The organism is Hyphomicrobiales bacterium (assembly GCA_017642935.1).
Classification (GTDB): domain Bacteria; phylum Pseudomonadota; class Alphaproteobacteria; order Rhizobiales; family MH13; genus MH13.
Genome location: JAEPOK010000001.1, coordinates 1 through 115,343, shown reverse-complemented (window position 1 = coordinate 115,343; position 115,343 = coordinate 1). Strand labels below are relative to the sequence as shown.

The following is a 115,343-nucleotide window of genomic DNA, read 5'->3' as shown; positions in this document are numbered from 1 at the left end:
CGCAGAATGCTGTCGAGCGGCGTGTCCCAAAACCCAGACATGCGGTACTTGTCGACGAAGATATCGCTCGGCTCGGGTTCCAGCGGATCAACGATCGCCGCGCCCCAGCTATCCTTTTCAAGCACCAGCGCCTTGCGCGGTCCGACGGCATCGCCAAGACCGCCGCCACTGCCCGCGCCATCGTAAACATGCCGCAGGGCTGGCGAGATGTTGGCCAAGTCCTGCCGGTTGCCCCAGTTCACCCAGATGACGGGCATGGCCACCAATCGTGCGGCTGAAAGCACCTGCTGCAAGGGCGCAATGGCAGAGCCCGCGCCGGTTACATCGACACCAATACCGGCAAGCCAGCCATCGGCATGGCAAAAGTCGTTCTGCATGTCGACAATGATCAGCGCGCTGCGCGCCAAATCGATCCGGACCGGTTTGGGATTGGCTTCGATCTCAACTGGACGTGGCGGCGTAAGGTCTCGCACCAGATCGGCTGCATCCTCGCCCACCTTCCAACGGTTGCGCGGGTTGGGTCCCAGCGGTGTCAGGCCCTCAAAACGGCTCATAGACCCTCCAGATCAAGGCCAACGCCGAGCAGCACTTCGTCAGCTCCCGACCAGCCAACCAACCCCAAGCCAAGGGGACCATCGGCGGTGGTCAGCGCAGGGATCGCCAATTGCGGCAGGCGCCCAAGGCCGGCTGGCGAAAGAATGTCCAGCGCGCGGTTGCGGACGGCATCAAGCGCTGGGCCTTGCAGCCCCTTCAGCGGCGCGACGCCCGCAGCGCCCGGCACCACAAGCAAGGTTCCTGGCAACAGCGTTCCGGCGAGATAGGCCGCGATATCCTCGCGTCTGGCCTGGGCTTGCGCGACTTCGTCCGCATCCAACCCACGAGCGTAAGCGAAACGATCCTTGATCCCTGGCCCAAGATCGGGCTGCTCGGCGATCACCCAGGGCCCGTGCACCTGCCAGGCTTCCGCCGATTGGCACACCCGGAACACGCCGCGCCACGCCTCCAGATCACCCAGATCGCCGTCGTGCGGCGCCAGAACGGTTGTCTCCAGATGCAATCCGAGCCGCTCGGCCAAAAGCACGGCTTTGGCGAGCAAAGCATCGCGGACAGTCCCGTCCACCCGCGCAAACATGTCTTCGGCCAGCAGCAGCCTTTCCGGTGCGGCGCCAACGCCACCATCTGTCATCAAAACCGCGCCGATCTTGGCCATCAATTCTGGAGACTTGGCAAACCAACCAACCGTGTCAAAGCTCGGTGCCAATTGCACCGCCCCACCGAGATCGATCCGTCCATGGGTTGGGCGCAGACCCCAGATGCCGCAATAACTTGCCGGAAGCCGCACCGATCCGCCGGTATCTGAACCCAGACCGATCTCCGCCAAACCACCAGCAACCGCCGCCGCCGACCCGGCCGATGACCCTCCAGGAATGCGCCCGGGTGCTGCCGGATTGACCGGCGTGCCGTAATGCGCGTTCTCGCCGTTCAGACTCCATGCCAACTCGTCGGTCAGCGTTTTGCCCACAAAGCGGGCACCAGCCTCCAGCAACGCGTCAACAGCAGGCGCGTGCCTTTCGGTATCCGGAGTACTTTTCAACCAAACCGGCGATCCTGCGCCGGTCTTCAATCCCGCCACATCGAACAGGTCTTTGACCGCCAGCGAGTGCCCGCTCAGCGGGCCATTCTGTGGTTCGACGGCGTAACCCTCAAGCGCATAGGGGGCGTGCGCCATGAAGGCGCCAAGCGGATCGGGTGATATGGACGTGGGTTGGGAAAAACGGATCATGAGAACTCTCTAAAAAGACATCCGAGCAAGAGGGATGCCAAGTGGTGCGGGCACACGGTCAATGAACGTCAGCAGATCGAAATCATAGGGCGGGGCCTCGTCGGATGAGCCGGCGTGGCATAGGTAATGACCAACGATCCCTCTTAACACATGGACAATCATGGCTGACGCAGCACACTCCACCCATTCCGGCTACACCGCCCCTGCAATGCTGATCGACGGTCAATGGACCCAAGGCAGCTCAGGCAAAACCCAGGCCGTGATCAATCCGGCCACCGGCGAAACCCTCGCCGACCTACCCCATGCCAGTGCCGCCGATCTCGATCGCGCGCTGGCGGCAACCGACAAAGGCTTCAAGGCCTGGTCGCAGAAAACGCCCGCCGCGCGTCAGGTGATCATGAACAAGGCCGCCGATCTGATGGAGGAGCGCAAGACCCACATCGCGCAGGTGTTGACGATGGAGATGGGCAAACCGCTGCCGGAAGCGAAAACCGAGATCAGCTTTGTGATCGGCGTGACCCGCTGGTGCGGCGAGGAAGGCAAACGCGCCTATGGACGGTTGATCCCGGCGAGCGTGCCGAACACGCGTTACGCCGCGGTACGCGAGCCCGTCGGCCCGGCCTGCGCCTTCACGGCCTGGAACTTCCCCGGATCGAACGTCATCCGCAAGGTCGCCCATAGCCTCGGCGCTGGATGCTCAGTGATCATCAAGCCATCGGAAGAAACGCCGGGAACGGCCATCGAAATCGCCAAATGTTTCGTTGAGGCCGGTGTGCCCGATGGCACCGTCCAGATGGTCTTTGGCGTGCCCGATGATATCTCTCGCCATCTGATCGCCTCGCCGATCACCAAAAAGCTCTCCTTCACCGGCTCGGTGCCGGTCGGCAAGCATCTTGCCAAGCTCGCCGCTGATTCCATGATGCGGGTCACGATGGAACTGGGCGGCCACGCGCCGGTTCTGGTCAGCGCCGACGCCGACCTTACCAAAGCCGCCGACATGATCCACGCCTTCAAGTACCGCAATGCCGGCCAGGTCTGCATCTCGCCGACCCGGTTCTTAGTGGAACGCAAGGTCTACAGCGATTTCGTCGATGCGATGACCGAACGCTCAAAAACCGTGAACGTCGGCAACGGGCTGGAAAAAGGTGTGACCATGGGGCCGCTGATCGCCGAACGACAAGTCGAACGCATGGAAAGCCTGGTCCAGGATGCCCGCGCAAAAGGTGCGACCATCACAACGGGCGGCGAGCGCATCGGCAACCAAGGCTCGTTCTACGCCCCAACCGTGCTTGCTGACACCACCGATGAGATGGAGATGATGAACGAGGAGCCGTTCGGCCCCGTCGTCCCGATCTCGCCGGTCGACAGCCTGGATGAGATGATCGCCCGCGCCAACCGTCTGGATGTCGGATTGGCCGGCTACGCTTTCACCACCAACGGCCACACCGCCGAGCGTCTGTCGAAGGAAGTCCAGGTCGGTATGCTCGGCATCAATTCGACCGCCATTTCGCTGCCCGAGACACCGTTCGGCGGAATCGACGAGTCCGGTTATGGCCATGAAGGCGGCATAGAAGGCCTTGATGCCTACCAGCGCACAAGGCTAATCGTTGAGGCACGGTGATCTGATGCGCTGGCGTGCCTCTACACTTCTGCTTGTCGTCGGCCTGTTGGCCGGCCCGGCTTTTGGGCAAGCCAGCGACGAGGCGGAGCTTCAAGCCCTGCTGTCAGACTGGCTGGCGGAGGAGAGCGTTCCTGGCGGTGTGCTTCTCGTCTCAGGCCCGTACGAGCGCTACCTGGTCGCCGCCGGCCTTGCTAACATCGAAACCGGCGAGCCGGTTACCGAGGAGACGCGCTTTTACGCGGCGTCCACCGGCAAGATGATGGTTACCGCCGCCATACTCACCGCCGTCGACGAAGGGCGCCTGTCCTTAAGCGATCCCATCGATGGGTTCGTCGCGACCATCAAAGGAGCCGACCAGCTTGACCGAGCAGGCCCGGTCACCATCGAACAGCTGTTGAACCATTCAAGCGGCCTGCCGGAATATCTCAACGAAGCGTTCGCCGAGGCGTCCTTTGAAAACCCGGACAATCGCTGGACCCCAGCCGAGGCCCTGACGTTCGCTTATGTTGAGAGCGCTGTTCCGGCCGGGACGCGTTTTGAATACACCAACACCAATTACGTCATCCTTGGGCACATTCTCACCGTTTTGGACGGGTCGCTCGCCGAATCCCTCCAGCGTTGGGTGTTTCGCCGCGCCGACATGGGCGCCTCGACCATCGGCGCACCGCCAGACCCGGGCGATGCCTTCGCCCATGGCTATGACGATGACGGCCAGGATGTCAGCGCGCTCGGCTGGAACAGCGTGTTGGGGGACGGGCCGGTGATCACCACCGCATCCGACCTTGAGGCCTTTGCCCGCGCTCTGTTTGCAAGCCAGCGCATCGTGTCCTTTGCAAGCCGCGATGACATGGTTCAGCCCTCGGACCTTGATCCCAATTATGGCCTTGGCGTGAGCGTCGAGGAGGATGAGTTCGGCGTTTGGTACGGCCATGCTGGCGGGTATGACGGGTTCGAAGCCGACCTTCGCTACTACCCGGCGCACGATGTGGTGCTGACCTATCTGATCAATGGCAATCAGCGCTCAAACGCCTCGCTTTTGGACGAGGCAGCAGCCTGGTTTTTCGGCGGCTAGCCCGCTTTGCCGGACCCATCGCTGTAAACCACGCAAACAAATCAACGGTTGCGCCACTTCAGCCACTTGAATTAAGGAAAAGCACGCGTAAACACCCGGCTTGCGGGCGCTTGCGCCACAACAAGAAGAAAAATTCGCGCCAAAAGGCACGACCGCGTCGTCTTCACAGGGAAAATCAACATGAAAAAAGTACTTCTCGCTGGTCTCAGCACCGCTGCTCTCATTACCGCAACAGCCGCGATGGCTGATGATCATGAAGTTAAGTTGGGCGTCATTCTTGGCTTCTCCGGCCCGATTGAATCGTTGACGCCTGACATGGCCGCAGGCGCTGAACTGGCCATGAGCGAAATCAGCGACTCTGGAAATTTCCTGGATGGCAAGACCGTGTCTTCGGTCCGCGCCGATAGCACCTGCATCGATGCCGCCGCCGCCACCGCGGCTGCAGAGCGTTTGATCTCCGCTGAAGGTGTGGCCGCGATCATGGGCGCTGACTGCTCCGGCGTAACCACCGCCATCATCAACAACGCGACCGTCCCGCAGGGCATCGTCAATATCTCGCCATCGGCGACCTCGCCTGCGCTGACGGACATCGAAGACAATGGCCTGTTCTTCCGAACTGCGCCGTCTGACGCACGTCAGGGCATCGTTTTGGCTGAAGTTGTGATGGATCGCGGCATCGACGAAGTCGCTGTGACCTTCACCAACAACGACTATGGCCAGGGCTTCGCTGATGCCTTCGTTGCGGCCTTTGAAGGCATGGGCGGCACCGTCACCCTGTCGGCTCCGCACGAAGATGGCCGCGGCGACTATTCGGCTGAAGTTGGCGCGCTGGCTGCTGCTGGTGGCGACGCATTGGTCGTGCTCGGCTATGTCGACCAAGGTGGTCTGGGCGTGATCCGTTCCTCCATCGACACCGGCGCCTTCGACACCTTCGTTGGCGGCGACGGCATGTTCGGCACGTCACTCGTCGACAATCTTGGCGCGGATCTGGAAAGCTGGTTCGGCACGCTGCCAGGCTCGGCTGTTGGCGACGACAACCCATGGCCAGCTGTTGCTGAAGCCGGTGGCGTTAACGACGAAGGTCCCTTCGTCGGCCAGTCCTACGATGCAGCGGCCCTTATCCTGCTCGCCATGCAGGCCGGCGGTGAAGCAACCTCTGAAGCCGCTGCGGCCAACATGATGGACGTCGCCAACGCACCTGGTGAGCCAATCGCAGCCGGTGAACTTGCCCGCGGCTTGGAAATCCTGGCGGCTGGCGGCGACATAGACTATGTCGGCGCGACAGGCGTTGAGTTCAACGATGTTGGCGAGCCTTCCGGCGTGTTCAACGAGTTTGAGCTGATGGACGGTTCGCTGGACACCGTGCGCACCCGCTAAGCACATCGCATCAGATTGCAGCACGATAAGCTATGGCCGTCCCTCAAAGGGGCGGCCATAGTGCATCCGCGCTGGAGCGTTTTGAGCAAGATGCCTAGTTCGGATTTGACCCGAGATAGGCGCCAGTTTTGCATCCAAAAACGCGCAAGAGTATTGGAGCAGCCATGATCCGCGTCACGGATCTGCACAAGCATTTCGGCGGCGTTCATGCCGTTGATGGCGCTTCCATCGAAATCAAAACCGGCACCATTACCGGCCTGATCGGCCCGAATGGCGCGGGCAAAACAACCCTGTTCAATGTCATCGCCGGCGCCTTCCCTCCCACGTCAGGCAAGGTCGAACTGGACGGGGAAGACATAACAGGTCTGCCCGCCCACGAGCTTTTCCACAAAGGCCTGCTGCGCACTTTCCAGATTGCTCATGAGTTTTCCACGCTCACCGTGCGCGACAATCTGATGATGGTGCCGCCGGGCCAGCCTGGCGAGTCGCTACTCGGCGCCTGGTTCAAACCGACCGCGGTGCGCAAGAGCGAAGCGGAAATTCGCGACAAGGTCGATGAAGTTCTGGAGTTCCTGAGCCTCACCCATTTGGTGGAGGAACGCGCCGGGAACCTGTCAGGTGGTCAGAAAAAGCTGCTCGAACTTGGCCGCACCATGATGGTGGATGCCAAGATCGTTTTTCTCGACGAAGTTGGCGCCGGCGTGAACCGCACGCTGCTCAACACCATCGGCGATGCGATCATCCGCCTCAATGAAGAGCGCGGCTACACCTTTTGCATGATCGAACACGACATGGCGTTTATCTCTCGCCTCTGCGACCCCGTCATCGTGATGGCCGAGGGCAAGGTTCTGGTTGAAGGCAAGGCCGAAGAGGTGCGCAAAGATGAGCGCGTCATCGAGGCTTATCTCGGCGTCGGGCGCAAGCAGGCCGCCAAACATGAGGGCGAAGCGCCCAGCCAGATTGGCTCTGGCCAAGCTTCTGAGAACGAGGCACCGGCATGACCCTCCTCAAAGCCAACAATATGCGCGGCGGCTACGGCGCTGCTGATATCCTGCAAGACTGCACCATCGTCTGCGATCGCGGCGAAGTCGCCGTCATCGTCGGTCCCAATGGCGCCGGCAAATCGACCGCCATCAAGGCCATTTTCGGCATGATGGGCCTGCGCGAAGGCGAAGTGAGTTTCGACGGAACGACCCTCAATGGCATGCCGCCGCAGGCGCGCGTTGAAGCCGGCATGGGCATGGTTCCCCAGACCAACAACGTGTTCCCCGGCATGACAGTGGAAGAAAACCTGCAAATGGGAGCTTTCCTGCGCGAGGATGGCGGCGCGGGCGTCATCGACAAGGTCTATGAGCTGTTCCCTGCGGTCCACGACAAGCGCAACCAATTGGCAGGCGAGCTGTCCGGTGGTCAGCGTCAACAAGTCGCCGTTGGTCGCGCGATGATGACAGAACCGACGCTGCTGATCCTCGATGAGCCGACCGCCGGCGTCTCGCCTATCGTGATGGACGAACTGTTCGACCGCATTTTGGAGATCGCCAAAACCGGCGTTGCCATCCTGATGGTTGAACAGAACGCGCGCCAGGCATTGGAGATCGCCGACACCGGCTACGTGCTCGTTCAAGGCCAGAACCGTTACACCGACACCGGCGCGGCGCTCCTGGCCGACAAAGAGGTGCGCGCAACGTTTCTCGGCGGGGACCAGTCCTGATGGAACTCGCCAACGCTCTGGTTCTGCTCGCCAATTTCGTTCTCATCCCAGCCGTCACCTATGGCGCGCAGCTCGCCCTGGGCGCGCTTGGAATTACGCTGATCTACGCCATTTTGCGCTTCGCCAACTTTGCCCATGGCGACACGATGGCCTTCGGCACCATGCTGGCGATTTTCATCACCTGGGGTTTGCAGGCATTAGGCATATCACTTGGCCCGCTGCCCGTCGCACTGCTGGCACTGCCAATTGCGATCCTGGGCACGGTTGGCATGGTGCTCGCGACCGACAAGGTGATCTACAAATTCTATCGCGACAAACGGGTCGACGCGGTCATCTTCGTCATGGTGTCGGTTGGCGTCATGTTCATGATGAATGGTCTGGTGCGCATTTTTATCGGCACTGGCGACATCAACTTTGCTGACGGGTCACGCTTCATCATCCGCGCCCGCGAGTTCCGCGACATGACGGGGCTTGATGAAGGCCTGGCGCTTCGCACAACCCAGATGATTACCATCGTTGTGGCCGTATCTGTGATGGCGGCGCTTTTCTGGTTTCTGCAAAAGACCCGCACCGGCAAATCCATGCGCGCCTTTTCCGACAATGAGGATTTGGCCCTGCTTTCCGGCATCAAGCCGGAGAAGGTTGTCATGGTCACCTGGATCCTTGCCGGCGCGCTCGCGACCATCGCCGGCGTGCTCTATGGCCTCGACAAGAGCTTTCGACCGTTCACCTATTTCCAGCTTCTCCTGCCGATGTTCGCCGCGGCCATTTTGGGCGGTATCGGCCAGCCAATCGGCGCGGTCGTCGGCGGCTTTGTCATTGCGTTTTCCGAGGTGGCCGTCACCTACGCCTATCGCCGCGTCTTCGAATATCTCGGGCCGGAGGGTTTCGAGGTCGATGGCCTGATGCAGCTGCTCGAAACCGAGTACAAATTTGCCGTCTCGTTCATCCTTTTGGTGATCGTACTCTTGGTCAGACCCACCGGCATCTTTAGGGGGCGCATCGTATGAGCGGAGCAAGCAACTCCCCAGCGCGCGTCGCTGCCGCCAAGCCGACGCTTTGGCAAAACCCGATCTTGCTGTTCTCGATCATGGGCGCGCTTCTCGTGTTTACCGGCTTTGCCCAAAGCTGGTTGCTGGCGCTCACCATCCTTCAGCTCTGCATCATCTCCGCCATCATGACGCTGGGTGTGAATGTGCAGTGGGGCTATGCCGGGCTGTTTAACGCCGGCACCATGGGCTTCGTTGCGCTGGGCGGCTTGGCGGCCGTTCTGGTGGCCGCTGATCCTGTACCAGAAGCCTGGGTCGCCGGCGGGTCGGGCATCGGTCTGTCCGCCCTGATCATTTGCACCACCATCGCCGCCGTCGTTCTTGCCCGCGCTTATCTCAAGGGACTGGCCCGTTTTCTCGCCACGGTGATCTTTCTGATCGTCGGCTACATCGTTTTCGGCCAGGTTTTCGGGCCTGCCACCGATGCCATCGAGGCGGTGGACCCGGCGCAATCGGGCTATCTCGGCGGCATGGGCGTTTCCATCCTGATCGGCTGGCTGCTTGGCGGTCTGCTGGCGGCCGGTGCTGCTTGGATCATCGGCAAGATCGCCATCGGTCTGCGCTCGGACTATCTGGCGATCGCCACGCTGGGCATCGCTGAGATCATCTTGGCTTTCATCAAGAATGAGGACTGGCTGTCGCGTGGCGTGAAAAATGTCACCAGCCTGCCGCGTCCAGTCCCCTATGAGGTCGATCTTCAGACAGACCCGGCCTTCATTGAGCTGGCCACGAACTGGGGCATGGAGCCAAACACGCTGGCGGGGATCGCGGTTAAACTCGCCTTTATCGGGCTCTTCACCGCCGTGCTGGTCGTCCTGGTTTACCTCGCCGAACGCGCGTTACGTTCGCCCTGGGGCCGCATGATGCGCGCCATCCGCGACCAACCCAACGCGGCGTCCGCCATGGGTAAGGACGTCAAACGCCGCCACTTGCAGGCCTTCGTCATTGGCTCGGCTATTTGCGGCATCGCTGGCGCCATGCTGGTGACTGTGGATGGGCAGTTCACGCCGGGCTCGTACCAGCCACTGCGCTTCACCTTCCTGGTATTGGTCATGGTCGTGGTCGGTGGGTCGGGCAACAATTTCGGTTCGATCCTCGGCGGCTTCCTGATCTGGTTCGTCTGGGTCCAGTCGGAAGCGGCCGGTTTCGCGCTCGTCAATCTGCTCTCCAGCGGGCTTGATCCGAACAGTTGGTTGGCCGGTCACCTCACGCAGGCCGCCCCGCATCTGCGTCCGGTGCTGATGGGCCTCATTCTGGTGCTCGCTCTGCGCTTTGCGCCACGAGGCTTGATACCTGAACGATAGGCAGGGATAGGCCGGATGAGCGATCTAGATCTCCTGCCGTCGAAACTGCTTAGCACGCTCGTGCGACCAGATTTCTGGCTTTGGCTCGGGCTCTTAACCGCGCTCTGGGCCTCTTGGCGCGGTTGGCGCAAGATTGCCACATGGGTGCTGGTCTCTTTGGTGGTGGCCGTCACCTTGGTTGGCTTTGTGCCAGTGGGGCATCTCTGGCTCGCGCCACTTGAGAACCGCTTTTCCACCAACCCCGGCCTTGCCGGCCCTCCCAGCGCAATCATCGTTCTAGGCGGCGGCGAAGACATCCGCACCAGCGCGGCCTGGAACGCGCAGAATGTGAATAGCGCGGGCGACCGGATCCTGCATGCCATCCGACGCGCCAATGACTTTCCGGAAACGCCGGTGCTCTTCACCGGCGGCGCCTTTGATCCGACGGGCGATCCGCTTTTTGTAGGCAGCGCTGAACGCGTGGGCGAAATGCTGCAAGCCTCTGGCGTAGCGCCAGAGCGTGTGAACATTGGCGCGGTTGCGCGCACCACCGCCGAGCACCCGGCAGACATTACCGCTTTTTTGGAGGAGCAGGGATATGAGCCAACGGCAGAGGCGCCACTGCTGCTGATCACCAGCGCCTTCCATATGCCCCGCGCGATCGGTGTCCTCTGCGCGGCAGGCTTTGAGCACATTGTGGCCGATCCGACCGATCACCGCACAGTGCCCGGCGCGCGATGGCAGGAAAGAATTCGATGGGGCTACGCAGGCAATCTCTCGGACCTTCAACTCGCTATCCGCGAATGGGCTGGTCTCGTCGCTTACCAACGTGCGGGGCACACCGATGCCCTGCTTCCCGATGGTTGCTGACACTTTCCACCCCCCCTTGCCACCTCTCGCCCTATCAGTGCGCCAACCGTCTGCCTGGGCGATCATCCACGGCGGCAAGGTCATCGAGAACCGCTCCTTGGGGTCGATCCGGTCGGGCAACATGGATTGCCGCCGTATCGCCATCCATGCAGCTGTCGGCCTCACCGAAAAAGAGTACCGATGGAGCCTGCACAAATTCCACGAACTTGGCGTTGCTTGCCCGCCGCCGACTGACCTGCCGCGCGGCGCGATCATCGGCAGCGTCGATGTGGTGGACATTGTGTCGGCCAGTGACAGCCCGTGGTTCAGCTCGCGGCCGGGCAATCATGGTTTGGTGCTGGAAAATCCGGTGCCCTGCGATCCCATCCCGTCCAAGGGAAAGCTCGGCTATTTTTCTTGGGAGCCAGCCGGACAGCTGGCTGAACCTGCGCCCTGGATGCGCGGCTACGGCGCCCCGAACAAAGACGACCAAACACTTAGCCTTTTCGATGAACTGGAACCAAGCTTCAAATCGCCGCCTAAGAAGCCGTGGGGCGAGGATAAAAAGGCAAGGATTAGCGGCCCCTATTCATAGGGGCCGCCAACCTCCACAACCTGGCCATCTGGCAGGACCAGTTGGTCCGCATAGATCTCTCTTGGCAGGTCATCGTCCAGTTGCCCTTTCACCGTGATAACCTCGCCGACGCTCACTGGCATGCGATGCGGGCCGATATAGACGCGGATGGTGCCGGTCGAGTCTCGAAACACAAAAGTGTCGTCATCGGTCACCCTTTCGACAGTGCCTTTTAGAGCTGCCTGTTCATAGGGTTGAAGCTGATCAACTGTCGTCAGCTCATAGGCCAACGCCGAGGTCGCCAAAACGGAAACCGCGGCGAACAACGCAAGTCTAGTCAATGGCAACAGCCAGAAGAACCAGCGCAACAATCGCTGCGAGTGCGAAAGCCCATGTCGGAGCCGTCAAACTGAGCGGTTTCTTCAGGAAACTCATCACGTCTTGAGTCTCCGGCTGCTGATCTGTTGTGCTTTCAGCTGAGTTTTGCGGTTTATCCGTCGGCTGGACGTCTGTCATCGAGTGCTTCAAAGCTCCATATAAATGTTGCAATGAAGATTACGTAGAAACGCCCAGGACACGTACAAGAAGCCGTGTCACGAATTCACAGAAAAGCCACAAAGAAACGTGCTCAGGCGCTCTTATAGCTTTACAAGCGACGGAACCGCAGCGCGATGTCTACAACATGGGCGATCCCGGCCGCCGCCAATACGCTGGCGGTCCAGGTCCAGGGCGCGTCAGTCAGCGCCAATCGCACGGCGAACATCAGCAAGGCGCCAGACAAGAGCGTCGGCCATAGCACCGACAGATGCGGCACGAACAAGCGCGGCGCAGTTGGGACAAACCGATAGAATATCAGAAACGCCAACGCCTCGAGCGCAACCAGCACCAGGATCGCATCGATCATCGCGCCCGATTGCAGAAATTCCGCCATGCGGTATGCGGGTTAGGCTTGCGGCTTTGGCGAGGCGCCACCGGAGTCTTTGGGTGCCGGCGCGACCAGCCCGAACAGATGGGCAAGGTCTTTGAAGAAGATGCGCGCATGGGCCATCGGATCGGCCTTGACCAGCTTCTTGTTCATGTAAGCCTGCCAGGTGAGCCGCTGGACATCCGGGTCCTCACAGATGGAGACAAACCGTTCGCGGCGTTTGTCGCTCGCGTACCAAAAGTGCTGCATCATGCCTAAGATCCAAAAAACCCGACCATGGGCTTTCATGAAGGCACGACGCGCACCGGTTAACGCACGCGCATCGCCAGTTTCCAAGAACTTCGCCGTGGCAAGCCCGGCCAACCGTCCGCCTTCCATGGCGTAATAGATGCCCTCGCCTGACGACGGTGCGACGATGCCAGCAGCATCGCCTGCCACCAGAACGTTCTTGCCATCGTCCCATTTTTTCAAGGGCTTCAGCGGGATCGGCGCGCCTTCGCGTCGCACGGTTTCGGCGCCATCGAGCCCGGAAATCTCGCGTAAGGTTTTGGTGGCGCCGCGCAGGGAAAAGCCCTTGTTGGCACTGCCCACGCCGATGCTTGCATGCTTGCCATGGGGAAAAACCCAGCCGTAAAAATCGGGCGACACCCGGCCCTGATAATAGACGTCGCACCGCGTCGGCTCGTAATCCGCGCCATTATCGTTGGCTTTGGGCGCCTTGACGATCTCATGATAGGCGAACACGCACGGCACGCGATCAGCATTCTTCACCGCCTGCTTGGCAACCGCCGAACGCGCGCCATCGGCGCCGATCAAGCCACGGGTTCGGACCGTTGCCAAAGGCGCATCGGGATCGGCGCTTTTCGGTCGAAAATGGACCGTTACGGTGCCATCATCGTTGCGGGAGAAATGATCGAACGTGCCATAAGCGCGGTCAGCACCGGCCAGTTGGGCGCGCTCGCGCAACCATTCGTCAAAATCTTCGCGATCGACCATGCCCACATAGCCACCTTCGATGGGCATCGGCACCTGGCGACCGGATGGCGCGACCATCAGCGCCGACTTGATACGCGCCACCAACAAGGCGTCAGGAATGTCGAAATCTTCCACGCAGCGCGGCGGAATGGCACCGCCACAGGGTTTGATGCGACCATCCTTGTCCATCAGGAGAACGTTCCAACCCTGTCGAGCAAGTTCGGTGGCTGCGGTCGCGCCGCAAGGACCTCCGCCCACCACCACGGCGTCATACGCGTCAGCAAGCGAGGCCGAGAGCGGGGTGGTCATTGCATCGGATTGAACGTTCGTTTCCATCGTCTAAGGGCCTCCAACGCCCGAAAGATAACCGTCGCCAGCGACGGACAGCCGGTTCCGCTGCTCGGCCACATGGTTCATGCCGATGCGCGCGGCGAGCAGTGCTGAAATCAAGAACACGATGCCTTCCAAGGTGAAGACGGTCGTGTAGGAAAAGGTGACCGAGCCGGTGAGCGCGCGGGTGATGTCGATACCCATGGTGCCAACCAGGCCGCCGAGGCCGAAGGCAATGGCCTGCGCCGCGCCCCAAAGCCCCATGCGCACGCCTTCGCGGTTTTTCCCGCCTTCCGACGCCAGGCTCATCATCGATCCGATGGCCGCGACAGCAAAAGCGCCATTGGCAAATCCCAGCGCAAATACATTGGCTTGTAGCGGCCAAACCTCGGCAAAGCGGCTCGACACGGCAAGGGCAAACAAGGCGAGCCCCGACGCGACACAGCCGCCAACCGTCCAGGCTTGCAGGCTGCCGAAGCGCCGCCCTTTGAAGCCCATGCCGGCCAACGCTACAACGATCATGCCAAGAAGCACGCCTCCATGCTGGGTGCCGGCAAGCTGCGTCGAAGCACCGGGCGTGTAACCGTAAACGGCGCCGGCAAAGGGTTCGAGGATCAGATCCTGCGTCGAATAGGCGAGCATGGACGCGAAGACGAAGATCGAGAAATTGCGTGCTTTTGGCTCGGCCCAGACTTCTGCAATCACCTGACGGAACGGCGGCTTCGCCTCTGCAGCAACGGAGGGTTCAACAACCGGCTTGCTTTGCGGCGCGCCTTCAAGGCCCACCACAGCAACAAGCGTCAGCGCAAAGGCAAGCGCGGAGACAATGGACGTCACCACCACAAGGCGGGTCATCGAGAAGGGGTCAAGCTGACCGCCTGCGATGGCGGCCGTCAGGATGAAGCCAACGATCATCATCACCCAGACAATCGTGGCGGCAGGCGCCCGTCGTTCGGGTGCAACGCGCACAGCAAGCAGCGTGAGTAAGGATGTGCCCGACGCGCCAACGCCGACGCCGATGGCGACAAAGGAAAGCGTTGCGGCGATCAGGCCCAGAACCGTGTTCGACGCCATCAAGGCAACGGACAACGCCGCCGTAACGCCCCCAAGGGCGAGAACGGCCATGCCGCCAATGATCCACGGCGTGCGCCGGCCACCCATATCCGAGCCGTAACCCCAGCGCGGGCGCGATAGCTGCACCGCATAATGGATGCCGACCAGAATACCTGGCACCATCGCCGGCAACATCAGCTCCACCACCATCACCCGGTTGAGGGTCGAGGTGGTCAGAATGACAATGGCGCCAAGGGCAGTTTGCACCAGGCCGAGGCGCACAATGCCGAGCCAACCGAGAGGTTTCACGTCCGTCGCAGCCATCTAGAGGCCTCCAAGGATAAGGCCGCGCACGGCAAACGCACTGATCATCATGCCGGACACGTAGAGCGTCGTTCCGGTGGCGTTGTAAATCGCAGCATTGCGGTAGGGTTCCGCCAGCAAGCGTTCGGTGTTGAGAAGATAGCGGATCATCAGCGCGACCTGCGCCAGGAGGACCACGACGATGGCCGCGGCGAATATCGGCTTGCCCCAGGCAAGCAACAGACCGATCACCACGACTTGCGGCAGCGCCATCACCCAGCAAGCAAGTTTGGCAGCACCGGACGCGCCAAGCTGCACGGGTAGAGAATGCACACCCATCTGCTTGTCGCCTTCGATGGCCTTGAAATCATTGAGCGTCATGATGCCATGGGCGCCGATGCTGTAGAGCACGGCGAGCGCCACGATGCGCCAATCGGGAAAGGCAGCCATGAGCGCAGCAGCACCGGTGAACCAGGCAAGGCCCTCATAGGAGAATCCAACAGCGGCATTGCCCCACCAGCCATTCTCTTTCAGGCGGAAGGGCGGTGCGCTGTAAGCCCAGGCAAGCACCAGACCGACCACCGTCGCGACGACGACCCAAGTGCCGAGCAGCGATGCCACAAGCAACGAAAGCCCGGACCAAAGGATGGCGATGTAGAGCCCCCACCGGCCGGGGATGCGCCCGGAGGGGATTGGGCGATCGGGTTCATTGATGGCATCGACGTGGCGATCATACCAATCATTGATCGCCTGGCTCATGCCGCAGACCAAAGGGCCGGCAAGCACGATGCCAAGCAGCGCAAAGGCCCAGGATTGGGTGATGGAGACGCCGGAGGAAATCACCCCGCAGGAGAAGGCCCACATTGGGGCAAACCAGGTGACCGGCTTCAGCAGCTCCAAGACAGCCAGAGGATCGAGCCGTGTGCTCGCCGGTTGAGCCGGCGCAGGCATGGTTAAGCTGCTGCGTTTCATGGGAGCAGGCTACGCGCCCGACCAAAAAGTGTCAATTTTATTTGACGCTTTTTGCTGTCATTTTTCTAGGAAAAAGGGATCAGCTTTCGCCGTTGTCGTTGGTCAGATCGCCAAGCCCAAAACGGTGCATTTTCGCGTAGAGGCTTTGCCGCGAAACACCTAACATCTGCGCCGCCGAGGCGCGATTGTCGCCAGTCAGTTTCAGCGCCGCCTCAATGCATAGCCGCTCAACCACGTCCGTCGTCTCCCGCACCACTTCTTTCAGTGGCATATGGCCGATGAGATCGGTCAGCTGTTCGGCTGACTGCGCCGGGAAACCCGTGATCGGCGTTTCGTCTGACGACGTCCGCACCGACCGGCGCAACACCAAACCGTAGAGCGTGCCCGCATCGCCAGGTACGGCTACGGCAGTGATTTCAACGTCTTCAGCCGAACCAAGCTCGCCGCGCAACACCGTTGGGAACCGCCGCACCAAGCCATGCTCGCGAACATTGGAGAGCAGCACGGTCGCATCAACGCTCGATCGCTCAAACCAGGTGTCAATGGCCACATCGTTGATCTGTTCGTAGTTGGCCGCCTGCACCAACTCCAAGAAAGCAGCGTTGGCGCTTTGCACCCGTCGCTGCTCGTCGATGATGACAAAGCCTTCCGGCAGACGGTCGATCACCGCCATGATACCTTCCGACCCCGCGGCCGAGACGCTGGTCTGAAGATCAGCGCGTGGCAAGAGGCGAACGAGAATGTAGGTCACGTCGGCCTGGCGGAAGAGCGAGGCCTTCAGTTCCAGCCCACCGGTGGACTCGCTTGTGGCGTTGGCGATCGCCTCGGCCCGGCCGACCGATTGCGATGTCGCCAGAAGCGCCCGCACGGCTTCACGGTCCTTGGCGCCGAACACATGGCTGGCCCGCCGCCCGACGATCTTCGCGACCGGCACGCCCAACAGCGCAGCAGCGGTGGGGTTAGCATCGGTTACGGCCATTGTGGACGCATCGATGATCAACACGGCCTCGCCAACGATCTGGAACAACAGCCGGTAACAGGCTTCAGCTTGGCGCAGGCGCGTGTATTCGCGCTCCATGGAGATCTGCGTGTTGACCAACCGCTGTTGGAGACGGGCGAGCCCCCGCATATCGCGACCAAACAAAACGATGCGGCCATCCTCGCCAAGACGAACCGCCATACAGTTCATCGGCAGCGACTCGCCGCTCTCGCCAACGAAGTTCAACTCGCGGCGCCGAGAGACGAGGCCTGAGCTGAGCTCGCCAAACATGATCTCGATTTTGTTGCGGCTGTCTTCGGCCACGCAGGCACCCAGCGGACGCCCGATCCAGCCATCAATGCCTTCGCCAGTCAGCTCTGCGCCGGAATAGGCCATGTCAAGAACAGCGCCATCGCTGTTGAGAACCAGCGTCAGGTCGGCGGCGGCTGACAGAAGATTGGCGGCAACGCTGGCGTCCATTGCCCCCAGATGGTTTTCAGCGTCATTGAAACTTCGGGCGATGTTGGGGCTAAGCAAAGCATCCACCAGGTTTCGTTGGACTGATCACAACCCGCGCTCCGTCGGTCAATTGTAGGGCCGTTGTGGCGCCATGCGCGCAACCATGCGTTCGATCTGGTCCAACCCTTCGCGCCCATCGCGGGCGATAAGGTCGGCATCGAGCATGCGCGTCGACATATTGGCTTCCTGTATTCCGTAGCCCCCAACGATGACCAGCATTTTGGGGTTCAAAGATTCACTGCGGCATGCCTTTACAAGGCTTTGGCAGGCTTGCAAATCGTTTACACTGCCAACCGACAGACCCAAGACGCTGTAACGGGTGGAACGCACCGCATCGAGCACGGCGTTCCATTCGTTCGTTGCAGGGCTTCGGACGGTCCAGCCGGACCGCCGGAACAATTCCTTGACGATCAGCAGACCAAAAACGTGTTGATTGCCCGGCATCGGCGCGAGCAGAGCCGAGCGATCAACGGATGAAGACTGCCGTACAGACCCTGCTGGCCCAGCACAATGCAGAATCACCTGTTCCAGCCCCGAAAGGCCAATCGTGACGTCGCAGAAGCTGCATTCATCGCGCAACCACATGGCGCCAAGTTCACGCGCCGTCGGCGCGCACAAATCCAAAAGCAGGTCCGGAACGGCATGCCCGCCGGACACCTGTGCATCAATAAACCGCTTGGCAACGTTGGCATCGAACGTGATCAGCAACTCGGCAAACGCGCTGACATCGGCCTTCGTCACCCGGAGCGGATCGACGGTCAAAACATCATCGTCGCCAGCCTCGTCCAACGGCGCGCCAGACCAAGTGACGCCACCTGAACGCGAACCTTCATCGACCGAATCGCGCAAAATACTCTGATGCGCCAAGAGCAGGCGGGGAATGACCTCCCCCTCAATCGTGTGAATCAATCCATCGACCGATGCGGCGGGCGAGGATGCTGCAGATTCTTGCAGTGCGATAGATCGCTCTGAGGCAGCCGCCTTGGACCCGACGACAATCCGCCCGTCGAAAGGGACCGGGGGATCGCCGGCCACCGGCACACCATTGATGCTGCCTTGCGGCTGCCGCGTGCGCTCCGAACGCCCCTTATCTTGCATAGTCGCCATACCACTGCTCCCCGTCGGCTGATCGGCGCCTCTACCGTCGAAGCGCCTATCCGCGTGCTATTGCTGTGTCAGCGCCCAGCGATCAGCCCAAAAGCCTTATCGCCGACGCCCTTATGCACTTCAGCCAGACAGGAAATCAAAGGTCCGCTGCCCGACGATCCGCCCTAGATGCGGACCTAAATTTCTGGCCGTCCGGTGAAGGAGCGGCCAATGCGAATGGCCTAAGGCAACCCACCCAGCTGGCCAACACTTATTTATTCCGATTCGTCAAAAGTACGCGTTATTATCGACTTGTTGTTTTTGGTGCGGGCTGCGCACATTAAAGTCCCGCACGCCTTTTCTCCCGCAAAAATCCATTAGTGTCAAATAATTTTGACGTACAGTCTAATTGACAGATTGGACATCCAACTCCTAGATTGTGCTTCAAGACGGGCGTTCGTTCGTCGCGCCACAAAGGCACAAAATCGGGAGAGCGCGGCACTTCATGACAAGGCAATTCGGCACAGGACCAGCCTTCGCGCCGAACGCGTCAGCCGGGTCGGTTGAGGCGGCGTCTGCACTCACGCGCGACCGCTCACCCACTGCCAAAAAAGCGTCAAGCCAGCTTTACACTCCCGAGCAACGCGCCCGTCGCGACACCACACCATGGACGTTGGTTCAAGGTATTCTGGCGCCGGTCCAGTTCCTTGTTTTTCTTGTCAGTTTGGCGCTTGTCATCCGCTATCTGGTGAGCGGCGAAGGGTTCGCGTTGGCGACCTGGTCGGTCGTAATCAAGACCCTCGTGCTCTATACGATCATGATCACCGGCGCGATTTGGGAGAAAGTGGTTTTTGGCCGCTATCTCTTCGCTCCGTCCTTCTTCTGGGAGGACGTGTTTTCGATGCTCGTGCTGGCGCTGCACACGGCCTATTTAATCGCGGTCTTTTTCGACCTTCTGGGCGCGCAAGGGCAGATGCTTTTGGCGCTTGCCGCCTATGTCACCTACGTGATCAACGCCGCACAATTTGTGTGGAAACTGCGCCAAGCGCGCCTTCAAAGCCCGACAACGCCTCCTGCCAATCCGTCTTTTTCGGTGGGAGCGGCATCGTGAACGAGCTTTCACCAATCCAATCAGGCCAGAGCGCTGGCTGTCTTGAGCGGCCGATTCTGCGTGAGCGAGGCCAACGTGAAGTCTTTTGTGGACTAACCGGCATCATCTGGCTGCACCGCAAGATTCAGGACGCGTTTTTCCTCATCGTCGGGTCGCGCACCTGCGCCCACCTTATGCAGTCGGCAGCCGGCGTTATGATCTTCGCTGAACCGCGCTTCGGCACCGCGATCATGGAAGAGAAAGACCTGGCCGGTCTCGCCGACGCCAACGAAGAGCTCGACAAGGTTGTCGCACGGTTGGTGGAGCGTCGCCCCGATATCAAGCTTCTTTTCCTGGTGGGTTCGTGCCCGTCTGAAGTGATCAAACTTGATCTGGCTAAGGCCGCGCAGCGTCTGTCGGGCACCTACGCGCCAGATGTGCGCATTTTCAACTATTCCGGATCCGGCATCGAAACTACCTTCACCGAGGGCGAAGATGCCTGCCTGGCCTCGCTCGTCCCAAGCCTGCCAGAAGCTGGCGAGGCAGCCGCCGATCAACTGCTTGTTGTCGGGGCGTTGGCCGACGTGGTGGAGGACCAGTTCACCCGCCTTTTCGAAGCGATGGGCATAAAGAACGTCAACTTCCTGCCGGCGCGCAACGCTGGCTCGATGCCTGCTGTCGGTCCGGGCACACGGTTCCTGCTCGCCCAACCTTTCCTGACTGAAACCGCCCGCGCGCTGACCCGCCGTGGCGCTGTGCACCTGCCCGCGCCCTTCCCCCTCGGCGCGCAAGGCACGACGGCATGGCTGAAGGCGGCGGCCGAAAGCTTCGGGGTCGATCACGCGCTCTTTACCGAGGTCACGGCTGCACCCAAGGCTCGGGCGGAAAAGGCCCTCACCCACTATCAAGAGCAATTGACGGGCAAGAGCCTTTTCTTCTTTCCCGATAGCCAGTTAGAAATCCCGCTTGCCCGCTTTCTTCATGCCGAGCTTGGCATGGTCCCCTTGGAAGTGGGCACCCCCTTCTTGAACAAGGCGCTGATGGCGCCGGAACTCGACGCGCTGCCGGACAATGTGCTGGTGAGCGAAGGTCAGGATGTCGATAAGCAGCTTGATCGTTGCCACGACCAGCGCCCGGATATCACCGTCTGCGGCTTGGGCCTTGCCAACCCGCTTGAGGTGGAAGGCCTGACGACGAAATGGTCTATCGAGCTCGTCTTCACGCCTATCCAAGGCTACGAGCAGGCCGGTGATCTGGCCGAGCTTTTTGCACGCCCGCTGGTCCGTCGAACACGGCTGGAGGTCTAGGCGATGCAACTCACCGTCTGGACCTATGAAGGCCCGCCCCATGTCGGCGCGATGCGCATCGCCACCGCGATGAAGGGTCTGCACTATGTGCTGCACGCCCCGCAGGGCGACACCTATGCGGACCTGCTGTTCACGATGATCGAACGGCGCAAAGAGCGTCCGCCGGTTACCTACACAACCTTCCAGGCCCGTGATCTGGGCAAGGACACCGCCGAACTATTCCAGAGCGCAGCACGCGATGCCTATGCCCGCTTCCAGCCGCAAGCGATGATCTGCGGCGCAAGCTGCACGGCCGAACTCATCCAGGATGATCCAGGTGGCCTAGCTAAGGCGATGGATCTACCAATCCCGGTGATTCCGCTGGAGCTGCCCTCCTACTCCAAAAAGGAGAATTGGGGCGCCTCGGAAACCTTCTACCAACTGGTGCGCGGCATCGCCGGTGCGCAGGCCCCGGAACCAGGAACTGCTCGCTCGCCACGGCCCGAAGGCCAGCGCCCATCGGCGAACATACTTGGACCGACTGCACTTGGTTTCCGCCACCGCGATGATGTCACCGAGATCACAAAGCTGCTGGGCAGCCTCGGCATCGACGTCAATGTAGTCGCACCGCTCGATTGCACCCCGGCTGAATTGGCCAATCTGGGTGATGCTGACTTCAACGTCGTCCTTTATCCTGAAATCGCTCGGACCGCCGCCGACTGGCTGAAACGTGCTTTCGGCCAACCGATGACCAAGACCGTGCCCATCGGCGTCGGTGCCACCAAAGCGTTCATCGCTGAAGTCGCTGAGATCATTGGCGACGATGCCGACGCTTTGCTCGCCAACGAGCAAAGCCGCCTGCCCTGGTACTCCCGGTCCATCGATTCCACCTATTTGACCGGCAAACGCGTCTTCATCTTTGGCGATGCCACGCACGCTCTGGCCGCTGCCAAGGTGGCCGAAAGCGAAATGGGCTTCAAAGTTGTCGGCCTTGGCACCTACAGCCGCGAATTTGCCCGCGACATCCGAGCTGCTGCCAAAGACTATGGCGTCGAGCCGCTAATCACAGACGATTATCTAGAGGTTGAGCAGGCCATCATCGAGGCGACACCGGAACTGGTGCTCGGCACGCAGATGGAACGCCACATCGCCAAGCGCTTGGGCATTGGCTGCGCGGTGATCTCGGCTCCCGTCCATGTTCAAGACTTCCCCGCACGCTATTCCCCCCAAATGGGTTTCGAAGGCGCCAACGTGCTCTTTGATACCTGGGTGCATCCGCTGGTGATGGGTCTGGAAGAACATCTGCTGGGCATGTTCCGCGATGACTTCGAATTCTCTGATGCCAATGGCCCGTCGCACCATGGCCACGCCCCATCTCGGACCACGCAAGAGCCTGAAACAGCGCTTGCTGCGGCACCTGTTCAGGACGCCGCCAACACGCTGATGGATAGCCCCGCCGACATGCCAACCGGCTGGACGGCGGAAGCCGAAAAGGAACTGAAGAAAATTCCATTCTTCGTGCGCGGAAAGGCGCGCCGCAACACGGAAACATTCGCCGCCGAGCACGGGCTTGCGCAGATCACTTTGGAGACGCTCTACGATGCTAAAGCTCACTTCGGCCGCTGACGGCACGCCTGTGAAGGTGGTGATCGTCACGCTGGACAATCATTTGTCCGGTGCGGTCGAGCGCGCCCAAAAGATGCTGCTGCGCGAGATGCCCGGCGTCTCCATTGCCCTGCACGCGACGTCGGAATGGGGTGACAATCCCGACGCGCTGGAAGCCTGCAAAAACGATATCGCCACTGGTGACATTATCCTCGCCACCATGCTGTTCATGGACGATCAGATCCAAGCGATCCAACCGGCGCTGGAAGCGCGGCGCGACCGCTGCGATGCGATGATCGGCATGATGTCGGCTGGTGATGTGGTGAAGCTCACCCGCGTCGGCCAGTTCGACATGAGCGCTAAACAAAATGGCGCCATGGCGCTGCTGAAGCGGCTGCGCGGATCAAGCAAAAAGCCTGGCGAACAAAGCTCCGGTGCCAAGCAGATGGCGATGCTCAAGCGTCTGCCAAAAATCCTGCGCTTCATTCCGGGCACCGCGCAGGACGTGCGCGCCTATTTCCTAACGCTGCAATACTGGCTCTCGGGTTCGGACGAAAACGTTGCCAACATGGTGCGCTTCCTGGTGAGCCGTTATGCCGCTGGCCCGCGCGAAAACCTGCGCACGTCGGTCAAAGCCGACATGCCCGCCGACTATCCCGAGGTCGGCATCTACCACCCGGATCTTCCAACCCGTGTGACCGAAACCGATGCAGGCCTTCCAACGCCGCCAAAGGCGCGCGGCACGGTCGGGCTCATCCTGATGCGCTCCTACCTGCTGGCCGGCAACACCGCCCATTATGACGGGGTGATCCGCGCCATTGAGGCGCGCGGCTTGAAGGTCATTCCGGTGTTCGCCTCCGGTCTCGACGCACGTCCGGCGGCGGAGAAATTCTTCGTCAAAGATGGCCGGCCCATCGTCGATGCCATGCTCTCGCTCACCGGCTTTTCGCTGGTCGGTGGCCCTGCCTACAATGATGCCAAGGCTGCTGAAGAAATGCTGGCTGGCCTGGATGTGCCCTATCTTGCCGCTCACGCCATCGAGTTCCAGACCTTGCAGGACTGGGCCAAATCCAACCGCGGCCTGATGCCGGTTGAGTCGACCATTATGGTCGCGATCCCCGAGCTGGACGGCGCCACCGAACCCACTGTCTTTGGCGGACGCGTCGATCCAGCCGGCGATGCGTGCACCGGCTGCCATAAGGCGTGTGACTTCTGCGATCCGGAGCTCGCCAAACTGATGCAAGTTTGCTCAGAGCGCGCCGAACGCTTGGCCGTGCGCGTCGATCAACTGATAACGCTGCGCCGCTCCGACCGTGAAGACCGCAGGGTCGGCATCGTGCTCTTCAACTTCCCGCCCAATGGCGGCAACACCGGCACGGCCGCCTATCTCTCGGTTTTCCGCTCGCTCTACAATGTTCTGCAAGGCCTTGAGGACGAAGGCTATGACGTGGAAATGCCCGAAAGCGTGGATGCGCTGCGCGAGGCGATCATCACTGGCAATGCCGGACAGTATGGAACGCACGCCAATGTGCATGCTCGCATCCCGGTTGATGATCATGTGCGCCGCGAACCCTATCTGAAAGAGCTGGAAGCCGTGTGGGGACCCGCCCCCGGCGCGCAGCAAACCGATGGCCAGTCGATCTTTGTGCTGGGCGCACAGTTCGGCAATGTCTTTGTCGGCGTGCAGCCTGCGTTCGGCTACGAGGGCGACCCGATGCGCCTGCTCTTCGAGCAGGGTTTCGCGCCAACCCACGCGTTTTCCGCCTTCTATCGCTGGATGCGCGAGGACTTCGGCGCTGAGGCCTATCTGCACTTCGGCACCCATGGCGCGCTGGAATTCATGCCCGGCAAACAAACCGGCATGTCAGGCAAGTGCTGGCCAGATCGCCTGATCGGCGATGTGCCGAACTACTATCTCTATGCATCCAACAATCCGTCCGAAGGCATGATCGCCAAGCGCCGCGCCGCAGCCACGCTGATCAGCTATCTGACGCCACCGTTGGCGCAAGCCGGTCTCTACAAGGGCCTCAATGAGCTGAAAGCCTCCATCGAGCGCTGGCGCGGCATGGACGATGTGACGGGCAGCGAGGCGCAAAGCCTGGCAACGCTGATCCAAACGCAAGCCGCCGAACTGGACCTGGCCGACGAAACTCCGGCCTGGGATACGAATGCCGGCGCGCAGATCATCGCGCTGCAAGAGGCAGTGCTAGAGCTGGAATACACGCTCATCCCGCACGGCCTGCACATTGTCGGCGAGCCGATGAGCGAAGCCGAGCGCGCCGACATGATCCAGGCCATCGCCGAGTCGGCGCACGGGCTGGAACTTTCCCAAGATGACGCGCTAGCCGTCGTGATGGGCGAGGACCCGGCGCAAGAGATCGATGCTGAAACGCTGAGCGCTCTGGCCAAGACCGATGCGCTTCTCTGCGAAGATCATGAGCTGAAGGCCATCATCCACGCGCTCGACGGCGGCTTTATCGCACCGGCGCCGGGCGGTGATGTCGTGCGCACGCCCGAGGTTCTGCCCACCGGTCGCAACATTCATGGGTTTGATCCGTTCCGCATCCCCTCGGCATTCGCCATGGCCGACGGCGCCAAACAGGCCGATCGTCTACTCGCCCGCTACAAGGAAGAGACCGGCGCGCTGCCAACCTCCGTCGCGTTGGTGCTGTGGGGAACCGACAATTTGAAGACCGAAGGCGGCACGATTGCCCAAGGGTTGGCGCTGATGGGTGCGGCACCGCGTTTTGACAGCTATGGCCGTCTTTGCGGCGCGCAGCTTACCTCACTGGAAGAATTGGGGCGCCCACGCGTTGACGTGGTGATGACTCTATCCGGCATCTTCCGCGACCTGCTGCCACTGCAAACGAAGATTCTCGCTGAGGCTGCTCTTCTCGCCGCGCAGGCCGATGAACCGCTCGACCAAAACCCCATCCGCGCCCATGCTTTGGCCTATGGCGAAAAACATGGCTGCGGCATGGAGACGGCAGCCTTGCGCGTCTTCTCCAACGCCGATGGCGCCTATGGTTCCAACGTCAACAATCTGGTGGAGTCCGGCACTTGGGACGACGAAGACGAGCTGGCCGAAACCTATGAGCGCCGCAAGAGCTTTGCCTATGGCGCATCGGGCAAGCCCGTCCAGCAAGCTGCGCTGCTGCAATCGATGTTGGCGGACGTTGATATCGCCTATCAGAACCTCGACTCCGTCGAGCTGGGCGTCACCACCATCGACCATTATTTCGATACGCTCGGTGGCATCAGCCGCGCCGCAACCCGCGCGAAGGGCGATGCGATCCCGGTTTACATCGGCGATCAAACACGCGGCGAAGGCAAAGTGCGTAGCCTCTCAGAACAGGTGGCGCTGGAAACCCGCACCCGCATGCTCAACCCCAAATGGTACGAGGGCATGTTGCAGCATGGCTATGAAGGCGTGCGGCAGATCGAAGAGCATGTGACGAACACCATGGGTTGGTCGGCCACGACTGGTCAGGTGCAGCCTTGGGTCTACCAGCAACTCACCGAAACTTACGTGCTCGACCCTGAGATGCGCCGCCGTTTGGCTGACCTCAACCCAACCGCATCTGCCCGTTTGGCTGGCCGTCTGCTCGAAGCCCATGAGCGCGACTATTGGCAGCCTGATGACGCCGTTCTCGATGCCCTGCGCGATGCAGGCGAAGAGCTGGAAGATCGCCTCGAAGGCATCGGCATTCCCGCCAATGACACAACTCATCAACAAACCGCCGCCGGCCAATCGCTCGGCATGGAGGCTGCAGAATGAACATCGTGACCCCACCGCCAACCGGCACCAAGACCACGCTGCTGGATCGCTCGCCCAAGGGCTTCTCCACCGGCCATGAGGACGGTGAAGGCTCAGTCCAGGTGAAGATGGATCCGGCGATGACCATCGACACCGCCAAGGTTTTTGCGGTTTACGGCAAGGGCGGCATCGGCAAGTCGACCACCTCGTCGAACCTCTCGGTTGCTTTTTCGAAACTGGGCAAGCGTGTGCTGCAGATCGGCTGCGATCCGAAGCATGACAGCACGTTCACGCTGACCAAAAGCCTCTGCCCGACGGTCATCGACGTGCTGGAAGAGGTAGATTTTCACTCCGAGGAACTGCGCACCGAAGACTTCGTGTTCGAGGGCTACAACGGCGTCATGTGCGTTGAAGCTGGCGGCCCACCTGCCGGCACCGGCTGCGGCGGCTATGTGGTCGGCCAGACAGTGAAGCTCTTGAAAGAGCATCATTTGCTGGAAGACACCGACGTCGTGATCTTCGATGTGCTGGGTGATGTGGTCTGCGGCGGGTTCGCTGCCCCGCTGCAGCATGCCGAAAAAGCACTCATCGTCACCGCCAACGACTTTGACTCCATCTTCGCGATGAACCGCATCGTCTCGGCGATCAAAGCCAAATCGAAAAACTACGATGTGCGTGTCGGCGGCGTGATCGCCAACCGGTCCAAAGCGACCGATGAGATCGACCGGTTCAACGAGGTTGTCGGTCTGGAACGCGTCGCGCACCTGCCGGATCTGGATGAAATTCGCAAATCACGTCTGAAGAAACGCACGCTGTTTGAGATGGATGAAACGGACGCTGTTCTCGCGGTGCAAAAAGAATATCTGCGCTTGGCGGCCAGCCTGCTGGTTGATGACACCATCTGCGATCCTTCACCGATGAAAGACCGCGATATCTTTGACTTCCTGGGATTTGATTGATGCAGGAAACCGCTCATCCCATGGATACCTATCAAACTAGGCGCGGCGAGATCCAAGCCTATTTCGACCGCACAGCCGCCAAGACCTGGGAGCGTCTGACTTCTGATGCGCCGGTGTCTGGCATTCGCGCGACAGTGCGCGCGGGCCGCGATGCCATGCGCGCCACGCTCCTGTCTTGGTTGCCCGATGACATGTCCGGCCAACGCCTGCTGGATGCTGGCTGCGGCACCGGAGCCCTTGCGGTGGAGGCCGCCAAACGTGGCGCCGACGTCGTCGCGGTGGACCTTTCGCCCAACCTGGTGGACGTCGCCCGCGAGCGCATGCCGCACAATCTTCCAGGCACGATCACGTGGCACGCCGGCGACATGCTGGATGAGAACTTCGGCCGCTTTGATCATGTGGTCGCGATGGACTCTGTCATCCACTACGAGGCTGGCGACAAAGTCGGTGCATTAGCCCGTTTGGCCGAGCGGACCGACGGTCAGGTGCTTTTCACATTCGCGCCAAAGACCCCACTGCTCGCGGCCATGCATACAGTCGGCAAACTCTTCCCACGCGGCGACCGCTCGCCAGCCATCGTGCCGATTTCAGAGAACAAGCTGCGCCGCCTGATCGCCGAACGCATGCCCGATTTCGCAGCCGGCAACACCAAGCGCATCGCGTCAGGTTTCTATACCAGCCAGGCGTTTCAGATCACCAGAGCGGAGCCGCGCACGTGAGCAGACGGCTGCCCCAGCTGAAAGATCAGTGGACCAAGATTGGGCCACGATTCCTGCCGTTTGCCGATGCTGCAACCGATGAACTGCCGCTGCCCCGCTTGCTGCGCCTGGCGCTGTTCCAGATTTCCGTCGGAATGGCCGTAACGCTGATCACCGGCACGCTGAACCGTGTGATGATCCTGGAACTATCAGTGCCGGCCTGGCTCGTTTCCATCATGGTGGCGCTGCCTTTGCTATTCGCGCCTCTGCGAGCGCTTATCGGGCATAAGTCCGACACCCATAAATCCCTGCTCGGCTGGAAGCGTGTGCCCTTCATCTGGTTTGGCACCATTTTTCAGTTCGGCGGCCTGGCGATCATGCCGATGGCCATTCTGCTGATGAGCGTCGGTGGCGGGCCGTTCTTCCTTGGTCACATCATCACCGGCCTTGGCTTCCTGCTAATCGGCCTTGGCCTGCACACCACGCAAACCGCCGGGCTAGCACTGGCGACCGATCTGGCCCCAGAAGAGGCGCGCCCGCGCGTTGTCGCGCTGCTCTACGTTATGTTGCTCATCGGTATGGTGATCGGTGCGCTGGGCTTCTCCTGGCTCCTGGCTGACTTCAGCCACCAACGGCTCATCCAAGTCATCCAGGGCGCAGCGGTCGTCACCATTGTGCTCAACATGGTGGCGCTCTGGAAACAAGAGGCGCGCAACCCAGCCGCCACCGCGCCGCACCTTGATCGGCCAACCTTCTCAGAGGCCTGGCGCGCCTTCACCAGCACCAACCGCACCGGCCGTTTGTTGTTGGCGGTTGGTTTGGGGACACTGGCGTTTTCCATGCAGGATATCCTGCTGGAACCCTATGGCGGGCAAGTTCTTGGCCTGTCCGTCAGCGCCACGACACTGCTCACGGCCCTCTTTGCCGGTGGCACACTGGCTGGGTTTGCCTTGGCAGCACAGCGCCTGGGCAACAATTGCGACCCCTACCGCTATGCCGGTTTGGGCGCGGTAATCGGTGTAGTCGGTTTCACACTCGTTGTGTTGTCAGCACCACTTCAATCCGCCTTCATGTTCCGCGGCGCAACCGCGATGATCGGGTTTGGCAGCGGCCTTTTTGCCGTCTGCCTACTCACCGCAACCATGCAGCTGGCAAAAACCACAGCCGACGGACGTTCTACCAATGGTATCGCGCTCGGCGCATGGGGTGCCGTCAACGCAACGGCGGCTGGCCTTGGCCTGGCGGCCGGTGGCGCACTGCGCGACCTCTTCACAGCCATGGGAAGTTCGGGGCTTTTTGGCCGGGTCATCACCGATCCAGCCTTTGGTTATGGGGCTGTCTACCACCTGGAAATCGGACTGCTCTTCGCAACGCTCATCGTTTTGGGCCCGCTTGTCGGCGCACAGCGACGCGCCACGGACACCACCACCAACAGGCAGGGCTTTGGCCTTGCCGAATTCCCCGGATAACGGGGCTAAGGGAGGACTTGCCAATGTTCAGCCTGTTCAGCCGCGAAAGCTTCGATGTTGGCTGCACTGTCGATGTGCAGAACACCTTCGACAGCCTTCACGCCTATGTCGAATTGGATGGCGACATCGCCATCGCACCTGGTGACGAAGTCATCGTCCATGGCCGTCCGGTCGAGGTTCCTTATGGCGAACGCGTGGTGCTGCAACGCACCGCCACCGTGCGCCGCGCCCATTGGTTGGAACGCACTTGGACCCGGATGACCGGCGACTTCGAATTCATGGAACTTTGCGAATTCAGCTTCTCAGAAAGGGCTGCGCTATGAACGTCCATTCACCCGTCAAAGAAGGCACGCCCGTCACATCCGATGTGAAAGCGCGCGCGCCGATCAACGAAACCACGCGCATGGCGCAGGAAACCACCCTGCTCGATCCGCGCTTCTACACCACCGACTTCGACAAGCTCGATAAAGTCGATGTGACCTTGGTGCGCGAAGAGTGGGACGCGCTGATCCAGGAAATGCGCGATGACCCCAACAAGGGTCATTTCAAACGCAACGAAGATTGGGATCACATCGACATCGATGCGCTCGATCCAGAGCTGAAAAAAGAATTCATCGACTTCCTCGTGTCGTCTTTAACCGCCGAGTTCTCCGGCTGCGTGCTCTACAAAGAGATGAAAAAGCGCGGCAAGAACAAAGAAATCTGCGAGCTCTTCTCTCTGATGGCCCGCGATGAAAGCCGCCACGCCGGCTTCATCAACGACGCTTTGAAAGAGTTCGACATTGGCGTGAACCTTGGCTTCCTGACCAAGGCGAAGAAGTACACCTATTTCCAGCCGAAGTTCATTTTCTACGCCACCTACCTGTCAGAGAAGATCGGCTACGCCCGTTACATCACCATCTTCCGCCATCTGGAAAAGCATCCGGACAAGCGCTTCCACCCAATCTTCAAATGGTTCGAAGAGTGGTGCAACGACGAGTTCCGCCACGGCGAAGCGTTTTCGCTCTTGATGCGTGCGAACCCAACGCTTCTGGAAGGCCGCAACAAGCTTTGGATCCGCTTCTTCTTGCTCGCCGTCTTCTGCACCATGCATGTGCGCGACCAGGCCCGCCCGGCGTTTCACAATGCCCTTGGGGTGGATGTCGAAGAATACGACATGCAGGTGTTCCGCACGACGACCGAAATCACCAAACAGTGCTTCCCGGTTCTGCTTGATCTGGACAATCCAAAGTTTTTGGAGGGCCTGCGCAAGCTCAATCGGATCAACCAAGCCATGGGCGAGGCTGATCGTGCCGGCGGCCTTGGTGGCAAGCTGCGCAAGTTCGGCCTTGGCACAAGCGCGTTTCTCACGTTCGCCGGACTCTACTTCATGAAGACCAAACCCAATACGATACCGGCGACCAGCCGGCTTCAACCAACCTGGTGATGCAAGACCTGTGACCAGCTGGCTCGCCCCGATCGGATTTGCGCTGTTCCTCTGGTGGTTTTCCACCGGGGTGATTCTGCTGGCCGACCGGCTGCCGCGTATCACGCCACGCGCAACCATGGCGGTGGCGAGCCTCTTTGGCATCGCTGCCATCGTTGCCGTCTGGCTAACGCGCGACGTGATGACCGTCAGCGGCGCCTTTATCGCCTTCACGGCGGGGCTGGCGTTCTGGGGTTGGCACGAGGTGAGCTTTCTGACCGGAACGATCACCGGCCCGCGCCGCACCGACTGCCCATCGGATGCGAAGGGCTGGCAACGGTTCAGATACGCCACCCAGACGCTGATCCACCATGAACTGGCCATCGCGCTGACGGTCGTCGGGCTGGTCGCAGCGCTTTGGACGGCCGGCAACCAGACCGCGCTTTGGACTTTCATGATCCTTTGGGCGATGCGCCTTTCCACCAAGTTCAACATCTTCCTCGGTGTGCCGAACATCACCGAGGAGTTTCTGCCCAGCCATCTGGAGCATCTGAAAAGCTATTTCCGCAATCGCGCACTCAACCTGCTTTTCCCGCTCTCGGTGACGGCAGGCACGCTCCTCACGGCCTGGCTGGCGCAACAAGCCTTGGGCGCCGTGCCGCCAACCCAAACGACTTTTGTTCTACTCACGACACTCGCTGCCCTTGGCGTCATCGAGCATTGGTTTCTCGTTCTGCCCTGGCGCGATGAGGAACTCTGGCGCTGGTATCTCCGGCGCCCCCTACCGGACTCAGTTGGCGAGGCCGAGAAATCTTCCATTGAACGTTCAACCATCACGCAAAAAGCCGATCAACGGCGCGCATCTGACGCGTTTTCCGACGCGCATTCCAATCGGGGACACTTTACCATGACGGACACACCCACACCCAACGACAATGAGAATGGCACTGTTCCGTTCGATGGTCTGAGATCTGTTCAGCGTTGCCCAGCCGGCAATCTGATCACCGAAACGCACGAGCATCCCGTCGCCGCCAATGACGAGCAGATGGATTATGAAGCGTTCTTCAACGGCGCTCTGGACGGTTTGCGCGACAATGGTAACTACCGCGTTTTCGCTCATTTGGAACGTAAGATGGGCGCATTTCCCAAAGCCAAACGCCACACCGCGGATGGCATCCACGATGTCACGGTCTGGTGCTCAAACGACTATCTCGGCATGGGCCAGGAGCAGTGTGTGATCGATGCCATGCACGGCGCGATTGAGCGCTGTGGCGCAGGCGCAGGCGGCACTCGCAACATTTCCGGCACCAACCATTTTCATGTGCTCCTGGAGCAGGAATTGGCGGATCTTCATGGCAAAGAAGCCGCGCTGATCTTCACCTCCGGCTATGTTTCCAACTGGGCATCCCTCGGTACATTGGGGTCGACAATCCCCGACTGCGTGATTCTGTCCGATGCACTCAATCACGCTTCCATGATCGAAGGCATTCGCCATTCGCGCGCCGACAAGATGATTTGGAAGCACAATGATCCGGAGGATCTTGATCGCAAGCTTTCCGATATTGCACCCGGCCGACCGAAGATCGTCGCCTTTGAGTCGGTCTACTCGATGGATGGCGACATCGCGCCGATGCTCGAGATCGTTGAAGTGGCTGAAAAACATGGCGCGATGACCTACCTGGACGAAGTCCACGCGGTTGGCATGTACGGGCCACGCGGTGCTGGCATTGCCGAACGCGACGGCGTCATGGACCGGATCACCGTTGTTGAGGGCACGCTTGGCAAGGCATTTGGCGTCATGGGCGGCTACATCGCGGCCTCAGCTGCGCTCTGTGATTATGTCCGCTCGTTCTCCTCGGGCTTCATTTTCACAACCGCGCTTCCACCATCCATCGCAGCCGGTGCAACCGCCTCCATTCAGCATTTGAAAGAAAGCTCGGTGGAGCGCGAGGCGCAGAAAGAGCGTGTGGCTAAGGTCCGTGCGGCACTGGACGCCAAAGGCATCCCGCATCTGCCGAACCCGAGCCATATCATTCCGGTGATGGTAGGTGACGCTAAAAAATGTAAGTTTATCAGCGACGTACTTCTCGATCGGTATGGAATTTACATCCAGCCCATCAACTATCCGACGGTCCCCAAGGGCACCGAGCGCCTGCGCATCACGCCAGGCCCACTGCACACGGACGGTGACATCGCCCAGCTCGTGAGCGCGCTCAACGATCTTTGGTCGCAATGCGCTCTATCGCGGGCCGTCGCCTAGCACGGACTCACGAGCAGTCGGCGGCCCTTGACCGTCGCCGACTGCGCCCAATGTTGCAGGCACGTTTTTGTGCTCTGCTTGAACCAATCATCACACCAAACGTAGAAGAAGAGTGCGGCGGAAAGCCCGCGGAAACCATCTTTCGATGAGGAAAGAGAAGTTTGCGTTGCAATTCGACGTCTCGCCGCCCGCCGCCTTGACAGGGCTTTCAAGCTCGCGTCAGTGTTTCTGCGGAGTGGCATTTCAATGACGGCCCAATGGCCAAGGGAGAAAGAATGATGAAACGTTTCGCGATTGCGCTCGCTGCGGCGGCCTGCACCATGGTTGGCGGCGCCAGCATTGCTTCTGCGCAGGATGCCCAAGCCTATATCGACGCAGATGCAGAGGCCGGCGCGGCTGTCTTCCGCCAGTGCTCCGCTTGCCACATGGTCGGTCCCAACGCCATGCAGCGCGTCGGCCCACCGCTCAACGGCATCATCGGTCGCGATTGGGGCTCAGTTGAAGGCTTCCGCTATTCTGACTCCCACATCGAAGCTGGCGAAGAGCAAGGCGGCGTTTGGACCGTTGCGATCATGTCGGAATACCTTGAAAACCCGCGCGCCATGGTGCCACGGACCCGCATGGCATTCGCAGGTCTACGCCAGGAAGCACAGATCCAGAACGTGATCAAATATCTCGCTGGCTTTGACGCCGATGGTAACGAGGTTGATCCGGCACCTGTGCTCGAAGAGCACTATGGCGGCGACATGTAAGCATCTGCTTATACATCGTTTTTTGAGAAATTGGCCGGTGCTTTCGCATCGGCCTTTTTTCCTACCGCTTGGGACAAAAGAAGAACTCTTTTGGTCAAGAGACGCCAAAACGCCGGACAGAGCAAGAACGGCGGGCACACCGGATCAAACCGACCTTCATTTGATACGTGTCAACGAAAATGGACACTTATCGCTGTTCACTGTGACGATCAGTCAGATGCCTGACGCGATCACAGAACTGGGCCGGCCATGCGCATTCTCCTCATCCACCCTAACTACCACTCGGGCGGCGCGGAAATTGCCGGCAATTGGCCACCGGCATGGGTTGCCTATCTCACAGGCTCGCTGAAAAAGGCTGGCTATACTGACGTCGCCTTCATCGATGCGATGACAAACAAAATGTCCGATGCTGACATTCGTGATGCCATCGCCGCTGAAAAGCCCGATGTCATCGGTTGCACCGCCATCACCCCATCGATCTACAAGGCTCAAGGCATCCTGCAGGTTGCCAAAGAGCTGCACCCGAACGCCGTGACCGTGCTCGGCGGCATCCATGCCACGTTCATGTATCAACAGGTGCTGGCCGAAGCCCCCTGGATTGATTGCATCGTGCGCGGCGAGGGCGAAGAAATCTTCGTCGACCTCATTTCCACCATTCACCAAGGCAATTGGCCGGGCGCACGCGAAGCGGTCCAAGGCATCGCCTATCTTGACGGCGATCAGGTCGTGGCCACACCAGCCGCACCGACGGTCAAAGACATTGATGGGCTGTCGCCGGACTGGTCGATCCTCGACTGGGACAAATACATGTACATCCCAATGAACCGGCGTGTCGCGATCCCCAACATGGCACGCGGCTGCCCGTTCACTTGCTCCTTCTGCTCGCAGTGGAAGTTCTGGCGCGACTACCGCATTCGCGATCCTAAAAAGGTGGTCGATGAGATCGAGGTGTTGGTGAAAGAGCACGACATCGGCTTCTTCATCCTCGCCGACGAAGAGCCCACCATAAATCGCAAGAAGTTCATCCAGTTCTGCCAGGAGCTGATCGATCGCGACCTGGACGTGCTTTGGGGCATCAACACCCGCGTCACTGACATTCTACGCGATGAGGAACTGTTGCCCTTCTACCGCAAGGCAGGGTTGGTCCACATCTCGCTTGGGACCGAAGCAGCGGCGCAGTTGAAGCTTGATCTCTTCAACAAGGAAACCACGATCGAGGAGAACAAACGCGCCATCCGCCTGCTGCGCGAAGCCGGTATCGTGACCGAAGCGCAGTTCATCGTCGGCCTGGAAAACGAAACGGTCGAGACGCTGGAAGAGACCTATCAGATGGCCCGCGATTGGGAGCCGGACCTCGCCAACTGGGCGATGTACACCCCCTGGCCCTTCTCCGATCTCTTCAAGGAGCTTGGCGACAAGGTCGAGGTGTTCGACTTCGACAAGTACAATTTCGTGACCCCCATCATGAAGCCCGAAGCGATGGATCGCGCCACGCTGCTTGACCGTGTGATGCACAATTACCGACGCTTCTACATGAACAAAGCCTTCTTCTCTTACCCTTGGAAGGGCACGGGCCAGCGTCGCAAATATCTGCTGGGTTGCTTGAAAGCCTTCCTGAAGGCCGGGTTTGAACGCACCTTCTACGATCTTGGCCGCGTCAATTACTGGGGACCGCAGTCGAAAAAGGGTGTCGATTTCAAGTTCGATACGACCAAAAAGCGTTTCGACGCTTCCAAGATCGAATGGCAGACCAACCACAATCGCCCGGCGAGCACCATGCATGAGGCGGCCAAGGCGATGGCGTGTGGTGGCGCACCGGTTCAACTCACAGACGAGCAGATGGAAGAGGCCGAAAAGGTCGGCCATGTCACCGTGTTCGACGGGCACAAGAAAGCGCTGGATCAAGCTGCTGACCAAAACATCCCTGCCTGATGGGCGGGGTGTCGGCCTTATCGGATTCGACGCGCGCCGAGCCCGAACAACACAAGAGGGCGCTCGGCCGCATCGGGCCGAATGCCCTATTGCAGGTCTTCAACGTCTTGAACGACTTGCTTGGCGCTGACGAAACCAAGCGGTTGGCAAAGCGCGCCGGTCTTGGCCATCATATCGCCACGCCGCCCTCCGCGATGGTCGATGAACGCGATGTGGTTGCCCTTCACCAAACGATCCGCGCCTCCTTGTCCGCTGACCAGGCTGACGGCGTTTTTTGGAAAGCAGGCGATCGAACCGCCGATTACATACTGGCGAACCGTATTCCGAAACTTGTTCAGTCGGCACTGCGCGCCCTGCCCGCCTGGGCAGCAAGCGCCATTCTCTTAAGGGCCATCGCCAAGAACGCCTGGACGTTCGCTGGCAGCGGTCGGTTCAGCTTTAAGGCTGGTCGACCCGCAATCCTGACCCTGAGCGATTGCCCGGCCTGCTTCGAGGTTTATCCGCCAGGGCAACCTTGCCTCTACTACACGGCAACCTTTCAAGGCCTATTCCGAGCATTGGTTCACCCTGACGCGCAAATCACCGATCAAGGCAGCACTTCGCCCGGTGGGCGTCAGCGCATCTTTCGCTTAGACTGGCCAGCCTAACCGCTGCCCAGAGCGCCACCATCAAGTTCGGCCGAGCCTTCATGACCCAGATCACCATTCCCGCTATCGCCGACGACGGATCGCTCTATCCAATCGAGAAGCTGCGTGCGCACGAGCTCGGCGTTTTGCATCTGGCAATTTCCGTTTTCGTTTTCAGCCCGCAGGGCGAACTGCTCATTCAAAGGCGTGCGGAGGAAAAATACCATTGCGGCGGTCTATGGGCGAACACCTGCTGCAGCCATCCTCATTGGCAGGAGGATATCGCAGCCTGCGCCGATAGGCGCATGCATGAGGAACTTGGGATTTCGCTGCCTATGAAGCCCATTGGCGAGGTGACCTATCGCGCTGATGTTGGCGGCGGCCTCATCGAACATGAACGCGTTCAGATGTTCAAAGGTACGGCTGATCCTGAAACCTGGATTCCTAAACCCAACCCTGAGGAAATTGCCGAGCTGCAATGGGTATCGATGGACTGGCTGGTCGAGGCGATCGACGCTGATTCTGAAACCTTCACGCCGTGGTTCCGCCTCTATGTGCAGCGCTGGCGGAACGTTTGGGCGCCTGCTGCGCAACCGATCAACGCCACTCACCGCCTCATGATGAAATCGCGTCCGTTTTTTCACCTGTAAACTGGAATCAACGTCCAATTTGATTGACACATACGCTGCGTCAATCATACTCTTAAACGATGTCGACCCTGTGGTTTGCTGCAGGTGCGATGTGCCGGTGCATCCGCGCCGGATCGAACAGAACGGACGAAACAGGTGATGCTCGTCAAACGACAGATCATGAGCATTGGACCGCGCGCCCTTCGGCACGGCGAGCCCACGCTCTCTCACCATCGCTCTTCTGCTCGGCCAACCGCTTGGCAGGGCCCATTAAGCCTGCGGTCTGGCCACTTTTCACGCACTCGGGAGCTATAGGAGGGCGCAATGGATTATACCCAATTCGATTTCGTCAACTTCACCACGCATTTGGACCTCGCGCAGGTTCTGCTGTACGCGTTCTGGCTGTTTTTCGGCTATTTGCTGTTTTACCTGCAAAGGGAAACGCGTCGCGAAGGCTATCCGCTGGAGTCGGACGAAACAGGCAATATCTATGAGCACGGCATTTACATGCCTGAGCCAAAGACGTTCCGTTTGCCGCATGGCCATGGCGACGTCACCGTTCCGAACTATGAGCGCGAGGCCCGCGAGCTAGCGCTGCAACCGAGCGAGCCATGGTCCGGCGCTCCCAAAGACCCGACGGGCGACAATCCGATGCTCGATGGCGTTGGCCCTGGCGCCTACGCCTTGCGCGCTGATGTCCCGGATCTGTTGAATTCCGGCGCGGTCAAGATTCGCCCGATGCGCATGGTCGAAGCTTTTGGGATCCCCGATGGCGATCCCAATCCCATCGGCTGCAACGTGGTCGGTGTCGACAAACAGGTCGGCGGCACCATTGTCGATGTCTGGGTCGACCAGGCCGAAAGCGTCATCCGCTATTACGAGATCAAGGTCTCCGATGAGGAAGGAGCGCGCACGGTCTTGATGCCAGCCAACTTCGCTGTCGTGAAAACCCGTCCCGACACCTACCTCTATGTGCATGCGATCAAAGGATCGCAGTTCGCGGACGTTCCGCTGACCGCGAAAATCGACGAGATCACCATGCTCGAAGAGGAAAAGATCATGGGCTATTTCGGTGCCGGCTATTTCTACGCCGCACCTGACCGTCCGGAGCCGCTGCTTTGAACTACATCCACAACCATGATGACTACGCCACAGAGCCTGTCCGCGGGCTTCCCGCGACGCTGCCGCGTGGCGAGTTCGTGTTGTGGCAAGGAACACCTTCCTGGCGGGCCTTCGCTCGCCAGGTTTTTCGCACCCGCGCGATCGCTATTCTGGTCACCTTGGCCGCGTTGGCGCGGGTTGCTTTTTCTGTTTCGGGCGGCGCGAGCCTTAGCACCGCGATTGGCGAGGCGAGCGTTATTGTCGCTTTTGGCTTTGCTGGCATCGCGATTTTGATGCTGCTCGCCTGGTTTGTGGAAAAAACCACAGTCTACACAATCACCAACAAACGCCTCGTGATGCGCGTTGGCGTGGCGATCCAAAAGACGTTCAACATACCGTTTGCGGTCGTTGACGGTGCTGCGCTGCGCGCCAACACAAACGATGTCGGCAGCCTTTCGCTGCAATTGAAGCCCGACGTGTCGCTCGCCTATCTCATTTTATGGCCACATGTGCGGCCTTGGCGGATGCGCCAGACCGAGCCGACACTGCGCGCCATCCCGCAAGCGTCAAGCGTCGCCAAACTGCTGACCGACACCTATACCTCGCACGTGCAGGCCACCGAAGCGCTGGAACGGTCCGGCGCCAACATGGCGTCCTTGAATGCTGATGCTGCTCCGAAGGTTGAGGCAGAACCCGACCGCAAGGAAGCCAAGGCGCACGATCCGCATCATATTCCCCGCCCTCTGGTCATGATGGCCGCCGGTGCGGCGCTTTTAACGGTTCTGGTGGTTGCCTTTGCGCAATGGACCGGCACCGGCGATCTACGCGCGAATGCCGGCCTGCCTGAATTTTCCCAAGAGATTCAGTTCCTGCCCTTGGAAGGTGATCGCATCGCCGTTCAAAACGTCGCCGATGGCAGCCTGATCACGACAGTAGAAGCCGGGACTGACGGCCTCCTGCGAGGCGCGTTGCGCGGCCTTGGCATGTCGAGGGATCATTCCGATTTTGACCTTGCTGCGCCCTATCAGCTGCAGCGCTTTGCAGATGATGGGGTTTATCTTTCCGACGCCCTTACCGGCCGGTCTATCCGACTGGATTCCTTCGGACCGTTGGAAACTGGCGCCACAGCTGATCTGCTGCGCTACGGCCATGCCGGCGGCACCTGACCGAGCCACCACTCGTTAGACGGACTCTCGGACTTGGACGGCGCCATCATTCATCATTGATCGGCGCCGTTTCTTTGCCATGCGCGAAGACTATAGCTAGAGCGAATCCTCTTGCACAATCCGGTAGTGCGATTGCACCAGGCCAGACGCAAACGCCTTGGTTCCAAGATGCTCCAGCTGGACATCGGCAATCACCTCACCAAAGAGGGGTAACCCCTGCCCGATGAGAACCGGGACACGGGTGATAATCATGTCCTCAATCAACCTTGCTGCAAGAAAGGACTGAATGAGTTGGCCGCCATCGATGTAGGCGCGTTTCCAACCGGCTCGGCGTACCTTCTCCATCGCCGCTGAAGGCGATAGATCGCAGATCTCAACCTGCCCCGCCAACGCTTCAGGAACATCCGACGGCTGACGTGATTCACTCATCACGACGACCGGCTTGTGATACGGCCAAGGCTCAAAACTTAGCACTTTTTCAAAGGTTCCGCGGCCCATGATCAGTCCATCCACGGAGGCAATCAGGTCATCGTAGCCATGACCTTCGCCGTCAGTATCGACCTGCATCAACCAATCCAGATCACCATCTGGCCGGGCTATGAAACCATCCAAGCTGCACGCGATGAACACATGACCGGTTGTCATCGAACGCCCCCTTTGGTGAAATTCTGCATGGCAATTGGGAGCCGGACGATCACAGCCGTTTAGGCGCCCATCCACCCTGTGCATCGCCTATGCAAGACCGTATAGGGCAACGCTATCGAAACAACAGCCGAACCAAGCCTTCCCGACAAAGACTGACAGGTGACACGGCAAGCGCCCTTCAACGAACACGACCCAACAAAAAACGCCGGCCAATGGCCGGCGTTCTTTTCAGTCCGATTGAGAACCCAACTGAAACTAGTTGGTCGTTCCCTCAGCCGCCGGCGTTGCTCCGTCTGCTGCCGGCATGGCGTCGGCGGCGGGGGCCGCCTCAACCGGTATCGGCGGTGGTGCCGGCTCGACATCCCACATAGAGGTCGTGGAGTCGGGCGTAATCGGCCACCAGGAAAGGTCTTCCGGCACAATCCCGTGCTTCATCCCCCAGAGCGTCCAGTCGTCGACCACGGTTCCGGTAATCAGGATGCCGATGCCGCCAGTCAGCGTGCAGAGCATCGCAAACCACCAGGCCCAACGGTGGATCGACTCCATCGAGGCGTTGAAACCCATCGTCCAGCGCCAGAACAAAGCTGCGCGTTCCGACGCCGTACCGCGATCGGTGATCTGTTCGATCTCGCGCTCACCGCCATAGCGTGTGACCGCCAGGATCGTCGCGCCATGCATGGCAAACAGCAGCGCCGAACCGTAGAGGAACACAATCGACAGCGCGTGGAACGGGTTCCAGAACAGATTGCCGTAGACGATGGAGAAATTGTTCGTCCAATCCAAATGCGGGAAGACGCCAAATGGCACCGCTTCGCTCCAGCTGCCCATCATAATCGGGCGGATGAAGCCAAGCACCAAATAGAGCCAGATCGCTGCGGCAAACGCGTAGGCGACGTGCAAGCCAAGACCGAGCGCAATCGCCCGCCGGTACATGCGCACCCACCACAACAGGATGGAGGCCGTGATGAAGAAGCCGGAGATCAGCCACCAGCCGCCCTCACGTAGGGGTGGCAGAATGTCGAGGCCATGCTCTGGCAGCGGCGGGTCCAGCGAAAGCCAGAAGAACTCACGTACGAACAGCACAGGGTTCCAATTTACATCGGCAGCCATATTGAGGCCGATGATGATGAAACCGATCGAGAAGGTGATAAGCGAAGCGACGCCAAGGAAGCCAAGATAGATCGGTCCCAGCTGTGCATTGCCGATCTTACCGATCCAGTAGCTGAGCACGCCGCCCTTGCGTTCGAAAGCGGCATCGTCGCGAGGAATATCGACGCCGGGCTCAACATGGCCCATCACCTGAACGCGGGTGAAGATGTTCTGATAGTTGTTCATCATACCCTCCTATTGCCCGGCCCAGGTGATCGTTTCACGGATGAACTCCCACCAATCGATCCAGGATCCGGCATAGATCGGTCCGGAAATGATGATGCATATCGCACTCCAAAACCCAGCATTGAGCGCTAGGAACAGGCCGAGGCGATGGATGCCCAACGTGCCGATCGAGTAGCCGATCGTGTCACGGAAATAGGTGTCCTCATGCTCAGGTGTCTTCACCTCTTGCCCGCGCTGCGGATTAACCGCGGACAACACCATGCCGCCATGAAGCGCCAGGGCGAACGTCGTCGTGAAGAAGAAGGTGATCGCCACCATATGCACCGGGTTGTAATGGAAGTTCCCGTATTGGTAGCCGGTGAACCAAACCCAGTTAAGGTGGCTGAATATGCCATAGGGGAAACCGTGTCCCCAGGCGCCGAGCATCAACGGGCGAATAATGACCAGCGAAGCATAGGCGAAGATCGCCACACCGAACGCAAACGGCACATGGTAGCCCATGCCGAGCTTGCGGCAGATTTCAACTTCGCGCAGCGCCCAGGAGATAAAGGCCCCCATCGCGCAGATCGTGATGATTTGCCAAAGCCCGCCTTCCTTTAAAGGCGCGAGCGCCAGGCGATACTCCACGTCAGGTGGATTGATACTGATCAGCCAAATGTTCCAGGTGGGGCCGAGCGCTGCCCCATAAATGATCAGGGCTGTTCCCAGGATCGCGCAAAACAACGCCGTGATACCGAAAAAGCCGACGTAGAAGGGTCCGACCCAAAAGTCGAACAGATCGCCGCCGATCAGCGTGCCCCCGCGCACGCGATACTTTCGCTCGAAGCTGAGCAAAGCCATGATGTCCTCCTTAGCCGAGCGTGGCGGATCGTCAGCTCAAGCCAGTAATCGTCGAGTGATGGGAGGCGGGGGGAGCCAGGACCAGCCCGGTTGTCCCTCCGCCACCGTTGGCAAAGAAACGTCTCGCGACTAACCGAAATGGTCGGTCGGGATCATCGTTTCGATATGAGTGGTGCTGCTCATGGTTGAATCTTCCAACCAATTGAACTTGTCGGTGCTGAGCAAAATGAAATGGATCAGCAGCGCCAAAGTGAACAGGAACACGGCCAACGCCACGAGAACGCGACGCGGATCGAAAAGAAGCCAGATTCTCCACATGTTTTCAGGTCCTTAAGTAGAGTGGCTGATCAAAGCCAAGGATTGTAGAACCACATGGAAATGTGGGCGAGGAAGGGAAAGAGCGACATAGCGATGGCGCCCTTCTTGAAGAGTCGATGAAACTCTTGCGCCTCCTCAGCAGAGAGACCCGACAGGGTTCCTTTGTCTGCGGCCATGGACATGACCTCCGTAGTATGACCGTAAACGGCCGTTACCGCGCACCTCCCGCGCGGCGGGGATTGCCAAGCCAAAAAGACTTGGCGTTGGACCGGTAAACCGGGCCAACCTTTTTGCGATCCGGCTCGCCGGATCGAACCTCATGGACGCGACCGGCTCTCTTGAAAGCCGGGCATCCGGGCTAGCCCATAAAGGCGTAGCCAATGGCTGCACTTGCCGCCGATCGTGCCTCGGCAATCACCGAAGGGCGCGGCGCGCGTTGCTCGCCGAAGACGCGCCAAGGCAAAAGCCTGGCAAGCATCACGATCGGCAGAGCCAGAAGAAAGGTGAACGCGAAGAGCAGCCAAAACTCGCGGCGGTCTCCGCCACGCGTGCGCGCAGTCGAGATGGACGTGTCGGTCATGAGCAAAGCTCCCCGGTGTTGGAGATGGTGGAAAAACAAAGAAATGTGCGTGGTGCGGTCATGATCAGGCGAGCTCCTTCTCACGACGCGATCCGCTTGCGCGGTCGACGGCTTCGGCGCTCACATGACGAAGGCCTTCGGCGCGGGCAGCTGCTTCGGCCGCATCGCGCAAGCGCTTGGCTGCGGAGATGCGCACCAGAACAGGTTCGGCTTCGACGATCTCATCGAGAAGGCATTTGGCGTCTTCGTCCCAACTCAGCTCTTCATGGACGCGAGTCGGCGTCGCTTCGACTTTGTCGAGATCGGTGCCAAGCGGCAGGATGTTGAACAGCGCATCAAACAGGCAGTTGCAAACTTCCTGGATCAGATATGTCGCGCCCGCATAGCCCATGAACGGCGTACCGGTGTGCCGCCGAATAATGGCGCCGGGGAACGAGGCCGGTATGTACTGCGCCTGCGGACCGAAACCACCACCCGGCTTCTCAGCCAGATACATACGCTCATTGTAGGAGCCGAAGAGAACCAGTGGCGTCTTGGTGTGCACCAGATCGCGCACGGCCTCATTGTCGGTTTTCTTGCCGGTGTGGCGCGCCACCGAAAACGTGCAGGGCAAGCCCATCTCGTTTTCCAGGAAGTTGCGCAGGCCGCGGGCATAGGTTTCGTTGGCGACCACGGCAAAGCTTGCGGTGCCGAAGAAATCCTGTGTCACCGAGCGCCACAAATCCCAGAGTGGCTTGATGGTGGTGTGCTTTTCTTGCTCGATGAACGGCTCAGGGTCGAGATCCAAAAGCTCGCCCAGCTTGCGCAGGAACTTGGTCGTTGAGTGCAGGCCAATCGGCGCTTGCAGATAGGGCCGGTCGAGGCTCTCGCAGAGCAGGCGACCGAATTCGCGATACATGCAGACATTGACTTCGGCGTCGGCGAGTTTCGGCACATCGGCCAGATGGCTGCCAAGCGGGAACGTCAGATTGACCTCGGCCCCAATGCCTTCGATTAGGCGGCGAATTTCCGCCAGATCAGATGGCGTGTTGAACGTGCCATAGATCGGCCCAATGATGTTGACCTTGGGCTTCTCACCTTCTTTGCGCGGTTTCAGCGCCTTGACCTTTTTGGGGCCATACTCGGTCCACAGCCACTTGATGGCGCGATCCGCGCTTTCCCACTGATCTTCATCGATCGTGCGCGGCAGGAAGCGGGCAATGTTGGTGCCTTCGGGCGTCACACCGCCGCCGATCATTTCGGCAATGGAGCCGGTGACAACGACAGCTGGCAAGTCGGGATCGAGCACCTTGTGCGCCCGGCTCATCGCCTCTTCGGTGCCCTTTTGGCCAAGCTCTTCCTCGGCCAGCCCCGTGACAACAATCGGCAATTCATGCGGCGGTAGCGCATCGGTGTAGTGCAGGACCGAGGTCACGGGCAGGTTCTCGCAGCCCACAGGACCATCAATGATCACCTGCAAGCCTTTGATGGCCGTGAAAGCGTAGACGGAGCCCCAATAGCCACCAGCGCGATCGTGATCGAGAACTAGCATCCGACCGAGCCCTCCACGACTTTCTTGGTTTTGGAGGCGACGCGCGCAGCGTACTTTTTCTTGAAGTCCGGGCGCACGTTCGGCATGCCTTCCCAAACACCCGCCGTGTCACCTGTGCCGACACCCTCGAAGAAAGCAGTCATCGTGTCGAAACGCTCCTTGTTGGCGAGCGCGGCATTGATCACCGTGGCCAGCGAGCCAGCGCCGGCTGGCCCCATCAGGGGTCGGGCAGAGATCAGATTGGTGAAATAGAGCGCAGGGATCGAAAGCTCTTTGGCCTTTTGCACAACAGGCGTCGTTCCAATCGCGAGGTCTGGTTCGAATTCAGCCATCGCGGCCAGATCCTGTTCCAGCGAGGCGCGGAACTGGACGTGGACGCCCTGCGCTTCCAGCCATTTGCTGTCAGGGTCAGAGAAGCGGGTTTTCGGAAGAGCCGTGCCAACATAGCGGAGGTCGGCACCGCTCTCGACCAACAAGCGACCGACAAGAAGTTCCGAGCCTTCATAGCCCGAGAGCGTGATGCGTCCATTGATCGGCATCGCCGAGAGCGCGCCTTCAATGGCTGGCATGATCGCATTTTGGGCCGCACCGATCGTCTCGGCCGACACGCCGCAGGCGCGGCCAATGGCTTGCAGCCAATCGGCGGTGCCATCACGGCCCACCGGGGCGGACCCGATGACAGGGCGACCTGCTGCTTCAAACTCGCGAAACGAGGCGGTGTAGAACGGGTGGATGCCGGCAACCGCGGCGCAATCGAGCGCAGCATAGAGCTCGCGCCATTCACGTGTTGGCACAACCGGTCCAGCAGCCAAGCCCATCGGGGCCAAAAGTTGAGAAATGACCACCGGATCAGCCGGAAACATTTCACCGACCAGAGTGATGGTCGGCTTGTCGGATTTCGGTGTGTCAGGTGCTTGAACAGGTCCGCTCATGACCTCGTCGCGCGCATATTTCAGCATCGCGCCAGCCAGAACATCCTTGGCTTCGGCATGGGTCGGTATGCCGAAACCCGGCACGTCGATGCCAACGATGCGCACGCCGTTGATCTCTTTGGGCAGAAGCCGAAGCGGCACGCCGGAGGCCGACGGCACACAGAGATTGGTGACGACTATGGCGTCATAGTCTTCAGGCTTGGCCATCTCAAAGACAGCCTCGCGGATGTCCTCAAACAGCTTGCCGGTCACCAGGGTCTCGGAGTTGAACGGCACATAGCCGACCGAACGCTTGGCGCCGTAAAAGTGCGATGTGAAGGTGAGGCCATAAACGCAGCAGGCCGAGCCGGAGAGCACGCTGGCCGTGCGCTTCATCCGCAAACCGACGCGCAACGAACCAAAGGCCGGACACATGGATTGTGGCTGATCGTGCGGTCCGACTGGGTAATCCTTGGCGAACTGGTCGAGCATCTTGCTCTGGCCTGCCTGCTTGGCGGCCTCCAGCATGGTGTCTTTACCGGCGTGACAGCCGTCGGCGCCAGGAGCTGCGACGGTCTCTACGGTTTCAGTGGTTGCCTCTGGCGCGGCGCCATCAAGCGGCACATTGTCGATCAACACCTGACCGGCATCATCATAAACGACCTCATGCACTTCACGATCACCGGCGGAAAATCCGCCCGCTTCGGAAGTGTTGGACCGGTCAAGATGATCGATGGCGCTCACCCTCAAACCTCGTCGTACACGACTTCAAGGGAAGGCTTTTCGACGTAGTTCACGCCGCACATATCGGCGTAGGACGCCGGCTCCAGCTCATACCCATTGTCGCTCTCTTTGCCTTTGAAGAGATCGAGCAACTGCTCATGGGTAAGCGGCGTCGGGTGTTTCGGCGGCGCCTCGGCAACGTTCATGCCGAGCTCCTCAAACAGAGGGCCCCAATCGCCACCCGGCTTGCCGATAATGTCGTAATTGGCGCTCTTGCGGCGAATGTCTTCGTCCGCCGGGATCGAGGCCAGGACCGGAATCTGCACCGATTCCGCAAACGCTGCCGCTTCGCCAGTGCCGTCATCCTTGTTGATGACCATACCCGCCACACCGACATTACCGCCGAGCTTGCGGAAATATTCCACCGCCGAGCAAACATTGTTGGCCACATAGAGCGACTGAAGATCGTTCGAGCCGACGACGATGACCTTCTGGCACATGTCACGGGCGATCGGCAGGCCGAAGCCACCGCAGACAACGTCGCCCAAAAAGTCGAGCAAGACGTAGTCGAAATCCCAGTCGTGGAAGCCCAATTTCTCAAGGGTTTCAAAACCATGGATAATGCCGCGTCCGCCGCAACCACGACCGACTTCCGGGCCTCCAAGCTCCATGGCGTAGACGCCATCGCGCTTGAAGCAGACATCGCCCACTTCCACTTCCTCGCCAGCCGCCTTCTTCTTCGAGGAGGTCTCGATGATAGTTGGTGTGGAATGCCCGCCGAACAGCAGCGACGTCGTGTCAGATTTGGGATCACAACCGATGAGCAGCGTTTTCTTGCCCTGCTGCGCCATCATGTAGGAGAGGTTGGCGAGCGTGAACGATTTGCCGATTCCGCCTTTGCCGTAGATCGCGATGATCTGCGTTTCCTTGGTCACCGGCCCGGTGTGCACATCATCAGGTTCTTGCGCAGCTTCAGCGCGGACCGAAGCCTGCGTGTCGATCAGCGTGTGCTGGGTCGGCGCTTCTGTGGCCTCAGCAGCTGAAATCTGGCTGGCGTCTTCAAGCATAGACGTCATGCGGCATTCCTCCAGTCGAGAACCATTTTCAGGCAATCGGGATCGCCAAAGGCTGTGCGGTAGGCACGATCAGCAGCATCGGCCGGCTCATTGTGTGTGATCAGCCCATCCAGCGAGAGCTTGCCCGCATCGATGAGGCCAAGCACGGCTTCCAGGTCGCCAGGCTGCCATTCGGCAGCGACGCGTAAACGTGCTTCGCGCATAAAGGCTGGCGGGAAAGCGAACTGCAGCGGTTTGTCATAGAAGCCGGCAAGCACAATCTGTCCGCCGCGCGACAGGCGACCGATGAGCGAGTCGAGCAGCGTGCTGTCCCCGCTCACATCGTAGATCGCGCGAAAATCGCGCCGATCATCCTTGTCGGGATGTGCAACTGCATAGCCCTGCGCACCCTCGGCGCGCTTGGCATTGGTTTCCCAAACGGTTGGCGCTTCATCGGCAAGGCTGGTTGCGATTCTCGCCAGCAAACGACCGAGCACGCCATGGCCGACAATCAGATCGGGCAGCACCGCATCGCTTGCGGCAAGCGCGTGATAGGCCGTTGCGGCCAGCGCCAGAAGCACGCCTTCGCGGCCAAGATGCTCATGGATTGCGGGCGCGCGCTGAGAGGCGACAACCACGCGGGCGGCTGAGCCGCCAAACAGGCCGCGCACATCGCCAAAACACCGTGCGCCTGGGACAAAAACCGTTTCGCCGATCCGGTCAGCAACGTCCGATCCGGCATCGACCACACGGCCAACCGATTCGTAGCCGGGCACCAGCGGATAACCCATGCCAGGGAAGTCGGGCATCCGCCCGCTCCACAAAAGCCTCTCGGTGCCGGCGCTGATCCCGCTCCAATCCACATCGACCACCAGATCGTCCGATCCCGGCGCGGAAAGCGCCAGCTCACGGACGCTCAGCGTCTCAGGAGCCTGAAGAACAACGGCTTTGGTGGAAAGAGTTAGGGCCACGAGATCAATGTTTTCGGTTCAGAGGTCAATTCAACGTACTGACACTCTAAATTGACACATCAATCTGTCAAGTACGTTTGACACTCACCTTTCGGTTTTTCCCTTACACCGTACGGGCAACCAGCACCCGGGTCAGCAGCGGATTGTCGGTGCGCGGACTTCGAATGTGGCCGAAACCGGTTTGTTCCAGGAAAGAGCGTAATTCAGCCTCGGTGCGCGGTCGTCCACTGCGCATCGCAAGGAGGTAAAAGCCAAAATAGGCGTCCCCAGCTTTCTCTGCCCCGGCCGTGCCCGCCATTGGTTCCGCGACGAGAAGAGTCTGTCCGACGTCAAGCGCAGCACGCACCTGCCGCAACAGATGCAGCGCCTTATCGTCATCGTGATCGTGAAGAATGCGCACCAGCGAGATGATATCGGCGCCTAGCGGGAGAGAATCGGCGAAGAAATCGCCGCCCTTGGCATCGAACCGAGCGCTGAGGTCAGAGGCTGCCAGGCGGGTATTGGCGCGCTCGGCCACAGCCGGCAGATCAAACACTGTTGCCTGCAAGCCCGGCGTACGCTCCAGCGCCGCCTGGGCGAACCGCCCTTCCCCACCCCCGACATCCATCAGGCACCGATGATTGGTGAGCGGGTAAGCATCGAGAACCTCATCGCTGATGAAGCTTTGCGAGGCGGCCATCAGGCGGCTGTAGTCGGCAACCGAGCCGCCAGGCAGATCATCCGGCGCACCGCTCTGCGCATAGGCCCAATAGCGCGAAAGAGCGGTCGGGCTCGATTGATCTTTCAACAGCGCCAGCGGATCGCGCAAATCTTCATAGAGAATCTGATGATGCTCGATCATCGCCAACACACCTGGGTTGGCAAGAAGCGCCGCGCCGAGATCGTCCAAACCAAAACGTTCGCTAGAGCGTGATGAGATGAGGCCGAGCGCCTGTGCACCACGTACGAGCCGAATCGTGGCGTCTTCATCCAGGCCGGTAGCCACCGACAGTTGTCCCAGCGTTTTTGGGCCGTCGGCAAGCTGCTCAAGCAGTTTCACCCGCACACAGGTCGTCACAATCTGCGTGTAGACAAAGCCTGCCACCAGATCGAACATCTGCCGGGTTTTCTGCCGGGAGAGTGGCCGCGTCAGTGGAAATCGGGTCGCCCAGCGAATGAATTTCGGGTTCTGAATGAGGCGCGCACGCCATTCACGAACACGGTCGCCAAAAGTGTCGCGCACCGTTTCTGTCACTCTGCCAGGCCTTCAAATGCGAGGTGTTAAGCAGCCGCTTGAGAGAGGCTTTTCGGCTTCAGCCGTTTGGCTTCGCTCATAATCAAAGCCTCCAACGAGGCTCGTCCCCGGCAATCGGGAATGGCGGCAATCGCGCCAGCCACATAGCCTTCCAAGCGGCCAATCGTATCTTTGATGCCGCACTCGCTGACCAGGCTTGGCCGGTCATGCGCATCATCCTGATGAGCCGGCTTGCCCATCTCCTGGGATGAGCACAGCGCGTCGCGAAGATCATCGGCAGCCTGATAGGCTGAGCCCAACTGATCACCTAGCGCCCGCCAGGGTGCCGGATCAGCGCCCGCAGCGACCGCACCCGCCATCGATGCGCCGACAAACAGAGCGCCCGTCTTGGCTCGATGATAGGTATCGACCGGCACTTGCGTTTCGCTTTCCCAGCCCTGCCCGGCAACAATGCCATGCGGCATACCAACCGCACCAGCAACCGTGGTCACCAAGGGCGCAAGGCGCTCAGGGGCTTGAACGGCGGCGCGGGCCAAGATCTCAAAAGCCAGAACGATCATCCCATCGCCGGCAAGCAACGCCAAAGGCTCACCATAGGCCGTGTGAACGGCTGGCCGCCCGCGGCGAAGGTCGGCATTGTCAAAACAAGGCATATCGTCGTGAACGAGCGATGCGCAATGCAGGAGTTCGACGGAGGCTGCTGCGGCGTTGGTCAGTTCCGGTCGATCATCGCCACAGGCTGACGCCACTGCTAAACAGAGACGCGGACGAACACGTGCACCACCGGGAAACACCGCATAGCGGATCGCTTCGGCAAGCTGCGGGGGAGAATCGGGGCCACCAGCGCGTTCAATGGCCGCTTTAAGAGCATGGTCGATACGAGACTTGATATCCATGGGGACCATCCTTTTCATCAGCGGATCGGCGACCGTTCCGTTGTTGTCAATCTACAACGACTTGGTTTAGTGTCAACAATAATTGACACATCAAACAGGCCTTGCCAGTGAACACCCACCATGCCGTGATCGTCGGCGCCGGCATCGGCGGCCTTTCGGCAGCTCTCTCTCTGGCGAGCCAAGGGCTTCAGGTTACTGTTCTCGAAGCCCAAGCAGAAGTCGGCGGCAAAGTTCGCGCTGTCCCAGTTGGAGGCAGCGCTATCGATGGCGGCCCCACCGTCTTCACGATGAAATGGGTGTTTGACGAGCTTTTCGACGAGGCGGGGCTGAGCTTCGATGATGCCGTCGGTCTGACCAAGGCTGAGTTGCTCGCCCGCCACGCGTGGGATGACAGCGGAACGCTCGATCTGTTTGCCGATTTGGATCAGAGCGCGGATGCCATTGGCGCCTTTTGCGACGCGAGAGAAGCGGCCAATTTCCGTCAGTTCGCGCAAGAAGCCGCAGCGATGTACGCCACCCTGGAACAGCCTTTCTTGCGCTCGTCCAAGCCATCCATGCTCGGCATGAGCGCGCGGCTCGGACCCAAAGGGCTAGCGGTGAAACCTTTTTCGACCCTGTGGCGCGCGTTAAAAGGCCGTTTTGACGACCCACGTCTTGTTCAACTTTTTGGCCGCTACTCCACCTACACTGGCGCCTCGCCTTTTCTGGCACCGGCAACACTGATGCTCATTGCCCATGTCGAGCTTGATGGCGTTTGGCTGGTGAATGGCGGGATGCGAGAGCTGGCGCAGGTGATGCGCCGCGCCTGTGAGGCCAAGGGCGTGATCATTCAAACAGGCGCGAAGGTTGCACGCATCGATACCGACAAAGGCACCGCCGGCGCGGTTATCCTGGAAAATGGCGAGCGCCACAGCGGCGACGTTGTCGTTGTCAACGCGGACGCATCAGCCGTAGGGGCTGGCCTGTTTGGCACTGACGTGCAGCGCGCGGTCGATCCCGTCAAACCGGCAGCCCGCTCGCTTTCAGCGATTGGATGGACGCTCAAGGCCAAAACCGAAGGCTTCCCCTTGGCGCACCATTCTGTCTTCTTCGGGCAAGACTATCCCGAAGAGTTCGACGCCGTTTTCCGGCGCAGCGCCTATCCCGGCGATCCCACCGTCTACATCTGCGCCCAAGACCGCGCCGACACCGGTGGACTGGCCGAACCGGACAGCACCGAGCGTATGCTGATGGTGATCAACGCCCCACCCAATGGCGACCAGAACCCGGACCGATCGGAGATGGAACAATGCATGGAACGCAGTCTGGCGCGCCTGGAAACTTGCGGCCTGAAAGTGGACGTGGAGCCGACGATGAGCGTGCCGACCGGTCCGGAGGGGTTCAACCAGCTGTTTCCGGCGACGGGAGGCGCGCTTTACGGGCGGGCGAACCATTCACCGTTCGCCAGCTTTCAACGACCGGACAACCGGACCAAAGTCCCGGGACTTTATCTGGCGGGGGGCAGCGTCCATCCGGGTCCGGGGGTCCCGATGGCAGCCCTTTCGGGCCGCCTGGCGGCAGCTCGGATCGTCTCCGACCTCGCTTCGACACGCCCGTCGCGCCGAACGGTTACCGTTGGTGGTATGTCGACGGCCTGAGTGATGATGGCCGCCATGGCCTGTCGGTGATCGCATTCATAGGCTCGGTGTTTTCACCCTATTACGCCTGGTCAGGGCGCAACGACCCCTATGATCACATCGCGATCAACGTCGCGCTCTATGGCCCCAAAGCCCGTTGGGCGATGACCGAGCGAGGCAAAGGCGCGCTCGATGATGGGCCCGACCATTTCACCGTCGGGCCAAGCGCCCTGCGCTGGGAGGGCAACACGCTCGTGATTGACGTCGATGAGGTGACCGTGCCGTGGCCCTTGCGGCTCAAGGGTCAGATTCGTTTCACGCCCGATGTCAGCCAGCCGACCCATTTCGCGTTGGACACGACAGCGCGTCACCATTGGTGGCCCTACGCCCCATTCGGCCGCATCGAAGCCAACATCGATAAACCCGGCTTGTCCTGGCAAGGGCACGGCTATGCCGACACGAACACCGGAACGACTGCCCTTGAGGCGGACTTCTCCGGTTGGACCTGGTCGCGCGCTAGTGTCGAGGACGGCGCGGTAATGTTCTACGAACCGCAGGAACGGTCGGGCGCCCACAAAACCATCGCAATCCACGTGGACGCGCACGGAACCGTCACAGAGATCGACACACCGCCGCGTGTGGATCTGAATAAGGGTTTTTGGGGCGTTACCCGCGACACACGCTCCGAAGACCCAAGCCAGACGCGGATCACAGAGACCTTTGTCGACGCGCCGTTTTACACCCGCGACGCCCTGCAGATGGTGCTTGGTGGCAGGCGTTGCCCGGCCGTCCACGAGAGCTTGAACCTTGACCGTTTCGCCAGTCCGATCGTGAAACTGATGCTGCCCTTTAAGATGCCGCGCCGCGCAAAGTGGTCCGGCTAGCAACATAGCTGGACCGACGCTTCATCGCACTAGGCGGCTTGTTGCGAATTGAGCCGTAAAATTGTGAGATTGAGGAACGCTGCAAAGCTGACCCACGCCAAATACGGTACCATCAACCAGCCTGCGAGCGTGCTAATCGGCCAGAACGTCATGATCGTTCCGACGATGGCAAGCCAAAGCAGCGCGACATCGATGAGCGCCCAATCCATCCGCTTCATGCCGAAAAACAGCGCCGACCAAAGCGCATTGAAAATCAGTTGAATCAGCCAAAACCCAATCGGCACCAAAGCTGCCGGCCAACCGACAGCCTCCCAGACAAGCCATGCTGCGACCGCCATCATGGCGTAGAGAACAGTCCAGGCGATTGGAAACATGAAGTCAGGCGGGTTCCAACTGGGTTTGGCCAGATCGCGATACCAATCGCCGGGTCTGAAATAGCCACCGGACATGGCGGCAGCAAATGTCACCGCAAAAAACGCGAGCAAAGACCAGGAGATCGAGAAATCCATCAGTATCCTCTTTGAAAACCCACCGTAACACAGGCACGACCAGATGGCAGGCCAACGCTCAAAACAACCAAGCGTTCAATGGGGAGAGTTCAGGAGGAGTGAGGGTCAGCCAATTGCTGCCGGTCCCGCCGCTCAAGCTGTTCAAGGATGTGGACGATCCGGCTCATGGGTCGCGAGTCCTGTGGTGGCAGACTGCCACTCAGGGCATGGTCGAAGGGCGGCACGGCATCCACCAAAAAGGCGGTTTCTGGCAAGGCGGTCGCTGGCTCGCTGTGCGGCGTCCAGACGGCGGCGTTGCAGGCCGCACCCAAGAGCACCAGTTTGCGATGTTTGGAAACCACCGCGCGCTGATCGATCGAGTTGTAACCGTTGCCAGCAACCTTGCGGCCAATCTCGCGGTAGATCAGCCGCGCAGCGTGGATCGCCGGGCGGCAATCGCCGGGCAGCGCAGCAATGCCTCCAACCGAGCGATCATAAAGCGTATCGGCCGTTTCAAGCAGCCGCTCCACGCAGGACGCCAGGCGCGCATCGAACACTGGGTTGGCAAGAAACGCCTCGATATCGATGCCAGCCTCAACCATCCAGTCGCGCGGCAGATAGATCCGGCCATTGCGTGCATCCTCACCGACATCGCGGGCAATGTTGGTGAGCTGCATTGCAACGCCAAGATCGCAGGCGCGCGCCAATGTGTCGGCATCGCGTACGCCCATAAGGACGGACATCATTGCGCCAACCGCGGCCGCAACGCGAGCGCTGTAGGCATAGGTGTCGGACAGGGTTTGAGGTCCCCAGCCTTGGCTATCCCATTCCAATCCCTCTAGCAGGGCTTCCGGCAAGGTGCGCGGCATCTGATAGCTTTGCACCATCTCGGCAAAGGCTTGGTCGGCTGGAATGTTTTTCGGCTTTTCCGCGTAGGCAAGATCGAGGCGTTCGCGCAAACGATCGACCGCATCCTTGGGCGCGTCCTCGGCATCCACGGCATCATCAGAAAGACGGCAGAACGCATAGAGCGCGTAGGCAGGTGTGCGAATACGCTGCGGCAATAAGAGCGAAGCGGCATAGAACGACTTCGATCCTTGGCGGATCAAGGCGCGGCAGGCCGTTTCATTCCACCCGCTTTGAAGACTGGCTTTAAAGGTTGGTGTGGGCAGAGCGCAGGGCCTTTGTCTGGTTCAAAGGCAAACCATAAACGCCGACAAGTTCAGGCGGCAACATCAATTCTGCGTATCCGCCGCGGTGGCGTTTTCCAGGACACCGATTTCGGTCGCGAACTCGACAATGCGCGCAACCGCCTTCTCCGGCGCTTCTTCGTGCGCCAGATGGCCAAGGCCCGGCCACAGCTCGATCGAGGCATTTACACAACGGTCGGCGACGTCCTGCGAGACCTTCGCTGGCACGGCCCGGTCGTTTTCTCCAGCGATGAGAAGCATCGGCACCTTCATCGATGGCAACTTCCGCATGAGCTCCGTCAGCTCCCAATGTGCCATCATGCCAAGGACGCCAGCAATGTGGCCGGGCGACTGCATAAGTGTTGAATAGTAGCCAAGACCTTCATCGCTGATCCGCGAACCCGTGCCTTCGATCAGTCGGACGACCCGGGATCGGCTGCGCCCGCCAAGCGCGAAAAGGCGCGGCGTCAAAGGGTTGACGAACAGAAGTTTGGCAAGCGCCGGAAAAACAGCCCCCGCGGCGCCATCAAACGGCTGAAATGCTCCGTTGAAGCTGACAAGGCCTGCCGGTGTGATGCGGTGATCCAATGTCATGCGCGCTAACGTCGCTGCGCCGGCCGAGTGGCCAACAGCGATCCGAACATCAATCCCAAGCGTCTGGATCAGCTCGCCGAGCAGAACGGAAACCCGCTGCAAGGTCGGACGATAAAACGCTGGGGAATCAGAGAAGGCGTGGCCGGGCAGATCGACGGCGACCACGCGAAAGTGTTGCGCGAGCCCAGGCAGCAAATCCCGCCAACTATGCGTCGAGGCCCCGGCGCCATGCAGAAGAAACACAACGGGTCCCTCCCCCAATTCCTGCACATGCCACCGCACGCCACCAGCGTTCACAAAGCGGCTGTGGACATGGTGTGGCCAGGTGCGGCCGAGCGCGCGCCACGACAATGCGGCGCCAGGGCTGGAGGTTGTAGGTTTACTCGACATATCTAGCCCGCTCGCAGCGTCGGCAGGCCGCCATCGACCAGATCTTTCAATCCGGCGGCATTGGGATGGGGCAAAGCAAGATGGATCGCGTGCATCGCATTGGCGATCTCCAGCGCCTTGGAGGGCGTCGGGCTTTGCCGTCGCTTTCCGCCACGCTGCGGGCTGGTATCAATAAAAAGACCCGCGATCCGGTGAGCCGCAATGCGCTGGGCGGACCTCAAGGCATCGGCGTGTGCACCAGCTCGACCCGATGTCGGATCATGGCCAACATTGGCCTGGGCATCGCTCATCACCACCAACCTCGGGCTACGTCCAATCCTTTGGCACTCCAGCGCAACTTCCAAGCCGGCATCAAGTCCAGCGGCCAAGGGGGTTCCACCACCTCCAGGCACACCGGCAAGACAGCGTTTGGCCCGCACTAGAGACCGTGTCGGCGGCAACACCATCTCGGCCCGCTCCCCGCGAAAGACGATCAGCGCGACATAGTCCCGGCGCGCATAGCTGTCCGCCAGCATCATCTCAACCGCGCCTTTTACCTCCGCCAACCGGTGAAGCGCGGCCGATCCGGAGGCATCGACCAGAAAGATCGTCACGCTTTCTTCGTTCTGCTTGAACCGGCGAACACGTATATCATCGCCGGAGACCGAAATGCGTGATGACATGGTGCCCGATTGGCGACGCAAAGTCTGCCAGGGCGCGGCAGCGCGCAGTGTGTCAACGACATGCAGCTTGGAGCGTCCATCAAGGCGACCGCGCCGGGAGCCGATGGGCCGCCCACGCATCAGGGCTTGCTGCAGCGCGCCCTTGCTGCCAGCACTTTGTGCATTGGACTTGGCCATCGCCGCGCCGAGTTTGAGCTGCTCCAGAAGGTGCGCTGGGATCGCGGCTTCGATGGCGTCAAGCACCTGATCATCTAGGGGACCATCGGGCAGTGCCTGCTCCTCCTGCTCGGCTGGTTCCTCCGGTTCTTCGGGCGGTTCATCGAACTCCTCGTCTGGTGGAATCTCGTCGGGTTGCTGCTCTTGCGTCGGCACGCGCGTCGCCCGCGGCGCGATCACTAAGCGCGCCGCTAGTTCGATGTCCTGATCCTCAACCGAGTCGCGCTCGTCCAAAGCCGCCAAGCCTCGGGCGGCTCGAATCGCAAACAGGATGGCCCGCACCGACGAAACGCCAAATGTTGTCGCCAACGCGGTGATCACCTCAAACAATCGGTCTTCTGCCGACACCCCCTCAAACCGACTGCGTGCAGCCGCGACGTGACCAGCGTCGATGGGGGGCTCGATGATATCGCGGATCGAAAGGTGGGTGAGATCGGCATGGAAGGCCAAACGGTCGGCAAGTGCGTGGGACAAATACTCCTCGCCCAACCCCTCATCAAGCGCGATCACGCCAAGCTTTGCTGGAAGCTGAGCCGTGATGCCATCGCGCTCCAAGGCAACCTCGCCGGTGTCGAGAACAGCCGTCAGCCGCGAGGCCGTGAGCGCTTCCATCCGCTCGGCCATGGGCACCAGGACGAGACCGCCATCAGCCTCCGAAAGCAGTCCGCGCTGGGTAACTGGTTTTCCAGCCTTCAGGGTCGCAGCCATATCGAGGCCGCCCAAAAGACGTTCGTCCGCTATGTGGCTCGGTAATTTGCGAAACGGCATAGACGGCAGCAAGAACCCACGAAGCGCCGCGATCAAAGCATCGCGCACCGGTCCGGCGTGGGCTCGAACGTGAAGGCCGCCAAAGGTGACCGGATCCAGCGCGACCAACGCCGAAGCGGTGAGCCCATCGGCCCAGACCTGCGCCTTGGCATGGGGCGACGGATCATCCTCGATGGAGGAGAGCTCGGTCACGCCATCAACTCGTCCAGGGCGCGCTCAACGCGTGTCGATGCGCGTGAATCGTCCAGCGGGTTTCGCCGGAGCCGATGGCTAAGCACCATCGGCGCGACCAGGCGCAGAGCATCCTTGGTCACCTCATCCTGTCCTTCAAGTGCCGCGTGAGCACGCGCGGCTCGCATAAGGGTCAGTTCACCACGCAGTCCGTCCGTCCCAAGTGCCATGCAAAGCTCGGCCGCCTGCCCAAGAATCTCGTCAGAAACCGAAACGCCGTCCAAGCGGTCACGCGCACCGACAATCTCGCGGCGGACGGCGCCATCCTTGCGTTTCCATTTGGCAACAAACGCCTGCGGGTCACGGTCGAACGCATCGCGCCGACGCACAACCTCAATCCGCTGCTTGATGTCTTCGGGCGTCGACACATCCACCGACAGCCCAAAGCGATCCAAGAGCTGGGGCCGCAGTTCGCCCTCTTCCGGGTTGCCCGATCCGATCAGCACGAAACGCGCTGGGTGGCGGATCGAAAGCCCTTCGCGCTCCACGACATTTTCGCCAGACGCTGCCACATCGAGCAGCAGATCGACCAAATGGTCTTCCAGCAGATTGATCTCGTCGATGTAGAGAAAGCCGCGGTTGGCCTGCGCCAGAAGCCCCGGTTGGAAGGCTCGCTCGCCTTGCGTCAACGCTTTCTCGATATCGAGCGCGCCGACGACCCTGTCTTCCGTAGCGCCCAGCGGCAGATCGACCACCGGCACCGGCACTTGCCGGGTTTTGACGTCGGGATCATCCACATTGGCCGGGTCGATATTATAGGCTGATCCAGCCACCACCTTCATCTTCGGCAGAAGCTGTGCGAGCGCCCGAACGGCAGTCGATTTGCCGGTGCCACGGTCGCCAAAAACCAGCACACCGCCAATGGTCGGATCGACAGCAGAGATCAGAAGCGCGCGCTTCATCGCCTCCTGCCCAACGATGGCGGAAAAGGGGAAGTTCACACGCGTAGACACAGGAGGCAGCCAATCACAGAATTCAGGTTTTCAAGTCCTAACAGTGCCGAAGCGTCATGCAAAGTTGACACTTGTCCCTATCACCTTGGGTCAACGCCGTTGCGGACCGAACCAGCCGATGTCGTGGATCGCAGCCTCGCCAAGCGAGCGCCTTTCGAAGATCGCCTGACGCAGCAAGGGCCACGTGGCTGGCGTCATCAAGGCAAACGGCAAAGGATCGCGCCAGCGCCATGTGACATCGCGGCTGGTCAGTAGCGCCTTGCCGATCTGGCGATAGCGCGGCCAGTTGCCAATCACGCCCCAAAGCAGAGTCAGCGTTGGATAGGCCTGCTGCATGCGCTTGCGGTGGTTGAAACGCGGCACGAACCTGGGTTCCAAAATCGCCCGCGCGATATCCGCCGTCTCTAGGAAATGAATCCCGCTGTTGGCGCGCGGATTGCACTCAAAGGCGGTGACTTGATCCCGATCGACCATCATGTCGAACGATAGAAAACCTGTATGTCCGCTGCATGCAGCGATCTCGGCCACATAAGCCTCAACAGCCGACGCCTCGATGCGCTCAAACACGGTCGAAACCGTCCCATCGCGGATGACCGGGCGATAGACGACGGTCACAGACACCTTGCCGTTGTGAACGATCGAAAAACTGCTGACTTCGTCCCCCGTCAGTCGCTCCTGGACTAGGGCGTTGTCATGGGTCGGAAGCGGCTCGCCTTGGTGCATGAACGTCACATGCGATCCCGACGCCCCCCAGCGGTCTTTGACCACCACGGGTCCGGCAGACGCGATCGCTTGCGCTACGTCCGAGTCCAGCGCGGCGGTCCTCGGCGCAGTATGTCCCTCCCCAGCTAGCCAGTGCGCGAACCGAAGTTTGTCGTGCAGTCGCAAGATGTCGTGCTGGTGGGATGAAAACACTCTGACGCCATCAGGAAGGCGGTCGGCCAGAGCGGCGACGTGCATCGTCTCTTCCGATATCGGCACGACAAGGGAAACGTGCTCGCGCGCAATCAACGCCAAAAGGGCCTCAAGGTAGGCCCGTTGATCGGTGTTCGGCGCCGGCACACGATAGGTCTTGGCCACCGACCGCGACAGACCACACAAATGCCAACCGAATGGCTCGGCCACCAGCACCCGCCAACCGGCTGCATGAAAGCTGCGGGCGATGTCCAGGCCCTTGGGAAGCCGGCCCAGCGTGAGCAATACAGTCTGTGTCCCCAATCCAGCGTCCCCTGCGGCTGCGCATCGCGTTGCCCACAACAAACCAAGCTGGTAGCGTCAAACAAGTTAGACACACAAGGGGCCGCACATGCTTGACACCACTTCGGATTCCCGGCCTCGGGCGATTGTGGTGGGCTCAGGCTTTGGCGGTTTAGCCGCCGCGGTGCGGCTGGGCGCAAAAGGCTACCGCGTTTCGGTTCTGGAAAAGCTCGATAAGCCCGGCGGGCGCGCCTACACCTATAAGCAAGACGGCTTCACTTTCGATGCCGGGCCGACGATCATCACCGCGCCGCAAGTGTTCCATGAACTGTGGGAACTGTGTGGCAAGCGCTTTGAAGACCATATCGACCTGCGCCCTTCCGACCCGTTTTACGACATCCGCTTCGATGATGGCCGCGTGTTTCGCTACAGCGGCGATGATGACGCGATGCGGGCCGAAGTCGCAAAATTCAACCCAAATGATCTGGACGGCTTTGAGCGTTTCAAAAAAGCCAGTGAAGACATCTACAAGATCGCTTTTGAGAAGCTGGTGGATGTTCCCTTTCACAGCCTTCTCTTCACGCTGAAATGCGCGCCGGACCTGATCCGGCTAGGCGGCTACAACTCGGTGTACAACACCGTCTGTAAGTATCTGAAAGACCCGGCGCTGCGGATTGTCTTTTCGTTTCACCCGCTGCTCATCGGCGGCAACCCGCTGACCACCACGGCCTATTACTGCCTGATTGCCCATCTGGAGCGGAAATACGGCGTGCACTACGCCATGGGCGGCACCGGCGCGTTGGTGCGCGGCCTGGTCGATCTGATCGAGGGTCAGGGCGGCGAGGTGATCTGCAATGCTGGCGTGGATGAAATCCGCGTCGAAAACGGCACCGCTGTCGGCGTGACGCTGGAAAGTGGAGAGCGGCTGGACAGCGCGGTGGTTGTCTCCAACGCCGATGCGGCCACCACCTACACAAAGCTGCTGCGCAACCACAAACGCAAGGTCTGGACCGATGCGAAGGTGAAGCGCAGCGATTTCTCCATGAGCCTGTTCGTCTGGTACTTTGGCACCAACAAGCGCTTCGAAGACTGCCAACACCACACGATGGTGCTCGGCCCGCGCTATGAAGAGCTGCTGAAAGACATTTTCAGCCGCAAGATACTCGCCGACGACTTCTCGCTGTATCTCCACCGGCCCACCGCCAACGATCCCTCGCTGGCGCCAGAGGGCTGCGACTCGTTTTACGTACTCTCACCGGTGCCGAACCTGAAGAGCGGCACCGATTGGAGCCGAGAGGCCGAGCCCTATCGGCAGGCGATTGAGAAGCGGCTGGAGGAGACGGTTCTGCCGGGGCTGGGAGACAGCATCGTCACCCAGCACATGCTGACGCCGCAGGACTTTCAGGACAGGCTGTCCTCGGTCAATGGTGCAGCGTTTTCTATCGAGCCGAAACTGTTCCAAAGCGCTTGGTTCCGCCCGCACAATAAGTCGCCGGAGGCGAAAAACCTGTTCCTCGTCGGCGCCGGCACGCACCCCGGCGCTGGTGTACCAGGCGTGCTGCCGTCAGCCAAGGTGATGGAGAAGGTGGCACCCCACGCGAGTGAGTTTGTGGGGGCTTGAGCGCATTTCGAACCGCATCTCTTGCGCTTGCCGAAAGGCGATAAAGTTAATGAGGTTCACACGTGGCTTTGTCTAAACGAGCGCAACAGATGCTGAACCAAACTGTGGAGTTCTATACGAACTCTAGCGACTTCAACAGTATGGGCGTTGAAAATGAAACAGATCCTGATGTGGTCGCGTTAGTGAGTTAATTAATAGCAGCTAGAAAGGTCGACCTTGTGAGGGGTGATTTACACCCAAATCCGCATATTAAAGCACTCGAAGCTGAACCTGTAGATATCCAGATCAGCAAGATTGATGAGCTTGGCATAGCCGGGTGCCTATATCCGACGACGTCGGTATTGAGGGATAAGGGCATCGGTAAGGACGAGCCTGCCCCGTTCACCCGTGCGCTCAAAGAGGGCGAGCCCCAACTAAGTTACCGATGTTTCGATCTTCGTGCGCTCGAGTGGTATTATAATGATCCCAGGTTCGACTTTGACGTTGACGATATCCACGGGCGGATACTCAAAAAACCAAACCAAGCCGGGGAAGTGGTTCTCGACCGGTTGGAGTTTTTTGAATTTGGATTTGCTTACAATGAACAGCTTGATCGAGTTTTTGCAGCATTTCTTCGATACTTGAATGACCTACCAACCGATCAACAAATTGCAATGAAACAGCACGAGCTGGCTGGTGAATACAATCTACATCCGGATTTCTACAGGACACAGATTTTGGGCCAATGGCCTGAACGCATCTCCATATACGATGCGTTTCTTGAAGAAAGATACCATATCAATCAGATCTGTGAACTTATCGGCAAGCCGAATCTATTCTTGACCGTACTCCCAGAATCAAAGCGCCCTCGGGGGTTCGGCATACTTTTCAGACCAACAAATAGAGAGTTTAGAGCGTTTTCCTTATTGCTGGATCAGCTTCTTAGCGAAGATTTGAACAGCGATTTCTTTAAAGGCGACCTAGAGATGCATAGGTTGTTAACAGATGGCGAAGGAAATACCGTCCGACAAAGAAAAGGTACGATACAGCTACTGGAAGAGTGGATCGACAAGAATTTCGTTCCAGTTGAAGAAGAGCCTCTGAATGAAATGTATGCAGATTTTCGAGCGGTGCGCAAAGCCCGCCAAAAACCCGCACACAGGTTTGAAAACGATGATTATGATCAGAAGTATGTCACTGCCCAACGAGAACTCATAAAACGGGGATTCAGAGCCGTGAGAACTCTGCGAATGGTCCTGGAGAACCAGCCCTTCGCCACCTCATACAGTGTTCCGCACTATCTTAGAGAGGCGAAGGTTTGGGTCATGTGAAAGGTCCCAACTTAAAATCTGCAAGCCATTCCTGACTTTTGAATTTTATCCAACATGCTGATCCCCTACTCCGCCGCCTGCACGCTCTCCCGCCGCACCTTCCGCTTCGGATTTCTCACCCGATACCAGTGGTAGAAGATCAGCGACAAGCCGACGATCAGCGGGATTGACCAGAGCGTAGGGGTCAGCGCCGCCTCGGGCAGAAAGCGCACCGCGCCGAAGGCGAAGAAGGCCGTGTAGACCGAGATGCCGGTGCCGACGAGCGCCTTGATGTGCTCCATCAGCCAGTCCTTCACCCAAGGCTTAGGCTTGTAGAGGAACCACAGATTGGTGATCACTGTAGCGTAGCCGATGGTGGAGATGCCGATCATCAAGACCTGCCCATCCACCAGCCCGTGATAGGTGCAATTGATGGTGGCCACCAACAGCGCCGCTTGCAGAAAAAGGTTCAGCGGATCACGGATCGCTACGCGGTTGGTTTTATGCTTTACCGTCTGCCAGCCATACCAGGTGAGATTGATGGTCAGGATGGCGAGATAAATCATCAGCCAGCCGAAAATATCGCGGATCACGGTGACATCGCCGAAGTCCGGGTGGGTCAGCAAATGCGGGTGCGTGCCGGCCGGATCATAGAGCGTTGTCAGGCTGATCAGCGTCGCGAACACTCCGGTCACCAGCATGCTGACCGTAAAGATGCGTCCGGCGCGCACATGCCACCAGCCACCCTTTTTCCCGGCCACCGGAACCCAGAAAATCACCAGCCCGACCGCGCCAAAAACGATGTGCCCCCACACAAAGGCGTGGAAAACATCGATGCTCGGGATACCAAGGATCGTCAGCGCTTGCATGTCCACACTATGCGACAGTTGAGGGTGTCAAAGCCAGTGGAATTGTGGTGAATACAATAGGATTTTCGCGCACTTGGCCATAATGAACAGTCCGTACCTCCCGCCTCGCCCGGTCTCCCTGCCCGCCATTGTTTCGCTCATCCGCGTGCTGCGGCAGGGCGACGGCGATCTGCTCAGCCTGCTGCCCAACACGGCTTATCGCGATGCAATCGGCCCGCTCGGCTATTCGCGCCGATCCATTGTGATCGCCAACGATCCAGCGCTCATCCGCCAGGTGTTAAATGATGAAGATGAGATCTTTCCCAAAAGCGACCTGATGGTGAACGCCACGGAGGCGCTGATCGGGGACTCCATCTTCGTCTCCTCCGGCGACACCTGGCGGCGCCAGCGAGCGATGATCGATCCGGCTTTCACGGCCATGCGCATCAACCGCGCCTTTGGCTCAATGAGCGCAGGGGTGGATGAAGCCGAGCGCCACTTCGATGAATCTATCGCCCAAGGGCGCCCCTTGTCGCTCGACAAAGCCATGGGCCACATGGCCGCCGACATCATCTGCCGCACGGTGTTTTCCTCCTCGCTGAAATCGGACATTGCCCATCAGGTTTTTGATGATTTCGCGATCTTCGAGCGCTCCGTGGCGCAAGTCGAAGTGCTGCGACTGATCTTCGACAAGGCGTGGACCCATGTGCCGCAAAAGCCCGATGTTCTGGCGGCCTGCGCACGCATTCGGTCGCATCTCGGCACCTGGATCGACGAGCATTGCGCCGCCCCGGAAGGCATCTATGATGACATCGCTTCAGCGGTCATTGCGGCTCGCGATGCCGACACCGGCGAGGGCTTCACGCGTGAAGAACTGATCGACCAGCTCGGCGTTTTCTTTTTGGCCGGCCACGAAACCACGGCGAGTGCGCTCACCTGGGCGGTCTATCTTCTGGCCATGCACGCCCCAACCCGCGCGCGGATGCGCGCCGAAGTCGAAGCCGTGGCAGGCGATGACCTGATCACCATCGAGCACACCAAGAAGTTGACCTTCACGCGCAACATGTTCCGCGAAACGTTGCGGCTTTACCCGCCGATCACGTTCCTGCCGCGCGTGGCGCTGGAAAACACGCGGCTCGGCAAAAAGCGGATCAAGAAGGGTGCGCTGGTGATGATCGCGCCGTGGGTGGTGCATCGCCACCAAACTTATTGGAAGGACCCGGATGTCTTCGATCCGGATCGCTTTTCACCAGAGCGCGAGGCGGAGATGACGCCGGGCTGCTATATCCCGTTTGGACAGGGCCACCGACTGTGCTCCGGCGCGGCCTTCGCGACAATTGAAAGCACCTTATTCCTGGCGCGGCTGGTTCGCGGCTACGACATCGCCATCGAAAATCCCGATGTGCGACCTGTCGCGCGCATGACCACGCGTCCCAATCAGCAGATCATGGTGAGGATGCAGAAGCGTCACTGACTGTCATCCCGGCCTTGAGCCGGGATCGCCAACCGACCGATGACAATCCGATCCCGGATCGGCAGTGCCGTCCGGCATGACATCAAGATGTGGCCTCAAACACCTGCGGCACATCCCGCCCCTCGCCTTCCAACCACGACGGCACCGGCAGGCCCTTTTCGCGCAGGAACGATGGATTGAAGAGCTTGGATTGATAGCGCGTGCCATAGTCACAAAGGATCGTCACAATGGTCTTGCCAGGCCCAAGATCGCGGGCAAGGCGCATGGCACCGGCCACATTGATGCCGGACGACCCGCCGAGCACCAGCCCCTCATGTGCCAGCAAGTCGAACACAATCGGCAGTGCCTCGTCATCGGGGATGGAGTAGGAACGGTCGGGCTTGAAGCCTTTCAGATTGGCCGTCTCGCGGCCCTGGCCAATGCCTTCAGTGATCGAGTTGCCCTTGGCCTTAAATTCGCCAGTTGTGTAGAAGGAATGGATTGCCGAGCCACCGGGGTCGGCCAAGGCGATGGTCACGCCCTTCGGCTGTAACGCCATGCCCACACCGGCCAGCGTACCGCCGGTGCCAACCGCCGACACGAAGCCATCCACCTTACCGTCGGTCTGATCCCAAATTTCCGGACCGGTCATCTCGATATGGGCTTGTCGATTGGCGACATTATCGAACTGGTTGGCCCATATGGCACCATTGGGCTCGCTCTTCGCCATTTCCTCGGCCAGGCGGGCCGAGTATTTCACATAATTGTTGGGGTTCTTGTAGGGAACCGCCGGCACCTCAACCAACTGCGCACCGGCGAGACGCAACATGTCCTTCTTCTCTTGGCTTTGAGTTTCGGGGATAACGATCACGCTTTTGAAGCCGAGCGAGGCGCCCACCAGAGCCAGCCCAATGCCCGTGTTGCCTGCGGTGCCTTCGACGATCGTGCCACCTGGTTTCAGCGCACCACGGCCCACTGCATCACGGATGATGTAGAGCGCCGCACGATCCTTCACCGATTGGCCGGGGTTGAGAAATTCTGCCTTACCCAAAATCTCGCAGCCTGTTGCCTCGGAGGGTCCGCGCAGACGGATCAACGGCGTGTTGCCGATCATGGAAGCGAGATCAGAATGGATGGCAGACATAGCGGGGTTCCTTAAAGACAGGCGCCCGTGATAGGCCCCGCCACCGCAAAGCTCAAGACGCAGCAGGTCGCTTGGCCGCCGGCTAGCGCAACCTCATTTTACTTTCTGAGCAAAATAAAAACTGAAATTGCGGCGCTTAGAGCCCCATCTGCGCACGGCCGAGGTCGGTGAGATCGTCCAACGTGGCTCGACCTTTGAAATCGACCTCATAGTTCTCGGCGGCAAAATCCGGGGCGCTTTCACCAGCCAAAAACTTTTCTGCCTGCTTACGAGCGTAGGTTTCGTTCTTGGAGCATTTGGGCGATGCGGCGATGTAGATGACGTTTGCATAATCCTTGCCGTGATGCTCATCGCCCACCGCGTGCACGACATCAGGGTGCCACCAAACGGTGTCGCCTGGTTCGACGAGGGGGATCGAAACAAGTCCGTTCAGCATGTCCTGATGCCAATCAGGACTGCACGATAGCGCACGACCAGGCTGAGCGCCGCACAGATCATCCTCAGCCACATCATCCTGGAGCGCCCGCAAAAGCATATAGGCGATGCCTCTGGCCGACGGGATCACCCGCAACGTGCCGTCCTCGGGGCCTTGTGGCGTCAAACAGGTCCAGCCCTGGAACGTGCGAAACATCGAACAGACGGCAGGCGAGGCATATTCGCGCGTTTGCGTGCGGAAGGTCGCTTTCCACGGATCATAGTCCTGCCAATGGCCCTCATAAATCGCGCCATAGATCCGCTGATAGGCCGGATCGAGCCAACGCTCATAAGAGCCTGAATCCATGTGCGGTGAAAGGCCAAGCGTGGTGTCGCCGGGCTCGCGGCGGCGTGTGCGGTCGGCATAGGCATAGTCCATATCGGGGTCGAACTCATCGCCCATGGGACCATCCACATCCCAGAGCCGGTTGAGAAAACTTTTGGTCGCCGCCATGCTTTCGGCCTGCCGCGCCATCACCTGCGGCTTGGACCAATAAAGGCCGTAAATCTGGGGCGCGCCGGCTTTCAGCTGGCTGAAATATTTATCCATCCCAGCTTTTTCTTTTTGCTTGGTCAGATAGTCGTTCTCGGCGATGTAGTCGCCAAGCTCAGCGTTCCAGCTCTCAGCCTGCGCACGCGGAAAAACGCCACGCACAATGGCCGTACCGGTGCGCCGGATGGCCTCAACGGTCTCAGCAGGAACACTGCCTGCTTCAACATCGGAATAGCGAACCTCGGGAATGTTCGGGCGGCCGTTGGCGTCGTTGGCAGCGATAGCGTCAACCTCGCGCAGCATGGCCTCCCGCACCGAGTCGAAGGCGGTTTTGACGTCCTGAAGCCCACGCAAATGCTGTTTGGTGTCGCGGATATACGAGGCAAGGTCAGCGCTCATAGAAAAGTCTCCCGGTTACCTGGCCGCTCTGTGGTCTGAAACCGGCGGCTTCTTTTTCGCTGCGGAGTTGAGCACCGCAATCGATTGCAATCAAGTCGAGAAGCTGCGTTGAGTGGCGTCGAGGTTTCAATCCAAATCGAACGGTCGATCCTGCGTCAGGCCGACAGACTGCAAAGACCCTCGCCATGAAAGTTCTCGTCCTTCCAACCGCTGATCAAGCCGCATCGCGCGCAGCCGGACTTGTTGCCGATGCCATAGCTGCCAAGGAAAGGCCGGTTCTCGGCCTCGCGACTGGCTCAACCATGGAACGCGTTTACGCCGACCTGATCGCCCGGCATCGCGCCGCCGATCTCTCCTTTGCGACGACCACGACCTTCAATCTGGATGAATATGTTGGCCTTTCGCCGGAGCATCCACAAAGCTATCGGCAAACCATGGAGCGGCTGCTTTTCTCCAAGGTAGACATCAACCGTAACGCTTGCCATTTGCCGCGCGGCGACGCCGATGACCCGCAAGCCGAGGCCGATCGCTATGATGCCGCGATTACTCTGGCAGGCGGCATCGATCTGCAGCTTCTTGGGATCGGGCACAATGGGCACATTGGGTTCAACGAGCCGACCTCCAGTCTTGGCGCACGAACGCGCATCAAGACGCTGACGCGCAGCACACGGCAAGCCAATGCTCGCTTTTTTGAAGGCCCGACTGACGTGCCACGCTACGCGATCACCATGGGCATTGCCACGATCCTCGATGCGCGCAAGGCCGTTCTGTTGGCAGTCGGCGCCAGCAAAGCGGAAGCCGTTGCGCGCATGATCGAAGGCCCGATCGGCGCCGACTGTCCGGCAACCGCGCTGCAGCTCCACCCTCAGGCGACAGTGATCGTGGATCAGGAGGCGGCGTCTAAACTACGGATGATCGACTATTATCAAGAAATCCACCCCGATGGCGCCGAGCCTGTCCTTGACTGACCTTGGTCATCCTATCGACACCATATTCGCGCGCACGCTGTTTGACGGCGTGGGTGACAGCCCTACCCACGATCAATTCATCAGTATCGCTGATGGCCATATTGCCGAGGTCCGTTCCAGAGCAACTGGCGAGGCCATTCCGGGCGGCGCCTTAAAGGTCAACATTGTCGCGCCAGGCTTCATCGACATGCAGATCAATGGCGCAGCCGATGCGCAGTTCAACGAAGACGCGGCTGTCGAAACCCTTGAAAGAATGGCAGCCGGCGCGCGCAACGGCGGCACCGCCCACATACTGCCGACCTTTATCACGGCGCCTGGCAGGGACTACGTTAAGGCCATCGATGCGACCAACCAGGCCATAGAGGCGCAGGTTCCCGGCGTGCTCGGTATCCACCTGGAGGGTCCATTTCTCTCTCCGGACCGACCCGGCATTCATCCGGCGCAATACATTCGCCCCCTGAACCGCGAAGATCTCCACCGCATTCAAAACGCGATGGGCACGGTCCTGGTGACGCTGGCGCCGGAATGCCAGGATCACGGCCTCATCCGTGAATTGGTCGAGAGCGGTGTCACAGTCTTCATCGGCCATTCCAACGCCCGCGCAGACGACATCGACAAAGCCATCCAGGTCGGCGTCAGCGGCGTCACTCATCTGTTCAACGCGCAATCACAGATCACCGCTCGCGATCACGGTGTCGTTGGCAGCGCGTTGATGCAACCGAGCCTCTTTACCGGGATCATCGCCGACGGACACCATGTCCACCCACAGAACCTCGCCATGGCTGCGAAATGGATGCCTGACAGGCTTTGCCTGGTCACCGATGCGATGAAGACGCTTGCCGGCACGACAACAAGCTTCGACCTCTATGGCACGCCGATCACGCTGCACGATGGCCGCCTGACAGGCCCGGACGGCACGTTGGCGGGCGCGCACCTTTCGATGGATCAAGCCGTGCGCAACGCCATCGCCATGATGCAGGTTTCCCTGGCGCAGGCGATAAAGATGGCAAGTCGCAACCCTGCCCGCGCGCTTGGCCTGTCCGATGCGTTGGGCGCGGTCAAACCCGGTTTACGTGCCAGTCTGACGATGATGGATTCCAAGCTTCACGCCGCCGGCGTAATTGTCGATGGCAGGGCGTTCATCAACGCCCAGAGTTAGATCACATCAACGGCTAGCGCACCGATGCCCTCTATACTGGCCTCGATCCGGTCACCGCGCTCCACCGGGCCAACCCCGGACGGCGTGCCGGTCATGACCATGTCGCCAGGTTGAAGCGTGAAATAGCGCGAAAGGACGGCGATGATCTCAGGCACCTTCCAGATCATCTGATTGAGATCGCCCGTTTGACGCCGCTCTCCATTCACATCAAGCCTCATCGCGCCTGCCGAAGGATGCCCGCACACCGCGACAGGCACCAAAGGGCCGCACGGCGCCGCGTTCTCAAACGCTTTTCCCACCTCCCATGGCCGCCCCATAGATTTGGCCTCGCCCTGAAGGTCGCGGCGGGTCATGTCAAGGCCGAGGCCATAGCCGAAGACATGGTCGAGCGCAGATTCAACCAGGATATCATCGCCGCCTTGGCTGAGAGCAACAACCATCTCCAGCTCATGATGCACGTCGGCGGTCATGGTCGGATAGGCAAAGCGCCCATCTGTGATGAGATTGCTCGGGCTTTTCAGAAAGAAGAAGGGCGGCTCCTTGTCGGGATCATGGCCCATTTCGACCGCGTGAGCAGCGTAGTTGCGGCCGATACAGAACACGCGATTGACCGGAAACAGCGACGCCGTGCCAAGCACAGGCAAAGCGGCTTGTACCGGCGCAGGAATGACATAAGCCAAAGGATACAATCCGGGTTTGGTTCTTGTTGCGCGGCGGCACTATCGCGGCGCCGCGGAAGACGACCTATCCCAGTGAGACCGCTGCCGCCAGTGCCGGCACCTGCTGACGATCCAGGGCTTGGTCGGAAAAGCGATCTACCGTAGGGACCGAACGTTGGTCCAACAGGCCCGCTAAACCGCGAAATGTCGTAAGTGCGCCGTGTACCACTGCGTTTGCTTCTGCCGACAAGGGCGCAATGTCTTCCAAACGTGAGAGCAACAACCGCCACGCGCCAAGACTGTCCTGACAGGGCGCGAAATAGGTCGAGCGCACGTCCGGCAAGGCCTTTGCAAGTTCTTGGCCAAGAACCCGCCCGCCGAACTGCGCGCCCAACATGACGTAGAGCGCGCCGAGGCAACGTGCCCCTGATGTCGGCAAGGTATGGAGGTGGACAGGGGGCGGTGAGACCGAAAAACACTCACGCATCGCCGTCCGGTCGCTCGCCAACGCACGTGTTGGTGCCACCAGATCGACCGGGGCGCACCAACCGAACTTGGCGCGTTGCGCCTCGATCGTGGCGTAAAACGTCCAATAGTCTGTGATCAGGGTCGCCAGACCCATTTCGGTGATGCGGCCTGAGGCAAGAGGCAGCAGGCGCGGATGATGATGCAGCGCCTCGTGCAACACCCGCGTCTCATCGGCTAAACGCGCCCGCAGTCCCTTGGTCCGCTGTTGTATGCTCGTTGGCGACCGGTTAGTCGTCATCAGGTGCCCATCTTAGATCTTCGGCCGATAGCGGTTTTCGAACGAACCCTTGAATGAAGGTGCTCTCCGACGCCTTTTGTAGATCGTTAGAATTGCTTGCCGCCGACATCATGTAAACGGTCGGCCGCTCGCGTTGCCATCGTGGCAGTTTGATCATGCCGTCAACCGTGTCGAAACCGTCCATCTGCGGCATGCGCACATCCATCAGCACCAGGTCGCAGCCGACACCTTTTTTGTAGCCATCGATCGCCTCTTGGCCAGACGAAAACTGGTGGACGTGAACAAAGCCATGGCGTTTCAATAGCATGCTGGTGAAGAACAGGTCCGCCTCATTGTCATCAACAATCATGACATGGCGCACCGGTTCATCGAGATGGCCATATTGGCCTGCGCCTCTTGATTCAGATGGCGGACTTTTGGCCGCCGCCTGCACCCAATGCGCACCAACGCTCAATCGAAGGTCGTCTGACCCCAAGCCGCCTTGCGAAAGTCGATGGTGAACCTCGCGCCGTCGGTATAGTCCGGGTCGAGAAGAATGCTCGTTTTGTGAAGTTCGGCAATTCGTTTGCATGTCGCTAATCCTAAGCCGCTTCCAGGAATGTCATCCGCCCGATGCAAGCGATCGAACGGTTGGAAAATGCGCGCCGCGAACTCCGGCTTTATGCCTATGCCATTGTCTTCTATCGATAAATGCACATACCGCCCTTGATCAGAACTGCGCACCTTGACCTTGGGCGGCCGGTCCGGTGCTCGGTATTTCATTGCGTTGGAGAAGATATTCAAGAACAGGATCGTCAACAAATCGCGGCTGCCCGCGATGGTCGGCAAATCCTGGCAGTCGAACGTTGCACCATGTTCGCCGACCGCGTGGTCCAACATTTTCAATGCATCGGCAACCACGTCATCGAGCTCAACTGGCTCCGGCTCGATTTCCCGCCGGCCAAGGGCCACGAAGTTAGCCATCTGATCGGCAAGATTGCGCAACCGATCCGACGAGCGCATCGCATAATCAAGAGACTTTTTGACCACCGGATCGCTGCTGGATTCTTCAACGGTTCGCAGAAGGTCCAGCGCGCTGGTGATCGTGTTGATTGGGTTTTGAATGTCATGCGCAGCCGCATAGGCGAACTGCGCCAGCTCCTCGCGCGTCTCTTCCTGTGAGAGCGTCAGTTCTTCGGTCATTCGGCGCAGATTTTGCGCTTGCGTCGCAATGATATCGAGCACGTCTTTGAAGATTTCGCGCGCAGCGTTGATTTCCGCATCGGACCATTCACGGCTCTCGTCACGGTGCTCTTCAACCCATTGATCGAACGAATTGCGGGGCTGCAAGATGTGCGTACCGTCAGCGCGTGGCGCTACTTTTTTCGCATTCGGGTCGCCGGCCCAGCGCACCGTTGTGGTGATAGGCGACCGGAACCAGACCAATTGGCAGACCCGATGGATAATCACAGGTTGTACGAGCACACCGCACGCCGTTTCCATGTGCTCTTTGGCTGCCGGCCAGTCTCGGTGCAATGCTTTGGATCGAAAGTAATCATCCGTTGAATCGCGCGCGCCCACCCACTTGATCAGTCTTCGAATAAACGGCAAAGGCGGTGTGTTACCGACGCTATAGATCTTGCCGTCAAATTGAAAAGCAAAGCCGTCCGCATCAAGAAAACGCTGCAAGGTTGGCGCGTAATCGGCTAAAACGTCTTCGATCTGACCTTTCTCGCGCAGCTGGACGGCGACATTGGCTTCCAGATCACGCATCTCTTTGATTTTGGCGGTCGTCTCGGCCTCGCGGTGCTGGTTCAGCTTCGCCATCAGCGCTTCGGCAATGTCGCGCACCAGCCCCCATACATCAAAGGAAACCGGGCTTCGATCGAGACTGTGGCAGGACACCAACCCCCATAACGTGCCCTGATCCATCAGGGAGCAACTAAAGGCTGATCCAACACCCATGTTGCGAAGATAGGCAGTGTGCATAGTCGACACCGACCGCGTCAGACACCACGTCATGTCGAGCGAGTCGCCGACTTTCCCAAGGTTGGTGACGATTGGCGAAATGTCGTCATCGACTGACAGGCTGGGTCGAAATGGCAAGATCGAGTAAAGGTGCCGCGCCTGTTTGGGAATGTCCGTCGCTGGAAAGTGCAGGCCGCGATAGCTAGGTAAGGCCTCATCGCGCGATTCCGCAGAGACCTCGCCTGAGGCGTCCGGCAGAAACTTGTAGATTTTCACACGTCCGTAGCCGGTCAGCTCGCGTATGGCATCAGTCGCCAATTGCTCCGCATCGGCAAAATTGCGCGCCGACATGATCGCACCTGTGGCCCGCTGGGCGCCCCTGAGCTTCGACTTCAGCTCACGCGGCGTGATATCGACGCTAGGCAGAAGCTCAACGAATGCAGCTTCGTCGGTGCGACAAAGAATGGCGTCATAATCAGCAAGTCCATCGTCTGCGCCGGGCCGGGAGACCAGATCGCTAAGCGCGATATGTTGGTGACGATTGGCCTCGTCATCCGCCAATGCGATCAACTCATCTGCAACCTCCGGCAGGACCTCGCCTATGGCTCGACCGGAAAAATCGCCGCTCGCATCGGATGCGCCATCGTGCGGCAGAAAGCCACGTTCGGTGGCGTTCTGGCTCCAGTGCGTGATGCGCTTGCTTGACGGATCAAAGGCAAAAAAGACGCCAACGCCTTGTATGGCGCCGGATCGGTGAATTGCTTCCAAGTCGCAGTTGTTCAGCGTGACCGGTTCGATTTCATCGAAGAACCGCTGCAATGAATTGACCTGCATGCTTGGATCCCCGTCCATTCATCAGTTTATGCTTAGTTAATTGGCGTATTCTTCTTAAAGAGCAATCCGTTCGCAAAGTTTTTTTTACATCTTGAGGTTGATTTTCCTCTGTTTGGCGCAATTTGCAGAAATGGCTATAAATTACTGCCGCAACGGCGTCCTCGGGGGAAGACATGCAGGCTATGGATCACCAACACAGCGTGGTCGTTCTGGACGATTGTGAGATCGACCAGTTTTTTGCCCGGCGAGCGATCGATGAAACGTCTTGGTTCGATGAGATCGAGCAATTTGTCGATCCGCGAGAAGCGCTGGCATTCTTCGTATCCAAACGCCTCAACGGATCAGAGGAGTCGATCGATCTTCTGCTCCTTGATTTTCGGATGCCTCACATGAATGGCGTCCAGTTTTTGGAACAGATCAAGTCTTGCAAACTCGGACAATTGATCAAGAGCGTCGCCGTGATGATGACGGTTCCGCTTCTTCGGTGCGATGCGGACGCCTTTAAGAAGCTGCATCCTGATGTGAGTTTCGTCGCCAAGCCGCTGGCACGGGACGCCATTGGTTCGGCCATCGGCGCTCACTGAACGCTGATTTGACGGCTTGGCCTAGCTGCCAAGAACGCGCCGCGATAACTCCGCCAGCAACTCATCCTCCGAGGCCGCCATTTTGCTTGCATCCACCTTGCCGTCGATCTGCAAGAACGAATGGCCATGGACAAACGACCAAAGCAAGTAGGACCGGCGCTGGACGTCGGTTTCGCTCGTTCCCTCCGGCAGCGCAGCCGCAACCTCTTGCAATAGAATGCCATACGTCTCCAGTCCCGTGCACATGATTTCTGGATCAGCCGCATGGGTTTCGGTCAGCCCAAACATCAGGCGAAAAACACCAGGCTCGGCGCGCGCAAAGTCGACATAGGCTTTGCCGATCGCATCGATCTTGCCGAATTTGGTCGCTGACGCGCCTTGAGCAGCATCTCTCATCGCCGCGCCCAGGCGGTGCATCCCCTCCAATGCAACGGCGCGAACGATCTCCATCTTGTCGGAAAAGTGCTTGTACGGCGCGGCGCTGCTAACGCCGGCAATGCGTGCAGCCTGCGAAATTGAGAACCCGTCAACGCCCTTCTCTTCGACCAATTGGCGAACAGTTTCAATGAGATGCGCCCGCAAATCTCCGTGATGATACGGTTCACGCTTGTCGGTCGCCTGGCTCTTTACGGACACTTTTTTCAACTTTCTCACGCAACAGGGCTTGTCAAAGTAAGTGACTATTACATATCTGGTCAGCGTTGAAGTAAGCACCACTTACTCAAAAGGCAAGATATCCCATGCGCCAGACCACACCCAAATCGCCGCTCGGCTCACGCATTGTCAAACGCTTCCTTACGCTAACCGGCACCAGCGCCGTCATTCTGCTGGCCGGAGGATTGGTTTTTGGTGGCGTAACGCTTCTCTCACAGCGCGCCGATGCCGTTCTTGGCCCCGAACCGGCGCCCTTGACGGTTGTCAGCGCGATGACCCTGTCGCCGCAACTAGGATTGACGGTCACACGCCGTTTCCAAGGCCAGGTCGAACCGGCACAAACCGTCAATCTCGCTTTCCAACAAGCTGGCGAGATCGAACGCCTCACGGTCGATGAGGGCGACAGCGTCCGTGCCGGCGATGTGATCGCGCAGCTCGATACGCAAATCCTAGATGCGGAGCGAACGCGGCTTGAAGCCTCGCGGCGCGCGGTGGAAGCCCAGTTGGAACTGGCCGAGCTCACGACCCAGCGGCAGAGCGAACTGCGCGACCGCGGATTTGCCTCCGAACAGGCCTTGGATACCGCGCGGTTGACGCTCGCCGATCTGGAAGCCCGCATCGCCGAGATCGACGCCGGCCTCACGCGCATCGACGTTCAGTTGGCGCAAACCCGGCTCATCGCACCGTTCGATGGCACCATCGCCACCCGGTTGGCCGATGAAGGAACCGTAGCTTCAGTCGGGCAACCGATCGTGGAGGTGTTGCAGTCGAGCGCGCCGCTGTTTCGCGTTGGCATCGACCCCAGCCTTGCCAATGATCAAGACGCTTTGGCGCGAGTCATCATCACGATCAATGGGCTCGACTATGACGCGAGCTTTGATGGATTTCGCCCAGATCTCGATCCGCAAACACGAACACGCACGGCACTCTTCCGGCTTGAGACCGAAGATGCCGTGTATCTCGAAGCAGGCACGCTGACGCTCCGGCCAACGCTTGATCAACGTGGCTATCTGGTGCCGCTCAATGCCCTGCAGGATGGCGTACGGGGGCTCTGGACCGTACTTACACTTCAGTCTGGTGAGGGCTCAGAGACGTTCATAGTTGGGCGCGAAGCCGTTGAAATTCTTCACATTGAAGGCGATCAGGCCTTCGTCCGCGGCACATTCGAAGGTGACATATCGATCATCGGCGATGGCACGCACCGGGTGGTGCCCGGCGCTCAAGTCCGCTTGGCTGAGCCCCTCGACGAGCGAGGAGAGGGCTGATGGAAAGCCTCACCTTTCGCCAACCACGCCTCATCGCGCTAGCGCTGCTTGTCGTGATCGCCGCTGGCCTGTCCTCGCTCCTGGCAATCGGTCGGCAAGAAGACCCGACGATCACCAACCTCTTTGCCACGGTTACAACCATCTTCCCCGGCGCTGATCCGGCGCGGGTTGAAGCCCTGGTGACTTCGGAAATCGAAGATGTTTTGCGCGAGGTGGCTGAAGTCGATGTCATCAGTTCGGCCTCGTCGACTGGAATCTCTATTGTCTCGGTTGAGCTTGGCGTTACCGTCCCGGACGACCGCATCGAAGAGGTTTGGGCGGAAATCCGCGATGATCTTGCCGAACTCTCGCCGACCCTACCCGCCGACGCACTGGAACCGGAGTTCGAGACCGGCGGCGGCAGCGCCTATGCCGCGATCATCGCGATCAGCACAGAGCAGACTGGCACCTCGCCCACCATCGCCGCACGCTACGCCCGCGATCTGGCACAAGAGCTGCGCAATATCCCCGGCGCCGACGCTGTCGAACTCTTCGGCCTACCGGAGGATGAAGTGCTCGTCCGACTTGATCCGGTGGCAACGGCAGCCCTCGGACTATCAGCGAGCGATGTGTCGCAGGCCATCGCCCAAGCCGACTCCAAGGGCCAAGCTGGCCGGGTACGCGGCATAACCAGCGACTTCCTGATCAATGTCGATGGCGAGATTGAGGCCCTGGATCGCCTTAGCCAAATCGTGGTCCGGCAAGGTAATGACGGCAGCGTAGCTTATCTTGATCAGATCGCGGACATCACCCGCGGCCCGCGCCTGCCGGTGGCCGAAAGCGCGCTCTACAACGGCAACCCAGCGATCTTACTCGGCGCGACGTTGGAAGACGGGCTTCAGGTTGATGTCTGGGCGGGCTTTGTTCGTGACACCGTTGAGGCCTATCGCCCAACCATTCCTGGTGGCCTCGCCCTCGATCTCACCTTCGATCAAAGCAAGTATACGTCCGATCGGCTGATGGAAGTCGGCACCAACATGGCCATCGGTGTCGCACTGGTCGTCGGCGTCCTGCTGCTCACGCTCGGTCTGCGCTCGGCGATGATCGTGGCGCTCATCCTGCCCATCGTGACGCTGGCCACACTGGCAACGATGAATTTCATCGGCCTGGCGATCCATCAGATGTCAGTAACTGGCCTCATCGTGGCGCTTGGCCTGTTGGTCGATGCCGGGATTGTGATGACCGACGAGGTTGGCCAGCGGCTCGCCAAAGGCATGGAACGTGTGGAGGCGGTGCGACGGTCGGTCAGACGGCTGTTCGCACCGCTATTGGCGTCCACTGTAACCACCGCCCTCTCCTTTACGCCGCTCATCTTGCTGCCGGGCCCGGCCGGCGATTTTGTCGGCTCCATCGCCATCGCCGTGGTGATCATGCTCTGCTGGTCGTTTGTTGTTGCGGTGACGCTAACGCCCGCCGTTGCCGGGCATCTGCTGCCGGGGGACGGCAAACGTGGCGGAATGCGCGGTGGGTTCGTGAGCGCGGCGTTCAAAGCATCGCTCGGCTGGGCCGTCGCCAATCCGGTCCGCTCGGTGGCCCTATCCTTGGTGCTGCCGATCATGGGCTTTTTGAGCCTGCCCACGTTGACCGCGCAGTTCTTTCCGGGTGTCGACCGCGACCAGTTCTACATTGAAATCGACCTGCCCCCTGGCAGTGCGATCACTGCGACGCAAGAAACGATCACGCGGATCGATGAGCGCTTGCGAACCGACGAGCGGATCGACCAAGTAATGTGGGTTGTCGGTCGCTCGGCGCCCGCCTTCTATTACAACATCGTTGGCGGCCGAGAGAACGCGCCGGGTCATGCGCATGCGCTCATCACGACGACGTCCGCCGACGCCACCGAAGCGCTGCTGCCAGAGCTTCAGCGCAACCTAGCCAGCATCGCGCCAGAAGCTGAAGTGTTGGTGCGCGGTCTCGTGCAGGGACCACCTGTCGCCGCCCCGGTCGAAATCCGCCTGATCGGTGACAATCTGCAGACGCTGCGCACCTTGGGCGATCAGGCACGGCAGATCATGGCGGGTGTCGACAGCGTTGTCGTCGCGCGTGGCACCATTGGTCCGGGCGCGCCGAAAGCGGTTATCAACGTTGACGAGGCGCAAGCCCGGCTGACTGGCCTCGATCTGGGCGGCATCGCTCGCCAACTGCAGGCAAGCCTAGAAGGCGTGACCGGCGGCTCCATGGTCGAGGGCGCCGAGGAGTTGCCGATCCGCGTGCGTCTTGGCGATGCCAGCCGCACCGACCTTCAGGCGATACGCGACCTCCCAATCCTCCTGCCCAATGCTGCCCAAAGATCAGCTGAGGGTCAGTGGCCGGCCATGCCACTCTCAGCCATCTCCACCATCCGCCTGGAGCCCGCCGCCAGCACGATCACCCGCCGCAATGGCGAACGCGCCAACACCGTGCAAGGGTTCGTTCTGCGGGGCGTTCTGCCTGAAGAAGCGCTGGTTGAAGTGCAGGCGGCGCTGGACGATGCGGGATTCGCATTGCCTCCAGGCTATCGCATGGAACTGGGCGGCGACAGCGATGCCCGTGCCAGCACACTAGGTGACTTGCTGGCCTCCTTGGGCCTCATCATCACGCTAACGATTGCCGCCATCGCGCTGACGTTCAACGCCTTCAGGCTAACCGCCATCGCTCTTGTTGTGTGTGGATTAAGTGCCGGTCTCAGCATGCTCGCCCTGGCCGTCTTCCAATACCCGTTCGGCATCAACGCCATCATCGGCGTGATCGGCTCAATTGGCGTGTCGGTGAACGCAGCCATCATCATTCTGACCGGTCTGCAGGCCAATGAGGGCGCGATGCGCGGCGACAAGGCGGCCATGGTTGACGTGCTGATGGGCTCCAGCCGCCACATCGTTTCCACCACCATCACGACTTTCGGCGGCTTCCTGCCCTTGATCCTAGCAGGCGGTGGCTTCTGGCCACCTTTTGCGATGTCGGTCGCGGGCGGCGTGCTGCTCTCAACCGTTGTGTCGTTTTACTTCACGCCGCCCATGTTCGTGCTCGCCTATGCGCGCAGATTCAGAAATCCGTCAGCGCAGGACAGCCAAACGGCAACAGACGGGCACGGCTCACCGGCCAACGATTTGGGTCTGCCCGCCAATGCTCGGGTTGCCGCCGAATGACCGAAAAAACCGACCAGGTCTATGTCTCGATAACCGGACTGACATTGAAGTCGCCCTTTCACGGAATCCGGTTTTCCTGGCAAGCGGCCCGTTCTTTCTCACAGGCGGCCGGCGCGCCCGGTAATCTGGCGACCGATGCGAGAATGGTCGATGGCGTGCATCACACGCTTACGGTCTGGACAACACGCGAAGCGATGCTCGACTACCTGCGATCGGGCCCGCATTTGGCGGCGATGAAAGCCTATCGCTCGATCGGCACGGGTAAGGTCCACGGCTATCACGCCAAGCAGGCGCCATCCTGGGAGGACGCCCTGGCCATCTGGAATCGCGAAGGCCGCGCTGTCTGACAGAAGCGCCTAGCTAGGCGGCAAGTTTTCGCGCAGGATCAGTTGCAGTTGCGGCGGCTCTACGCGGTACGCTTTGCGATCAATGGCGTGAGTTAGCACCTCAAAGGCTTGGCGAATTTGCGCCCGCGCATTTTGATCGATGACGGCATCAAGGGTACCGGAGAGCAGATAGGCTTTGTTCTCCGGCGTGACCTCATGCGCCACGAAAACCAAGCGCTCGCGCTGCGCATCCTCAACGGCGGCGGCAATCCCCACGGTAGCACCGCCGGCATTGTAAACGCCGACCAGATCACTATGCGTCTCCAACAGGTTTTGGGTCAGGCGAAAGGCCTTCTTGCGATCTTCAAAGCTCTCGCGCAGTTCCAGCACTTCGAGCGCCGGAAACTCTTCGGCCAAGACCTGGCGGAAACCCATCTCGCGTTCTTGGTGGCCACGATAGCCAATCGTGCCGGCAAAAAGCGCGACTTTGCCGGTCGGCGCCTCTCCCAAAAACCGCCCCAGCGCAAAACCAGCCAAGCGACCAGCCTGCCCATTGTCGATGCCGATGAAGGCCTTGCGCGGCGCATCGGGGATGTCGGACGCAAGTGTCACGACCGGCACCCCTGCGACGTCCAACGCGCGGATGGCTTCGCGGACTGATGGATGGTTAAGAGCGACAACGGCCACGGCGTCCGCAGTATCGGCCGCGCGCAACAATCCCTCGGCCAAGGCCTGCGCATCCAACCCGCCGCTGCGCACGATCGTCACATCAACCATTTGCTTGGACGCAGCCTGCTCCTGCGCCTGCCGCGCCAGTTCGCCGATATAGGCGTTGGTGCCCTGTGGCAGGTGTATCTCGATGCGCATAGCAGTGGCCGGCCCATCGTCAGGCGGCAGGTAACCGAGCTGTCGTGCCGCTGCCAGCACCAGAGCGCGCGTGCGCGCCGATACACCGGGCCGTGCGTTCATTACCCGATCGACAGTGGCCGTGGAGACCTTCGAGGCCTCGGCGATGTCGCTCAGCGTCGGGCGCAAAGTGTGATCTCACAATCCATCATGATGATGTAAAATGATGGTTTTGGGACGTCAATCGCTCAGCCATGCATGGAATAACCTCAAAATAGATCACCGTTGCATTGACGCAGGTTTCGACATGACGCCAATCTTGCGGCAACCGCAGCTCAGAACCATGGGCGCAACTTCATGCGGATCGAACCGGGAGGAAAGTCCAACATGGCCGTCACCGAGGCGCCAGGCTCAACGACCTTTGTCAAACGCGACTACTCGCTTACCGGCCCGGAGCGGGATCGGGCGATTGCGCGTGGGCTGGTTTCGGCAGAGTGGTATCACAGCGACATCCCGCGCGACGTCATGAAAGCGTTGATGGTGCGCAGCGATCAACCGGCCTCACGCGACACCGTCATCTGGATCGGCCTAATCGTCGCGACTGCCATTGGTGGCATTGCCACCTGGGGCACTTGGTGGGCCGTGCCCTTCTTCCTCGTCTATGGCGTGCTTTATGGCTCGGCCTGCGACTCTCGCTGGCATGAATGTGGCCACAACAGCGCGTTCAAAACGCCTTGGATGAACCGCTGGGTCTACATAATCGCGAGTTTCATGGTGATGCGTAATCCAGTGTCCTGGCGCTTCAGCCATATGCGCCACCATATCGACACCATAATTGTCGGCCGCGACCCGGAAATTGGGTTCATGCGGCCAACAAGCATGCTGCGCAAGGCGCTGATGTTCATCGGCATACCAGACGTCTTTCAGCATTTCGCGATCCTTTGGCGTAACGCGCTCGGCCAGTTCAGCCCCGATGAACGCGACTACCTACCTGAACAGCAACTGCCACGCGCTGTGTTCTGGGCGCGCATCTTTGTCAGCATCCATTTGGCGGCAGTCGCCCTCGCGCTGATTACCTGGTCACTCCTTCCGCTGATGATCATTGGCGGCCCGCGCATTTATGGCACCTGGCATATGGTGATGACCGGCTTGCTGCAGCATGGCGGCCTAGCTGAGGACGTGCTCGATCATCGGCTTAACTCACGCACCGTGCATATGAACCCGATCAGCCGCTGGCTTTACTGGAACATGAACTATCACGTGGAGCATCACATGTTTCCGATGGTGCCCTATCATGCGCTGCCGAAACTGCATGCCCTTATTAAAGACGATCTACCGCCCGCCAATCCCTCTATTGTCGATGGCTACCGCGAGATGATCGACTCGCTGAAACGCCAGCGCACCGAGCCAGACTATTTCATCCGCAAAGAACTCCCCCCGACTGCCAAACCCTACCGCGAGGAGCTGCACGACGAAGCCAGCATCCCGCAAATATCGGTGGCGTGATATGGCCCGCCAACGCCCCACCGTCGCCGATCTGCGTGCCGCCAAAGGCAAGCGGCAGATGGCGATGCTGCGCTATTTCTCGCTCGACGAAGCGGCCGCAGCTGAGGCCGCTGGGATCGACATTGCGTCGGTGCCGCCTGAGCTGGTGGCCCACCCACGCTATCGCGACGTCGCACCAACCGTGTTCTCGATGACCGGCAAAACCCATCTGGAGTATGGCAGCACCGACGACTATCTGCGCTTTTGCGGGCAGATGATGGAGACTGGCGCCGACGCCCTTTATTGTTCCGGCGCTATGCAAACCGTGGAGCGGCTGGCGAACGAGTTCATCCCGATCGTCGGCCATGTCGGTATCGTACCGGCGCGCGCAACCTGGACCGGTGGGTTCCGCGCCGTCGGTCGCGATGCCGACACAGCCATCCGTGTCTACGAAGAATGTAAGGCCTATCAACAGGCTGGTGCTATTGCCGTGGAAATCGAAGTGGTGCCGGACGAGGTCGCACGCGCGATCAGCGAACGCCTCGATATACTGCTCTGGTCCATGGGGTCAGGCGGCGGTTGCGACGCACAATATCTGTTTGCCGAAGACATTTTGGGCGAAGGCAAAACCCGCGTGCCGCGCCATGCAAAAATCTATCGGGATTTCGCGGCCGAATATGAGCGCCTGCAAAATGAGCGGGTGGCAGCCTTCAAAGAGTTTTCCGCCGACGTGGAATCCGGTGCGTTCCCAGAGACCAAGCACCTGGTCAGCATGAAGGACGGCGAATACGAGAAATTCCTCGACGGGATCGGCGGATGAACGTCGACCTGTCCGGCAAGATTATCATCGTCACCGGGGCAGCACGCGGCATCGGCGCAGCCATTGCCAGGCAAGCTGCAGCCAGTGGTGCGGAAGGTCTGGTGCTGGCAGATCGTGATCAAATCGATCTTGAGCTACCGACCGCCGTTAAGGTGGTTCAGGCCGATCTGATGGACCCAAAGGCTCCGACACTCATCACCGAGGCAGCGACTGATCATTTTGGCCGCATTGACGGCCTGGTGAATGCAGCGGGCGTCACAACGCGTGGCGACTTTCTCAGTGCCACTCCAGATCTTTGGGATCAGGTGATGGTCATCAATGTCCGCGCGGCGTTCTTCCTGATGGCCGGCGCCATCGCCGACATGAAGACTCGCAAGGCACCCGGCACGATCGTCAACATCCAGTCGATGAACGCGCATTGCGGCGCGCCGGACCTGGCCGTTTATGCGGCTTCGAAAGGCGCCCTGCAAACGCTCACCAAGAATGCCGCCAACGCCCATCTGGCGGATAAAATCCGAGTGAACGGCATCAATCTCGGCTGGGTCGATACCCAGACCGAGCGAGAATTGCACGAGGTCACGCTTGGTAAGGGCGAGGGATGGCTGGCGGCAGAGGGCGCAAAGCAGCCGCTTGGACGCTTCGTCAACGAAGAGGAAGCCGCGCGACTGGCCACTTACCTGCTCTCCGACGGCTCGATACCCATGACCGGCGTCTCGCTCGACCTGGAACAAACGGTCGTCGGGGCACCGAAGTGATAGGCGCTGTCGCTCAGCGCTCAAACCTTTGGCGGCGCAGTGCTACTGCGAACCACCAATGCCACATCGATCAGATCATCCGCCGCATCGGCGTCCGAGCTCGGCGATGGACCAAGCCGTTCGAGCAAACGCTCAGCGGCGCGAAACCCCAACAGGTGGCGGTCTTGATGGATCGTCGTCAGCGCCGGGATATAATATTGCGACATATCGATATCGTCGAACCCAACGACCGAGATATCGTCCGGGACCGACAGGCCGCCGGCCTGCAGACCCGAAATCATGCCAAACGCGACCGTATCGGCCGAGCAAAACACCGCCGTCGGGCGCTCGGACATCGCCAAAATTTTGCGCGCCGCCGCGTGGCCCGACTCCACCGAGAAATCGCCACGAATGATCCATTCTTCACGCGCCGGCAGATCGAGTGCCGCGCGCTCGCTGACCATCGCATCACGGCGCGCTGTGGTCAGCACATTGCCTTCTGGTCCGGTGGCATGGGCGATTCTGCGGTGGCCAAGCCCATGCAAATGGCGAATGGCCAGACGCGCGCCCGCACCATTATCACTGCGAATGGCCGGGAAATCCGTGCCATCGACCCACTCGCACAAAAACACGATCCGCTCGCCCAGACCCTGGCGTTCGCACTCGTCCAATGCCTGCCGCGAAAGGCCACCATCGAGCGAAATCACGCCATCGATGCGGCCATCGATGAAGTAACCGGCAAGTTCACCATCCTGCAAAGGACGGCTCTCCGTGTCGGCAATCAGAACCGCGTAATCGGTGCTCGCGAACCCTTTGCTGACGCCGGCCAGGATCTTCGAATAGAACGGTTTTCCAAGATCCGGCACCAAAACAAGCACCGCGCCCGCACGCCGCATACGCAGGTTGCGCGCGGCCTGATTGACGCGATAGCCGGTATGCCGAATGGCCTCAAAGACGGCCTCGCGCGTCTGCTCGGCCACCAAATCCGGATTGCTCAGCGCACGACTAACCGTGGCCGTCGAAACGCGGGCCGCGCGGGCAACATCTTGGATAGTGGCAGAGCGCTGAACCATGCTCGCAATCGCTGGAATGTCGAACCTCGTCTTGACACCCATGTCACATTGCGACGAATATGCAAAGGATTACATAAGTTGCAAATGGCCGCTTGAGGCAGAATGCAATCGATTACAAGACCCGAAAAGGGCTCGCTCGAAAGAGCAAATGGGAGGACGGCCTTGACTACCAAGGCAATAGATTTTGAAGCCGGAGGCACACGTGTCTGACGCAAGCGGCTTCGACTTTGACGGAGCAAAGGTTCTGGTCATCGGCGCCAGCCGAGGCGGGATCGGTGCGTCGATCGCCCGCGCCTTTCAGGCAGCAGGTGCTGGGGTCGCCATAACCGGTGTTGAACCTGCCCCAGACCCGGCGGACGCCGACCGATTTGCCTTCACCCAGCTCGATGTAACGGACACCGACGCGGTCGAAGCCTTCGCGGCGTCACACGCCCATGTCGATGTGCTCATCAACTGTGCGGCCATCACCAAACGCGGCGAAGAAATGGCCCCGGAATTCTTCACGCATGTTCTGGATGTGAACCTCACTGGCTCGTTTCGGTGCGCCAAGGCGCTGCATCCAGGTCTCAAGGCTGCCAGTGGCAAGGTAATCAACATCGCTTCTATGTATGCCCGCTTCGGCAGCCCGCGGAACCCCGCTTATGGCGCCTCCAAGGCAGGTGTTGAGCAGCTCACCAAATCGCTGGCCATAGCGTGGGCCGAAGATGGCATCCGTGTGAACGCCATCGCGCCGGGCTTCATCGTTACCGAGCAATCTGCCCGCGCTCGACAGGACGAAATATTCGTCAAATCCATTGAAGCGCGCACGCCTCTCGGTCGCTGGGGCAATGCAGACGACATCATCGGCGCTGCCCTCTTTCTCGCCTCGCCTGCATCGGCCTTCATGACCGGCACATGCCTGCCCGTCGATGGAGGATACTCCATTGTCTGATCGAGGCGCGCCATGACCGACTTCACCAAGATTGGCGCTGCCGTCATCGGCACCGGCTTCATCGGTGGCGTCCACATACAGACGCTGCGGCGTCTCGGCGTGAACGTCAGAGGCGTGCTTGGCTCGTCGCTAGATCGCGGCACCGAACGCGCCAAGGAACTTGGCGTCCGGCATGCCTATACCTCGCTGGATCAGCTGCTCGCCGATGACAGCGTCGAGGTGGTGCATGTCACCTCACCCAACCACGCCCATTACGCTCAGGTGAAAGCGATCCTTGCGGCCGGAAAACACGTGGTGTGTGAGAAACCACTGGCGATGACATCGGAGCAATCGGCCGAGATGGTGGAACTTGCCAAAGCCTCAGGCAAGGTCGCCGCCGTTTGCTACAACGTGCGCTTCTACGCCCTCAACCAGCAGGCCCAAGGCATGGTGCAGGCCGGTGATCTGGGGGATATCCGGTTCGTAACCGGCCACTATCATCAGGATTGGCTCGCCAAAGAGACCGATTGGAACTGGCGGCTGGAATCGGAAATGGGCGGCGAGCTGCGCTCGGTTGGCGATATCGGCACCCATTGGCTCGACCTAACTAGCTTCATCACCGGTCTGAAGGCCGAAGCGGTGTTCGCTGAACTTTCAACCTTCTTCCCCGAGCGGCAGAAACCCGTCGGCCCGGTCGAAACCTTCTCCAGTGCTGTCGGGAAAACCGTAACCGCTAAGGTCGACACCGACGACGCGGCGATGATCATCATCCGCTATGCGAACGGCGCGCGCGGCGTGATGTCCACCAGCCAGGTGAACATGGGTCGCAAAAATTCGCTTCAGTGGGATATCGCCGGATCCAAGGCGAGCGCAGCGTGGGACAATGAAACGCCGGAACATCTGTTCATCGGCCATCGTGATGAACCCAACCAAACGCTGATGCGCGACTTCAGCCTAATGAACACCACCGGCACCGCCGCAGCCGCCCTCCCCCCGGGACATGTGGAAGGCTTTGCCGACAGCTTTTTCGGGCTCTTCCGTGCTGTCTACAGCGATGTTGCGGCCGGAGGGCGCCAGAAAGGTTCGACCTGGGCAACGTTTGCGGACGGCCATTACGAAATGCAAATCTGCGATGCGGTTCTCCGCTCGGCCCGCGAGAGCCGGTGGGTGAACTTGAGCGACATGTGAGGGACGAGACATGAAACTGGGTCTTCTGACAGCTCCTTTTGAAGACAGCGATCTGATGCAAGTCGCCAGCTGGGCGGGAAGCAACGGCTTCTCCGCCTTTGAAGTGGCTTGCTGGCCGGCCTCGGGGGGCGAACGCCGCCGCTACGCTGGCACGTCCCACATCAATGTCGATGGGCTGTCAGCTAGCCAAGGCAGCGAGATCATCAGCGCGCTGGCAGGCCATAACATCGAGATTTCAGGCCTTGGCTATTACCCAAACCCGCTACACAGCGATGCCGACCACCGCGAGGAGGTGATCGGCCACCTAAAGAAAGTGATCACGGCTGCAGGTGTGATGGGTATCAAGGTGGTCAACACGTTCATCGGCGGCGACCGGTCCCTGAACGTGGATGAGAATTGGACGCGTGCGGTAGAGATTTTCACCCCTGTCGTAGCGCACGCCAAGGACAGCGGTGTGACCCTGGCGTTTGAAAACTGCCCGATGATCTTCAGCTACGATGAATGGCCAGGCGGCCACAACATCGCCTACAGCCCGAAAATCTGGCGGCGCATTTTCGAGCAATGGGGCGATGATGTCGGCATGAACTTCGACCCGTCCCACCTCATCTGGCAGATGATCGACCAGACCCGCTTCATCAAAGAGTTCGGCCCGCGCATGGCCCACGTCCATGCCAAGGACGTGATGATCGACCGCGACGGACTTTATGAGAACGGCGTCATGAGTGTCGGCATGGGGTGGCAAATCCCACGCTTATGCGGTCTAGGCGACGTTGACTGGCCAGACTTTTTCTCCGGCCTTTATCAGGCTGGCTATGACGGCCCTGTCATCATTGAGCATGAAGACAGGCTCTTTGAAGGAACCGACGACAAGATCAAACGCGGCTTCCTTTTGGCGCGCGATGTGCTCGCCCCCTACATCAAGTGAATTGGGCATCAGCCTGACAAGAAAGACCAAAAACCAACCAAACGACCAAACTGGGAGACCTACCAATGAAGAAACTTCTTTCAAGCGCAGCGGCGATCGCCATCGTTGCGAGCACAGGATCAGCAGCATTCGCCGCTGACTACACCATCGGCGTGTCCAACACCGTGCAGGGCAATGGATGGCGCGAGCAGATGATCTGCGCGATGCGCGCTCAAGCGGCTGTCGAAGAGGACGTGTCAGGCCTGATCGTAGCCCACCGCAACACCGACAGCGCCGGACAGCTGGAAGACCTCAACAACCTGATCGAGGCGGGAGTCGATGCCATCGTTCTTAACCCGTCCAACCCCGAAGCGCTGAACTCGGCCATCGATGCAGCCATCGAGCAAGGCATTGTGGTTGTAGCCGTCGATGCAGGCGTGACCGCTGAGGGCGCCTACATCCTCTCCAACAACCAGGAAGAGTACGCCTATCTGGGTGCCAAATGGCTGTTCGAGCAGGTCGGCGGGTCCGGCGATATCGTTTATATGCGCGGCATTGCCGGCGTGTCAGCCGATACCGACCGCGACAATGGCTTCCAGCGCGCGCTCGCTGAATTCCCCGACATCAACGTCATCCACGAGGTCTACACCGGCTGGCAGCAGGACCAGGGCAAGCAGCAAATGTTTGACTTCCTGGCCACCGGCATTCCCTTCGATGGCGTTTGGACTTCGGGAATCGACAATGTGATCGTTGATGCGTTCACCGAATCCGGCGCTCCGTTGGTCCCGATCGTCGGCGCAGACAATGCCGGCTTCGTGCAGTATCTATCCGAAGTGGACGGCCTTGATGGCGCAGCCGTCACCAACCCAGGCTCCGTGGGCGGTGCAGGTATTGCGCTGGCTGTCGACATTCTCAACGGCGAAGCCCCGGACAGCAACTTGGTGCTAGTCGATCCGGTGCTCTGGGAAAACACGACCGATGATGGGCGCGCCACCATCATGGCCGCCCAAAACCCCAATCTCGATCCCGAATGGCCGGTGTCGGTGACGATCCCGGGTTGGACGGACTATACCATGGATCAGATCATCGCCTGCGAAGGCCCGGGCGAGTAAGCCTCCCGCAAACCCTCCAACATGACCGACCCTCGCCCGCTTGGGCGGGGGTCCTTTTTCCGCCGATGAGATTGAAACACCCCACATGACCGATCAGGCCCTGCTGGACCCCTCAGGCGAAGCCCTGTTGGACGCGACTGGTGTCGCCAAGAGCTTCGGCGCCGTCAAAGCGCTCACCGATGCCAGCCTGCATGTCGCTCGCGGCCAGGTGGTAGCGCTGATGGGCGCGAACGGCGCAGGCAAATCGACATTCGTCAAGATTCTGACTGGCGCGCTGAAGCCCGACAAAGGGCACGTGCTGATCCAAGGGACGCCGGCACGCGTCGGATCGCCAGCCCAAGCGCGCGCATCCGGATTGGTGCCAGTCTACCAAGAACCATCCCTGATCCCCGACTTGGACGTGGCCGACAATCTGCGCCTGGGCGATACGCCCGCCGACGATTTTCAACACTGGGTTGGTGAACTGGGTATTGAAAGCCTCAGGCTCACCGAATTGATCAAAGACCTGCCGTTGGCAACACTGCGCATTCTTGATCTGGCCCGTGCCTTAGCCAGCAAGCCCGACGTTCTACTGCTCGATGAAATGACCGCGGCCTTGCCCACCGATTTGGTCGAGCGCGTGCTACGTGTTGTTCGCGCGCAGGCCGATGAAGGCCGCGGCGTGATCTACATTTCTCACCGCTTCACCGAAATTTCCGAGCTTTGCGACAGCGCCACAGTGCTGCGCGACGGGCGCACGGTCGGCGATCTGAAGATCGAACCAGGTGTGGAAGAAAAGGTCGTTGAGTTGATGCTTGGCGCCAAGCTTGATCTTGGCAGCCGCGAGACCAGCGCCAGCAGACATGCTAACGACGGCTCGCCGCGTCTGTCAGCTCGCAACCTTGCGGCTGCACCCAAGCTTCAAGATGTTTCCTTTGATCTCTACCCAGGCGAGGTGCTCGGCGTCGTCGCACTGGAGGGCCAAGGCCAGGATGAGCTGTTCAACGTGCTGTCTGGGTTCACCAAACCGACCGGTGGCACTCTATCCGTCAACGGCGCCGCGAAAACCTTCTCACACCCATCCGATGCCATCGCCGCCGGGCTGACCTTTGTGCCAGGCAATCGCGCTGAAGCGCTGCTGTCCGAACGTTCAGTGCGCGAGAACATCGCTTTGCCCTTTGCGGCGCGGGTAGCGTCATGGGGGCCATTGAAGCTGCGACGCGAACGCGAACGGGTCGGCATCGCAATCGACCGTTTGCAAATCGACACCCGCGCGCAAGGCGAAGTACGGCGTCTGTCTGGTGGCAACCAGCAGAAGGTGACGATTGGACGGTGGCTTGCAACAGGCGTGGAAACGCTGCTGCTCTTCGATCCAACGCGCGGCATCGATGTGCGCACCAAACGGCAGATCTACCCACTGGTTCGCGAACTGGCCGAGCAAGGGGCGGCCATCCTCTATTACACCTCAGAGCTCGAAGAGGTGCCGCTGGCCTGCGACCGTGCGCTTGTCATCTTCAACGGGCGCGTCGTCGATCTCATCGACGCCGCCAACGCCGATGAACAAACCTTGATGCGCGCGGCTTATGGCCTGACCGAGAAGGAGAGCTCGGCAAAGGTGGACGCCCTATGAGCTTTGCCCAAAAACACGCCTGGACCATCGGCCTATTCGCCCTGCTGCTGGTTCTGCTTGGCATCACCAAGGTGATCCAACCGAGCTTTGGCGTCTCTGGCCTTGAGAGCCTGGCCCGTGCTGCCCTGCCCTTCGCCTTTGCCACAGCAGCGATGGCCGTGGTGGTGATTGTCGGCGGCATTGATCTGTCTGTCGCGTCCATCATGGCGGTCTGTGCGGTCACGGCAGCGGTTCTCATGCAATCAATGGGCGCTGTGCCCGCAGTCGGGATCACGCTTTTGATCGGCCTTGGCATGGGCATGATCAATGGCGGGCTGATTGTGCTGACCCGCGTTCCCGACATCGTGGTGACGCTCGCCATGCTCTTCGTCTGGGAGGGCACCGCGCTGCTCATCCTCCATGCGCCAGGTGGCACGGTGCATGATTGGCTGGAAGACAGCATCGCCGGTACGCTTCTCTTTTGGGTGCCCAAGGCGCTTATCGTGATGGCCGTCGCTGTGGCCTTGGTCTGGGTACCGCTGAAGCGCTCCAAGCTCGGCCTCTCCATTTACGCGGTCGGTTCGGACGAACTGGCAGCCTTCCGCTCAGGCGTGGATGTGGGATGGACCAAGGTGGCCGCCTACGGCGTCTGCGGCCTTTTTTGCGCGATGGGTGGCCTTAGCCTGATCATGCTGACGGGCATCGGCGAACCGGTGCCCGGCCCTTATCTGCTCGCATCCGTCGCCGCCGTGGTGTTGGGCGGCGTCGTGCTCGGTGGCGGTGTCGGCGGGCTACTCGGTCCGATCATCGCGGTCTTCATTTTGCGGATAATCCGGACCATTCTAACCCTCGCCGCCGTCGATCCCAATGTGACCACCATCGTGGAGGGTACCATTATGGTCGCCGTGGTGATGTTTGGCGCGTTCCTCGTGATGCGGAGAAACAAGGCATGAGCGTAAGCGATCAGGTGCATCCCGCCCAAGAGGATCATGTCTCGACGCCGGTGCGCATCGGGCGCTTCCTCGGCGACAATCCTGTCATCCCGCTGATCATCCTGCTCTGCTGTCTGGTCGGGGTTTTGGAGATCATGCGTCCGGGGATCATCTCACCATTCTGGTTCGGCAACACGATCAAATTCGCCATTCCATTGGCGATGCTCGCCGCCTGTCAGATGCTCACCATGCTGACCGCTGGCATCGATCTCTCGGCCGCCGTGGTGGCCACGGTGTCGGCCTTTGTTGTCGCCTCGATCACGCCACTTTACGGCCCGTTTGCTGGTGTGGTGATCGCGCTGGGCGCAGCGGTCCTGGTAGGTCTGGTCAATGGCTTCGGCGTTGGCGTCGCCCGCGTCCATCCCCTGATCATGACCCTCGGCACCGGTCTCATCGCCACCGGGTGCCTGCAGGTCTACCAGCGCTTCGTCATCAACACTGGATCTGAGATTCCAGCCTTCCTGGAGTGGCTCGGTACGGGACGCACCGCCGGCCTTCCCAACGGGCTATTCCTGTTCATCCCGTTCGCCACGATCATCCTGCTTGGCCTGCGTTACACTGGGTTCGGACGGTTGCTTTACGCTATCGGCTCCAACGAGCATGCAACCAAGCTATCGGGTGTGCGCAGTTGGCAGGTGTTCATGGCGCTTTATGCGCTTGTCGGCCTCATCGCAGGCATCACGGGGTTACTCTATGTCGGGATGATCCGCGCGCCATCGCTGTCGCTGGCCAACCCGCTTCTCCTGCCCTCGGCCGCTGCTGCTGTGATCGGCGGCACATCGATTTTCGGCGGGCGTGGCAGCTACGCCGGGGCGATAGTCGGCGCACTGATCCTGACGGTACTCGGCACGCTGCTCACGCTGCTGCAAATGCCCGAAGGTGCGCGCATCGCACTGTTTGGATTGATCATTCTCGGTGTCACGGCCCTTTATGTAAGGCTTACCGACAGCCGATAGAAGGAGGCTTTCATGGCCAAGTTTCGCATCGTTGGCATCAGTTTCGATCATATGCACATGGGTGACCTTCTGCGTCTTGTGCATGAGCATCCTGACGCAGAGATTGCCGGCATCTTCGATCCAGATCGGGCGGCCATGGAAGGCGCGGTCGCAAACTTCAACATCCCCGATGACCGTGTCTTCACCGACTTTGACGCCTGCATGGCGTCTGGCCCCTACGACATGGCGATCCTCTGCGCTGCTACGGCGGATCACGCGGATTACACCGAGCGGCTCGCACCCCACGGTGTGCATGTGTTCGTTGAGAAACCTTTCGCAGCCTCCGTCACCGATGCCCGCCGTATGATGAGAGCCATGCAAGGCACTGGCAAACAGATGGCCATCAACTGGCCGTTGCGTTGGGTGGAAAGCCATGTGACAGCCAAACGGCTGATCGATGAAGGCATGATCGGGGACCTGCGCGAGGTCCATTTCTATGATGGCAATCGCGGCCCGCTCTATCACCTGGCTGACAAAGTGGAAGTCACACCCGAAGAGGTCGAGCGCCAGAAGCCCGATAGCTGGTGGTACAAAAAGGCCTCCGGCGGCGGTTCCTTGCTCGACTACCTCGGCTACGGGGCAACGCTCGGCACCTGGTACATGAACGGCGAGGCTCCGCTTGAGGTGACCTGCACGGTGGATGAGACACCAGGCATCGAGGTGGACCAACACTCCATCACGGTCTGCCGCTACGCCAAAGGCCTCTCCAAGATGGAAACCCGCTGGGGCACGTTCACTGATCCGTGGATGATCCAGCCGCAGCCAACCTGTGGCTTTGTTTTCGTCGGTACGGATGGCACGATCTCCAGCCCCGATTACGCCAGCCACGTGACCGTTCAAACCCGTGTAAGGCCAGAGCGCCACGAGATTGCCGCCGAACCATTGCCAGCAGGGGCAAGCAACGCGATCGAGTATGTGCTTGGCTGCATCGACCGGGGCGAAAAGGTCGGCGGACCGCTCGATCCGGAGCTTTGCCTGACAGCCCAGCGCATTGTGGACACCGCGGCCCAATCGGCGGCGGAAAAACGCACGCTGGAGTTGGTCGCGTGACCGACGATGCGGCCGACACAGACACCTATGCCCTGAAATCGGCCGAGCTGCCGGAGATCGCAGCGCCGGACATCCCCTACCGTCCACCGATGCCAAAGACCTATCGGCCCAAGATCGGTATGATCGGCACCGGCGGCATTTCGGCCAGCCATCTTGATGCCTATCGTACGGCCGGTTGGGAGGTCGCAGCGCTTTGGAACCGCACGCGCTCCAAAGCCGACGATAAGGCGGCCACTTATTGCCCGCAGGCGCGCATTGAGGGCGATTGGCAGGCGATCCTCGCCAATTCTGACATAGACGTGGTGGATATCACCCTGCATCCCGAGCACCGGGCCCCGGTCATCAAGGCGGCCCTTGAGGCGGGAAAGCATGTGCTCAGCCAAAAGCCTTTCGTCACCGATCTTGGGCTCGGCGAAGACCTCGTAAAGTTGGCGTGGGACAAGGGCGTGAAGCTGGCCGTCAATCAGAATGGGCGCTGGGCGCCGCACAAGGCGTTTATGCGCGAAGCCGTGCGCGCCGGGCTAATCGGTGATGTGCTGTCGGCCCATATCGCCATCCATTGGGACCATGGCTGGACAGCAGGCACGTCCTTCGATGCCATAGAGGATCTGGTCCTCTACGATTTCGGTGTGCACTGGTTTGATTTCGTCGCCTCGCTCGTCGGCGACCGCGCGCAAAGCGTCTTCGCGACGACATCTCACGCCAAAGGCCAAGCCAACAAAGTGCCACTTCTGGCACAAGCGTTGGTGCGGCTCGACGGTGGACAGGCAAGCCTGGTTTTTGATGGCGGCGTTCCTCATGGACCGCGCGACACCAGCTATGTTGGTGGCACGTTAGGAAGCCTGCAATCGGACGGCCCGGACCTTGGCCAGCAGACTGTGACCATGACCACGCCGGACGGCATCGCCCGCCCAAAACTGGACGGGCAATGGTTCAACGATGGATTTCAGGGCGCGATGGGTGAGCTTCTTTGCGCCATCGAGGACGATCGCGAACCGTGCAACGGGGCAGCGGAAAACCTGCAAAGTCTCGCGATGGCCTTTGCCGCTGTTGAAAGCCGTGTCACAGGCAAAGAGGTGACGATTGGCAGCGTGCGCAAGCTGCCATCCTGACCAACGCGGAGAGGGCATGCTCAAGGTTCTTGTCATCGGTCTCGGCCAGATGGGCCAAAGCCACGCGCTTGCCCATCATGGCATGGGTAACTCGCGGATCATCGGCCTGGTGAACCGTTCGCCGCGTGACCTTCCACAGGCGCTTCAGGGCTATCCCCTTTTCGGCAGCGTCGAAGAGGGATTGGCCCAAAAACCCAATCTGGTGGTCATTGCCACTTACTCCGATAGCCATGCCGCATTGGCGATCCAAGCCATGGAAGCCGGCGCCCATGTGTTCGTGGAAAAGCCTCTGGCCACAACCGTTGCTGATGCGCAAAAGGCGGTGGACGCCGCTCAACGCCTCGGTCGCAAGCTGGTGGTTGGCTATATCCTGCGCCACCATCCCTCCTGGACACGCATGATCGAAGAAGCGCGCGGTCTTGGCGGGCCTTATGTGTTCCGCATGAATCTCAATCAGCAATCCACCGGCGAGCAATGGGACATCCATCGCGCGCTCATGCAGACAACTTCACCGCTGGTCGATTGTGGCGTGCATTATGTCGACATCATGTGTCAGGTGACCGATGCTAAACCCGTGCGCGTGCAAGGCATGGGCCTTCGGCTTAGCGATGAGATCGCGCCTGATATGTACAATTATGGCCAGTTACAGGTGGTGTTCGAGGATGGTTCGGTCGGTTGGTACGAAGCTGGCTGGGGACCGATGATGTCGGAGACGGCTTTCTTCGTGAAGGACATTGTCAGCCCCAACGGCTCGGTTTCGATCACCGACAAAGAAAAGGGTGCGTCGGCTAACATCGATGGCCACACCAAAGTGGGCGGCCTCTTGGTGCACCGACCCTTAGGTGACCAGTGGATCGAACTACCCGATGAACCTGGTCACCAAGATCTCTGCGATGCCGAGCAGCGTTTTGTGGTCAACGCCATTGCCAACGACCACGATCTGACACGGCATATGAGCGACGCCGTTGCCTCACTGCGCATTTGCCTCGCCGCCGACGAAAGCATCCGCACCGGCCAGCCTGTTACGCTCTAAACCAGGCGTTTCCCGGACTCCGGATCAAAGAGGTGCAGATAGGCTGGATCAGGCGCCAGCTTCACCTCTTCATTGTGTCCGCTCACGCGATACACCCCTGACACCGCCGCGGTGAAGGCCTCGCCGTTGCCCACAAGATTGCCGTGCAAAAGCGTGTTGGCGCCCAGAGGCTCGGCAAGAGACACGCGCAAGGTCAGTGGTCCGTCATCAGAAATGGCAACATGTTCGGGGCGAATGCCGAGTTGTACCGGACTGTCCGGCAGATCACGTTGGCCAAGCTCTGTATCGCCGACCCGAATCATCTTGCCGGCAACTGTGGCCGACAAAAGGTTCATCGACGGGCTACCGATGAATTGGGCGGCAAACAATGTGTCTGGCTTCTCATAAACATCGAGCGGCGAACCGATCTGCTCAGCAACGCCAGCGTTCATCACGATCATCCGGTCGGCCATCGTCATGGCCTCCACTTGATCATGCGTCACATAAAGCGAGGTAATGCCGAGCTTGTACTGTAGCTCCTTGATCTCAACACGCATCTGCACGCGCAGTTTGGCATCGAGGTTTGAGAGCGGTTCGTCGAACAGGAACACCGATGGTTCGCGCACAATTGCGCGCCCCATGGCAACGCGTTGCCGCTGGCCACCGGAGAGCTGTTTGGGTCGCCGGTCCAAATACTCGCCAAGCTGCAGCAGCTTGGCCGCCTCCTGAACCTTGCTCTCGATAGCATCCTTGGAAAGCCCGGCGATCTTCAGCCCATAGCCCATGTTTTGGCGTACGCTCATGTGCGGATAGAGCGCATAATTCTGGAACACCATCGCGATGTCCCGATCCATCGGCTCAACCTCGTTGACCCGCTTGCCATCAATCCGGATTTCGCCAGAAGAGACGCTTTCCAGCCCGGCCACCATGCGCAGCAAGGTCGACTTGCCGCAGCCCGACGGACCGACGATGACGATAAATTCGCCATCCTCAATGGAAGTGGAAATGCCGTGCAGCACTTGAGTGGTGCCAAAGCGCTTCTTGACGTCGTCAAGCTCAACGGTTGCCATGGTGAAGTCCTATTTCTCGCTGTCCACGAGGCCGCGGATGAAGAGCTTTTGCATGGAGATGACGACAATCACCGGCGGGATCATCGCCAAAATCGATGTCGCCATGATCACCGGCCAATCGGCCAGATCATCGCCAGACGGGAACATCTGCTTCAGGCCCATCACGATGGTGTTCATCTCCGGGTCGGTGGTGATGAGCAGCGGCCAGAGATACTGGTTCCAGCCATAGATAAAGAGAATGACGAACAGCGCCGCGATGTTGGTCCGGCTCATCGGCAGAAGGATATCGACAAAGAACCGCATGGGACGGGCACCATCCACACGCGCTGCCTCGGCCAATTCATCAGGCACGGTGAGGAAGAACTGGCGGAAAAGGAACGTTGCGGTCGCACTGGCGATTAATGGAAAGATCAGCCCGGAATAGCTGTTGAGCATCCCAAAACCTGCCACCACTTCAAAGGTCGGCACGATGCGCACCTCTACCGGCAGCATAAGCGTGATGAAGATCATCCAGAAAAAGACGTTCCGGCCTGGGAAGCGGAAATAGACGATCGCGAAGGCCGACAGCAACGAGATGATGATTTTGCCAATGGCAATGCCCAGTGCCATGACCAGCGAGTTCATCAGCATCGTCGCCACGGGAACATTGACGCCGGAGAACAGGGCCCGCGTGTAGTTCTCAACGAAGTGCTCGCCCGGCCATATCGGCATCGGCGCTTGCGCAATATCTTGCTGGGTGATGGTCGAGGCTACAAACGCAAGCCAGATTGGGAAGAACACGACCAGCACGCCGAAGATCATCAGCACATGGGTCAGCCAAAGGCTGCTGCCGCGCTTTTCCACCATGCCGGGCGCCGGTTCGCGCACCGCCACCGGTGTTGATTCCGCTGCGACCGCCATCAGTAATGCACCCGTTTTTCGATGTATTTGAACTGCACCACGGTCAACAGCCCGACGACGAAGAGCAGGATCACCGACTGGGCTGCCGATGAACCAAGGTCCTGCCCGACAAAGCCATCTGAATAGACCTTGTAGACGAGGATCGTTGTTGCCTGCTGTGGTCCACCTAGTGTGATCGTGTGGATCACACCAAACGTCTCGAAGAAGGCATAAACCACGTTCACGACCAGCAGGAAGAACGTTGTGGGCGAGAGCAGCGGCAACACGATGGTGAAAAACCGTCGCCAGAACCGCGCGCCGTCGATGGCGGCCGCTTCGATGACCGACTTAGGCACCGCCTGAAGCGCCGCAAAGAAGAACAGGAAGTTGTAGCTTATCCGGCCCCAAGCCGAGGCGACGACCACCAGCCCCATGGCCTCGGTCTCGTTCAGCACGTGGTTCCAATCATAGCCAAGCTGGCCGAGGTAAAACGACACCACGCCAATGCGCGTGTTAAACATGAAGAGCCAGAGAACGCCGGCCACGGCAGGGGCAACCGCATAGGGCCAAATCAGCAAGGTGCGATAGGTGCCTGCGCCCTTGATCAGCCGGTCGGCCAATACCGCCAGAAACAGCGCTGGGATCATCGAGACCACAGTGACCAGCGTCGAAAACACCGCCGTCGTCCAGAAGGACGCGCGATAGAACGGATCGGACAGCAGGAACTCAAAGTTCCCCAGCCCGACAAACTCCATCGACAGACCAAACGGGTCCGGGATGAACAGCGATTGCCAAATGGCTTGCGCCGCCGGGTAGAAAAAGAAGACGGCTGAGATGAAGACTTGTGGCGCAATGAGCGCCAAAGGCAAAAGCCAGCCTTTGAAGGTGACACGCTTTTCCATCAACCCTGCCCCCGCAGAAAAGAGGCGGGCACCGTCGCGCCCGCCTCCATCAATTCAGCGTTAGTTGTTGGCTTGCTCGAAGCGACGCAGCAGAACGTTGCCGCGCTCAACAGCGGAGGTCAGCGCCTCGTCTGCTGTTTTGTCACCAGCCCAAACGGCCTCCAACTCTTCATCGATAATGCCACGGATCTGGTCGAAGGAACCAAGACGCAGACCGGAGGAGTTTGGCGTCGGGTCGTTCGCCGTCATCTGCGTGACCGAGATGTCGGTGCCTGGGTTTTCGTCATAAAAACCCTGCTCGCGGGTCGCTTCGCCGGCTGCCAGCGTGATCGGCAGATAACCGGTGTCCTGATGCCACTGCGCCTGGACGCTGGTCGAGGAAAGGAAGTTCATGAAGGCGGCAACGCCTGCATATTCTTCGGATTCATGGCCTTCCAAGACCCAAAGGGAAGCACCACCGATGATGGTGTTCTGTGGAGCGTCGACAGCACCGGCCCAATAGGGAAGCGGGCGAACCTCGAAATCGAACTCAGCCTCGGCGCTGATACCGGCATAACCAGCAGAGCTTTCGGTAAAGAGAGCGCATTCGCCTGCACGGAAGTTGGCGCCGCCTTCGTTGCGGCGGCCCGCGTAGATGAAGCGACCATCTTGTGCCCAATCACCCAGGGTCTGCACATGCTGAACCTGGATTGGACCGTTGAACGCAAGCTCGGTGTCGAGGCCGGCAAAGCCATTATCCTGCGTGGCGAACGGCGTGTCGTGATAGGCTGAGAGGTTCTCAAGATGGATCCAGCTCTGCCAGGCCGTGGTCATCGGACATTCGATGCCAGCATCACGCACCTCGGCGAGGACATCGCCAACCTGCTCCCAGGTGGACAGATCGACATCGGGGTCGACGCCTGCCTCTTCAAGCAGGTTACGGTTGACCCAAAGTACGGGCGTTGAGGAGTTGAACGGCAGCGAGAGCATGTCGCCATCGGACGTCGTATAATAGCCGGTCACAGCCCCGATATAGGCATCCTGGTCGAATTCAGCGCCTGCATCGGTCATGACTTCGTAGACCGGGCGAATGGCGCCTTCAGCCGCCATCATGGTGGCCGTGCCAACTTCAAAGACCATGAGGATATGTGGCTGCTCTCCGGCGCGGAACGCGGCGATGCCAGCATTAAGCGTTTCAGAGTAGTTGCCCTTGTGCGACTGCACGACGACATAGTCGCTTTGGCTGGCGTTGAATTGTTCAACCTGCGCAGCAACCAGTTCGCCGAGACGGCCGGTAAAGGCGTGCCAAAACTCGATTTCGGTTTGCGCATAAGCCGCAATGGGTGTGAGAAATGTGGCTGCGGCTGCGACCGAGCCAATGATCATCTTTTTCATCAGGTGTCTCCCTTGAGGATCGGCGCCTCAGTTTGATCTCAGGAATCAACCTGAAACCGCGGACGCCGTGAGGGCCATAATGGTCCCCCGTTCGCGGCGCGACAACACCAATTTTTCAAGACAGTCAGATGACAGAAACTTGCGCTACGGGAACCTTAGTTTTTTTACTCCGCTGGAACAGGTACGGCCTCGGTCGAAACTGGCGCATCCGCGTCATCCTTCGCAGGCGCACGCAGGCAAAGGCGCAGCAAGGGCGGAACCGTCAGAAGCGTGAGAAACGCTGACATCGACAGACCACCGACAACCACGGCGCCCAAACCACGGTAAAGTTCGGCGCCTTCACCGGGAATGAGGACCAGAGGCAGCATACCCATGATGCTTGTCAGCGTGGACATGAAGATCGGACGGATACGGTGATTGGTCGCTTCTTCAATGGCCTCAACCGGCGCCATGCCCTCTTCGCGTAGGTTGATCAGCGTCTGGTGGACGATGAGGATCGCGTTGTTGACCACGATACCGATGAGAATGATGAAGCCAAGCAGCGTCAGCATATCGAGCGGCTGCACCTGAAATGTGTTGAGGAGCGCAAGCCCTCCAACACCACCAGCAGCTGCCACCGGCACCGAGATCAAAATCACAAGCGGCAGAATGAAACTTTCAAACAGGATCGCCATCACCAGGAACACGATGAGCAGCGCGACGATCAGATTGATCTGAATGGCATCCCAGGTCTGGCTCAACTGATCAGCAGTGCCCGATACGCTCAGCCGGATACCTGGCGGCAACCCTTGCGCTTCCAGCGGCGCGACAACTTCGCTTTCCAACAGGGCAACGGCGCTCTCAAGCGGCAACGCATCCGATGGTCGCACCTCAAGCGTCACGGTCCGCAGACGATCGCGATGGCGAATCTCGGTCGGACCCGCGGTGACGATGACATCAGCCAAAGCGGACACCGGCGTGATCTGACCTGACGGCGTGACGACGGGAAACCCGCCAACATCCTGGGTGCGCAAGCCTGACAGAGCAGAGCGGTCACCGAGCAGAACAAGATTGAGACGGTCGGCTCCTTCAGTGATTTCGGCGACCCGCAGCCCGTCATTGTAGGCATCCACCGTGGCTGCGAGCGCGCGCGCATCCAACCCGGCATCGGCAAGCCGTAAGCGATCTGGGATCAGGCGAACCTCTGGCGCACCGAGTTCCAGGCCAGGGATAGGACGGAACTGATGGCCTTCAGACCGCGGCAGGATACCCGAAACCATCCCGGCTGCTTGCCCAGCAACGGCGAGAATGGCTTCCAAATCCTGACCTGAAACATTGAGCTCAATGGTTCGCCCGCCACCAATGCCCTGCCCGAAGAGCGAGGGTTGGGTCATGAAGCCAAACGTTCCAGGCTCCGCAAAAATCGGCATGGAGAGCACAGGAATAAGGTCCCCAGCGCGGGTTCCGTCCATCGCCGTTGCCCCGACGAAACTGTTGCCGGGCGTTGCCACGAAGAAGAAATTCTCGATCGCCGGCCTGCCGTCTTCCAGCTCAAGCGCCGGCGCGGCCTCCCACATCGGACGCGCCGTCTGCTCGATCCGCTCGGCGATCGTCTCAGTCGTATCGAGATTGTAACCGGGCGGCGGAATAATCAAGCCGAAGACCAGGTTGCGGTTGCCTTCAGGCAGATACTCAAGCTGCGGCAGAAACGTCACGCTTGCCGTGATGGCCGTGCCTGCGATCACCGTCACCATGACGATGCCAAGCGCCCGCATACGCACTGTCGCGCGCACATACATCATGACCAAGGCTTTGAAACCGCGCCCCAGATGGTCGATGCCAGGTAATGGCAACATCTTCTGCTGGCCGCGCCCCAAAAGGCGGCTCGACAAGGCCGGAATCACGGTTACAGCGACAAGCAAGGACAACAGGACCGACACCGAAATCGCAACGGCGATGTCGCGGAAAAGCTGGCCCGCTTCCAATTGCATCACCAGTATCGGCACGAAGACCAGGACGGTGGTCAAGGCGGAAACCAATATAGCGCCCCAAACCTGTTTGGCGCCGCGATAAGCGGCCTCCCGGCGCGGCATGCCCGTCTCGCGCAGACGGTAGATGTTCTCCAAGACAACGATCGCCGCATCGACAATCATACCGACGGCAAACGCAATGCCAGCGAGCGAAATGACGTTCAGCGTTCGCCCAGTCGCGGCCATGACAACGAACGTCGCGACAATCGACACCGGGATGGCGAGCGACACAACCAGCGTCGCGCGCGGACTGCGCAAGAAGAGCAGAAGCACCATCGCAGCGAGCCCGCCGCCGATCCAGATGTTCTGTGTCACTAGATCGATGGCGCCCTCAATATAGACCGTCTCGTCATAGACCTGCTGCAGGACGAGGTTCTGATCAGCGACCGGCCCGGCGGCGAGTTCGTCGAGCGTCTGGTGCACCTCCTCCATCGTCTCGATCACGTTGGCGCCGCGCTCGCGCACGACGTTGAACGCCAAGCCCGGATCGCCATTAAATCGCAATCGGACAGCCGGCTCCTCATAGGCAAAGGCAACCGTCGCGACGTCGGCAATCCGCACCCGCCCCAGCGGACCGCCATCGGTTTGCGAGCGCAAAACCACGTCCTCCACCGCCGTGATGGTGTTGAGATTGCCTTCGGCACGCACGACATAGCGGCGCTTACCTTCTTCGACGTCGCCAGCGGAAAGGGAGACATTTTCGGTCCGCAGCCGGTTGACGACCTCCGGCACCGTCAAGCCAAAGCGCGCCAATCGTTGCGGATCGATGATGATCTGAAGCTCACGGCTCACCCCGCCGAACACGTTGACGGCCGACACGCCCTCCACGCGCTCAAGACGGTCCTGCACGACGTCTTCAATAAAATCGCCATAGGTCGGCAAGGAGCGGCTGTTGCCTTCACCAGCGAGCACGAGCACCCAGGCGATCGGGCTATCATCATCGCCGGACGTGTTAAGCACCGGTTCGGACGCCTCATCGGGGTAGTCGCTCACCCGGTCGAGGCGGTTGGAAACCAGCAACAAGGTCTGGCTCATGTCGGTGCCGATCGCGAACTCGAGCGTAATTTGAGCTTGGCCGGTTGAGGAAGACGACGTCATGATATCGAGGCCTTCTAACCCGCGCAGCACATCCTCCTGCGGGTTGACAATCTCGCGCTCAATTTCGACCGGCGCGGCGCCAGGCCAATTGGTGGTGATCGTGACAACAGGCGAACTGACATCCGGCGCCAATTGAACTGGAATGCGCGAAAGGGCCAGCCCGCCGAACAGGATTGCCATGATCACCGTGGCTACGACGGCGATCGGCCGATCAATCGCAAAGCGGATAAGATCCATGATTCCCGTTCCTTAGTTGGTCGCCTGGATCGGCTGGCCTGGAAACAGGCGCTCGTTGCCGCGCACGACCACGAAGTCTCCCTCGTTCAAACCGCCCAGCACCTCAAAGCGATCGCCCATTGCAACGCCGATTTGCACGGTACGGGGCGTCGCCACACCGTCTTCATCGACGAATACGGACCAGCCAGACGCGCTTTGCGTCAAAGCGTCCTTGGGCACCGATAGCGCATCACGCGGTGCATCGGTCGGCACCGAAACCGTGATCGACTGCCCAACGGCAACGCGCCGGGTCAGCGCCTGGAGATCGGTGGTGAACCGAACCGGACGCGTGCGCGTCGCGGCAAATTCCGTCGGCAAGATAGCACGAACCGTGAGAGCAAGTGGCGTTCCTTCTTCGGTTTCGCCGCTCAGCACCAGTTCCGGTGACAACCCCTCAATGTACAGCGCAGGCACGTTTGCCTCGATCTCAAGCGTCGTGACATCGAGCAGTCGTGCAACCGGCTCGCCGGCTGAGATGAACTGTCCGGGATCCGTCTCGACCGATAAAACAATGCCGCGAAACGGCGCCGTAATCTCCGCGCGTTCAAAGTTGTAGCGCGCGCGCTCGAGCGCAGCCTGAGCATTCAGTAGCCGTGCCTGAGCTTCGGCTAACTGGCCACGCGCTTCGGAAAACGCTCCGCGCGTATCTTCCAGCCGACCTTCGGAAAACGCTGAACTGCCGCGCAACGCATCGGTTCGGTTGAACACATCTTGCGTACGTGTGACCCGCGCCTCAGCAACTTCGATGCCCGCCTCCGCCTCAGCAAGACTGGCCTCAGCCTGCGCGAGTTCGATCTCGATCAACTGACGGTCGAGCACCGCCAGCACATCGCCAGGCTCAATCTGATCTCCAACAAGGATCCGAACTTCATCGACGATCCCCGCCACCCGAGCAGCGATCGCACTGTCACGTTGGGCAACAACCTCACCAAAGATCGGCCGCGTCTCGGCCAAGGTGCGCATTTCCACCCGCTCTGTCACGACCAGCGAAGGACCACCCTGGGCAAATCCTGGTGGAACAAACACAATCACAAAAAGGAAAGCGGGGATGACAAGCGCAGCAGCGCGGTACAGGTGCATGATCGAAGGAACTTTGAACTGGTGTAGAAACAAATGTCGGAAACCGCAGGCGAATGCCAAGGCTTTACCGCCGACGACGGTAACCTAGCGCCAAACGCCAATTGAGCAATCCGAACAGAAACGCAGCACCCGACTCTCCTGCCAAACACCGCTCATCTATCTGGATACAGATAATGGCAACAGTAAAGGCAGAAAGTGATCAAGCAGGGGCGACATTCGATTTCGAGGGTTTTTTGCTGACGGCGCAACCAATCGAATGACGGCACTGAATGCCGACGGATGGTTGTCGGTAGGTTAGGAGCTGCGCGCGATGGGCTGATATACCAATTCGCATCTGCGCGCCATTTGCCGAATTTGGTTGACAAAAATCAGCCGCTCGCTGGCGACCGCTTGCATTCTCCTGACCCTGGCAAGGGCGGGAACGTTTGCATGGATACAGTCTTCGAAAAGAGCGCCGAGGAGCGGGCATCGGCCTCCATGCCGGACGCGGAACAGCTCCGCCAATCCTTTGAATGGAATGATGCACTTTCGCTGCTCGATGGCTTGCCGGGCGGGGGGTTGAACATCGGCTATGAGGCTGTGGATCGCCACGTTGTGGGCGGTCACGGCGACCAAGTTGCCCTACGCTGGTTCGGCAAGGATGGCAGCACGCGTAACCTGACCTATGCCGGTATGGCAGGCCTGTCCGCGCGCTTTGCCAACGTCTTGAAAGATCATGGTCTGCACAAAGGCCATTCGCTGTTCGCCATGATGGGGCGCGTACCGGAACTCTATGCGGCCGCCATTGGCACGCTGAAAGCCGGCCTTGTGTTTACACCGCTGTTCTCCGCTTTCGGGCCGGAGCCGATCCGCACGCGCATGGAGATTGGAGAAGCCGACGTCCTGCTCACCACCGCCTCCATCTACAAACGTAAGATCGCTGCGTGGCGCGATGACATACCCTCCCTGAAACTGGTCCTCATCGCCGGCGATGAAGCACCGGAAGGATGCGTTGCCCTTGGCCCTGCCTTGGAAGCCGCCTCGGAACGATTTGAGGTTGTGCGCACCGAGCCGGAAGACCCCGCACTCATCCATTTCACCTCCGGAACCACAGGCAAACCCAAAGGCGCCGTGCATGTGCATGGCGCGGTGATCTACCACGCTTTTTCCGGCCGCAACGCTTTGGAACTCAAGCCCGGCACGACCTATTGGTGCACCGCCGACCCGGGTTGGGTGACCGGTACGTCCTATGGCATTCTCTCACCGCTGGTGAACCGCGTGACGATGATTGTCGATGAAGCCGAGTTCGACCTGGATCGCTGGTACACAACGATCGAGCGCGAGAAGGTGCAGGTCTGGTATTCGGCACCTACGGCCATTCGTATGATGATGCGGGCAGGCGAAGAAGCCGCAGCGCCTTACGACTTCTCCTCTCTCAGCTTTTTGGCCAGCGTCGGCGAGCCGCTCAATCCCGAAGCCGTGGTTTGGAGCGAGAAGGTTTTCGGTCGCCCGTTCCACGACAATTGGTGGCAGACCGAGACCGGCGGAATCATGATCGCCAACACCAAGGCGATGGATGTGCATCCGGGGTCCATGGGCAAGCCGCTGCCCGGCATTGAGGCCGGGATCGTCGAACGCGACAACGGTGCGTTACGAGAACTTGCCGATGGCGAGATAGGAGAATTGGCTCTGCGGCCCGGTTGGCCCTCAATGATGCGGACCTACCTTCACGAGAAAGCGCGTTACGACAAATGCTTTGTCGATGGCTGGTACCTTTCCGGCGATCTGGCGATGCGCGACGCCGACGGCTATTTCTGGTTCGTGGGGCGCGCCGATGATCTGATCAAATCCTCCGGCCATTTGATCGGCCCGTTCGAGGTGGAAAGCGCCCTGATCGAGCATGAGGCCGTCGCGGAGGCTGGCGTGATCGGCGTACCGGATGAGACGGCCGGCGAGGTGGTCAAAGCCTATGTCGTGCTCAATCCTGATTTCGTAAAGTCTGACGAGTTGGAACGCGCCATTCGCGGTCACGCCCGCAAAAAGCTTGGCCCGGCGGTGGCGCCGCGTGAGATCGTGTTCCGCCAGACCCTCCCCAAAACGCGATCAGGCAAGATCATGCGCCGCTTGCTTAAGGCGCGTGAATTGGGCTTGCCGGAAGGCGATATTTCAACCCTGGAGAGTGATGAAACATGAGTGTGATCGATCGACCGCGCCTGGACCATGCCCATGTGCTGGACCTGCTCACCCACATGGTTCGCATTCGCCGGTTTGAAGACAAATGCGCCGAGCTCTACACGCAGCAAAAGATCCGCGGGTTCCTACACCTTTATGATGGTGAGGAGGCGATTGCCTCAGGCATCATCCCGGTTTTGAGCGCAGATGATCGCATTGTCGCGACATACCGCGAGCATGGCCATGCGCTCGTGCGAGGCATACCCATGACGACCGTGATGGCGGAGATGTATGGCAAGGCCGAAGGCTGCTCGGGCGGCCGCGGCGGGTCGATGCATCTTTTCGACAAGGCGACCAACTTTTATGGTGGCAATGCGATTGTTGGTGGCGGCTTGCCACTCGCCGGTGGGTTGGCGCTGGCCGACGCCATGCAAGGCCAAAGCAATGTCACTGCCTGTTTCTTCGGTGAAGGCGCCGTGGCGGAAGGTGAGTTCCATGAAACGCTCAACCTCGCCAGCCTTTGGAATTTGCCGGTTCTGTTCGTCTGCGAAAACAATGGCTATGCGATGGGCTCGGCGATCGCGCGCACAGAGGCCGAAACCGACATTCATCTGAAAGCCGCCAGCTACGGCATCGAGTCTGAAGTGGTCGATGGCATGGATGTCGTGGCTGTCGAGGCAGCTGCGCGGCGGGCCGTTCAGCGGATCAGGGAAACCGGCGCGCCCTTGTTCTTGGAATGCCGGACCTACCGGTTCCGTGCCCATTCCATGTTCGATGCACAGCTCTACCGCCCCAAAGATGAAGTGGAGCAATGGCGCGACAAAGGCCCCATCGTTCGCTTCCAGGGATGGCTGCTGGAAAACAAGCTGATCCACAAGGACGACATCACCAAGATTGAAGCCGATGCCGATGCTGAAATCGCAGAAGCTGTCGCCTTTGCAGAAGCTGGAACTTGGGAGCCGGTCGAGGACCTGGAGAAGCATGTGCTTGGCGAGCAACCCGCACCTCCTCCGCCTGCACAGCCGTCGGGCAAGACAGTTGAGACGACCTACCGTGAGGCGGTCAAACAAGCGATCGAAGAGGCGATCACGCGCGATGATCGCGTCTTCCTGATGGGCGAGGATGTCGGCGCCTATGGCGGTTGCTATGCGGTCACCAAGGGGCTCATGGAACAATTGGGCGAAGACCGCATTCGCGATACCCCGCTGTCGGAGTCAGGGTTCACCGGCGCTGGCATTGGCGCGGCGGCCGCTGGAATGCGGCCCATTGTCGAGCTGATGACTGTCAATTTCAGCCTTCTGGCGCTCGATCAGATTTTGAACACCGCCGCCACCATGCGGCATATGTCCGGCGGCGCGTTCGGCGTGCCGCTGGTCATCCGCATGGCCACCGGCGCAGGCAAGCAATTGGCCGCCCAACACTCGCACTCGCTGGAAGGCTGGTACGCCCACATTCCGGGCCTCAAGGTTCTTGCTCCAGCGACCGTGGAAGATGCGCGCGGCATGCTCTGGACCGCGCTGGAAGACCCCGATCCGGTGCTGATCTTTGAAAATGTGATGCTCTACAATCGCACCGAAATGCTCGACACGAATGCGGCTGCAGTGAACATCAGCAAGGCCGCCATCCGACGTCCAGGCAAGGACATCTCGCTGATCACCTATGGTGGATCGCTGCACAAGGTGATGGACGCCGCAGACCAGTTGGCAGCCGATGGCATCGAGGCCGAGGTGATCGATCTGCGCACCCTGCGACCGTTGGATGATGCAACCATTTTGGGGTCGCTGGCGCGGACGCGCCGAGCACTGATTGTCGACGAAGGCTGGCGTACCGGATCGCTGGCGGCTGAGATCTCCGCGCGGATCATGGAGCAGGGTTTTTGGCATCTGGACGCGCCGGTCGGCAGGCTCTGTTCCAGCGAGGTTCCGATCCCATACCCCAAACATCTGGAGGACGCTGCGATCCCGCAAACGCCGAGCATCGTTGCGGCCGCAAAATCGGTTATGGGGCGCTAGCGATGGGCGTGTTTGAGATGCCATCGCTGGGCGCCGACATGGAAGCGGGCACGCTGGTCGAGTGGATGATCAAGCCTGGCGATGCGGTCAAGCGCGGCGATGTCGTGGCGGTCGTTGAGACTCAGAAGGGCGCCATCGAAATTGAGACCTTTCAGGCTGGCACCGTGCACCATCTGGCGGCTGATCTGGGCCAGAAACTGCCTGTCGGCGCGCCGCTGGCAGTGATCCTCGGCGATGGTGAGCAAGCACCCGCCGAGCCAGCAGCTGCTCCAAAAGAGGTTCGCGCAGAACCAGAGCAGCCTGCGGCTTTTCAGCTACCGCCACCGCCACCGCCCGAGCCGGTCACCGGGCCCGAGCTAGCTCCACCAGCGCTTGCGCCTGCAGTGCCGCCACCGGCGGGTTTGATAGCCTCACCGGCGGCCCGGCGTCGTGCCGCCGAATTGGGTGTTGATCTCACCAAGGTCACCGGCACCGGGCTTGGCGGTGCGATCCAGCTCGCCGATGTTGAACATGACCGTGGCGGTGCGTCGGAAACCCGACCGGTGGCAACCAAGTCCGAACAAAAGTCAACTTCACCGATGGCAGAGATGCGCAAGGCGATTGCCGCCGCGATGTCGCGCTCGAAGCAAGAAATTCCGCATCTTTATGTCGGTCAAACGCTCGATCTTGAGCCGGCCTCACAATGGCTTGCCAAGACAAATGAAGGACGCGACCCTGCCTCGCGCTTGCTGATGGGCGCGCTGTTCGTACGCGCGACCGCATTGGCCGCCACGAAGGTGCCCGTGGTCAATGGGCAGTTTTCCGGCGATCCCTTTGAACCCTCCAAAAGCGTTCATGCCGGCGTTGCGGTCGCCTTGCGCGGCGGCGGGCTTGTCGCGCCAGCGTTGATGGATGCGCAGGACCTCTCACTGGATGCCACGATGAGTGGTATGCGCGACCTCGTCACACGGGCACGGTCCGGTCGATTGCGCGGGTCGGAAATGACGATGGGTACCATCACCATCTCAGCGCTTGGCGAAACCGGCGCTGAAGCGATGACAGGCGTTATTTTCCCACCGCAGGTGGCGCTGCTGTGCGTCGGCGCGCCGCAGCGTCGGCCCTGGGTGGTGGGCGACCAAGTGGAGCCTCGCCAAACCGTCACTGTCACTCTGTCGCTCGATCACCGTGTCGGCGATGGCCGACAGGCGGCGCGGTTCCTTGAGGTATTCCAGTCGTTGATGCAAGCCCCGGAGACGCTATGACACCGCAAGAGATCCGCACCGCTTTCCTAGCCGAGCTTTCCAAGATTGCACCTGATATCGATCCGGCCACAGTGTCGGACGACGACCATATTCAGGACGATCTGGAACTGGATTCCATGGACGTGCTCAATTTGGTGACCGCGCTTCATGCCCGTTTCGGGATCGACATACCAGAGAGCGACTACCCTCAAATCGCAACACCTGCTTTGGCCACCGCCTATCTGTCTAAGAGCGACTGACAAATCGGCGAAAGGCCCGCTCGACCTTCCGGACTAGATCAGCTTCGAGTGGACCTCTGGCACGAAAGTCTGGTCGCTCCTGGGTGGTCGGACGTAATCATGTTGTGGCGGTCTATCTTCCAGAACGATCGGATCGCGCTCGATCGTCTCGTACGGGATCATCGATAATAGATGCGCGATACAGTTGATCCGGGCATGCTTCTTCACGTCGGACTCTACAACATACCAGGGGCACTGCTTGATGTCGGTATGCGAGAACATGACATCCTTGGCCTCTGAATAATCGACCCAGCGCTTGCGGCTCTCCAAGTCCATCGGGCTGAGCTTCCATTGCTTGTTCGGATCGTTGATCCGGTTTTGAAAGCGCCGCTCCTGTTCCTCGTCACTCACCGAGAACCAGTATTTGATGAGCTGGATACCCGAGCGGACAAGCATGCGTTCAAACTCCGGACAGCTACGCAGGAACTCCAGATATTCCTCTTCGGTGCAAAACCCCATGACGCGCTCCACCCCGGCACGATTGTACCAGGAGCGATCGAAAATCACGATTTCACCGGCGGCTGGAAGGTGCGGAATATAGCGCTGGAAGTACCATTGCGTCTTCTCGCGCTCCGTAGGTGCAGGCAGCGCAACAACGGTGCACCCGCGCGGGTTCATCGCCTCAATAATGCGCTTGATTGTGCCGCCCTTGCCCGCCGCATCGCGTCCTTCAAACAGGATCGCAACCTTATGACCGGTGGCTTTCACCCATTCCTGCATCCGCACCAGCTCGGTTTGCAGACGCGCCAATTCCGCCAGGTAGGCCTTGTTGGATAGCTTATTGCTGTGCGGCTCGTGCTTGTGGCTCATGGCACACCTCGGTGGGGCCAGACGTGAGTGCTGGAAGACGGCCGACCATCACGTTGTAACGGTCTGACGCCCAAAACACGGTTCGAAGCACCCCGGTCGACCTGGCCCCAGCTCTGAAGAAAGGCGCCCGCCCGATGCCGGCAGGCTTTCACGTTCACCAAGAGATGGCAACCGAACGCAAGACGACCGAGCTCATGGCAACAGCATCCCACGCAGCATGAAATAGAACATGGCGGCCAGCAATCCGGCTAACGGAACCGTAATCACCCAAGCCGCAGCAATGCGCAGCAACAGATTGCGCTTCACCAACTCAACACGGTGCACTCGACCAAGATCCTTGCGCTCCTTTTTCCTAAGGAGCCGCTCGCTCGCCGACTGTGTCTTCATGGCACGTAGCATCTCGCCTTTAACCGTGACGTTCGCGGCTTCAAAGCGCTGAAGAAACGCTTCGACCTCCTTGGGGTCGTTGTCGCGATGATGGTCACGAATATCGTCAAGCATTCGCGCGTAGTTGGACTTGATGTACTCGCGCAAGAATCCAACCCCGAACACGCCTCCGACCGCGATGTGGGTGGAACTGACGGGCAAGCCAAGCTGTGATGCGACGATCACCGTGATCGCCGCGGCCATGGCAATGCAATAGGCGCGCATCTTGTCGAGTTCGGTGATTTCGCTGCCGACCGTGCGGATCAGCTTGGGACCATAAAGCGCCAAACCAAGCGCAATACCAATAGCACCGACCGCCATCACCCAAAGCGGGATCGAGGCTCGGGTTGCCACGCCGCCCTGCAGAATGGCTTCGTTGATACCCGCCAGTGGACCAACTGCATTTGCAACATCATTGGCGCCATGAGCAAAGCTCAGCAGAGCGGCCGCAAAGATCAGTGGTATCGTGAAAAGATCATTGATGCTCGATTTGTGATTGTGAAGGCTGTTCGTCAGTCTCGCGATGTAGGGGCGCATCAGCAGGTAAACCCCGACGGCAACCACAAAGCCGATCATCACAGCGCCAGGAAAGCCGACCGTAACCAGTTTAGAAACACCCTTCAGCATCAGATATGTGCCGAACGCCCAGGCCATCGCTGCGACAAGGATCGGCACCATGCGATTGGCCGACGCCAAGACGTCGCTCTGGTAGGTGATAGATCGCTTGATTATGTAGAGAAATCCGGCAGCGATCAGCCCGCCTAAAACCGGCGAAATCACCCAACTCGCAGCAATCATGGCGACCTGGTGCCAATCGGCAATGCCCCAACCGGCCGCAGCGATACCCGCCCCGAGAACACCACCGACAATCGAGTGCGTCGTCGAAACAGGCGCCCCAATAGCGGTAGCAAAATTGAGCCAGACAGCAGCCGCCAGGAGCGCCGCAATCATCAACCAGATGAACGTATCGCGGTTGGCCACCAGATCAGGGTCGATGATCCCCTTCTTGATGGTGCCGACAACGTCGCCACCAGCGATCAACGCGCCGCCCGCCTCAAAAAACGCGGCGATCAAGATGGCACCGGTCAGCGTGATCGCTTGCGAGCCGACGGCAGGACCAACATTGTTAGCCACATCGTTGGCCCCGATATTCATCGCCATGTAGCCGCCGATCATGGCAGCAACGACGAGCAGAATGCCGTCAATGCCACCATCGGTACGCACGATGGTGAAAAGCATAATGCCAACAATGAACATGAGGGCGGTTCCAAAGCGGAAAAGCTCATCACGATTCAATTGAATGGCCGATTCGATTCTTTCTGTTTTGAGCATAGCCCACCCCCCTTGTGCCGAAACGACACCCACCAAAGCTCACGGATCCACGGGCTTGTCGTTGATAGACATCAGGCGCAAACTGTTCCGCGCCTGCTATGTAGCGCGGCGCGGTGCGGGCTTGGCCTGAATCAAGGGGGAATGGCCATGCGACCACAGTTGGGAGAGAGCGGCGGCGCTGATCAGAGGCCGCTACACCTGGCAAATCTCAAATTGTGCCCGCAAGAGCACCAAGAGCCTTTCGGTCGACCAGCGGACCAGGCACCCCGACCGGCGCGCCTCGGCGCAATCGGCACATGAGGAAATACTACCTCCCCGTTGCCATCGCTTTGATCCTGGCCGCCTTTTGGTTCAGCGCCGATGCCCAGGAGATCGCTGCAGGGGTCGCCATCTTTCTCTTCGGCATGATGATGCTGGAAGACGGCTTTAAACTCTTCAGCGGCGGCACACTGGAACGCATGCTCGAACGCACCACGGGCTCCACGCCGCGCGCGCTTGCCTTCGGCATCCTTTCGACCACGATCCTACAATCCAGTTCGCTCGTTTCGGTGATCACGATATCCTTCCTGAGCGCTGGGTTGATATCGCTGATAGGCGGCGTTGGGATCATCTTCGGCGCCAACATCGGAACAACGACAGGAGCCTGGTTGGTTGCCGGCCTGGGTCTCAAGGTCAACATCGCGAGCTATGCGATGCCGATGATCGCGATCAGCATTGTTCTGGTTTTCCAGAAACCCAAGCCTATTCGCGGCCTTGGCTACGCCCTCGGTGGCCTGGGGTTTCTGTTCCTGGGTATCCACCACATGAAGGAAGGCTTTGAAGCCTTCAAGGATCAGATCGACCTTCTGCGCTTCGCACTGCCGGGCCTCGTGGGTCTGGTGGTCTACACGCTGCTGGGCACATCAGCGACCGTCATCATGCAATCAAGCCACGCGACCATGGTGCTGATCCTGACCGCACTTGCCGCCGGTCAGATCACCTATGAGAACGCCCTGGCGCTCGCAATTGGCGCCAATGTCGGCACCACGATCACGGCGATCCTTGGATCACTGAGCGCGAACTTTCAGGGCAAGAGGCTGGCGCTAGCGCACCTGATCTTCAACGTTACAACCGCAGCGGTTGCATTGATTTGCATCGCCCCACTGCGTGATATTGTTGACCAAATCAGCCTTTTGGTCGGCATCGGCGATCAGGACTACGCCTTGAAGCTGGCCGTCTTTCACACGGTGTTCAACACGCTTGGCGTGGCGCTGATGCTGCCGCTTCTGACCCGGCTTATCGCGTTTCTGGAAAAACGCATTGTTGAACCTGTGCCTGATGTCAGCCGTCCACGCTATCTCAACGAAGCCGTCGATGCTTTCCCACAAACCCTGGAAACGGCCCTTCGAAAGGAGGTCCAGCACCTCAACGAAAATGCGATTGAACTGATCCTGCACGGGCTTAACCTGCACCGGCAAGACATCTACACGACCGACAAGGTCGCCGAGACGGTCCAAAAAAGCCGCGCCCCGATGGACCTTGATATGGACGAGGGCTACGAGCGCCGCGTCAAAACGCTCTATTCCGCCATTGTCGAGTTCACCACGCGCGTTGGCGAACGCAGCCTCGAACCCGAGATCAACGAACGCGTGCACGCCTTGCGGGACGTGTCAGGCGACATTGTCAAGGCGGTCAAATCCGTCAAGCACCTGCGCAAAAACGTCCTGCGCTTCACTGGTCGAGACATGGGCGCGGTGACCAACCTTTATGATGGCCTGCGCACCGAGATCGCCAGGATCATCGTCGAAATTCACAAGCTGGAGTCGACCGATCCCGAGGAGCGCAGCGCGCTTTGGCTCGACCAAGAACGCGCCCAGATCGAAGACGATGCGCTGTCGACCACCCGACGCGTTGATGATTTGATCCGGCAAGGCAAGCTGCAACCCGCCGCCGCAACCTCATTCTTGAACGATTCTGGCTATGCCTACGCAGCCATGCGCAACCTCATCGAAGCAGCGCGTAAATACTATATCGAGCGCGACAGCGCGATGGCCGAAGTTGAACGGCTACTATCACTGGAGGACGAAGAGTTGGATGAGAACCACTTGGTCACCGATGCGTCACCTAAGTCTGAGACCGCGGACCATGGTAATAAAACTGTCGCACGGAGGACTTAGAGTGCAGGACCTTACGTACAGGTCGGGATCACTGCCATGGGATTGAAGAAGCTCGCCGAGAAAGTCGTGGACTACAATGAGCGCTTCGAACGCGGCAAGGCTGAAAAGATCAAGCCAAGCCACGTCGAAAAAGTTCTTAAGAAGCTACGTAAGAAGGCCATCGACTTGGAGGCCGACATCGCCTCAGCCCACTCGGCCGACAAAAAGGCCCGGCTTGAGAAGAAGCTCGACATCGCCAATACCCACATCGAACGCGCAGAATATCTCAGAAACGCGATCAACTGATCGTCGAAACCGCTGTGCGTCGATAGTCCCACCCGGCACCTGGCGCTCGCCAAAAAGCGAGCATCCAACAGAACAGAATGAATATCTTGCTCCTGGCTACCCGGTCGTGGGTCAGGCGCCCGGCATTGTAACGCGCGATCCGCGAAACGCGGATTATGATTGAAGCTGAAATGCCGATCGCCCTAACCCAAAGTGCTTCAAGCTAACCCACGGACCGGTTGATCCCGTTTGGAAAATGATCACCAAGCCAACTCCGACATTTGCAGCGCACCTTATTCAAGCGCAGCTGTTTTTACCCCCAAATGAAACCCAGTGACCTCACATGCGATTCCAAACGCGGAAGTTCGCGCTGTTGGCCGCGAACTCACGCTTCGAGCCCAACGGAGACCTTTGATCCAGTTGTACGACATGGCGCTTTCGGCGCTACGCCGAACTTTGTCAAACACTGCGGCGGTGTGTGCTTCTGGTGGCAAATGTATGGACCGACTGCGTTTCGCAAGAGAGAATTTGGCTCGATAGCGGACGTCGCTGATATGTATCCGGCCTGTTTATCGATACGCGGATCGTGGCCTTGATGGGAATACGCACGCACCATTGATCTCATTAGCGGACAGGCCCGTCATGGCCATTTGCCGCCTCAGATTCTGGGTGCGCCTGTTATCCGTTCCATGC

Annotated in this window: 100 protein-coding genes and 1 pseudogene (1 of these 101 running past the window's edge); 56 read left to right on the top strand and 45 right to left on the bottom strand. The window is 59.8% G+C overall.

The annotated features are described in order from the left end of the window. A protein-coding gene (locus JJ917_00505) for a cysteine hydrolase (protein ID MBO6697286.1) crosses the window boundary here: on the bottom strand, positions 1-554 show its 5' portion. 235 nt of this gene lie to the left of the window's left edge; only the first 554 of its 789 coding nucleotides appear in the window; the start codon lies at positions 552-554; its stop codon lies off the left edge, out of view. Then, complete coding sequence (locus tag JJ917_00500) at positions 551-1,783, bottom strand: amidase (GenBank protein ID MBO6697285.1); 1,233 nt, start codon at positions 1,781-1,783, stop codon at positions 551-553. The genes JJ917_00505 and JJ917_00500 overlap by 4 nt, the downstream gene beginning before the upstream one ends. A 160-nt stretch (positions 1,784-1,943) precedes the next feature. Here JJ917_00500 and JJ917_00495 point away from each other — a divergent pair, with 160 nt between their 5' ends. The 9 genes from JJ917_00495 to JJ917_00455 all read left to right on the top strand — a co-directional run bounded on the left by JJ917_00495 (position 1,944) and on the right by JJ917_00455 (position 11,340). Beyond that, on the top strand, positions 1,944-3,404 hold the full coding sequence (locus tag JJ917_00495; protein ID MBO6697284.1) for an NAD-dependent succinate-semialdehyde dehydrogenase: 1,461 nt from the start codon (positions 1,944-1,946) through the stop codon (positions 3,402-3,404). A gap of 4 nt (positions 3,405-3,408) precedes the next feature. Beyond that, on the top strand, positions 3,409-4,476 hold the full coding sequence (locus JJ917_00490) for a beta-lactamase family protein (GenBank protein ID MBO6697283.1): 1,068 nt from the start codon (positions 3,409-3,411) through the stop codon (positions 4,474-4,476). Positions 4,477-4,656: 180 nt separating this feature from the next. Beyond that, positions 4,657-5,853 carry an ABC transporter substrate-binding protein gene (locus JJ917_00485; GenBank protein ID MBO6697282.1) on the top strand — a complete coding sequence of 399 codons (1,197 nt, stop codon included), beginning with the start codon at positions 4,657-4,659 and terminating at the stop codon, positions 5,851-5,853. Between the two features lie 164 nt (positions 5,854-6,017). Next, positions 6,018-6,854, top strand: coding sequence for an ABC transporter ATP-binding protein (locus tag JJ917_00480; GenBank protein MBO6697281.1), 837 nt, complete (start codon positions 6,018-6,020; stop codon positions 6,852-6,854). After that, positions 6,851-7,564: an ABC transporter ATP-binding protein gene (locus JJ917_00475; protein MBO6697280.1), complete on the top strand. Its 714-nt coding sequence runs from the start codon at positions 6,851-6,853 to the stop codon at positions 7,562-7,564. Before JJ917_00480 ends, JJ917_00475 begins: the two co-directional genes overlap by 4 nt. After that, positions 7,564-8,574: a branched-chain amino acid ABC transporter permease gene (locus JJ917_00470; protein ID MBO6697279.1), complete on the top strand. Its 1,011-nt coding sequence runs from the start codon at positions 7,564-7,566 to the stop codon at positions 8,572-8,574. Before JJ917_00475 ends, JJ917_00470 begins: the two co-directional genes overlap by 1 nt. Continuing rightward, positions 8,571-9,917 carry a branched-chain amino acid ABC transporter permease gene (locus tag JJ917_00465; protein MBO6697278.1) on the top strand — a complete coding sequence of 449 codons (1,347 nt, stop codon included), beginning with the start codon at positions 8,571-8,573 and terminating at the stop codon, positions 9,915-9,917. The genes JJ917_00470 and JJ917_00465 overlap by 4 nt, the downstream gene beginning before the upstream one ends. A gap of 15 nt (positions 9,918-9,932) precedes the next feature. Next, positions 9,933-10,766 (top strand): YdcF family protein, encoded by an 834-nt coding sequence (locus JJ917_00460; GenBank protein ID MBO6697277.1) that lies wholly within the window; start codon positions 9,933-9,935, stop codon positions 10,764-10,766. A gap of 37 nt (positions 10,767-10,803) precedes the next feature. Continuing rightward, the gene (locus JJ917_00455) at positions 10,804-11,340 is read left to right on the top strand and encodes a hypothetical protein (protein MBO6697276.1); all 537 of its coding nucleotides are present in this window, start codon (positions 10,804-10,806) and stop codon (positions 11,338-11,340) included. On the opposite strand, the gene JJ917_00450 is transcribed toward JJ917_00455, so the two are convergent. The 7 genes from JJ917_00450 to JJ917_00420 all read right to left on the bottom strand — a co-directional run bounded on the left by JJ917_00450 (position 11,331) and on the right by JJ917_00420 (position 18,482). Beyond that, positions 11,331-11,660: a NirD/YgiW/YdeI family stress tolerance protein gene (locus tag JJ917_00450; protein MBO6697275.1), complete on the bottom strand. Its 330-nt coding sequence runs from the start codon at positions 11,658-11,660 to the stop codon at positions 11,331-11,333. The genes JJ917_00455 and JJ917_00450 overlap by 10 nt on opposite strands. Before the next feature lie 305 nt (positions 11,661-11,965). Beyond that, entirely contained in the window at positions 11,966-12,250 is a 285-nt protein-coding gene (locus tag JJ917_00445) for a hypothetical protein (GenBank protein ID MBO6697274.1), read from the bottom strand. A 12-nt stretch (positions 12,251-12,262) separates the two neighbouring features. Further along, the gene (locus JJ917_00440; protein ID MBO6697273.1) at positions 12,263-13,528 is read right to left on the bottom strand and encodes a geranylgeranyl diphosphate reductase; all 1,266 of its coding nucleotides are present in this window, start codon (positions 13,526-13,528) and stop codon (positions 12,263-12,265) included. A 30-nt stretch (positions 13,529-13,558) separates the two neighbouring features. Continuing rightward, positions 13,559-14,926, bottom strand: a complete 1,368-nt coding sequence (locus JJ917_00435) for a BCD family MFS transporter (protein MBO6697272.1) — start codon at positions 14,924-14,926, stop codon at positions 13,559-13,561. Further along, a complete protein-coding gene (chlG, locus tag JJ917_00430; GenBank protein MBO6697271.1) occupies positions 14,927-15,856 on the bottom strand; it encodes a chlorophyll synthase ChlG in 930 nt (309 codons plus the stop codon). 100 nt (positions 15,857-15,956) lie between these two features. Further along, positions 15,957-17,402, bottom strand: coding sequence for a transcriptional regulator PpsR (ppsR, locus tag JJ917_00425; protein MBO6697270.1), 1,446 nt, complete (start codon positions 17,400-17,402; stop codon positions 15,957-15,959). A 39-nt stretch (positions 17,403-17,441) separates the two neighbouring features. Continuing rightward, positions 17,442-18,482, bottom strand: coding sequence for a cobalamin-dependent protein (locus JJ917_00420; GenBank protein MBO6697269.1), 1,041 nt, complete (start codon positions 18,480-18,482; stop codon positions 17,442-17,444). 484 nt (positions 18,483-18,966) lie between these two features. On the opposite strand from JJ917_00420, the gene bchF reads away from it, so the two are divergent. The 16 genes from bchF (at position 18,967) to JJ917_00340 (ending at position 39,196) form a co-directional block, all read left to right on the top strand. Beyond that, a complete protein-coding gene (gene bchF, locus JJ917_00415) occupies positions 18,967-19,572 on the top strand; it encodes a 2-vinyl bacteriochlorophyllide hydratase (GenBank protein ID MBO6697268.1) in 606 nt (201 codons plus the stop codon). Positions 19,573-19,586: 14 nt separating this feature from the next. Beyond that, complete coding sequence (locus JJ917_00410) at positions 19,587-20,858, top strand: ferredoxin:protochlorophyllide reductase (ATP-dependent) subunit N (protein ID MBO6697267.1); 1,272 nt, start codon at positions 19,587-19,589, stop codon at positions 20,856-20,858. 3 nt (positions 20,859-20,861) lie between these two features. Then, positions 20,862-22,463, top strand: coding sequence for a ferredoxin:protochlorophyllide reductase (ATP-dependent) subunit B (locus JJ917_00405; GenBank protein ID MBO6697266.1), 1,602 nt, complete (start codon positions 20,862-20,864; stop codon positions 22,461-22,463). Further along, entirely contained in the window at positions 22,438-26,220 is a 3,783-nt protein-coding gene (locus JJ917_00400; protein MBO6697265.1) for a magnesium chelatase subunit H, read from the top strand. The genes JJ917_00405 and JJ917_00400 overlap by 26 nt, the downstream gene beginning before the upstream one ends. Continuing rightward, entirely contained in the window at positions 26,217-27,158 is a 942-nt protein-coding gene (locus JJ917_00395; protein MBO6697264.1) for a ferredoxin:protochlorophyllide reductase (ATP-dependent) iron-sulfur ATP-binding protein, read from the top strand. The genes JJ917_00400 and JJ917_00395 overlap by 4 nt, the downstream gene beginning before the upstream one ends. Positions 27,159-27,178: 20 nt before the next feature. Beyond that, positions 27,179-27,877: a magnesium protoporphyrin IX methyltransferase gene (locus tag JJ917_00390; protein MBO6697263.1), complete on the top strand. Its 699-nt coding sequence runs from the start codon at positions 27,179-27,181 to the stop codon at positions 27,875-27,877. Next, a complete protein-coding gene (locus JJ917_00385) occupies positions 27,874-29,325 on the top strand; it encodes a PucC family protein (protein ID MBO6697262.1) in 1,452 nt (483 codons plus the stop codon). The genes JJ917_00390 and JJ917_00385 overlap by 4 nt, the downstream gene beginning before the upstream one ends. Before the next feature lie 23 nt (positions 29,326-29,348). Beyond that, positions 29,349-29,648: a hypothetical protein gene (locus JJ917_00380; GenBank protein MBO6697261.1), complete on the top strand. Its 300-nt coding sequence runs from the start codon at positions 29,349-29,351 to the stop codon at positions 29,646-29,648. Further along, entirely contained in the window at positions 29,645-30,751 is a 1,107-nt protein-coding gene (gene acsF / locus JJ917_00375) for a magnesium-protoporphyrin IX monomethyl ester (oxidative) cyclase (GenBank protein MBO6697260.1), read from the top strand. The genes JJ917_00380 and acsF overlap by 4 nt, the downstream gene beginning before the upstream one ends. Before the next feature lie 10 nt (positions 30,752-30,761). Further along, positions 30,762-32,990: a 5-aminolevulinate synthase gene (gene hemA / locus JJ917_00370; protein ID MBO6697259.1), complete on the top strand. Its 2,229-nt coding sequence runs from the start codon at positions 30,762-30,764 to the stop codon at positions 32,988-32,990. Positions 32,991-33,265: 275 nt separating this feature from the next. Continuing rightward, positions 33,266-33,742 carry a cytochrome c family protein gene (locus JJ917_00365; GenBank protein MBO6697258.1) on the top strand — a complete coding sequence of 159 codons (477 nt, stop codon included), beginning with the start codon at positions 33,266-33,268 and terminating at the stop codon, positions 33,740-33,742. A 249-nt stretch (positions 33,743-33,991) separates the two neighbouring features. Next, on the top strand, positions 33,992-35,674 hold the full coding sequence (gene bchE / locus JJ917_00360) for a magnesium-protoporphyrin IX monomethyl ester anaerobic oxidative cyclase (protein MBO6697257.1): 1,683 nt from the start codon (positions 33,992-33,994) through the stop codon (positions 35,672-35,674). Then, a complete protein-coding gene (gene bchJ / locus JJ917_00355; protein MBO6697256.1) occupies positions 35,674-36,321 on the top strand; it encodes a bacteriochlorophyll 4-vinyl reductase in 648 nt (215 codons plus the stop codon). Before bchE ends, bchJ begins: the two co-directional genes overlap by 1 nt. 41 nt (positions 36,322-36,362) lie before the next feature. Beyond that, complete coding sequence (gene idi / locus JJ917_00350; GenBank protein ID MBO6697255.1) at positions 36,363-36,950, top strand: isopentenyl-diphosphate Delta-isomerase; 588 nt, start codon at positions 36,363-36,365, stop codon at positions 36,948-36,950. A gap of 303 nt (positions 36,951-37,253) precedes the next feature. Continuing rightward, a complete protein-coding gene (puhA, locus tag JJ917_00345; protein ID MBO6697254.1) occupies positions 37,254-38,051 on the top strand; it encodes a photosynthetic reaction center subunit H in 798 nt (265 codons plus the stop codon). Next, positions 38,048-39,196 carry a PH domain-containing protein gene (locus tag JJ917_00340; protein ID MBO6697253.1) on the top strand — a complete coding sequence of 383 codons (1,149 nt, stop codon included), beginning with the start codon at positions 38,048-38,050 and terminating at the stop codon, positions 39,194-39,196. The genes puhA and JJ917_00340 overlap by 4 nt, the downstream gene beginning before the upstream one ends. A 96-nt stretch (positions 39,197-39,292) precedes the next feature. On the opposite strand, the gene JJ917_00335 is transcribed toward JJ917_00340, so the two are convergent. From JJ917_00335 to JJ917_00280, 12 genes are all read right to left on the bottom strand, one after another. Beyond that, entirely contained in the window at positions 39,293-39,841 is a 549-nt protein-coding gene (locus JJ917_00335) for a dihydrofolate reductase (protein ID MBO6697252.1), read from the bottom strand. Between the two features lie 255 nt (positions 39,842-40,096). Then, positions 40,097-41,176: a photosynthetic reaction center subunit M gene (locus JJ917_00330; protein MBO6697251.1), complete on the bottom strand. Its 1,080-nt coding sequence runs from the start codon at positions 41,174-41,176 to the stop codon at positions 40,097-40,099. 9 nt (positions 41,177-41,185) lie between these two features. Beyond that, complete coding sequence (locus JJ917_00325) at positions 41,186-42,016, bottom strand: photosynthetic reaction center subunit L (protein ID MBO6697250.1); 831 nt, start codon at positions 42,014-42,016, stop codon at positions 41,186-41,188. A 129-nt stretch (positions 42,017-42,145) separates the two neighbouring features. Further along, complete coding sequence (locus JJ917_00320; protein MBO6697249.1) at positions 42,146-42,334, bottom strand: light-harvesting protein; 189 nt, start codon at positions 42,332-42,334, stop codon at positions 42,146-42,148. A 29-nt stretch (positions 42,335-42,363) separates the two neighbouring features. Beyond that, positions 42,364-42,510, bottom strand: a complete 147-nt coding sequence (locus JJ917_00315; protein ID MBO6697248.1) for a hypothetical protein — start codon at positions 42,508-42,510, stop codon at positions 42,364-42,366. 182 nt (positions 42,511-42,692) lie between these two features. After that, a complete protein-coding gene (locus JJ917_00310) occupies positions 42,693-42,914 on the bottom strand; it encodes a hypothetical protein (protein MBO6697247.1) in 222 nt (73 codons plus the stop codon). 64 nt (positions 42,915-42,978) lie between these two features. After that, on the bottom strand, positions 42,979-44,445 hold the full coding sequence (gene bchZ, locus JJ917_00305) for a chlorophyllide a reductase subunit Z (protein ID MBO6697246.1): 1,467 nt from the start codon (positions 44,443-44,445) through the stop codon (positions 42,979-42,981). After that, positions 44,439-45,884, bottom strand: a complete 1,446-nt coding sequence (gene bchY / locus JJ917_00300; protein MBO6697245.1) for a chlorophyllide a reductase subunit Y — start codon at positions 45,882-45,884, stop codon at positions 44,439-44,441. The genes bchZ and bchY overlap by 7 nt, the downstream gene beginning before the upstream one ends. Before the next feature lie 218 nt (positions 45,885-46,102). Then, positions 46,103-47,146 carry a chlorophyllide a reductase iron protein subunit X gene (locus tag JJ917_00295; GenBank protein ID MBO6697244.1) on the bottom strand — a complete coding sequence of 348 codons (1,044 nt, stop codon included), beginning with the start codon at positions 47,144-47,146 and terminating at the stop codon, positions 46,103-46,105. Positions 47,147-47,151: 5 nt separating this feature from the next. Beyond that, a complete protein-coding gene (gene bchC, locus JJ917_00290) occupies positions 47,152-48,105 on the bottom strand; it encodes a chlorophyll synthesis pathway protein BchC (protein MBO6697243.1) in 954 nt (317 codons plus the stop codon). A gap of 103 nt (positions 48,106-48,208) precedes the next feature. After that, positions 48,209-49,279 (bottom strand): methyltransferase, encoded by a 1,071-nt coding sequence (locus JJ917_00285; GenBank protein MBO6697242.1) that lies wholly within the window; start codon positions 49,277-49,279, stop codon positions 48,209-48,211. 86 nt (positions 49,280-49,365) lie between these two features. Continuing rightward, entirely contained in the window at positions 49,366-50,235 is an 870-nt protein-coding gene (locus tag JJ917_00280) for a polyprenyl synthetase family protein (GenBank protein MBO6697241.1), read from the bottom strand. Positions 50,236-50,342: 107 nt separating this feature from the next. Here JJ917_00280 and crtI point away from each other — a divergent pair, with 107 nt between their 5' ends. Further along, positions 50,343-51,872, top strand: a complete 1,530-nt coding sequence (crtI, locus tag JJ917_00275; protein MBO6697240.1) for a phytoene desaturase — start codon at positions 50,343-50,345, stop codon at positions 51,870-51,872. After that, complete coding sequence (locus JJ917_00270; protein ID MBO6697239.1) at positions 51,869-52,735, top strand: carotenoid 1,2-hydratase; 867 nt, start codon at positions 51,869-51,871, stop codon at positions 52,733-52,735. Before crtI ends, JJ917_00270 begins: the two co-directional genes overlap by 4 nt. A 29-nt stretch (positions 52,736-52,764) precedes the next feature. Here the strand turns inward: JJ917_00270 and JJ917_00265 are convergent, their stop codons facing one another. The 6 genes from JJ917_00265 to JJ917_00240 form a co-directional block, all read right to left on the bottom strand. Further along, positions 52,765-53,244, bottom strand: a complete 480-nt coding sequence (locus JJ917_00265; GenBank protein ID MBO6697238.1) for a tryptophan-rich sensory protein — start codon at positions 53,242-53,244, stop codon at positions 52,765-52,767. Between the two features lie 89 nt (positions 53,245-53,333). Next, the gene (locus JJ917_00260) at positions 53,334-54,395 is read right to left on the bottom strand and encodes a phytoene/squalene synthase family protein (GenBank protein MBO6697237.1); all 1,062 of its coding nucleotides are present in this window, start codon (positions 54,393-54,395) and stop codon (positions 53,334-53,336) included. 63 nt (positions 54,396-54,458) lie between these two features. Further along, positions 54,459-55,397 carry an alpha/beta fold hydrolase gene (locus JJ917_00255; protein MBO6697236.1) on the bottom strand — a complete coding sequence of 313 codons (939 nt, stop codon included), beginning with the start codon at positions 55,395-55,397 and terminating at the stop codon, positions 54,459-54,461. Positions 55,398-55,399: 2 nt separating this feature from the next. Further along, entirely contained in the window at positions 55,400-57,217 is a 1,818-nt protein-coding gene (locus JJ917_00250; GenBank protein MBO6697235.1) for a magnesium chelatase subunit D, read from the bottom strand. Between the two features lie 14 nt (positions 57,218-57,231). Beyond that, positions 57,232-58,176: a magnesium chelatase ATPase subunit I gene (gene bchI / locus JJ917_00245; protein MBO6697234.1), complete on the bottom strand. Its 945-nt coding sequence runs from the start codon at positions 58,174-58,176 to the stop codon at positions 57,232-57,234. A gap of 141 nt (positions 58,177-58,317) precedes the next feature. Then, a complete protein-coding gene (locus JJ917_00240; protein MBO6697233.1) occupies positions 58,318-59,445 on the bottom strand; it encodes an ATP-grasp domain-containing protein in 1,128 nt (375 codons plus the stop codon). Positions 59,446-59,533: 88 nt separating this feature from the next. Between JJ917_00240 and JJ917_00235 the strand changes: the two genes are divergently transcribed. Together JJ917_00235 and JJ917_00230 are read left to right on the top strand one after the other, a co-directional pair. Next, the gene (locus JJ917_00235) at positions 59,534-61,045 is read left to right on the top strand and encodes a phytoene desaturase (GenBank protein ID MBO6697232.1); all 1,512 of its coding nucleotides are present in this window, start codon (positions 59,534-59,536) and stop codon (positions 61,043-61,045) included. 218 nt (positions 61,046-61,263) lie between these two features. Further along, a complete protein-coding gene (locus tag JJ917_00230; protein MBO6697231.1) occupies positions 61,264-62,355 on the top strand; it encodes a hypothetical protein in 1,092 nt (363 codons plus the stop codon). 65 nt (positions 62,356-62,420) lie between these two features. Here the strand turns inward: JJ917_00230 and JJ917_00225 are convergent, their stop codons facing one another. Then, positions 62,421-63,203 (bottom strand): hypothetical protein, encoded by a 783-nt coding sequence (locus JJ917_00225; GenBank protein ID MBO6697230.1) that lies wholly within the window; start codon positions 63,201-63,203, stop codon positions 62,421-62,423. An 82-nt stretch (positions 63,204-63,285) separates the two neighbouring features. Here JJ917_00225 and JJ917_00220 point away from each other — a divergent pair, with 82 nt between their 5' ends. Beyond that, on the top strand, positions 63,286-64,656 hold the full coding sequence (locus JJ917_00220; GenBank protein MBO6697229.1) for a cytochrome P450: 1,371 nt from the start codon (positions 63,286-63,288) through the stop codon (positions 64,654-64,656). Between the two features lie 82 nt (positions 64,657-64,738). On the opposite strand, the gene JJ917_00215 is transcribed toward JJ917_00220, so the two are convergent. After that, complete coding sequence (locus JJ917_00215) at positions 64,739-65,779, bottom strand: cysteine synthase A (GenBank protein MBO6697228.1); 1,041 nt, start codon at positions 65,777-65,779, stop codon at positions 64,739-64,741. A 136-nt stretch (positions 65,780-65,915) separates the two neighbouring features. Then, a complete protein-coding gene (locus JJ917_00210; GenBank protein MBO6697227.1) occupies positions 65,916-67,145 on the bottom strand; it encodes a DUF1479 domain-containing protein in 1,230 nt (409 codons plus the stop codon). A 185-nt stretch (positions 67,146-67,330) separates the two neighbouring features. On the opposite strand from JJ917_00210, the gene nagB reads away from it, so the two are divergent. Continuing rightward, a complete protein-coding gene (nagB, locus tag JJ917_00205) occupies positions 67,331-68,113 on the top strand; it encodes a glucosamine-6-phosphate deaminase (GenBank protein MBO6697226.1) in 783 nt (260 codons plus the stop codon). After that, positions 68,106-69,272, top strand: coding sequence for an N-acetylglucosamine-6-phosphate deacetylase (gene nagA, locus JJ917_00200; protein ID MBO6697225.1), 1,167 nt, complete (start codon positions 68,106-68,108; stop codon positions 69,270-69,272). The genes nagB and nagA overlap by 8 nt, the downstream gene beginning before the upstream one ends. Here nagA and JJ917_00195 read toward each other — a convergent pair. The 4 genes from JJ917_00195 to JJ917_00180 are packed head-to-tail and all read right to left on the bottom strand — an operon-like array spanning position 69,269 to position 73,478. After that, on the bottom strand, positions 69,269-69,961 hold the full coding sequence (locus JJ917_00195; protein MBO6697224.1) for a fumarylacetoacetate hydrolase family protein: 693 nt from the start codon (positions 69,959-69,961) through the stop codon (positions 69,269-69,271). The genes nagA and JJ917_00195 overlap by 4 nt on opposite strands. Before the next feature lie 55 nt (positions 69,962-70,016). Then, complete coding sequence (locus JJ917_00190) at positions 70,017-70,697, bottom strand: biliverdin-producing heme oxygenase (protein ID MBO6697223.1); 681 nt, start codon at positions 70,695-70,697, stop codon at positions 70,017-70,019. Beyond that, positions 70,687-71,151 (bottom strand): response regulator, encoded by a 465-nt coding sequence (locus JJ917_00185; GenBank protein ID MBO6697222.1) that lies wholly within the window; start codon positions 71,149-71,151, stop codon positions 70,687-70,689. The genes JJ917_00190 and JJ917_00185 overlap by 11 nt, the downstream gene beginning before the upstream one ends. Beyond that, a complete protein-coding gene (locus tag JJ917_00180) occupies positions 71,148-73,478 on the bottom strand; it encodes a GAF domain-containing protein (GenBank protein ID MBO6697221.1) in 2,331 nt (776 codons plus the stop codon). The genes JJ917_00185 and JJ917_00180 overlap by 4 nt, the downstream gene beginning before the upstream one ends. Positions 73,479-73,660: 182 nt before the next feature. Here JJ917_00180 and JJ917_00175 point away from each other — a divergent pair, with 182 nt between their 5' ends. Next, positions 73,661-74,062, top strand: a complete 402-nt coding sequence (locus JJ917_00175; GenBank protein ID MBO6697220.1) for a response regulator — start codon at positions 73,661-73,663, stop codon at positions 74,060-74,062. Between the two features lie 21 nt (positions 74,063-74,083). Here the strand turns inward: JJ917_00175 and JJ917_00170 are convergent, their stop codons facing one another. Then, positions 74,084-74,716 (bottom strand): TetR/AcrR family transcriptional regulator, encoded by a 633-nt coding sequence (locus JJ917_00170; GenBank protein MBO6697219.1) that lies wholly within the window; start codon positions 74,714-74,716, stop codon positions 74,084-74,086. An 86-nt stretch (positions 74,717-74,802) separates the two neighbouring features. Between JJ917_00170 and JJ917_00165 the strand changes: the two genes are divergently transcribed. From JJ917_00165 to JJ917_00155, 3 genes are read left to right on the top strand one after another with little or no spacing between them, the layout of a single operon-like run. Continuing rightward, positions 74,803-75,981: an efflux RND transporter periplasmic adaptor subunit gene (locus JJ917_00165; GenBank protein ID MBO6697218.1), complete on the top strand. Its 1,179-nt coding sequence runs from the start codon at positions 74,803-74,805 to the stop codon at positions 75,979-75,981. Then, positions 75,981-79,145: an efflux RND transporter permease subunit gene (locus tag JJ917_00160; protein MBO6697217.1), complete on the top strand. Its 3,165-nt coding sequence runs from the start codon at positions 75,981-75,983 to the stop codon at positions 79,143-79,145. Before JJ917_00165 ends, JJ917_00160 begins: the two co-directional genes overlap by 1 nt. Next, positions 79,142-79,492: a hypothetical protein gene (locus JJ917_00155; protein MBO6697216.1), complete on the top strand. Its 351-nt coding sequence runs from the start codon at positions 79,142-79,144 to the stop codon at positions 79,490-79,492. The genes JJ917_00160 and JJ917_00155 overlap by 4 nt, the downstream gene beginning before the upstream one ends. 9 nt (positions 79,493-79,501) lie before the next feature. On the opposite strand, the gene JJ917_00150 is transcribed toward JJ917_00155, so the two are convergent. Beyond that, on the bottom strand, positions 79,502-80,506 hold the full coding sequence (locus JJ917_00150) for a LacI family DNA-binding transcriptional regulator (GenBank protein MBO6697215.1): 1,005 nt from the start codon (positions 80,504-80,506) through the stop codon (positions 79,502-79,504). A gap of 198 nt (positions 80,507-80,704) precedes the next feature. On the opposite strand from JJ917_00150, the gene JJ917_00145 reads away from it, so the two are divergent. The 3 genes from JJ917_00145 to JJ917_00135 are packed head-to-tail and all read left to right on the top strand — an operon-like array spanning position 80,705 to position 83,377. Continuing rightward, the gene (locus JJ917_00145) at positions 80,705-81,823 is read left to right on the top strand and encodes a fatty acid desaturase family protein (protein ID MBO6697214.1); all 1,119 of its coding nucleotides are present in this window, start codon (positions 80,705-80,707) and stop codon (positions 81,821-81,823) included. 1 nt (position 81,824) lies between these two features. Continuing rightward, positions 81,825-82,622: a 3-methyl-2-oxobutanoate hydroxymethyltransferase gene (locus JJ917_00140; GenBank protein ID MBO6697213.1), complete on the top strand. Its 798-nt coding sequence runs from the start codon at positions 81,825-81,827 to the stop codon at positions 82,620-82,622. Next, positions 82,619-83,377, top strand: coding sequence for an SDR family oxidoreductase (locus JJ917_00135; protein MBO6697212.1), 759 nt, complete (start codon positions 82,619-82,621; stop codon positions 83,375-83,377). The genes JJ917_00140 and JJ917_00135 overlap by 4 nt, the downstream gene beginning before the upstream one ends. 20 nt (positions 83,378-83,397) lie before the next feature. On the opposite strand, the gene JJ917_00130 is transcribed toward JJ917_00135, so the two are convergent. Beyond that, complete coding sequence (locus JJ917_00130) at positions 83,398-84,429, bottom strand: LacI family DNA-binding transcriptional regulator (protein ID MBO6697211.1); 1,032 nt, start codon at positions 84,427-84,429, stop codon at positions 83,398-83,400. 244 nt (positions 84,430-84,673) lie between these two features. Here JJ917_00130 and JJ917_00125 point away from each other — a divergent pair, with 244 nt between their 5' ends. The 10 genes from JJ917_00125 (at position 84,674) to JJ917_00080 (ending at position 95,313) form a co-directional block, all read left to right on the top strand. Further along, positions 84,674-85,360: an SDR family oxidoreductase gene (locus tag JJ917_00125; protein ID MBO6697210.1), complete on the top strand. Its 687-nt coding sequence runs from the start codon at positions 84,674-84,676 to the stop codon at positions 85,358-85,360. Between the two features lie 12 nt (positions 85,361-85,372). Next, positions 85,373-86,527 carry a Gfo/Idh/MocA family oxidoreductase gene (locus JJ917_00120; protein ID MBO6697209.1) on the top strand — a complete coding sequence of 385 codons (1,155 nt, stop codon included), beginning with the start codon at positions 85,373-85,375 and terminating at the stop codon, positions 86,525-86,527. Between the two features lie 10 nt (positions 86,528-86,537). Further along, on the top strand, positions 86,538-87,452 hold the full coding sequence (locus tag JJ917_00115; GenBank protein ID MBO6697208.1) for a sugar phosphate isomerase/epimerase: 915 nt from the start codon (positions 86,538-86,540) through the stop codon (positions 87,450-87,452). A gap of 65 nt (positions 87,453-87,517) precedes the next feature. Then, complete coding sequence (locus tag JJ917_00110) at positions 87,518-88,543, top strand: ABC transporter substrate-binding protein (protein MBO6697207.1); 1,026 nt, start codon at positions 87,518-87,520, stop codon at positions 88,541-88,543. 85 nt (positions 88,544-88,628) lie between these two features. Further along, complete coding sequence (locus tag JJ917_00105) at positions 88,629-90,152, top strand: sugar ABC transporter ATP-binding protein (GenBank protein MBO6697206.1); 1,524 nt, start codon at positions 88,629-88,631, stop codon at positions 90,150-90,152. Next, positions 90,149-91,084, top strand: a complete 936-nt coding sequence (locus tag JJ917_00100; GenBank protein MBO6697205.1) for an ABC transporter permease — start codon at positions 90,149-90,151, stop codon at positions 91,082-91,084. Before JJ917_00105 ends, JJ917_00100 begins: the two co-directional genes overlap by 4 nt. Then, on the top strand, positions 91,081-92,079 hold the full coding sequence (locus JJ917_00095) for an ABC transporter permease (protein ID MBO6697204.1): 999 nt from the start codon (positions 91,081-91,083) through the stop codon (positions 92,077-92,079). Before JJ917_00100 ends, JJ917_00095 begins: the two co-directional genes overlap by 4 nt. A gap of 12 nt (positions 92,080-92,091) precedes the next feature. Then, complete coding sequence (locus JJ917_00090; protein MBO6697203.1) at positions 92,092-93,168, top strand: Gfo/Idh/MocA family oxidoreductase; 1,077 nt, start codon at positions 92,092-92,094, stop codon at positions 93,166-93,168. An 89-nt stretch (positions 93,169-93,257) separates the two neighbouring features. Next, complete coding sequence (locus JJ917_00085; protein ID MBO6697202.1) at positions 93,258-94,280, top strand: Gfo/Idh/MocA family oxidoreductase; 1,023 nt, start codon at positions 93,258-93,260, stop codon at positions 94,278-94,280. Positions 94,281-94,296: 16 nt separating this feature from the next. After that, the gene (locus JJ917_00080) at positions 94,297-95,313 is read left to right on the top strand and encodes a Gfo/Idh/MocA family oxidoreductase (GenBank protein ID MBO6697201.1); all 1,017 of its coding nucleotides are present in this window, start codon (positions 94,297-94,299) and stop codon (positions 95,311-95,313) included. Here JJ917_00080 and ugpC read toward each other — a convergent pair. The 6 genes from ugpC to JJ917_00050 form a co-directional block, all read right to left on the bottom strand. After that, positions 95,310-96,362 (bottom strand): sn-glycerol-3-phosphate ABC transporter ATP-binding protein UgpC, encoded by a 1,053-nt coding sequence (gene ugpC, locus JJ917_00075; protein ID MBO6697200.1) that lies wholly within the window; start codon positions 96,360-96,362, stop codon positions 95,310-95,312. The genes JJ917_00080 and ugpC overlap by 4 nt on opposite strands. Positions 96,363-96,371: 9 nt before the next feature. Then, positions 96,372-97,208, bottom strand: coding sequence for a sn-glycerol-3-phosphate ABC transporter permease UgpE (gene ugpE / locus JJ917_00070; protein MBO6697199.1), 837 nt, complete (start codon positions 97,206-97,208; stop codon positions 96,372-96,374). Between the two features lie 53 nt (positions 97,209-97,261). Next, positions 97,262-98,143 (bottom strand): sn-glycerol-3-phosphate ABC transporter permease UgpA, encoded by an 882-nt coding sequence (gene ugpA / locus JJ917_00065; protein MBO6697198.1) that lies wholly within the window; start codon positions 98,141-98,143, stop codon positions 97,262-97,264. A 60-nt stretch (positions 98,144-98,203) separates the two neighbouring features. Beyond that, on the bottom strand, positions 98,204-99,517 hold the full coding sequence (ugpB, locus tag JJ917_00060; GenBank protein ID MBO6697197.1) for a sn-glycerol-3-phosphate ABC transporter substrate-binding protein UgpB: 1,314 nt from the start codon (positions 99,515-99,517) through the stop codon (positions 98,204-98,206). A 164-nt stretch (positions 99,518-99,681) separates the two neighbouring features. Next, entirely contained in the window at positions 99,682-102,861 is a 3,180-nt protein-coding gene (locus JJ917_00055) for an efflux RND transporter permease subunit (GenBank protein MBO6697196.1), read from the bottom strand. A 12-nt stretch (positions 102,862-102,873) separates the two neighbouring features. Beyond that, a complete protein-coding gene (locus JJ917_00050) occupies positions 102,874-103,980 on the bottom strand; it encodes an efflux RND transporter periplasmic adaptor subunit (GenBank protein ID MBO6697195.1) in 1,107 nt (368 codons plus the stop codon). Positions 103,981-104,409: 429 nt separating this feature from the next. Here JJ917_00050 and acsA point away from each other — a divergent pair, with 429 nt between their 5' ends. The 5 genes and pseudogenes from acsA to JJ917_00025 all read left to right on the top strand — a co-directional run bounded on the left by acsA (position 104,410) and on the right by JJ917_00025 (position 109,623). Beyond that, complete coding sequence (acsA, locus tag JJ917_00045) at positions 104,410-106,152, top strand: acetate--CoA ligase (protein ID MBO6697194.1); 1,743 nt, start codon at positions 104,410-104,412, stop codon at positions 106,150-106,152. Then, positions 106,149-107,120: pseudogene (gene pdhA / locus JJ917_00040) on the top strand (pyruvate dehydrogenase (acetyl-transferring) E1 component subunit alpha). The gene acsA and the pseudogene pdhA overlap by 4 nt, the downstream one beginning before the upstream one ends. Further along, a complete protein-coding gene (locus JJ917_00035) occupies positions 107,115-108,143 on the top strand; it encodes an alpha-ketoacid dehydrogenase subunit beta (GenBank protein MBO6697193.1) in 1,029 nt (342 codons plus the stop codon). The pseudogene pdhA and the gene JJ917_00035 overlap by 6 nt, the downstream one beginning before the upstream one ends. A 2-nt stretch (positions 108,144-108,145) precedes the next feature. Further along, positions 108,146-109,384: a 2-oxo acid dehydrogenase subunit E2 gene (locus JJ917_00030; protein ID MBO6697192.1), complete on the top strand. Its 1,239-nt coding sequence runs from the start codon at positions 108,146-108,148 to the stop codon at positions 109,382-109,384. Beyond that, positions 109,381-109,623 (top strand): acyl carrier protein, encoded by a 243-nt coding sequence (locus JJ917_00025; protein MBO6697191.1) that lies wholly within the window; start codon positions 109,381-109,383, stop codon positions 109,621-109,623. The genes JJ917_00030 and JJ917_00025 overlap by 4 nt, the downstream gene beginning before the upstream one ends. Positions 109,624-109,656: 33 nt before the next feature. Here the strand turns inward: JJ917_00025 and ppk2 are convergent, their stop codons facing one another. Both ppk2 and JJ917_00015 read right to left on the bottom strand, forming a co-directional pair. Beyond that, positions 109,657-110,472 (bottom strand): polyphosphate kinase 2, encoded by an 816-nt coding sequence (gene ppk2, locus JJ917_00020; GenBank protein MBO6697190.1) that lies wholly within the window; start codon positions 110,470-110,472, stop codon positions 109,657-109,659. A 192-nt stretch (positions 110,473-110,664) separates the two neighbouring features. After that, positions 110,665-112,230 carry an inorganic phosphate transporter gene (locus JJ917_00015; protein ID MBO6697189.1) on the bottom strand — a complete coding sequence of 522 codons (1,566 nt, stop codon included), beginning with the start codon at positions 112,228-112,230 and terminating at the stop codon, positions 110,665-110,667. Between the two features lie 296 nt (positions 112,231-112,526). Here JJ917_00015 and JJ917_00010 point away from each other — a divergent pair, with 296 nt between their 5' ends. Together JJ917_00010 and JJ917_00005 are read left to right on the top strand one after the other, a co-directional pair. Then, positions 112,527-114,386 carry a Na/Pi cotransporter family protein gene (locus JJ917_00010; GenBank protein MBO6697188.1) on the top strand — a complete coding sequence of 620 codons (1,860 nt, stop codon included), beginning with the start codon at positions 112,527-112,529 and terminating at the stop codon, positions 114,384-114,386. Between the two features lie 36 nt (positions 114,387-114,422). Beyond that, positions 114,423-114,671, top strand: a complete 249-nt coding sequence (locus tag JJ917_00005) for a hypothetical protein (protein ID MBO6697187.1) — start codon at positions 114,423-114,425, stop codon at positions 114,669-114,671. Positions 114,672-115,343: the final 672 nt, after the last annotated feature.

Bases quoted from the DNA above. Each gene is read 5' to 3' on its own strand.
- JJ917_00440 (MBO6697273.1), bottom strand. From the start codon at position 13,528: ATGACCACCCCGCTCTCGGCCTCGCTTGCTGACGCGTATGACGCCGTG.
- JJ917_00015 (MBO6697189.1), bottom strand. From the start codon at position 112,230: ATGCTCAAAACAGAAAGAATCGAATCGGCCATTCAATTGAATCGTGAT.
- JJ917_00025 (MBO6697191.1), top strand. From the start codon at position 109,381: ATGACACCGCAAGAGATCCGCACCGCTTTCCTAGCCGAGCTTTCCAAG.
- bchF (MBO6697268.1), top strand. From the start codon at position 18,967: ATGACAAGGCAATTCGGCACAGGACCAGCCTTCGCGCCGAACGCGTCA.
- JJ917_00400 (MBO6697265.1), top strand. From the start codon at position 22,438: ATGCTAAAGCTCACTTCGGCCGCTGACGGCACGCCTGTGAAGGTGGTG.
- JJ917_00140 (MBO6697213.1), top strand. From the start codon at position 81,825: ATGGCCCGCCAACGCCCCACCGTCGCCGATCTGCGTGCCGCCAAAGGC.
- idi (MBO6697255.1), top strand. From the start codon at position 36,363: ATGACCCAGATCACCATTCCCGCTATCGCCGACGACGGATCGCTCTAT.
- JJ917_00490 (MBO6697283.1), top strand. From the start codon at position 3,409: ATGCGCTGGCGTGCCTCTACACTTCTGCTTGTCGTCGGCCTGTTGGCC.
- JJ917_00480 (MBO6697281.1), top strand. From the start codon at position 6,018: ATGATCCGCGTCACGGATCTGCACAAGCATTTCGGCGGCGTTCATGCC.
- chlG (MBO6697271.1), bottom strand. From the start codon at position 15,856: ATGCCTGCGCCGGCTCAACCGGCGAGCACACGGCTCGATCCTCTGGCT.
- JJ917_00130 (MBO6697211.1), bottom strand. From the start codon at position 84,429: ATGGTTCAGCGCTCTGCCACTATCCAAGATGTTGCCCGCGCGGCCCGC.
- JJ917_00310 (MBO6697247.1), bottom strand. From the start codon at position 42,914: ATGACCGACACGTCCATCTCGACTGCGCGCACGCGTGGCGGAGACCGC.
- acsF (MBO6697260.1), top strand. From the start codon at position 29,645: ATGAACGTCCATTCACCCGTCAAAGAAGGCACGCCCGTCACATCCGAT.
- JJ917_00005 (MBO6697187.1), top strand. From the start codon at position 114,423: ATGGGATTGAAGAAGCTCGCCGAGAAAGTCGTGGACTACAATGAGCGC.
- JJ917_00435 (MBO6697272.1), bottom strand. From the start codon at position 14,926: ATGGCTGCGACGGACGTGAAACCTCTCGGTTGGCTCGGCATTGTGCGC.
- JJ917_00155 (MBO6697216.1), top strand. From the start codon at position 79,142: ATGACCGAAAAAACCGACCAGGTCTATGTCTCGATAACCGGACTGACA.
- puhA (MBO6697254.1), top strand. From the start codon at position 37,254: ATGGATTATACCCAATTCGATTTCGTCAACTTCACCACGCATTTGGAC.
- JJ917_00495 (MBO6697284.1), top strand. From the start codon at position 1,944: ATGGCTGACGCAGCACACTCCACCCATTCCGGCTACACCGCCCCTGCA.
- JJ917_00050 (MBO6697195.1), bottom strand. From the start codon at position 103,980: ATGCACCTGTACCGCGCTGCTGCGCTTGTCATCCCCGCTTTCCTTTTT.
- JJ917_00190 (MBO6697223.1), bottom strand. From the start codon at position 70,697: ATGACGACTAACCGGTCGCCAACGAGCATACAACAGCGGACCAAGGGA.
- JJ917_00420 (MBO6697269.1), bottom strand. From the start codon at position 18,482: ATGGCGACTATGCAAGATAAGGGGCGTTCGGAGCGCACGCGGCAGCCG.
- ppk2 (MBO6697190.1), bottom strand. From the start codon at position 110,472: ATGAGCCACAAGCACGAGCCGCACAGCAATAAGCTATCCAACAAGGCC.
- JJ917_00395 (MBO6697264.1), top strand. From the start codon at position 26,217: ATGAACATCGTGACCCCACCGCCAACCGGCACCAAGACCACGCTGCTG.
- JJ917_00175 (MBO6697220.1), top strand. From the start codon at position 73,661: ATGGATCACCAACACAGCGTGGTCGTTCTGGACGATTGTGAGATCGAC.
- JJ917_00030 (MBO6697192.1), top strand. From the start codon at position 108,146: ATGGGCGTGTTTGAGATGCCATCGCTGGGCGCCGACATGGAAGCGGGC.
- bchE (MBO6697257.1), top strand. From the start codon at position 33,992: ATGCGCATTCTCCTCATCCACCCTAACTACCACTCGGGCGGCGCGGAA.
- JJ917_00160 (MBO6697217.1), top strand. From the start codon at position 75,981: ATGGAAAGCCTCACCTTTCGCCAACCACGCCTCATCGCGCTAGCGCTG.
- JJ917_00105 (MBO6697206.1), top strand. From the start codon at position 88,629: ATGACCGATCAGGCCCTGCTGGACCCCTCAGGCGAAGCCCTGTTGGAC.
- JJ917_00135 (MBO6697212.1), top strand. From the start codon at position 82,619: ATGAACGTCGACCTGTCCGGCAAGATTATCATCGTCACCGGGGCAGCA.
- bchJ (MBO6697256.1), top strand. From the start codon at position 35,674: ATGGGCGGGGTGTCGGCCTTATCGGATTCGACGCGCGCCGAGCCCGAA.
- JJ917_00115 (MBO6697208.1), top strand. From the start codon at position 86,538: ATGAAACTGGGTCTTCTGACAGCTCCTTTTGAAGACAGCGATCTGATG.
- JJ917_00085 (MBO6697202.1), top strand. From the start codon at position 93,258: ATGCCAAAGACCTATCGGCCCAAGATCGGTATGATCGGCACCGGCGGC.
- JJ917_00145 (MBO6697214.1), top strand. From the start codon at position 80,705: ATGGCCGTCACCGAGGCGCCAGGCTCAACGACCTTTGTCAAACGCGAC.
- JJ917_00255 (MBO6697236.1), bottom strand. From the start codon at position 55,397: ATGTCGAGTAAACCTACAACCTCCAGCCCTGGCGCCGCATTGTCGTGG.
- bchZ (MBO6697246.1), bottom strand. From the start codon at position 44,445: ATGCTAGTTCTCGATCACGATCGCGCTGGTGGCTATTGGGGCTCCGTC.
- JJ917_00295 (MBO6697244.1), bottom strand. From the start codon at position 47,146: ATGCTTGAAGACGCCAGCCAGATTTCAGCTGCTGAGGCCACAGAAGCG.
- ugpB (MBO6697197.1), bottom strand. From the start codon at position 99,517: ATGAAAAAGATGATCATTGGCTCGGTCGCAGCCGCAGCCACATTTCTC.
- JJ917_00315 (MBO6697248.1), bottom strand. From the start codon at position 42,510: ATGGCCGCAGACAAAGGAACCCTGTCGGGTCTCTCTGCTGAGGAGGCG.
- ugpC (MBO6697200.1), bottom strand. From the start codon at position 96,362: ATGGCAACCGTTGAGCTTGACGACGTCAAGAAGCGCTTTGGCACCACT.
- JJ917_00120 (MBO6697209.1), top strand. From the start codon at position 85,373: ATGACCGACTTCACCAAGATTGGCGCTGCCGTCATCGGCACCGGCTTC.
- JJ917_00090 (MBO6697203.1), top strand. From the start codon at position 92,092: ATGGCCAAGTTTCGCATCGTTGGCATCAGTTTCGATCATATGCACATG.
- JJ917_00320 (MBO6697249.1), bottom strand. From the start codon at position 42,334: ATGTGGAGAATCTGGCTTCTTTTCGATCCGCGTCGCGTTCTCGTGGCG.
- JJ917_00325 (MBO6697250.1), bottom strand. From the start codon at position 42,016: ATGGCTTTGCTCAGCTTCGAGCGAAAGTATCGCGTGCGCGGGGGCACG.
- JJ917_00500 (MBO6697285.1), bottom strand. From the start codon at position 1,783: ATGATCCGTTTTTCCCAACCCACGTCCATATCACCCGATCCGCTTGGC.
- JJ917_00280 (MBO6697241.1), bottom strand. From the start codon at position 50,235: ATGGATATCAAGTCTCGTATCGACCATGCTCTTAAAGCGGCCATTGAA.
- JJ917_00265 (MBO6697238.1), bottom strand. From the start codon at position 53,244: ATGGATTTCTCGATCTCCTGGTCTTTGCTCGCGTTTTTTGCGGTGACA.
- JJ917_00210 (MBO6697227.1), bottom strand. From the start codon at position 67,145: ATGAGCGCTGACCTTGCCTCGTATATCCGCGACACCAAACAGCATTTG.
- JJ917_00465 (MBO6697278.1), top strand. From the start codon at position 8,571: ATGAGCGGAGCAAGCAACTCCCCAGCGCGCGTCGCTGCCGCCAAGCCG.
- JJ917_00010 (MBO6697188.1), top strand. From the start codon at position 112,527: ATGAGGAAATACTACCTCCCCGTTGCCATCGCTTTGATCCTGGCCGCC.
- JJ917_00095 (MBO6697204.1), top strand. From the start codon at position 91,081: ATGAGCGTAAGCGATCAGGTGCATCCCGCCCAAGAGGATCATGTCTCG.
- JJ917_00475 (MBO6697280.1), top strand. From the start codon at position 6,851: ATGACCCTCCTCAAAGCCAACAATATGCGCGGCGGCTACGGCGCTGCT.
- JJ917_00055 (MBO6697196.1), bottom strand. From the start codon at position 102,861: ATGGATCTTATCCGCTTTGCGATTGATCGGCCGATCGCCGTCGTAGCC.
- JJ917_00165 (MBO6697218.1), top strand. From the start codon at position 74,803: ATGCGCCAGACCACACCCAAATCGCCGCTCGGCTCACGCATTGTCAAA.
- JJ917_00235 (MBO6697232.1), top strand. From the start codon at position 59,534: ATGCTTGACACCACTTCGGATTCCCGGCCTCGGGCGATTGTGGTGGGC.
- acsA (MBO6697194.1), top strand. From the start codon at position 104,410: ATGGATACAGTCTTCGAAAAGAGCGCCGAGGAGCGGGCATCGGCCTCC.
- JJ917_00470 (MBO6697279.1), top strand. From the start codon at position 7,564: ATGGAACTCGCCAACGCTCTGGTTCTGCTCGCCAATTTCGTTCTCATC.
- JJ917_00330 (MBO6697251.1), bottom strand. From the start codon at position 41,176: ATGAACAACTATCAGAACATCTTCACCCGCGTTCAGGTGATGGGCCAT.
- ugpE (MBO6697199.1), bottom strand. From the start codon at position 97,208: ATGGTGGAAAAGCGCGGCAGCAGCCTTTGGCTGACCCATGTGCTGATG.
- JJ917_00390 (MBO6697263.1), top strand. From the start codon at position 27,179: ATGGATACCTATCAAACTAGGCGCGGCGAGATCCAAGCCTATTTCGAC.
- JJ917_00080 (MBO6697201.1), top strand. From the start codon at position 94,297: ATGCTCAAGGTTCTTGTCATCGGTCTCGGCCAGATGGGCCAAAGCCAC.
- JJ917_00335 (MBO6697252.1), bottom strand. From the start codon at position 39,841: ATGACAACCGGTCATGTGTTCATCGCGTGCAGCTTGGATGGTTTCATA.
- bchI (MBO6697234.1), bottom strand. From the start codon at position 58,176: ATGAAGCGCGCGCTTCTGATCTCTGCTGTCGATCCGACCATTGGCGGT.
- nagB (MBO6697226.1), top strand. From the start codon at position 67,331: ATGAAAGTTCTCGTCCTTCCAACCGCTGATCAAGCCGCATCGCGCGCA.
- ugpA (MBO6697198.1), bottom strand. From the start codon at position 98,143: ATGGAAAAGCGTGTCACCTTCAAAGGCTGGCTTTTGCCTTTGGCGCTC.
- JJ917_00445 (MBO6697274.1), bottom strand. From the start codon at position 12,250: ATGGCGGAATTTCTGCAATCGGGCGCGATGATCGATGCGATCCTGGTG.
- JJ917_00460 (MBO6697277.1), top strand. From the start codon at position 9,933: ATGAGCGATCTAGATCTCCTGCCGTCGAAACTGCTTAGCACGCTCGTG.
- JJ917_00485 (MBO6697282.1), top strand. From the start codon at position 4,657: ATGAAAAAAGTACTTCTCGCTGGTCTCAGCACCGCTGCTCTCATTACC.
- JJ917_00100 (MBO6697205.1), top strand. From the start codon at position 90,149: ATGAGCTTTGCCCAAAAACACGCCTGGACCATCGGCCTATTCGCCCTG.
- JJ917_00225 (MBO6697230.1), bottom strand. From the start codon at position 63,203: ATGCAAGCGCTGACGATCCTTGGTATCCCGAGCATCGATGTTTTCCAC.
- JJ917_00220 (MBO6697229.1), top strand. From the start codon at position 63,286: ATGAACAGTCCGTACCTCCCGCCTCGCCCGGTCTCCCTGCCCGCCATT.
- JJ917_00110 (MBO6697207.1), top strand. From the start codon at position 87,518: ATGAAGAAACTTCTTTCAAGCGCAGCGGCGATCGCCATCGTTGCGAGC.
- JJ917_00380 (MBO6697261.1), top strand. From the start codon at position 29,349: ATGTTCAGCCTGTTCAGCCGCGAAAGCTTCGATGTTGGCTGCACTGTC.
- JJ917_00405 (MBO6697266.1), top strand. From the start codon at position 20,862: ATGCAACTCACCGTCTGGACCTATGAAGGCCCGCCCCATGTCGGCGCG.
- JJ917_00215 (MBO6697228.1), bottom strand. From the start codon at position 65,779: ATGTCTGCCATCCATTCTGATCTCGCTTCCATGATCGGCAACACGCCG.
- bchY (MBO6697245.1), bottom strand. From the start codon at position 45,884: ATGCTGGAGGCCGCCAAGCAGGCAGGCCAGAGCAAGATGCTCGACCAG.
- JJ917_00365 (MBO6697258.1), top strand. From the start codon at position 33,266: ATGATGAAACGTTTCGCGATTGCGCTCGCTGCGGCGGCCTGCACCATG.
- JJ917_00180 (MBO6697221.1), bottom strand. From the start codon at position 73,478: ATGCAGGTCAATTCATTGCAGCGGTTCTTCGATGAAATCGAACCGGTC.